At 40.7% G+C, this 115,343-nt stretch carries 95 protein-coding genes (1 of these 95 running past the window's edge); 26 read left to right on the top strand and 69 right to left on the bottom strand.

Translation table 11 applies throughout. The features are described from left to right. Nucleotides 1-204, top strand: partial view of a C40 family peptidase gene (locus HDC92_RS20895; protein WP_015809079.1) — the 3' portion only. It extends 342 nt beyond the left edge of the window; the window shows 204 of its 546 coding nt (coding positions 343-546); the start codon falls outside the window, past its left edge; the stop codon is at nt 202-204. A 21-nt stretch (nt 205-225) separates the two neighbouring features. On the opposite strand, the gene HDC92_RS20890 is transcribed toward HDC92_RS20895, so the two are convergent. From HDC92_RS20890 to HDC92_RS20880, 3 genes are all read right to left on the bottom strand, one after another. After that, a complete protein-coding gene (locus HDC92_RS20890; protein ID WP_015809080.1) occupies nt 226-1,113 on the bottom strand; it encodes a flavin reductase family protein in 888 nt (295 codons plus the stop codon). 3 nt (nt 1,114-1,116) lie between these two features. Next, on the bottom strand, nt 1,117-2,115 hold the full coding sequence (locus tag HDC92_RS20885; RefSeq protein ID WP_015809081.1) for a fumarylacetoacetate hydrolase family protein: 999 nt from the start codon (nt 2,113-2,115) through the stop codon (nt 1,117-1,119). 70 nt (nt 2,116-2,185) lie between these two features. Next, complete coding sequence (locus tag HDC92_RS20880) at nt 2,186-3,517, bottom strand: anaerobic C4-dicarboxylate transporter family protein (protein ID WP_183876940.1); 1,332 nt, start codon at nt 3,515-3,517, stop codon at nt 2,186-2,188. 406 nt (nt 3,518-3,923) lie between these two features. On the opposite strand from HDC92_RS20880, the gene HDC92_RS20875 reads away from it, so the two are divergent. The 3 genes from HDC92_RS20875 (at nt 3,924) to HDC92_RS20865 (ending at nt 7,329) form a co-directional block, all read left to right on the top strand. Then, complete coding sequence (locus tag HDC92_RS20875) at nt 3,924-5,081, top strand: homogentisate 1,2-dioxygenase (protein ID WP_015809083.1); 1,158 nt, start codon at nt 3,924-3,926, stop codon at nt 5,079-5,081. Nucleotides 5,082-5,152: 71 nt separating this feature from the next. Beyond that, a complete protein-coding gene (hppD, locus tag HDC92_RS20870) occupies nt 5,153-6,283 on the top strand; it encodes a 4-hydroxyphenylpyruvate dioxygenase (protein WP_183876939.1) in 1,131 nt (376 codons plus the stop codon). A gap of 125 nt (nt 6,284-6,408) precedes the next feature. Beyond that, nucleotides 6,409-7,329, top strand: coding sequence for a YihY/virulence factor BrkB family protein (locus HDC92_RS20865; RefSeq protein ID WP_015809085.1), 921 nt, complete (start codon nt 6,409-6,411; stop codon nt 7,327-7,329). Here HDC92_RS20865 and HDC92_RS20860 read toward each other — a convergent pair. Together HDC92_RS20860 and HDC92_RS20855 are read right to left on the bottom strand one after the other, a co-directional pair. Then, entirely contained in the window at nt 7,326-7,601 is a 276-nt protein-coding gene (locus HDC92_RS20860; RefSeq protein WP_015809086.1) for a hypothetical protein, read from the bottom strand. The two genes, HDC92_RS20865 and HDC92_RS20860, sit on opposite strands and share 4 nt — an antisense overlap. A 111-nt stretch (nt 7,602-7,712) precedes the next feature. Then, nucleotides 7,713-8,300, bottom strand: coding sequence for a porin family protein (locus HDC92_RS20855; protein ID WP_015809087.1), 588 nt, complete (start codon nt 8,298-8,300; stop codon nt 7,713-7,715). A gap of 228 nt (nt 8,301-8,528) precedes the next feature. Between HDC92_RS20855 and HDC92_RS20850 the strand changes: the two genes are divergently transcribed. Next, nucleotides 8,529-10,295 (top strand): histidine kinase N-terminal 7TM domain-containing protein, encoded by a 1,767-nt coding sequence (locus tag HDC92_RS20850; RefSeq protein WP_183876938.1) that lies wholly within the window; start codon nt 8,529-8,531, stop codon nt 10,293-10,295. Between the two features lie 30 nt (nt 10,296-10,325). Here the strand turns inward: HDC92_RS20850 and HDC92_RS20845 are convergent, their stop codons facing one another. After that, nucleotides 10,326-10,622 carry a hypothetical protein gene (locus tag HDC92_RS20845; RefSeq protein ID WP_015809089.1) on the bottom strand — a complete coding sequence of 99 codons (297 nt, stop codon included), beginning with the start codon at nt 10,620-10,622 and terminating at the stop codon, nt 10,326-10,328. A gap of 110 nt (nt 10,623-10,732) precedes the next feature. Between HDC92_RS20845 and HDC92_RS20840 the strand changes: the two genes are divergently transcribed. Beyond that, complete coding sequence (locus tag HDC92_RS20840) at nt 10,733-11,779, top strand: tetratricopeptide repeat protein (protein ID WP_183876937.1); 1,047 nt, start codon at nt 10,733-10,735, stop codon at nt 11,777-11,779. Here the strand turns inward: HDC92_RS20840 and HDC92_RS20835 are convergent, their stop codons facing one another. The 3 genes from HDC92_RS20835 to HDC92_RS20825 are packed head-to-tail and all read right to left on the bottom strand — an operon-like array spanning nt 11,780 to nt 14,914. Beyond that, complete coding sequence (locus HDC92_RS20835) at nt 11,780-12,364, bottom strand: riboflavin synthase (protein ID WP_015809091.1); 585 nt, start codon at nt 12,362-12,364, stop codon at nt 11,780-11,782. It lies immediately after the preceding gene. An 11-nt stretch (nt 12,365-12,375) separates the two neighbouring features. Next, nucleotides 12,376-13,866 (bottom strand): acetyl-CoA carboxylase biotin carboxylase subunit, encoded by a 1,491-nt coding sequence (accC, locus tag HDC92_RS20830; RefSeq protein ID WP_183876936.1) that lies wholly within the window; start codon nt 13,864-13,866, stop codon nt 12,376-12,378. A 13-nt stretch (nt 13,867-13,879) separates the two neighbouring features. Then, nucleotides 13,880-14,914: a threonine aldolase family protein gene (locus HDC92_RS20825; RefSeq protein ID WP_183876935.1), complete on the bottom strand. Its 1,035-nt coding sequence runs from the start codon at nt 14,912-14,914 to the stop codon at nt 13,880-13,882. A gap of 322 nt (nt 14,915-15,236) precedes the next feature. On the opposite strand from HDC92_RS20825, the gene HDC92_RS20820 reads away from it, so the two are divergent. After that, complete coding sequence (locus HDC92_RS20820) at nt 15,237-16,097, top strand: N-acetylglucosamine kinase (RefSeq protein ID WP_015809094.1); 861 nt, start codon at nt 15,237-15,239, stop codon at nt 16,095-16,097. A gap of 89 nt (nt 16,098-16,186) precedes the next feature. Here the strand turns inward: HDC92_RS20820 and HDC92_RS20815 are convergent, their stop codons facing one another. Beyond that, nucleotides 16,187-16,876 (bottom strand): NUDIX hydrolase, encoded by a 690-nt coding sequence (locus HDC92_RS20815; protein ID WP_015809095.1) that lies wholly within the window; start codon nt 16,874-16,876, stop codon nt 16,187-16,189. A gap of 117 nt (nt 16,877-16,993) precedes the next feature. Here HDC92_RS20815 and pfkA point away from each other — a divergent pair, with 117 nt between their 5' ends. The 4 genes from pfkA to HDC92_RS20795 all read left to right on the top strand — a co-directional run bounded on the left by pfkA (nt 16,994) and on the right by HDC92_RS20795 (nt 20,806). Next, complete coding sequence (gene pfkA / locus HDC92_RS20810) at nt 16,994-17,980, top strand: 6-phosphofructokinase (protein WP_015809096.1); 987 nt, start codon at nt 16,994-16,996, stop codon at nt 17,978-17,980. Between the two features lies 1 nt (nt 17,981). Further along, nucleotides 17,982-18,824 carry a hypothetical protein gene (locus HDC92_RS20805; protein WP_015809097.1) on the top strand — a complete coding sequence of 281 codons (843 nt, stop codon included), beginning with the start codon at nt 17,982-17,984 and terminating at the stop codon, nt 18,822-18,824. Between the two features lie 9 nt (nt 18,825-18,833). Next, nucleotides 18,834-19,835 carry a type I glyceraldehyde-3-phosphate dehydrogenase gene (gap, locus tag HDC92_RS20800; protein ID WP_183876934.1) on the top strand — a complete coding sequence of 334 codons (1,002 nt, stop codon included), beginning with the start codon at nt 18,834-18,836 and terminating at the stop codon, nt 19,833-19,835. 167 nt (nt 19,836-20,002) lie between these two features. Further along, entirely contained in the window at nt 20,003-20,806 is an 804-nt protein-coding gene (locus HDC92_RS20795; RefSeq protein ID WP_183876933.1) for a hypothetical protein, read from the top strand. An 11-nt stretch (nt 20,807-20,817) separates the two neighbouring features. On the opposite strand, the gene HDC92_RS20790 is transcribed toward HDC92_RS20795, so the two are convergent. The 8 genes from HDC92_RS20790 to HDC92_RS20755 form a co-directional block, all read right to left on the bottom strand. Further along, nucleotides 20,818-21,480, bottom strand: a complete 663-nt coding sequence (locus tag HDC92_RS20790) for a Pr6Pr family membrane protein (RefSeq protein WP_183876932.1) — start codon at nt 21,478-21,480, stop codon at nt 20,818-20,820. A gap of 116 nt (nt 21,481-21,596) precedes the next feature. Beyond that, nucleotides 21,597-22,061, bottom strand: coding sequence for a ubiquinol-cytochrome c reductase iron-sulfur subunit (locus HDC92_RS20785; RefSeq protein WP_015809101.1), 465 nt, complete (start codon nt 22,059-22,061; stop codon nt 21,597-21,599). Between the two features lie 17 nt (nt 22,062-22,078). After that, complete coding sequence (locus tag HDC92_RS20780; protein ID WP_183876931.1) at nt 22,079-23,017, bottom strand: DUF5777 family beta-barrel protein; 939 nt, start codon at nt 23,015-23,017, stop codon at nt 22,079-22,081. Nucleotides 23,018-23,029: 12 nt separating this feature from the next. Further along, complete coding sequence (locus HDC92_RS20775; RefSeq protein ID WP_015809103.1) at nt 23,030-23,590, bottom strand: YceI family protein; 561 nt, start codon at nt 23,588-23,590, stop codon at nt 23,030-23,032. Continuing rightward, entirely contained in the window at nt 23,565-24,725 is a 1,161-nt protein-coding gene (locus HDC92_RS20770; RefSeq protein ID WP_183876930.1) for an outer membrane beta-barrel protein, read from the bottom strand. The genes HDC92_RS20775 and HDC92_RS20770 overlap by 26 nt, the downstream gene beginning before the upstream one ends. 23 nt (nt 24,726-24,748) lie before the next feature. After that, nucleotides 24,749-25,285, bottom strand: coding sequence for an RNA polymerase sigma factor (locus HDC92_RS20765; protein ID WP_015809105.1), 537 nt, complete (start codon nt 25,283-25,285; stop codon nt 24,749-24,751). A gap of 136 nt (nt 25,286-25,421) precedes the next feature. Continuing rightward, nucleotides 25,422-26,177, bottom strand: a complete 756-nt coding sequence (locus HDC92_RS20760) for a tetratricopeptide repeat protein (RefSeq protein ID WP_183876929.1) — start codon at nt 26,175-26,177, stop codon at nt 25,422-25,424. Beyond that, a complete protein-coding gene (locus tag HDC92_RS20755) occupies nt 26,174-26,743 on the bottom strand; it encodes an RNA polymerase sigma factor (protein WP_015809107.1) in 570 nt (189 codons plus the stop codon). Before HDC92_RS20755 ends, HDC92_RS20760 begins: the two co-directional genes overlap by 4 nt. Before the next feature lie 177 nt (nt 26,744-26,920). On the opposite strand from HDC92_RS20755, the gene HDC92_RS20750 reads away from it, so the two are divergent. The 3 genes from HDC92_RS20750 to HDC92_RS20740 all read left to right on the top strand — a co-directional run bounded on the left by HDC92_RS20750 (nt 26,921) and on the right by HDC92_RS20740 (nt 32,920). Further along, a complete protein-coding gene (locus tag HDC92_RS20750) occupies nt 26,921-27,910 on the top strand; it encodes a hypothetical protein (RefSeq protein WP_015809108.1) in 990 nt (329 codons plus the stop codon). Nucleotides 27,911-28,072: 162 nt separating this feature from the next. Then, nucleotides 28,073-30,157 carry a PKD domain-containing protein gene (locus HDC92_RS20745; protein ID WP_183876928.1) on the top strand — a complete coding sequence of 695 codons (2,085 nt, stop codon included), beginning with the start codon at nt 28,073-28,075 and terminating at the stop codon, nt 30,155-30,157. A 33-nt stretch (nt 30,158-30,190) separates the two neighbouring features. Further along, nucleotides 30,191-32,920 carry a CHAT domain-containing protein gene (locus tag HDC92_RS20740; protein WP_183876927.1) on the top strand — a complete coding sequence of 910 codons (2,730 nt, stop codon included), beginning with the start codon at nt 30,191-30,193 and terminating at the stop codon, nt 32,918-32,920. Here HDC92_RS20740 and glgB read toward each other — a convergent pair. From glgB to HDC92_RS20725, 3 genes are all read right to left on the bottom strand, one after another. Continuing rightward, nucleotides 32,904-34,814 carry a 1,4-alpha-glucan branching protein GlgB gene (gene glgB / locus HDC92_RS20735; protein ID WP_183876926.1) on the bottom strand — a complete coding sequence of 637 codons (1,911 nt, stop codon included), beginning with the start codon at nt 34,812-34,814 and terminating at the stop codon, nt 32,904-32,906. The genes HDC92_RS20740 and glgB overlap by 17 nt on opposite strands. Next, nucleotides 34,814-37,279, bottom strand: coding sequence for a glycoside hydrolase family 31 protein (locus tag HDC92_RS20730; protein ID WP_183876925.1), 2,466 nt, complete (start codon nt 37,277-37,279; stop codon nt 34,814-34,816). The genes glgB and HDC92_RS20730 overlap by 1 nt, the downstream gene beginning before the upstream one ends. A 164-nt stretch (nt 37,280-37,443) precedes the next feature. Next, entirely contained in the window at nt 37,444-40,368 is a 2,925-nt protein-coding gene (locus HDC92_RS20725; RefSeq protein ID WP_255484613.1) for a TonB-dependent receptor, read from the bottom strand. 188 nt (nt 40,369-40,556) lie between these two features. Between HDC92_RS20725 and HDC92_RS20720 the strand changes: the two genes are divergently transcribed. Genes HDC92_RS20720 through HDC92_RS20710 form a run of 3 tightly spaced genes read left to right on the top strand, consistent with a single transcriptional unit; the run spans nt 40,557 to nt 44,358 of the window. Next, nucleotides 40,557-42,992 carry a penicillin acylase family protein gene (locus HDC92_RS20720; RefSeq protein WP_183876924.1) on the top strand — a complete coding sequence of 812 codons (2,436 nt, stop codon included), beginning with the start codon at nt 40,557-40,559 and terminating at the stop codon, nt 42,990-42,992. 4 nt (nt 42,993-42,996) lie between these two features. Next, nucleotides 42,997-43,347 (top strand): hypothetical protein, encoded by a 351-nt coding sequence (locus HDC92_RS20715; protein WP_015809115.1) that lies wholly within the window; start codon nt 42,997-42,999, stop codon nt 43,345-43,347. Nucleotides 43,348-43,374: 27 nt separating this feature from the next. Continuing rightward, nucleotides 43,375-44,358, top strand: coding sequence for an acyl transferase (locus HDC92_RS20710; RefSeq protein WP_183876923.1), 984 nt, complete (start codon nt 43,375-43,377; stop codon nt 44,356-44,358). A 19-nt stretch (nt 44,359-44,377) separates the two neighbouring features. On the opposite strand, the gene HDC92_RS20705 is transcribed toward HDC92_RS20710, so the two are convergent. The 3 genes from HDC92_RS20705 to tyrS form a co-directional block, all read right to left on the bottom strand. Continuing rightward, entirely contained in the window at nt 44,378-44,830 is a 453-nt protein-coding gene (locus HDC92_RS20705) for an RES family NAD+ phosphorylase (protein ID WP_015809117.1), read from the bottom strand. Continuing rightward, nucleotides 44,830-45,309 carry an antitoxin Xre/MbcA/ParS toxin-binding domain-containing protein gene (locus tag HDC92_RS20700; protein ID WP_143715766.1) on the bottom strand — a complete coding sequence of 160 codons (480 nt, stop codon included), beginning with the start codon at nt 45,307-45,309 and terminating at the stop codon, nt 44,830-44,832. The genes HDC92_RS20705 and HDC92_RS20700 overlap by 1 nt, the downstream gene beginning before the upstream one ends. A 99-nt stretch (nt 45,310-45,408) precedes the next feature. Next, a complete protein-coding gene (tyrS, locus tag HDC92_RS20695) occupies nt 45,409-46,695 on the bottom strand; it encodes a tyrosine--tRNA ligase (RefSeq protein ID WP_183876922.1) in 1,287 nt (428 codons plus the stop codon). A gap of 103 nt (nt 46,696-46,798) precedes the next feature. Between tyrS and HDC92_RS20690 the strand changes: the two genes are divergently transcribed. The 3 genes from HDC92_RS20690 to dapA are packed head-to-tail and all read left to right on the top strand — an operon-like array spanning nt 46,799 to nt 50,430. Then, nucleotides 46,799-47,473: an ACP phosphodiesterase gene (locus HDC92_RS20690; RefSeq protein WP_015809120.1), complete on the top strand. Its 675-nt coding sequence runs from the start codon at nt 46,799-46,801 to the stop codon at nt 47,471-47,473. A gap of 52 nt (nt 47,474-47,525) precedes the next feature. Further along, a complete protein-coding gene (gene ligA / locus HDC92_RS20685) occupies nt 47,526-49,538 on the top strand; it encodes an NAD-dependent DNA ligase LigA (protein ID WP_183876921.1) in 2,013 nt (670 codons plus the stop codon). Nucleotides 49,539-49,548: 10 nt separating this feature from the next. After that, the gene (gene dapA / locus HDC92_RS20680; RefSeq protein ID WP_183876920.1) at nt 49,549-50,430 is read left to right on the top strand and encodes a 4-hydroxy-tetrahydrodipicolinate synthase; all 882 of its coding nucleotides are present in this window, start codon (nt 49,549-49,551) and stop codon (nt 50,428-50,430) included. A gap of 52 nt (nt 50,431-50,482) precedes the next feature. On the opposite strand, the gene HDC92_RS20675 is transcribed toward dapA, so the two are convergent. From HDC92_RS20675 to gap (HDC92_RS20590), 18 genes are all read right to left on the bottom strand, one after another. Next, entirely contained in the window at nt 50,483-50,659 is a 177-nt protein-coding gene (locus HDC92_RS20675) for a hypothetical protein (protein WP_015809123.1), read from the bottom strand. A 259-nt stretch (nt 50,660-50,918) separates the two neighbouring features. After that, nucleotides 50,919-52,160 (bottom strand): aminotransferase class I/II-fold pyridoxal phosphate-dependent enzyme, encoded by a 1,242-nt coding sequence (locus tag HDC92_RS20670; RefSeq protein WP_183876919.1) that lies wholly within the window; start codon nt 52,158-52,160, stop codon nt 50,919-50,921. Between the two features lie 164 nt (nt 52,161-52,324). Further along, nucleotides 52,325-53,959, bottom strand: a complete 1,635-nt coding sequence (ftsZ, locus tag HDC92_RS20665; protein ID WP_015809125.1) for a cell division protein FtsZ — start codon at nt 53,957-53,959, stop codon at nt 52,325-52,327. 129 nt (nt 53,960-54,088) lie between these two features. Beyond that, entirely contained in the window at nt 54,089-55,450 is a 1,362-nt protein-coding gene (gene ftsA / locus HDC92_RS20660; protein ID WP_015809126.1) for a cell division protein FtsA, read from the bottom strand. Between the two features lie 27 nt (nt 55,451-55,477). Continuing rightward, nucleotides 55,478-56,422 carry a cell division protein FtsQ/DivIB gene (locus HDC92_RS20655; protein WP_015809127.1) on the bottom strand — a complete coding sequence of 315 codons (945 nt, stop codon included), beginning with the start codon at nt 56,420-56,422 and terminating at the stop codon, nt 55,478-55,480. Then, nucleotides 56,415-57,770, bottom strand: coding sequence for a UDP-N-acetylmuramate--L-alanine ligase (gene murC / locus HDC92_RS20650; protein WP_183876918.1), 1,356 nt, complete (start codon nt 57,768-57,770; stop codon nt 56,415-56,417). Before murC ends, HDC92_RS20655 begins: the two co-directional genes overlap by 8 nt. Further along, nucleotides 57,770-58,885 (bottom strand): undecaprenyldiphospho-muramoylpentapeptide beta-N-acetylglucosaminyltransferase, encoded by a 1,116-nt coding sequence (murG, locus tag HDC92_RS20645; RefSeq protein WP_183876917.1) that lies wholly within the window; start codon nt 58,883-58,885, stop codon nt 57,770-57,772. The genes murC and murG overlap by 1 nt, the downstream gene beginning before the upstream one ends. A gap of 10 nt (nt 58,886-58,895) precedes the next feature. After that, nucleotides 58,896-60,062 (bottom strand): FtsW/RodA/SpoVE family cell cycle protein, encoded by a 1,167-nt coding sequence (locus HDC92_RS20640; RefSeq protein ID WP_015809130.1) that lies wholly within the window; start codon nt 60,060-60,062, stop codon nt 58,896-58,898. Between the two features lie 3 nt (nt 60,063-60,065). Next, nucleotides 60,066-61,409, bottom strand: coding sequence for a UDP-N-acetylmuramoyl-L-alanine--D-glutamate ligase (gene murD / locus HDC92_RS20635; RefSeq protein ID WP_183876916.1), 1,344 nt, complete (start codon nt 61,407-61,409; stop codon nt 60,066-60,068). Continuing rightward, the gene (mraY, locus tag HDC92_RS20630; RefSeq protein ID WP_183876915.1) at nt 61,409-62,656 is read right to left on the bottom strand and encodes a phospho-N-acetylmuramoyl-pentapeptide-transferase; all 1,248 of its coding nucleotides are present in this window, start codon (nt 62,654-62,656) and stop codon (nt 61,409-61,411) included. The genes murD and mraY overlap by 1 nt, the downstream gene beginning before the upstream one ends. Beyond that, complete coding sequence (locus tag HDC92_RS20625) at nt 62,656-64,113, bottom strand: UDP-N-acetylmuramoyl-L-alanyl-D-glutamate--2,6-diaminopimelate ligase (RefSeq protein WP_183876914.1); 1,458 nt, start codon at nt 64,111-64,113, stop codon at nt 62,656-62,658. The genes mraY and HDC92_RS20625 overlap by 1 nt, the downstream gene beginning before the upstream one ends. Nucleotide 64,114: 1 nt before the next feature. After that, on the bottom strand, nt 64,115-66,208 hold the full coding sequence (locus tag HDC92_RS20620) for a penicillin-binding protein (protein ID WP_183876913.1): 2,094 nt from the start codon (nt 66,206-66,208) through the stop codon (nt 64,115-64,117). Then, nucleotides 66,198-66,617, bottom strand: coding sequence for an FtsL-like putative cell division protein (locus HDC92_RS20615; protein WP_015809135.1), 420 nt, complete (start codon nt 66,615-66,617; stop codon nt 66,198-66,200). The genes HDC92_RS20620 and HDC92_RS20615 overlap by 11 nt, the downstream gene beginning before the upstream one ends. Then, nucleotides 66,614-67,519 carry a 16S rRNA (cytosine(1402)-N(4))-methyltransferase RsmH gene (rsmH, locus tag HDC92_RS20610; protein ID WP_183876912.1) on the bottom strand — a complete coding sequence of 302 codons (906 nt, stop codon included), beginning with the start codon at nt 67,517-67,519 and terminating at the stop codon, nt 66,614-66,616. Before rsmH ends, HDC92_RS20615 begins: the two co-directional genes overlap by 4 nt. After that, nucleotides 67,509-67,982, bottom strand: a complete 474-nt coding sequence (gene mraZ, locus HDC92_RS20605; protein ID WP_183876911.1) for a division/cell wall cluster transcriptional repressor MraZ — start codon at nt 67,980-67,982, stop codon at nt 67,509-67,511. The genes rsmH and mraZ overlap by 11 nt, the downstream gene beginning before the upstream one ends. 201 nt (nt 67,983-68,183) lie before the next feature. Further along, on the bottom strand, nt 68,184-69,377 hold the full coding sequence (locus HDC92_RS20600; protein WP_015809138.1) for a phosphoglycerate kinase: 1,194 nt from the start codon (nt 69,375-69,377) through the stop codon (nt 68,184-68,186). Nucleotides 69,378-69,422: 45 nt separating this feature from the next. Next, on the bottom strand, nt 69,423-69,854 hold the full coding sequence (locus HDC92_RS20595) for a GNAT family N-acetyltransferase (RefSeq protein ID WP_183876910.1): 432 nt from the start codon (nt 69,852-69,854) through the stop codon (nt 69,423-69,425). After that, entirely contained in the window at nt 69,847-70,842 is a 996-nt protein-coding gene (gene gap / locus HDC92_RS20590; protein ID WP_015809140.1) for a type I glyceraldehyde-3-phosphate dehydrogenase, read from the bottom strand. Before gap (HDC92_RS20590) ends, HDC92_RS20595 begins: the two co-directional genes overlap by 8 nt. Before the next feature lie 122 nt (nt 70,843-70,964). Between gap (HDC92_RS20590) and xrtY the strand changes: the two genes are divergently transcribed. Further along, complete coding sequence (gene xrtY, locus HDC92_RS20585) at nt 70,965-71,528, top strand: exosortase Y (protein ID WP_183876909.1); 564 nt, start codon at nt 70,965-70,967, stop codon at nt 71,526-71,528. A gap of 1 nt (nt 71,529) precedes the next feature. Here xrtY and HDC92_RS20580 read toward each other — a convergent pair whose 3' ends face one another. Further along, the gene (locus HDC92_RS20580) at nt 71,530-73,110 is read right to left on the bottom strand and encodes a M1 family metallopeptidase (protein WP_015809142.1); all 1,581 of its coding nucleotides are present in this window, start codon (nt 73,108-73,110) and stop codon (nt 71,530-71,532) included. 104 nt (nt 73,111-73,214) lie between these two features. Then, on the bottom strand, nt 73,215-73,610 hold the full coding sequence (locus HDC92_RS20575) for a two-component system response regulator (protein ID WP_015809143.1): 396 nt from the start codon (nt 73,608-73,610) through the stop codon (nt 73,215-73,217). Between the two features lie 220 nt (nt 73,611-73,830). Here HDC92_RS20575 and HDC92_RS20570 point away from each other — a divergent pair, with 220 nt between their 5' ends. Beyond that, nucleotides 73,831-74,034, top strand: coding sequence for a hypothetical protein (locus tag HDC92_RS20570; RefSeq protein ID WP_015809144.1), 204 nt, complete (start codon nt 73,831-73,833; stop codon nt 74,032-74,034). On the opposite strand, the gene HDC92_RS20565 is transcribed toward HDC92_RS20570, so the two are convergent. The 3 genes from HDC92_RS20565 to HDC92_RS20555 form a co-directional block, all read right to left on the bottom strand. Next, entirely contained in the window at nt 74,031-75,941 is a 1,911-nt protein-coding gene (locus tag HDC92_RS20565) for an AAA domain-containing protein (RefSeq protein ID WP_183876908.1), read from the bottom strand. The genes HDC92_RS20570 and HDC92_RS20565 overlap by 4 nt on opposite strands. Before the next feature lie 20 nt (nt 75,942-75,961). Beyond that, nucleotides 75,962-78,766, bottom strand: coding sequence for an FAD-binding and (Fe-S)-binding domain-containing protein (locus HDC92_RS20560; protein WP_183876907.1), 2,805 nt, complete (start codon nt 78,764-78,766; stop codon nt 75,962-75,964). A gap of 138 nt (nt 78,767-78,904) precedes the next feature. Further along, the gene (locus tag HDC92_RS20555; RefSeq protein ID WP_015809147.1) at nt 78,905-79,888 is read right to left on the bottom strand and encodes a GlxA family transcriptional regulator; all 984 of its coding nucleotides are present in this window, start codon (nt 79,886-79,888) and stop codon (nt 78,905-78,907) included. A gap of 304 nt (nt 79,889-80,192) precedes the next feature. Between HDC92_RS20555 and HDC92_RS20550 the strand changes: the two genes are divergently transcribed. The 3 genes from HDC92_RS20550 to HDC92_RS20540 are packed head-to-tail and all read left to right on the top strand — an operon-like array spanning nt 80,193 to nt 83,842. Beyond that, on the top strand, nt 80,193-80,429 hold the full coding sequence (locus tag HDC92_RS20550) for a hypothetical protein (RefSeq protein ID WP_015809148.1): 237 nt from the start codon (nt 80,193-80,195) through the stop codon (nt 80,427-80,429). A gap of 59 nt (nt 80,430-80,488) precedes the next feature. Then, nucleotides 80,489-81,661, top strand: a complete 1,173-nt coding sequence (locus tag HDC92_RS20545; protein ID WP_183876906.1) for an HlyD family secretion protein — start codon at nt 80,489-80,491, stop codon at nt 81,659-81,661. A gap of 15 nt (nt 81,662-81,676) precedes the next feature. After that, a complete protein-coding gene (locus HDC92_RS20540) occupies nt 81,677-83,842 on the top strand; it encodes a peptidase domain-containing ABC transporter (protein ID WP_015809150.1) in 2,166 nt (721 codons plus the stop codon). 268 nt (nt 83,843-84,110) lie between these two features. Here the strand turns inward: HDC92_RS20540 and HDC92_RS20535 are convergent, their stop codons facing one another. Both HDC92_RS20535 and chrA read right to left on the bottom strand, forming a co-directional pair. Beyond that, nucleotides 84,111-84,674, bottom strand: coding sequence for a thioredoxin family protein (locus HDC92_RS20535; RefSeq protein WP_183876905.1), 564 nt, complete (start codon nt 84,672-84,674; stop codon nt 84,111-84,113). Between the two features lie 80 nt (nt 84,675-84,754). Then, a complete protein-coding gene (chrA, locus tag HDC92_RS20530) occupies nt 84,755-86,080 on the bottom strand; it encodes a chromate efflux transporter (RefSeq protein WP_015809152.1) in 1,326 nt (441 codons plus the stop codon). A 274-nt stretch (nt 86,081-86,354) separates the two neighbouring features. Between chrA and HDC92_RS20525 the strand changes: the two genes are divergently transcribed. Beyond that, nucleotides 86,355-86,780: an SRPBCC domain-containing protein gene (locus HDC92_RS20525; protein ID WP_015809153.1), complete on the top strand. Its 426-nt coding sequence runs from the start codon at nt 86,355-86,357 to the stop codon at nt 86,778-86,780. A 3-nt stretch (nt 86,781-86,783) separates the two neighbouring features. Here the strand turns inward: HDC92_RS20525 and HDC92_RS20520 are convergent, their stop codons facing one another. From HDC92_RS20520 to HDC92_RS20430, 20 genes are all read right to left on the bottom strand, one after another. Continuing rightward, nucleotides 86,784-87,629, bottom strand: coding sequence for a hypothetical protein (locus tag HDC92_RS20520; RefSeq protein ID WP_183876904.1), 846 nt, complete (start codon nt 87,627-87,629; stop codon nt 86,784-86,786). A 3-nt stretch (nt 87,630-87,632) separates the two neighbouring features. After that, complete coding sequence (locus HDC92_RS20515; protein ID WP_183876903.1) at nt 87,633-88,007, bottom strand: GntR family transcriptional regulator; 375 nt, start codon at nt 88,005-88,007, stop codon at nt 87,633-87,635. 17 nt (nt 88,008-88,024) lie between these two features. Next, nucleotides 88,025-88,849: a hypothetical protein gene (locus HDC92_RS20510; protein ID WP_015809156.1), complete on the bottom strand. Its 825-nt coding sequence runs from the start codon at nt 88,847-88,849 to the stop codon at nt 88,025-88,027. A gap of 11 nt (nt 88,850-88,860) precedes the next feature. Then, complete coding sequence (locus tag HDC92_RS20505) at nt 88,861-89,688, bottom strand: ATP-binding cassette domain-containing protein (protein ID WP_015809157.1); 828 nt, start codon at nt 89,686-89,688, stop codon at nt 88,861-88,863. Nucleotides 89,689-89,802: 114 nt separating this feature from the next. After that, nucleotides 89,803-90,846, bottom strand: coding sequence for an NAD(P)-dependent alcohol dehydrogenase (locus HDC92_RS20500; protein ID WP_183876902.1), 1,044 nt, complete (start codon nt 90,844-90,846; stop codon nt 89,803-89,805). Between the two features lie 67 nt (nt 90,847-90,913). Continuing rightward, complete coding sequence (locus tag HDC92_RS20495; RefSeq protein WP_183876901.1) at nt 90,914-91,531, bottom strand: GNAT family N-acetyltransferase; 618 nt, start codon at nt 91,529-91,531, stop codon at nt 90,914-90,916. Between the two features lie 27 nt (nt 91,532-91,558). Next, entirely contained in the window at nt 91,559-92,830 is a 1,272-nt protein-coding gene (locus HDC92_RS20490; protein ID WP_183876900.1) for a glycoside hydrolase family 71/99-like protein, read from the bottom strand. A gap of 23 nt (nt 92,831-92,853) precedes the next feature. Beyond that, nucleotides 92,854-94,110: a purple acid phosphatase family protein gene (locus HDC92_RS20485; protein WP_183876899.1), complete on the bottom strand. Its 1,257-nt coding sequence runs from the start codon at nt 94,108-94,110 to the stop codon at nt 92,854-92,856. Between the two features lie 17 nt (nt 94,111-94,127). Then, nucleotides 94,128-96,314, bottom strand: a complete 2,187-nt coding sequence (locus HDC92_RS20480) for a GH92 family glycosyl hydrolase (RefSeq protein ID WP_183876898.1) — start codon at nt 96,312-96,314, stop codon at nt 94,128-94,130. Nucleotides 96,315-96,371: 57 nt separating this feature from the next. Beyond that, complete coding sequence (gene pafA, locus HDC92_RS20475) at nt 96,372-98,018, bottom strand: alkaline phosphatase PafA (RefSeq protein WP_183876897.1); 1,647 nt, start codon at nt 98,016-98,018, stop codon at nt 96,372-96,374. A 53-nt stretch (nt 98,019-98,071) separates the two neighbouring features. Next, nucleotides 98,072-99,139, bottom strand: coding sequence for a glycoside hydrolase family 99-like domain-containing protein (locus HDC92_RS20470; RefSeq protein WP_183876896.1), 1,068 nt, complete (start codon nt 99,137-99,139; stop codon nt 98,072-98,074). Between the two features lie 14 nt (nt 99,140-99,153). Further along, nucleotides 99,154-100,764 (bottom strand): SusD/RagB family nutrient-binding outer membrane lipoprotein, encoded by a 1,611-nt coding sequence (locus tag HDC92_RS20465; protein WP_015809165.1) that lies wholly within the window; start codon nt 100,762-100,764, stop codon nt 99,154-99,156. A 9-nt stretch (nt 100,765-100,773) separates the two neighbouring features. Beyond that, nucleotides 100,774-103,467 (bottom strand): SusC/RagA family TonB-linked outer membrane protein, encoded by a 2,694-nt coding sequence (locus tag HDC92_RS20460; RefSeq protein ID WP_317618108.1) that lies wholly within the window; start codon nt 103,465-103,467, stop codon nt 100,774-100,776. Further along, the gene (locus HDC92_RS25240) at nt 103,413-103,904 is read right to left on the bottom strand and encodes a carboxypeptidase-like regulatory domain-containing protein (protein WP_317618107.1); all 492 of its coding nucleotides are present in this window, start codon (nt 103,902-103,904) and stop codon (nt 103,413-103,415) included. Before HDC92_RS25240 ends, HDC92_RS20460 begins: the two co-directional genes overlap by 55 nt. 129 nt (nt 103,905-104,033) lie before the next feature. Next, nucleotides 104,034-105,173: a metallophosphoesterase family protein gene (locus HDC92_RS20455; protein ID WP_183876895.1), complete on the bottom strand. Its 1,140-nt coding sequence runs from the start codon at nt 105,171-105,173 to the stop codon at nt 104,034-104,036. Between the two features lie 20 nt (nt 105,174-105,193). After that, the gene (locus HDC92_RS20450) at nt 105,194-106,240 is read right to left on the bottom strand and encodes a glycoside hydrolase family 99-like domain-containing protein (protein WP_183876894.1); all 1,047 of its coding nucleotides are present in this window, start codon (nt 106,238-106,240) and stop codon (nt 105,194-105,196) included. Between the two features lie 11 nt (nt 106,241-106,251). Further along, a complete protein-coding gene (locus HDC92_RS20445; protein ID WP_183876893.1) occupies nt 106,252-107,853 on the bottom strand; it encodes a SusD/RagB family nutrient-binding outer membrane lipoprotein in 1,602 nt (533 codons plus the stop codon). 9 nt (nt 107,854-107,862) lie between these two features. Beyond that, nucleotides 107,863-110,964 carry a SusC/RagA family TonB-linked outer membrane protein gene (locus HDC92_RS20440; protein WP_183876892.1) on the bottom strand — a complete coding sequence of 1,034 codons (3,102 nt, stop codon included), beginning with the start codon at nt 110,962-110,964 and terminating at the stop codon, nt 107,863-107,865. A 207-nt stretch (nt 110,965-111,171) separates the two neighbouring features. Further along, nucleotides 111,172-112,320 carry an MFS transporter gene (locus HDC92_RS20435; protein ID WP_255484612.1) on the bottom strand — a complete coding sequence of 383 codons (1,149 nt, stop codon included), beginning with the start codon at nt 112,318-112,320 and terminating at the stop codon, nt 111,172-111,174. 99 nt (nt 112,321-112,419) lie between these two features. After that, entirely contained in the window at nt 112,420-114,939 is a 2,520-nt protein-coding gene (locus HDC92_RS20430; RefSeq protein WP_255484611.1) for a galactose oxidase, read from the bottom strand. Nucleotides 114,940-115,343 lie beyond the last annotated feature (404 nt).

Genomic DNA, 115,343 nt, shown 5'->3' with positions numbered 1-115,343 from the left:
GCCAGAATTGGGGATGTAATTGTATTTACAGGTACCAACAGCCGTTCAAGAACGCCTGGACATGTAGGCATTATCTATGCCATAGATGGTGATCAGGTTAAGTTTATCCATTCTTCATCAGGAGGTGCCAAAGGCGTTACCATTTCCAGTCTGGATGAAGGTTTTTACAAAAAACGCTTCTTAAAGGTCATCAGTATTCTTTAGTCCTGTTTTATGAAAGGTGGCTTATAATAGAACCACTTTTAATGCATCGTTTACATTTCCTTTGTTTAACCATTGCTGTGCAAGCTGCTGCAGTTCACGTTCCCGGTTACTGGCGTCGCCAATAGTAGCATCCATAATTTCCTTTACTTCCGGAAGGTTTCTTACCGCATCAATTTCCTCATCGGTTGGCAGTTGCTCTATGTTACCCAGCATCCCCAGGTCATTACCGGTCAGTACCCTTGAATTTCTTACCGCCTTGGGCAGGGCATCTACCCCTATTCCTAAGGTTGTTAAGGGTTTGGCAACTTTAAACAGGCTCTCTGGTGTAACACGGCAATACCAGTCGCCCCCAAGCCGCGCCACAAGATCTATCTTAGCCTGGTCTATTTTCCCGGTTTCATCCAGGATATCTTCTTTAATGTGGATCAGTTTTACTTCTGCCAGGATCAGGTTCCCCGCACCCGGGTTTTCACCCAGATGGATCACCTCTTTAACCATACACTCCATTTGCACCGGGGCTTCAGCAACCCTGGGGGGTTTAACCAGCTGAGAAGGGAGCATGGTAAAACCCGCCTTTTCAAATTCATTTACACCTTTTGCATACTCTGTGCTGGCCAGACTGGTTTGCTGTACCATAGCATAGTTTACGATGTTGATGACACATTCTTTAACTTCAAGGATGTTCTCTAAAGTATGTTTAGTAGTATTGTCGCGCACCCTTCTGGCGGGTGAAAAAACACAGAGAGGCGGATTGGTACTGAACATGTTAAAGAAGCTAAAGGGGCTCAGATTGATGTTCCCTTTTGCATCTATGGTAGTCGCAAAACAGATGGGCCGGGGCGCAACGGCATACTGCATATAATTTTGCAGCTGCGCCGGACTAAGATCTGATGTTTTTATGGTGAGCATCTTTTATTTTTTTTTCAGGGCCAGGATAGAAAAATCAGTATCTGCTTTTTTGATGATATTGATCAGTCGCCCCAAACCCGTGATTTCCATTTCAACTTCATCACCATCCTGCAGCCATTGTGGTTTGAAATTGGGATCGTTTAGCAAACCCGTTCCGTTGAGCTCAAGAAAACAGCCCGTACCTACGGTACCTGAGCCTATTACATCACCAGGTAAAATATCTGCTCCATAAGCACAGCGTTCAATGATCTCGGCGAAAGTCCAGTCCATATCTGCCATACTGCCTGCCGATACCCCTACTCCATTCACAGTACATGTCATTTTTAGGTCGTACGCATTTCCGGTATGACCTGGCTTGGCACTTGTTTTATAGGGCTCCAGTTCATCCGGGGTAACCAGCCATGGGCCAATTACGGTAGAAAAATCTTTTCCTTTGGCTGGCCCCAGGTTTAACAGCATTTCCTCCATTTGCAGGGTCCTGGCACTCATATCATTCATCACCATATAACCGGCAATATAATTGTCGGCTTCTGCCGCAGTGATGTTGCGTCCCTTTTTACCAATCACAACTGCTACCTCCAGCTCAAAATCAAGCTTCTGAAAATGATCTGGCATGCATTCAATTTCTCCGGGTCCCTGGATGGCATTGTGGTTGGTAAAATAAAAAATAGGGTATTGGTCAAACTCAGCAATCATCTCCACCTTACGGTTCCGGCGTGCAGCGGCGACATGCTGTCGGAAGGCATAACCATCGCGGCAGGAGGTCGGATGTGGTACCGGGGCCAGCAGTTCGAAAAAAACCTCTTCTTTCGCTTCTATTTCAGCAGCCTTGATCTGGGCATCCACTTTTTTAGCGCGTTCCATCAGTACTTCTCCACCCTCTAAAAAAGCTTTCATTTCATCGGGCAACTGCTTATCACAAGAGTTTAAGTTATAAATGTGTCCGTTTATAAACACACCGAGGTGTTCTCTGTTTTCTGTTTTATAGGATACCAGCTTCATAGCTTACGAATTTTAAGTTTTGATCAAAGCTATATAAAATTAAACAAACACCCTATACCAATTGCCGATGTTACAACAGAACAGCAGCAAGGAGAAAGCCGGTTGCAATGGTTACAATAACTGCTGTTAAGCCTGGTGGGGTAAAAGAATGGTTGATCAGAAAACGGCCTATCTTTGTAGTGCCGGTTCTGTCGAAGCCCATTGCTGCTACCAGTGTAGGATAGCTTGGGATCACAAAGTCGCCATTAACGGCCGGAAACATGGCAATAAGGGCCGGAGCTGGAATACCAAGAGAGATGCCCAGTGGCATGAGTGCCCTTACAGTAGCAGCCTGACTGAACAAAAGGATGGACATGACAAAGAGTGCAATGGCAAATGTCCATGGATGAACAGTTACAAAATCGCTCAGATGGCTTTCAAAAAAGGGCATATGGGCTTGCAAATAGGTATCGCTCATCCAGGCTACACCAAATATACACACTACGGCTTCGCCTCCGGAACGGAAAATTGTAGATTGGGATACTTTGGCAGCCGGAGTTTTGGTCACCAGAATAATGGCAGCCGCCGCAGTAAGCATAAGCAGTTCTATCATTTCGACCATACGCAGGGGTTGCATTTTACCATCTGTAAGGAAAGAGGGACGAAGTGAAGGAATTGCAGCAAACAATACGACACTAATTACCGCCAGGAGAAAAACATAGACTGATCTTTTAGCAGCAGTGCTGAAAATTTTTTCCTTTGTGTGATCGGCAGGATCACCATCCAGTAGTCTCACAAATTCAGGGTCTTTTAATCTTTCCAGGAATTCAGGGTCTTTCATCAGCTCTTTTCCCTGACGGCTGGCTACCAGTGCCCCGGCCAGTACACCAATGATGGTTGCGGGAATGGCTACGATAAGAATGTCTGTTAGTTCGTAACCTTTGGGCGCAATTAAGGAAGTTAAAGCAACTGTTGCAGCAGAAATGGGACTGGCGGTAATGGCCAGATGGGCAGCAATAACAGAAATACTAAGTGGGCGCTCTGGCCTTACCCTCTTTTTAGTAGCAACTTCTGCAATGATCGGCAGCAAGGAGTAAATGATGTGTGCAGTACCTGCAACAAGGGTAAAAGAATAGGTAACCAAGGGGCCCAGCCAGGTAATGTGGTTGGGATTTCTGCGAAGGATCTTCTCGGCAATGCTTACCATATAGTCCATACCCCCCGCGGCCTGCAAGGCCGCTGCTGCGGTAACAACCGACAAAATGATCAGCATCACATCTATTGGCGGGGTAGTTGGCTTAAGGCCAAATCCAAGTGCAAATATCAGCAGCCCTACAGCCCCCATTACACCCAGACCTATTCCTTTCATACGTGCACCCACCAATATCAGCAGAATTAAAACTGTAAGCTGTATCCAAACCATTTACTTTTAAATTTATTTACCAAACCTTAAATATATAAATATATATTACCTTAATACATAAAATAAATAGTTATACTTAAATTCAGTTTCCTGCATTTCCGCTGTGCCAATTTTTTTGGGGAACCTGACATTTTAAAACTGATGGTATAATATGTAGCCAGGAGTTTGGTGGTTGTTAGATTTAATACTTAATTTAGCAGACGTAAAAGAAAATGATAACTAACTGTCTCACATATCAGAATCGAATAGCCGCACAAGCCCTGGCCGCATTCAGGTATGCCATGCTTTCCAAAATCATTTTTGCGCAATATTCCTTCTAGCCTATCCCTTTAGTGCTTTTTGATAAAACGTTTTCAGTGTTTTATCGTTATAAATATTATTCTAACCAATTAACTGACTTATTGCAATGCCTATCTATCATACATTAGGGACTATCCCTGCCAAACGTCATACTGTTTTCCGTAAGCCCGATGGGAACCTTTACGCTGAAGAACTTGTTTCTACAGAGGGCTTTTCCAGTTTATACTCGCTGGTGTATCATTGCCACCCTCCTACCATTGTTAAAGCCTTAGGGGAACCATATTCAGTTGAACCTAAAATTGCCAGGGAGAAACATTTGAAACATACCAGTCTGCTTGGCTTTAACATTAAACCGGAAGATGATTACCTGAAGAGCCGCAAGCCTGTACTGGTAAACAGCGATCTGCACATTTCGCTGGCTGCACCGAAAAAATCCATGACGGATTATTTTTATAAGAACAGCCAGGCCGATGAAGTCATATTTATCCATGAAGGTACGGGGACATTAAAGACAGGTTTTGGCAAAATCCGCTTTGGCTATGGCGATTACGTGATTGTACCTAGGGGCACCATTTACCAAATTGAATTTGATGATGAAAAAAACAGGTTATTTATTGTAGAGAGTTTTAGCCCGATCCGTTCGCCCAAACGCTACCGCAATGAATACGGACAGCTGATGGAGCATTCTCCTTATTGCGAGCGTGACATCAGACGGCCATCTGATCTGGAAACCATAGATGCTTATGGCGATTTTAAGGTGTTGATAAAAAAACAGGGCCTGATTTATCCTTATATATACGGTACACATCCTTTTGATTTTGTGGGTTGGGATGGCTTTCATTATCCTTATGCCTTTTCTATTCATGATTTTGAACCGATCACAGGAAGGTTGCATCAGCCTCCCCCTGTGCACCAGACTTTTGAAGGACACAATTTTGTGATCTGTTCTTTTGTTCCCCGCAAATACGATTATCATCCTTTATCGATACCAGCCCCCTATAACCATAGTAATGTAGACAGTGATGAGGTGCTGTATTATGTGGACGGTGATTTTATGAGCAGGAAAAGTGTGGTAAAAGGACAGATTACACTGCATCCGGGAGGTATTCCCCATGGGCCGCACCCGGGCACAGTTGAGAAATCAATAGGCAAGGAAAGTACGGAGGAACTGGCTGTGATGATAGATCCCTTCAGGCCCCTGATGCTGACAGAAGATGCGTTGGCAATAGAGGATGAGGATTACCACAAAAGCTGGCTGGAGTAAAAAATACTGATTTTTTTGGTTAAGCAGGGAGCAAGTAAAAAGAACTAACTATTATTTTAATAAAAACTAAGATGTCAACACAAACATTTGCAGAAAAAATTGCCAAAGCGCAGGATTTTCTTCCAATAAATGGAACGGATTATATAGAATTTTATGTGGGCAATGCCAAACAGTCTGCACATTATTACAAAACGGCCTTTGGCTTCCAGTCGCTTGCCTATGCAGGGCCTGAAACAGGTGTACGCGACAGGGCCTCGTATGTATTACAGCAGGGAAAGATCAGGCTGGTGCTCACTACAGCTTTAAAATCGGAGGGCCCGATTGCGGAGCATGTTAAACGGCACGGCGATGGCGTAAAAATACTGGCCCTTTGGGTAGATGATGCTTACAGTGCTTTTGAAGAGACCACCAAAAGGGGCGCAAGGCCTTACCTGGAGCCGGTAACCCACACAGATGACCATGGTGAGGTCCGTATGTCGGGCATCTACACCTATGGCGAGACCGTACATATATTTGTTGAACGCAAAAATTATAGGGGCAGCTTTATGCCAGGGTATGTAGACTGGAAAAGCGATTATAACCCTGCAGATACAGGTTTATTGTATATAGACCATTGCGTGGGCAATGTAGGCTGGAACAGGATGAACGAAACAGTGAAGTGGTATGAGGATGTGATGGGTTTCGTAAACATCCTTTCTTTTGATGATAAACAGATCAATACGGAATATTCTGCACTAATGAGCAAAGTGATGAGCAATGGAAATGGGTATTCTAAGTTTCCGATCAATGAGCCGGCTGAAGGGAAGAAGAAATCGCAGATTGAAGAATATCTGGAATTTTACGAAGGCGAAGGGGTGCAACACATTGCTGTGGCAACAAAAGATATCCTGACCACAGTAAGGGACTTAAAAGCTCGAGGGGTTGAGTTTTTGAGTGCACCCCCTGAAGCCTATTACAATATGATGCCTGAACGTGTGGGCGAGATTGATGAAGAAATGGCACAGCTAAAAGAACTAGGCATTTTGGTAGATTGTGATGAGGAAGGTTATCTGCTGCAGATCTTTACCAAACCTGTTGAAGACAGACCGACCTTATTTTTTGAGATTATACAGCGCAAAGGTGCACAATCTTTTGGGGCAGGGAATTTTAAAGCCCTATTTGAGTCTTTAGAACGCGAACAGGAACTAAGGGGGAATTTATAGGCGACTTATTTATCTATTAAAAAATGAAGAGGGAATCCAGATCCGGATTCCCTCTTTTTTATACAAGGTAATGTCAGGTATTAAAAAAAATAGTTATTTTCGGGCTTCAAGGCTATAAGCGGGGAATGGAAATCAACTTACTTCAAAGAACAAAGCTTTTTTTTATCAGGTTTAGTGCTGCTTTCAGGCTATTCCAGAAAAATGACCCCCTGCGTTTGGCCGGTGCTACTGCTTTTTTCACAAATTTTGCATTACCCCCGATTTTACTGATCCTGATCAGGCTGTTTGGATTTTTTATGGACAGGAAAACACTGGCTGCACGCCTGTTTGAACGGCTGGCCAATATATTGGATGATGACAGTACAGGGCAAATCAGACAAACACTCAGAAACATCAGAGGGATTGATCACCAGTGGTATGCCACACTGATTAGCTTTGTTTTTTTCCTGTTTGTAGCTACCACCCTTTTCAATGTAATCAAGAACTCCATGGACCAGATCTGGTCTATTGGCAAAAAGGAACATGTAGGCTTTATGTTTACCATGAAATTAAGGGCAAGATCAATGGTGATCATCCTGCTGGCAGGCCTCCTGTTCCTTGTCGGATTTTTAACCGACAGCATACAAGCTTTTATTGGGGCTTATATCAATACTGCAGCACCCACATTTGGCAAGTTCTTTTTATCGGTACTGAACCAGCTGTTGTTTATAGCCATTGTGATGGTATGGTTTACTGTACTGTTCCGTTTTTTGACCAATGGCAGACCAACATGGAAAGCTGCTTTGCGTGGTGGCATACTTACAGCAGTACTGTTCACCTTTGGCAAGTATATTCTAAGGATATTGTTGCCGTTAAGCGGTATCGGAAATGTTTACGGCACATCAGGATCTATTGTACTGATCATGCTGTTCGTATTTTATTCTTCATTTATATTTTACTTCGGCGCCTGTTATGTGAAGGTGCTGAGTGATGACAAAGAAACACCGATACGACCTATTAAAGGGGCGTATAATTATGAAATAAAAGAAGTAATAAAAGGAACTTAATCGCTTATGGCCACCTGTTCAAAGCCCTGCATTTCGAATACAGCCAGCTTGTTGAGCAGGTTGTAGTGCAAAGTGCCAAAGAAATTAACAATGCCATCCTTATTTTTTCCTTCAATACAAATACTTTCTTTTATCACTTCCTGGTGTTTTAAATACTGGTCGGAAAGAATAATTTCTTCGTCCTGAACTCTGACATCCGCAGCATCTATTGAAAACTGTTTAAGGAGCTCCAAAAAGCTCTTTCCATTTAAAAGCAACTCTTTAATATTCATAGCCGTATTGAATTAAGTTAGGGAGAAATACCAGATCAATTATGAAGCCAAAAAAAAGGGCAAACCCTTTAGATTTACCCTTTTACACAAAATGTGGAAAAATTCTATTTGCTAGAACAGTCTGTAAGCCAGTCCGAAAGTAAAAAGGCTCAATTTAGTATCGTTATAGCCATCTTTTCCAATTTTGGAAAGTCCGGTTTCATATCTGAGATCAAGACCTAATTTTCCGACATCTACACCTGCACCAAACTGCCATGCAAAATTCTGTCCTTTAAAATTGCCTTTAAATACACTTCCAGCGGCCTGCCCGAATGACTGCTCATCATCCAGGATAAAAGAAACCACAGGCCCCGTGTTTAACCTCAGGCCAACTCCTGCGGCACCCAGTTTTGTTCCTACCAGTACAGGTACATCAAGACTGGTAAATTTCACTTTGTTTTCCTGCCCGCTGGCATCTTTTAATGTTGTATTTTTTCCGCTTAAATAGAGCTCAGGTTGTAAATGAATTCCTGCAGCGCCAATACGGGTCCATATACCTGCATAATAACCGGCCCGGTTGTCACTGCTAAAAGTATTATCGGTACTGAGTTTAGAAAGGTTGGCTCCTGCCTTCAGCCCCAGCTGGAAACTAGGCAATACCTGACTAAATGCTGCCAGGTTTAAAGAGATAAACAATGCGGATAAGATTATTTTTTTCATTTGTTTTATGATTAGTTTAAGTATGATAGTCCAAGCAACAATAAGGCCATTAAGTTTTCATTAAACGACCATATCATTATATAGTTTCACCTAATGATAATTTTTTCATTGAATGACACGTAAAACTAACAATATTTTCAATTGAAAACTAAATTACGTAGTTTTATCCTTACATCACTAATAATGCTTCGTATACTTTTAACGGGATTAATCATCATACCTATTTGAATGGATTTTACATTTAATTCCTACGCCAGTATCTTAATCTTTTGCGGTATTATCACACTTCTGTTTTCTTACAATTTATTTGGAAAAAAGGGAGAAGCGGTAAAGCTTTTTGGCTATATGATGCTCTCTAATGCCATATGGTCTTTAGGTTACGGCTTTGAACTGGCCAGCAGCACGTTAAGCCAGATGAAGTTTTTCATCAACGTAGAGTACCTGGGAATTACTACCTTGCCAATGAACTGGTTTTTGTTTTGCTTGCAACTGGCAGGAAAGGATTGCTGGTACAAGAAAAAAATAAACCTGGTCATGTTACTGGCATTTTCCTTACTTACCATTGTACTGGTATGGACAAATGACTATCACCACCTGCAGTACCGCAGCCTGAATGTAGATCATTCAGGACCATTTCCAATGGTTATGATTACACCGGGTATCTGGTACAGGGTATTTACCGTTTATTTTTATTTGCTGCTGGGACTGGGGAGTTACCTGATCCTTGTAAAATTCAGGAAAGCAGATCCGATTTACAGAAGGCAGAATTATACTATCTTTTTCGCGGCATTGATTCCATGGATGACTAACCTGGCCTACCTGTTGGGCATACGCCCACTTGAAAACCTGGACCTGACCCCCTTTGCATTTATTGTTGCTATCTTTTTAATTGCCATCGCCATTTACCGTTTTAAACTGTTCGACATTTTACCAGTGGCAAGGGAAAAAGTCCTTGATCTGATCCAGGACGGCTACCTGGTTTTAGATGGGCAGAACAGGGTGATCGATTATAACCTGGCTGTAAAAAAATACCTGCCCAATGAACTGAAAGATAAAATTATCGGCATGCAGGTTGATCAGTTATTTCCCGGTCAAGAGGATTTACTCCGGTTCATCACTGCCCATAGTTCAGGAAAAATAGAAATGAAAGTACAGCTGGACAAAGGGATATTTGATCTGGAAGCAAACATTATGTACCTGAATGAAAATCAGCTAAACAATGAGGCAACTGTTGTAAAAATACAGGACCTGACAGCAATACGCGAAGAGGCTTTAAGATCTAAACTGCAAACAGAAGAGCTTAAAAAGTTAAATCAGCTAAAGGACAAAATCTTTTCTATTATTGCCCACGACCTAAGGGGACCACTTGTAAACCTGTCTGAAGTACTTAAAATGGTAAATACGGGTATGATCTCATTGGATGAATTCAAGAACTTATCCCCTAAACTGAGCCGGGACATTTTATATACTACAGATCTTTTGGAGAACATTTTGCATTGGTCCAGAAGCCAGTTAAAGGGCTATGGCATTAATAAAACATTCTTTGAACTGAGAAGCATGATCCTGAATGAGGTGAATTATCATTTACCCTCGGCAGCTATCAAAAAAATTAATATTGTGCATGATGTATTTCCTGGCATGATCGTATATGCAGATATGATCATGATACAAATTGTGGTAAGAAATATTTTAAATAATTCTATTAAATTTTGCAGGGAAGCATGCGAGATCCACATTGGTGCAGTGTACCAACCAGACCATAGAATGATGATCTGTATTGAAGACAACGGCCATGGTATGCCACCAGAGATACTGGCTTCACTTTTTACAGGTACAGGCAGTTCTACAAGAGGAACCATGAATGAAAAAGGTACTGGCCTGGGGCTGGTAATCTGTAAAGATTTTATGGAGCGGAACAATGGGGAAATCATTGTAGAAAGCGAAATCGGTAAAGGCACTAAGTTTTATTTGTACCTGCCTGTTGACGAAGGATAAATAAAAAAGCCCCTTTCGGGGCTTTTTTATTTATCCTGTTGCTCCATTAATGGCCTGCTGTTCTTTTAAAGCATCTACATTATTTTTACTGCCAAAATTCTGGGTTTTATCTGCAAAATAGTCCAATATACTTACTATTGTATCCAGGTTATCTGCAACACGCTGATGCATATCAGAAAGATCTTTCTCCAATCTTTTATCACCCAATTCTATATTGTCAACTTCAATTTTCCCTATCTTCTGAATAATTGCCTGCTGTGAGTGCTGTAAGTCGCCCAGCTCTCTCACAATCTTCTCCATTAATTCAAACTTTTTCAAAGTATCCATATGCTCTATATTAAAATTAACATTCTATTTATTATCTAATCAACCAATTACCTTGCCAATATGTTTTTATAATTTGGTAGTATATCCGGTTTTTGCTAATTTCCCCCGGTATGAAGCAGCTATTCCTTTTGATTTTTACAGGTATTATTTTTCAGTTTGCCCAGGCTCAGACATCAGAAAAGCTGGACCAGGAAAAATTACTTCAATATTATGAGGCACAACAATATCATGAAGCGGTACAATACCTGCAGTCTGTATATAAAGACAGTACCGATGTTAAAAAGCTGAAACAACTTGCCTATGCAAGTTTGATGTCTGGAAGGCTTTCTGAGGCAGAAAAACACTACCTGAACCTATACAAACAATTGCCTGAAGATGCAGGTGTATTGCTGGCATTAGGTACCATTAGTGCAAACTATGGTCTGAATGCAAAAGCAAAAGCTTATTTTTTAGCTGTATTAAATACTGACAGTACTAATTTCAAAGCTTACAAACAGCTTGCTAAACTGGAAAATGATTTGTCCAGCACTGAAAAAATGACCTATTTACTGAAAGCAAACCATCTGGATACACTCGATGCAGAAGTATGTGCTGATCTTTCAATGGCCTATTTCAGAAATAATCAATTTAACAAAGCTGATGAAATCTTAAAGAATGCATTGAGCGCAGACAGTGCAAATTTACTGCTGTTAAATGCAAAAATGCCCATCAGTTTGACTTTCAAAGCATACAGTGAAGCCATAGCTATAGGAAAAAAAATATTGGCTACACAAAAAGTGCCTTCAGAACAATTGTTGCTTCAAATGGCCCAAAGCTATCGTGGCCTGCGTGATTATAAAAATGCTGCCGTGTATTTGAAGCAGGCTATAAAAGAAGGAATATCTACCAAGACAGCTTCTTATTATGGCCTGTTGGGAGATACTTATGAAAACATGAACCAAAATAAAGAAGCACTTGAAGTATATAAAAGAGGTCTTTTGTTTGAAAATAATGGGAGCCTTTATTACAACATTGCTTTAATATATGAGAACAAGCTAAACGATAAAAAAAATGCCATAAGCTATTATTCTCAGTATTTAAACAGCATAAAGGAACCTGAAAAACAAAAGCGGCATATCGCCTACATTAAAAATAAAATTGAAGAATTAAAAAGGTGATCACCTGTTGACCAACCGGGCCACATACTTACCGATAATGTCAAACTCTACATTTACGGCATCACCAACTTCGACTTCCTGTAAATTGGTATGTTCAAAGGTATAGGGAATTATAAATACTGAAAATTCATCGGCTGCAGAGCCAACCACAGTTAAACTGATGCCATTAAGGCATACCGAACCTTTTTCAACGGTAACATTGCCATTAGCGGCATCGTATTTAAAACGGTATTCCCAACTGCCATCCAGTTTTTCTCTTTTGATACAGGTAGCTGTCTGGTCTACATGCCCCTGAACTATATGTCCGTCCAGCCGGCCATTCATTTGCATGCAACGCTCCAGGTTAACCTTATTTCCTATTTTGAGGTACTGCATATTGGATTTTTCCAGTGTCTCCTGTATGGCTGTTACCGTATGGGTATCATCTGTTAAGGCCACTACAGTTAAACAGACTCCGTTATGGGCTACACTCTGGTCTATTTTTAGCTGGTTACTGATGGCAGATTGTATGGTAAAATGAAGATTGGTACCTTCAGTTTTAATATTTTTAACTACTCCTAATGTTTCTATTATTCCCGTAAACATATATCAATTCACTATTTATTTAACCTGTTTCTTCTCCAGTTGAGGGCATTGGCCTGGCCTTCCTGTAACGGTTGCGGTGCTGCAAGTGGCTGCTGTTTGAAAAAAAATGCTCCCATCATAGCTGCCAATAAAGCTTCGTCTTCATTTTGCACTTTCGGGCTATTGGCCTTAAAGTATTTAGCTACAAAATGCGTATCGAATTTACCAGACTTAAAGGCTTCATGCTGCATCACAAATTTACCAAAACCAAGTGTGGTTTGAATACCCGTGATCTGGTATTCACCAATGGCACGGACCATCCGTTCAATGGCTTCTTCCCGGTCTTTACCATAGGTAATGAGTTTGGCAATCATCGGGTCGTAATAAATCGGGATTTCCATTCCCTGCTCAAACCCGTCATCTACCCTTACGCCATTGCCCTTAGGAGTTTTATAGGTCTGCAACACACCTATATCCGGCAGGAAATTATTTTCAGGATCTTCAGCATATACCCTCAGTTCTATGGCATGCCCGCTAATGTGCAGATCTTCCTGCTTATAGCTTAGTTTTTCTCCCCTGGCAATTTTTATCTGCTCTTTTACAAGGTCTAAACCCGTAATCATTTCAGTTACCGGGTGTTCTACCTGCAAGCGGGTATTCATTTCCAGGAAGAAAAAGTCCAGATTTTCATCCAGGATAAACTCCACTGTACCAGCACCTACATAATTTACTGAACGGGCCACATCAACTGCACATTTGCCCATCTTTTCCCTTATTTCAGCTGTTAAAATGCTTGACGGTGCTTCTTCAATTACTTTTTGGTGTCTGCGCTGAACAGAACACTCCCTTTCAAAGAGGTGTACAATATTTCCATGGGTATCGCCCAGCACCTGTATTTCTATGTGTCGCGGAGAGGAAACATAACGTTCGATAAACACGGAACCATCTCCAAAAGCAGACAGGGCCTCACTTACGGCCAGTTGCATCTGCTCTTCAAATTCAGCAGCTTTTTCCACAATACGCATTCCTTTGCCCCCACCTCCGGCAGCAGCTTTGATCAGGATAGGGAAACCTACTTCTATTGCTCTTCGTTTAGCTTCTTCAACATCCGTAATGGCTTCTTCAGTACCAGGGACCATGGGAATCTGGTATTTCAATGCCGCAGCTTTTGCAGAAAGTTTATTGCCCATGATTTCCATGGCTTCTGGTGTCGGACCTATTAATGTCAGACCAGCTGCTTTTACCAGCCGCGCAAAAGCAGCGTTTTCTGATAAAAAGCCATAGCCCGGATGAATGGCTTCTGCCCCGGTAATTTTACAGGCTTCAATAATTTTTTCTCCGATGAGGTAAGATTGATTTGAGGGTGCCGGACCAATGCATACTGCCTCATCCGCATAGCGCACATGCAACGATTGCCTGTCAGCCTCAGAATATACAGCAACCGTTTTGATGCCCATTTCTTTTGCAGAACGCATGATACGCAAAGCAATTTCCCCCCTATTGGCGATAAGAACTTTCTTCATTTATACCTCGATGTTATTTATTAGCTGATACATGCAAATGTATTATGTTTTCTACAGCCTTGTCTATCATTTCGGAAGAAATGTTTAAATGTGTCACCATTCTTACGGTTTTTGGTCCTGTTACATTACAGGCAATGCCTTTTTCGGCCAGCTGATGCACCAGATGGGCGGGTTCTAGTCCTTCTGCTACTTCAAACACCACAATATTGGTTTCAACAGGCAATACCGAAGCTACATAATTTACATTGTTCAGCGCATCAGCCAAGGCCTTTGCATGTTTGTGATCGGTTGAGAGTCTGGCTATATTATGATCCAGCGCATAAATACCTGCGGCTGCTAAAAACCCTGCCTGACGCATTCCGCCACCAAATGCCTTACGGATATTGACTGCCTTTTTTATGGTTTCTTTTGAGCCCAGCAATACAGAACCTACCGGGGCACCAAGGCCTTTTGACAGGCATACAGAAATCCCGTCAAAATATTGTCCATAGTCTTTTGCATAATCTCCGGTTGCTGTCAGGGCATTGAATATTCTTGCCCCGTCCAGGTGAAGTTTTAGCCCCTTTATGTTACATAAAGTATGGATGGGCTCTATCTGCGATAAACTGTAACAGGCTCCCCCACCTTTGTTAACTGTATTTTCGAGTACAACCAGGCTGGAATGCGGGTAATGTACATTCTCATCATTGATCTCAGGTTCAATAAGTTCGGGTGTCAGTATTCCCCTTTCCCCATTTAGCAACCTTACGGATGCAAGAGAGTGATAAGCAATCCCCCCTCTTTCATAACGGTACACATGGGCAGTCTGGTCGCAGATAACCTCATCCATAGGATTGGTAAAGCACTTGATGGCAATCTGGTTGGTCATTGTTCCCGAAGGGCAAAACAAACCAGCTTCCATATTAAACATAGCAGCCAGTTTATGCTCCAGGGCCTTTACGGTTTCATCCTCACCAAATACATCATCTCCCACTTTTGCGCTCATCATGGCATCCAGCATGCCCTGATCAGGCGTTGTGACAGTATCACTTCGAAGGTCTACATTCATTGGGTTGTTCTTTGATACAAAATTACTCAAGCTGTTTTATATTCCCAGCTTTTATGTCCTAAAACTTAACAATAAAAACGTTAAAAAACAAGGGTTATTTGTGCCGGGAATTTTAAATTTGGATTTTAAAATAACAAACGTAATTTAGCTTAGTGTTTATTTGACAATATCCTAAGCTAAAAAACCTAAAAAAACACGTTTAAAAAGCAATTAAGCGCAGAAAAACGATTACCTAACCAAAATCAAAAAAATAAATTTATGAGTAAAACTTATACGAAAGTGACGCGATTATTTACTTTTATCCAGAAAAAAACGAATTAAGATGATAGTTATTGCAGACGGCGGTTCGACCAAGACCAATTGGTGTTTAATTAATGAAGCTGGTAGAAAAATTCTTTTCAATACAGAGGGCTATAATCCATATTTTTCCAAAACTGAATATATAATAGAGTCGCTAAGAAAATCTCTTCCCGACCATTTAGAAACTGAAAAACTGACAGAAGTAAATTATTATGGCGCTGGCTGTTCTACAGAGACCAACCGCAAAATAGTTTCAGATGCCATGCAAGAGGTTTTCCCTAATGCAAAAATAAATATTGGTCACGATTTAATGGCCTCTTGCCGCGCTTTATTAGGTGATGAGCCTGGTTTTGCAGCAATATTAGGCACAGGTACCAATTCATGCTTATACGATGGTAAAGACATTACGTTAAATATAGACTCATTAGGTTACTTTTTGGGTGATGAAGGCAGTGGCTGTTTTATCGGAAAAAAGATCCTGGGCGATTACATGAAGGGTTATATGCCTAAGGGTTTAAGAGAAACATTTTATGATAACTTTGCACTAACAAACGAGGATATTTTTGATCACATTTATAACAAGCCACTTCCTAACCGTTTTTGTGCTGGTTTTAGCAAGTTTTTGTACGACTTTAAAGACAACTACGAAGACTATACCTTTAATACGATCGACTATGCTTTTACTGCATTTTTCGACAACCTGGTTATACATTACCCTAATTACAAAGACTATAAATTAAATTGTGTGGGATCTGTAGGTTACAGTTTCAGGGATGTACTGAGCGTAGTGGCCGACAGATATGAGATGGGCATCGGCAAAATCATCCGTTCTCCTATAGATGATCTTGTAGATTATCACCTGCACATAGCCACAAAAAAATAGCTTAAAGCAGGTTTATAAAAAAATCCCAAAAGCTGGCTTTTGGGATTTTTTTATTCAGGTAAAACTCAGTTTAACAAGCGTTTCCAATATTAAAATGAAATTTCCTTGCCAAATAACTTTGCGTATTTTCTTTTATCAAATTTATAAAGGGTTGCAGCCCGGAAAGACACCCCATATTGCTTTTCGTTGAGGTCTCTCAGCACACCAAAACTTAGCATCTTTTTCCGGAAGTTCCTTTTATCCAGCTTTTTGTTCAGAATCACTTCATAAACATTCTGGAGCTGGGTAAGGGTAAATTTTTCCGGCAGGAGTTCGAAAGCTATGGGTTGGTGTTTAATCCTCCTTTTTATCTTTTCCATTCCTTTTTCAAAGATCTGCTGATGATCGAAGGCCAGCCTTGGCAAGTCTTTTACATTTCTCCAATACGCCTGTTTGGCATAATTGCTGATCGGTTTTACAATCTTATCACCACCTAACCTCAACAATGCGTAGTAAGCTATACTGACAACCCTACCCTGGGGATGCCTGTTTACATCGCCGAAGGTATAATATTGCTCCATATAAATGTCACTAAGGCCAGTAAGCTCGTGCAGAATCCTGGTGGCACTCTGGTCCAGACTCTCATCTTCTTCAACCAGGTTACCCGGCAAGGCCCACCAATCCTTAAAAGGTTCTTCGTTTCTTTCAATTAAAAGAATTTTCAATTCTCCTTCGTCAAATCCGAACAGCACACAATCAATCGAGAAAGTGGAATTAAATTTTGGTAAGACTTCTTTCAAAACATTAAATTTTTAAATATTAAAGCAAATAAATATACTTGTTTCCTATTAACATAGGAAAATAAAAAATAAATTACTTAGTGTAAAAAATACACGCTATATTCGTAAATATAAATCATGAAACCAAATATCAAAAATATCGCCGTATTAACATCTGGAGGAGATGCTCCCGGAATGAACGCGTGCATCAGAGCAGTAGTCCGAACCGGAATATACAATGGTATAAATATGTTTGGAGTTTTGCAAGGATATCAGGGATTAATCAGCAATAATATTAATCCGATGGATGCAAGATCCGTTAGCAACATCATTCATCTTGGCGGTACCATTTTAAAAACAGCACGTTGTCTGGAATTTAAGACCGATGAGGGTATGGCACTTGCTTATGAAAACATGAAGGCGCGTGACATAGACGGACTGGTGGTGATTGGCGGGGACGGAACTTTTACCGGCGCCAAACGTTTTGGCGAGAAATTTGGCATCAGGGTAATGGGGGTTCCGGGTACCATTGACAATGACCTTTACGGTTCTGACTTTACGTTAGGATACGATACGGCCATCAATACCGTTATCGAAGCAATAGATAAAATAAGAGATACTGCTGATTCGCACGATCGTTTGTTCTTTATTGAAGTAATGGGTAGGGATTCGGGCTGTATTGCTTTAAGAAGTGCCATTTCAAGTGGAGCTGAAGCCGTATTGCTGCCTGAAAAAGAAACCAGTTTAAATGAACTGATCAGCATGCTGGAAACAGGTGCATCTACAAAAAAAACATCGAGTATTGTAATCGTATCTGAAGGACATAAAGATGGCGGAGCCTATGAAGTGGCAAAAAAAGTTAAGGAAAGATTTAACCATTATGACACAAAAGTCACTATCTTAGGCCACCTTCAACGCGGGGGCAGTCCAAGTAGTTTCGACAGGATTCTGGGTAGCAGACTGGGATTTGCAGCCGTTAATGAATTGCTAAAAGGGAACACCATGGAAATGGTTGGCCTGAGGGGCAATGAAGTTAAAACCACCAGCATCGAAGAAGCCCTTACCAGGCATACTTTTAAACTGGAAAGTGATTTATTGGAAATGACTAAAGTTTTATCGATATAATATGATAGCAGTAGTATACAGCGGATCGAAGACAGCTTTCTGGAAGATTGCCAGAGACGGGAAGACGATTGCCGAATGCAGTATGCCGGGCATAAACCCTTGCTTTAATGATCAAAAAACCATTCTTCAATACCTGAATAAAAAGGCAACACTGATCAATCATGCAGAAAGCATCAAAAAGATCTACGTTTTTGCCGCTGGTGCTTCGTCTGATGAACGCAGGGATGAACTGGCCGAAACATTGGGCATGTTCTTCAGGTACAGCAAGATCAGCGTTAAGGACGACCTGTATGGTGCTGCGCTGTCTGCCTGCTTTAATAGCAGTGGCATTGTAGGAATTTTAGGCAGTGGAGCCAATTGTGCTTATTTTGATGGTAAAAAACCTGAAAAGAACAATTACGGCCTGGGCTATGTTTTTGGAGACGAGGGCTCTGCCAATTATTTGGGTAAAGTGATTCTAAAACGTTTTTTACAGAAAAAACTTCCGGCAGACCTGTTAAAAGAATTTGAACTTAAATACAATCTGGACAGACCACAGATACTTGAAAGAATATATAAAAAACCGATGGCACAGCAGTTTTTGAGTTCTTTCTTTGATTTTTTTCTGGAAAACAGGGAACACAAATATCTGCTTGAAATTATTGATCATGCTTTTGAACTTTATTTTCAGACTTATTTATTGCCAACTATTAAACTTCATCCTGGAAAAGAAATACATTTTGTAGGTCTTGTTGCTGGAAATTTTCAGGATCAGTTACGGGCCACTGCTAAAAAACATGGCCTTGAGATTACATCAATTACGAAAGAACCTATATATAATTTACTAAACTACTATTCAAATTAATAATTTAAGATGAGCAAAATTGGAATTAACGGCTTTGGCCGTATCGGCAGACTGGTTTTTAGGGCTGCTTTAAAAAGAGGATTAGACATAGTCGCAATTAATGACCTGGTTGAGCCTGATTACATGGCTTATATGTTAAAATACGATTCTACACATGGTCGTTTTGATGGAACAATCGCTGTTGAAAACGGACATCTTGTAGTGAATGGAAAAACGATACGCATTACAGCAGAAAGAGATCCCGCAAATTTGAAATGGAATGAAGTGGGTGTGGAAACTGTAATCGAATCTACCGGTTTATTTTTAACCCGTGCTGATGCTGAAAAACATATCGCTGCCGGTGCGAAGAGAGTGGTATTCTCTGCTCCTGCAAAGGACGCCGACATCCCTACTTATGTAATGGGTGTAAACCATCATAAATTAACTGCTGATCAAACTATTGTTTCAAACGCATCTTGTACCACTAACTGTTTGGCACCTATTGCTAAGGTATTAAATGATAACTTCGGTATTGTTGAAGGCCTGATGAGCACAATTCATGCGGTTACTGCAACTCAAAAAACAGTAGATGGTCCTTCTGCAAAAGACTGGAGAGGTGGCCGCGGTGGTTTTTCTAACATCATCCCTTCTTCAACTGGTGCTGCTAAAGCAGTAGGTATGGTTTTACCGGAACTAAAAGGTAAACTAACCGGCATGTCGTTCCGCGTTCCTGTTGCTGATGTTTCTGTGGTAGATTTAACTGCACGTTTAGAAAAACCAGCTACTTATGAGCAAATCAAAGCAGCTATGAAAGCCGCTTCTGAAGGTGAACTTAAGGGTGTTCTTGCTTATACCGATGAAGAAGTTGTTTCTTCTGATTTCATCGGAGATGACCACGCTTCAATATTTGATGCAAAAGCAGGTATTTCATTGAATGATAACTTCGTAAAAGTAGTTTCATGGTATGATAACGAATGGGGCTATTCTTCTGCATTAGCTAAATTCGTAGAATACTACGGAACATTAAAGTAAAACCCGTTCATACAGGTTTATATTTGGTTAGAAAAAGGACGCCTCTGGATGGAGCGTCCTTTTCTTTGTTATATCACCTTTGAATGCTCTAGTTCTGCCAGATAATACTTGGATATTTCTCAGCAAAGTTTATTTTTGCAGGGAGTTAAAAAAAACAAGTTGACCTTATGAAACAAATATTATACGCACTCGGACTATCTGTCTTATTATTCAGCTGTAAGCAAAACCAGAAAAACGCCGTAATCTATTCTCCAAGAACATTAACAGCCAACGAGAAGTTCAATGCAGCTCAACCTTCTGCAGACAGCGTTTTTACGATCTACAAACACAATTCGGAAAAAGATGCACCAATTAGTGGAACTGAAGCATTTGGCATAAAATTCAAAGATACTGTAGTGAGCATTCAGGTTAACAAAGCAGACTCCAGTGCTGCAGATAAATTTTCATATGTACAGCCTGTAAATACACAACAAACAACATTCTTAGTCCAACTGGCCAATCACCCTGATTTGGCAACGGCTTTTTATCTGATTGCTTTTAAAGATGATAAACTTAATGTGATTAGCCTGAACCGGCCTTCAACAGGGAAACAGGATGGTAAATTCACCACTGGTCTGAACAAGATAGGAAGAGGTGGTTACCTGATCAACAATGATTTTTTTATTACCAATGTCAATGCCCAGGTATATTTAATAAAAAGACAAAATCCGGAAGAAAGGATTCAGGGGGAGTTTATTCTTAACTCACCAGATAAATCTACCCTCGTTTTTCTTCAACCTTCATCCCTGTATGAAGTTCATTATGAGAGTGATGAAGTGTTTACACAACCCCTTTCAAAACCTGCACCAGCTACTGCCGACCTGTCTGGTTGGATTAAGGATAACTTTAACTGGGAAAAAAATAAAAAAGGCATCACTTTCCTGAAGTTTAGCGATAGCAACAGAATTGTAGACATTAAAGAATTCGGCTAAGCATTGATTGCTCAGTAACGTAGATATTTATTCTTTTTCTTATGGTTTTGAATCAGCTTTCCACTGCCTATCAGCAACAGCGAGAGCGTAAGAAACACAATTAACAGGTAAAAGCTATTCAACAGCACTTTATTGTAGCCCAGCTTACTGACGTCAATAAAAGGATAAGGATAAAACCCCGAATAAGCGCCATGTAGCAGGATGAACAGCAAATACAAGAAGGGATAGATGAGCCAGAGCAGGCTGGCAGACCAATTTAAAGTATTTTTAGGGACAAATAACAGCCAGTAGGTAATAAACAGGATGGGTATAACTGCGTGAAGCAGTTCGTCAACAAAAAACTGTAAACCCTGGGGCTGCCATGTAAAACGCAGGATCAGATTGTAAACAATCCCCACAACACTGATGTAAACAGTAACCGCAGCCAGGGTATCTGGCCTGGTCAAAAAACCATGACCTTCTTTGTTAAAGCTTAACAGTAATTTGCTAAGACAAAGGGCTGCAATGATATTGGTTAATATGGTAAAAAAACTAAAATACCGTACAACAGATTCCATCACGGGGATGGCATTATTTACAATAATCAGGTACAACTGTGCCAACAAAGCAAACCAACCAAGTAAAACCCCTGTAATTAAAAATACTTTACTGGCCTTTAAATACTTTCCTTCCATAGCTTATCTGTAGTTACCAGCATTGAATATAGTTATTTGAAACCAATGATTCCAAAATAGAATTCATAAAATCACCGCATACTATTATAAAGTATACGGTGATACCCTCAGCCTTATTACACTATGGTTGCAGTTAGTTTGGTTCCGCTTATTGCTGTGGCGTAAATTTTAAGTGTCCTTGTATTACCTGTAGTACCCTGAGGGCCCTGAAGAACAGTTCCATTCGTACTGTATTCAGAAAAGTGCAGCTGACATTGTATTTTATTGTCGCTTTGCTTCCATACCAGACTTCCCCCCTGATGCGGACAAATAGATTCCGTTGCTACAAATGATGCAGGAGCACTACCAGCTGCAATCCTAAAAAAGAGTACGCCATTTGCCGTAGCCTGATCGCCAATAGCCATTAACTGTGTAGCCAGATCAACAGTAGCTGTATTGCCATTTCCACCACCACCTCCCGGAGGGGTTCCTGGGTCTGGAGTACCAGTATCACCTTTTCCACCACAACCGGAGATGCAGGATCCGGTGCATAACAATGCCATTCCAAGTCCTAAGGACTTGATAAATTCTTCACGTTCCATAATTTTAATTTTTAGGTTTAGTAAATTTTAGATGTTTTGTCGGGGTCTTTATTTTTTGATTTAAACAGGGTAAAATTTCTGGAAATGGTGAAGCCAAAGCGGATCCCTCCATCCTTCCATGATTTTTTTGTATTTGAAATAAAGTTGTTTTCCAGGATATACTCGGAATTCATAAAATTAAGGGAGAAGATATGTCCGCCGGTTTCAATTTCCAGCCCCACACCAAGGGGATTATAATAAACCTGGGACAGATCATTTGGGCGCGACAAACCATTGACAAGTGTATAATCAGCAATAAAAGACAACCTTCTGGTCAACTTCATCCTGCCTGCAAATCCAAGTGAGAAAAGGTTTTGGGGATCTCTGCTTTCAGCTGTATTTTTCCTCATCAGCAAGGCAGGCATTACTTCCAGAGAAAATCTTGACGAAAACTTCCTGGAAATGATGGACTGCAAAAAGTAAGAGAATCTATTTGAATAAGTTGTAAACTCCGTTTGTGAAAATGGTTCTCTGGCTATCCAGCCCATCTGTGCAAAAAGGGTAAGGTTAACCGGCATTTTACCATCTGTTCTTTGTTTAAGCAATTTATATTTGCCTGAAAAATTATAGAGCTCATCCTGCTTACTTCTTCCTATACCAACAGTCAGGTCATCAGTTATGCCATAATCAAAACCAATAAACAGATCAGACGCTACATCAAGTCCATATAAGGTATGTGCACTGCCAAATTTGCCCCCAATATCTCCAAAATGATGTCGTATGCGCATGTCCAGATCATGCTTCTTCTGAGTTTCGCTGGAGTGTGACAAGACTACGCGGGTAGACTTAAATACAGCTTCAACTTCTGGCTTTATCAAACCGCTATTCAGCACATTCAACAAAGAGTCTGCCTGCTGGGCATGAGCAACCATCAAGCTAAAAAAAAGAGGAATTGTTAATAAACTGATCTTTTTCATGTTTATTCTGGATTATTTGATCTGGTTTAGCTTACCATCCAGGGTTATACTGATTACTTCAGCAACTTTGGTCATGATAAGTGTTGGTATTTTTATTTTATGATCAGCACATGGTACTTTAAATGCGGTTAAGATCCTGATTTCTCCATTTTCAATACTCACTTTCCCGGTTATAGCACGTATCTTATCTACCCCATGCATACTAAGTGTACCATTTACAGTAACACTATATGTCCCATCTTTGGTAAAATCAATACCCTGATCTATGGTGCCCTTAAATTTTGCAAGTGGGTATTGGTCACTTTCCATATAGTTTTCGTTAAAATGCTCCTGCATTAATCTCCTGTCAAATTCAAATGTCCTGATTGGAACCTGTACCACAATTTCCCTGGTTTTGGCTATCAGTACTGCAGTGCCCCTCACACTTACAGCCCTGATGTCTTCTACAGGAGTAGTAGAAAACAGCGTGATTTTTACATCTTTCCCTATATAGCTTTGCCCGGCAGCATTGAACTGTAACAGCAACAATAAACTGCCAAAAAAAAAGTTAGTTATTTTTATTGCCCAGGTCATAACGTAGTTTTAATGAAATGCCACTTGATTTTAGGTTTACTTTCCCTTCACCAACACCGGTTAGCGGTATTTTAACATAAGGTTCGAGCCCAAGTTTTAATCCTTTCTTTTTTAGCTTAACGTAATAAGTAGCCGAAAGATCAGCCACACCAAAATAATGCTGATTCCGATTTTTATATTCCTGAAACCTGTCAGCAATACCCGATCCGGCATTGTACCTGTAGGTATAATCTTCTTTAAGCATAAAATAACTCGACATACCAACATTCAGGTCAATACTTTTTTGTGCATCCTCCAACACCGTATAAGAAGCCTGTAGTGGAATTTCCAGCACCGCACAAGAGGCATCTACTTTGGAAATGATATCTTTTGCCCTTATGCTTTTAAATTTATACTCATAATTCTCTGCCGCATAATCCTTCATACTGTACTTCAGCCCGGTTTGAAGGCTAATGCGTTTGGCAATACCTACGCTAAAGCCAAAACCTGCACTAAAACCGGTTTTTCCACCCAACACCGCACCCGAAGAATTGAATTCGGGACCGGCACTAAACGATAAGCTAACCGGAAATGGTTTGCGGAGGCCCTGCTTTTGTTTTTTATTTACAGCCACAACCGAAGGCGGTAATACATGAGTGCCGGGTAAGCTTAGCTGGGCGGAATCCGGATTTACTATTCCTGCTAAGGCTGTATTTATACTATCTTTTTTGCTGTATAAAGGTTGGTCTTCATTTTTTTGATTCCCCAAGCTATCCGAAAAATCGATTACAATATCCTTTTTAAAAAAAGACTGATCTACATAAACAGATTTAGGCCCCTGATTTTTTATTCGAACTTTGTTTTGCGGTACCCTGGCAGTCTCAGTTGCTTTATCTGACCGTACATGTTCTTGTTTACTTCGTCCGGCAATTTTAGTTTTTGGTTTTTCCTGTAATCCCCGATCAAACATCAGATAGCCCCCCAAAAAAACTAAAAGTAATAAGCATACAGCACCGGCTTTTCTAAAAAACACCACACGGTCTCTCCTTCTCAGCTTTTGCTCCATCTTATCCCATGCCGCTTCCTCAAACCGGAGCTCGGCATCAAATACCTTTTTTCTAAAGGTGGCATCAAACTCCTTATCGTTCAATTCCATAATGGTGTTTCATTTATTATTTTTTAATCGCGATGTTGTTTCAGCATCTTTTTTAACTGTTCTCTTGCTTTAAATAAATTTGATTTAGAAGTACCCACAGAAATAGAAAGCATAGATGAAATCTCTTCGTGTGTATATCCATCAATGGCAAACAGGTTAAAAACTGTCCGATAGGCTACAGATAGCCTTTGTACCAGTTTAATCAGCTCTTCATAATGGATATGTGAAAGAATACTCTCCTTATCCTCCATTTCGTGCCTTGCATTTAGCTCTTCCATTTCAATACGCTTTATTTGCTTCCTGTAGTGATCTATAGAGGTATTGATCATAATTGTACTTAACCAGGCTTTAAATGACCTCTTTTCCTCATAACGGTGAATATGAATAAAGACCCGCATAAACCCGTCATTTACAAGTTCTATAGCCTCATCCTTATCTTTTGCGTAACGGATACACATTCGCATAGCATAACTATAAAAAAGCTGGTAAAGTCCTTTCTGGGATTTCCTGTCTTTTTTCTTACAACCGGCTATTAACTCCTGAATGATAAATTCGTCCACGTAATTTTTTAATTCATCTATACCTACTGTTACGTAGATTGGCCTGCATGGGTTGCCTGCTCTTTTGAATTTAATATAAAAATGTATAAATCCGGGTTTTAAACATCCGGATGTCCATACTTTAAATGGATTTTTTTTAACGTATTTTTTTGATCAGCTCCTGTGCTTTTTCGTAAACAGGGCTTCCCTGAGGGATTTTTTCCAGCCATTCCAGCGCCTGGGCATGATTATTTTGTTTAAGATAGCTTAAGCCTATATAATAGGCAGCCTCGTATTTAAATACAGATTTACCGGCATACAATCCTATCAATATCCTTCTTGCCTCATCTGCTTTATTTGTTTCTATCAGGGTTATCCCATAATAATATGCTACTAATGAATTAGCCGTATCAGCTAAATATTCTTTTTCCAGAATTTTACCAGCAGCGTCAAAATCACCGGCATTGTAAAGATCAGCTGCTTTTTCAATATTATTTTTATTACCATCACCACGTTCTACTACCGACATTTCCTTACTTATTCCATAACGTTCATATAAATCAGTGTTCCAGGGCGCCCACACAAATAGACCAACAATCAGTATTGCAGCCACACTTATCCACTTCATATAACTGCTTAATGAAATTACTTTTGCATCTTTTGCAGTGTCAGGAATAGCCCCCTGTTTAAAATACTGTTTGCCGAAAGAAGTTAGTGTGGCTTCAACATCCTTATCTTCCTGAGAAGGGGCAATCTTCATTTTTAAGGTCTGATGAATATTTTTATACGCATCCAGCAAATCCTGCAGTTCCTGATCCGACTGAAGTAAAGTTTCAAACTGCTGTTTTTCCTGAGGCTCCATATCACCTTCAAGGTAACGGGCAACAGTTAATAATTTCTCCTCGTACATCATTCTTCCGTTTTATTTGATTGAACCATTTTTATCAGAGATGCCATGCATTCAGACTTCTTTTTTCTCAGGTAACCATAGGTAACACCAAGTGCTTCGGCTACTTTTTCCTGTGCCTCACCCTTCATGCTCCATGAAATGATTTCTTTGCAGCGTTCACCTAATTTTTCAAAGGCGTTGAAAAATAATTTGGATTGCGCTTCCTGATTTTCCAGTTCATCTGCATTTGCAAAAGTATCTTCTCCGATATGTAATAAATCCTCTTCCTGATTTGTTACCGGTAGAATTGATCTTTTTTTTATTTCATTTAACCATTTACGTTTGCAGATCAATAAAATGTAAGGTTCAAACGGGCAGGTCAGTTCAAGCGATTTGTATTTGGCCTGCCGGTAAACATCCATCAGGGCTTCCTGGAAAACATCTGCTGCATCGTCTTCGCTGCCATTATTAAAAACGATCCATGACTTTATTTTTCCGGCACAACGCTTATAGATCTCGTTAATTATTACCGTATCATTATTTACCAGGCCGGTAACGTAACGCTGATCTGAATGTATGTGTTTAGCCATTAGCGAATGATATCATGAAGCATATAGGCACTAATTTAAAACTTCTTTTGATAGTGCAGTAAAAAAAATTGAACCAGGGGGGTAACAATTTTTAACTGCCCTTGATATCTAATCGAATCATCCAATGGCGAACGCTGAAAAGCCTTAACAGAGTAAGCAATTTTAAAATTAAACATTATGAAAACATTTAACTTAACATCAGCATTATTTATCGCATTGATCTCTTTAAACTTTGCGTGTAAAAAACAAAATTCAGGTGACGAGAATGGAGGGACGGTAAATACTGCAAAAGAGTTTACCGCTAAATACGGTGCCCAGAAACAAGTCAAAGAAATCAACGCCTCATCCCTCCCTCAAACCGTTACATTTTTAGATGGAACAAAAGTAACTTTCCCTGTTGGCTCATTAACCAAAGGAGGTGTTGCTGTTACCGGAAATGTCAGCGTTGAAGCCTACGAAGTACTCAAAAGAAGTACAGTTATTTTTTCAGGGGCAAATACCAATCATTCCTCAGGTGCACCACTTGCATCAGACGGTTTTATCTTTATTGATGTAAAATCGAACGGTGTTAGTGTAGACCAGAACCTTGCTGTACCTGTGCAAATAGCTATACCTGCAAAAAGAGATGGTGCCACTCAACTGTGGATTGGTGTAGATCAGCAGGACAAACCCCTGGTAGCTGCAGCAGAAAATCAAATGGCCTGGGCAGCACCAAGAAAAGCCAATGGTCAGGTTCCTAATGATGTAACTGCCACCCAGAATACATTTACCTTTAATTTTGGAAGCCTCGGCTGGATCAATTGTGATGTATTCTATAACTATACAAATCCTAAAACCACCGTAAGGGTAGAAGTATTAAACAACCCCGGTTCAATGGCAAGCTTCTATTCTTACACCGGAGAAACTTATGTATATTTCTGTGCAAAAGGCAGTAATGTAGTAGCCCAACTTTATACTCCAGATGGACCGAATAAAGTAAAAAGCTATGACAACATGATGCCTGTTGGCTCTGAAGGACGTATGTTTTCCTTTTCTATTAAAAATGGTAAATTTTATTACGCGGCACAGGAGATCACTATAAGTGCCAATCAAAATATAACACTTAGCCTCACTGAAACTACTGAGGCTGCAATACAGGCTGCCATAAACAGCCTTAACAGTTATTAGCATCCCAATCAATACACACAATGAAGATAAGGCCCTTATTGGGCTTTATCTTTTTTCTGTTTTAATCTAAACCTACCAGGATTATATAATAGCTCTGCCCAAAGCTTTTAACTATAAAGCGGCATTGATTTATTAATTATATTATTAAATTTATTAGCAAATATGAAAAAACTGTTACACGCTATTTTATTATTTACGGTAATCATTTTGCTGCAAATATTTGCGCCTGCCAGCCTTTGTGCACAGGTTAAACAACCTCAGGTTGCTACAACCGTTCAGGCCGCAATTGTACCGTCAGATACCGTGCCGGCCATTATTAACCATAAAATAGAAAATGGTGTAGTCACTTTTAGTTCTGTTCTACGCCCCTTACGTCAGATTGCCGGCGCACCAGAACCCTTTTATACTTATTTCTGGGAGTTTGGTGACGGGCAGTTCTCTTTTGAAAAGGAACCTCAGCACAGTTATCCGGATACCTTAAAATATGATGTCCGTTTATTTGCCACCAACAGTTATGACGATGGCAAACGACCGCCAACAAGGCCTAAACCCTTAAAACCTGGCAGCAACAGGCCTGTTCTGGCCGCAGTTAAAACATCAGCTGCACCCAACTTTTTTAAATCGGGCGGGGCAATTGAACTCAAAACTAATTGTATGCCCAAACCTGGCGATGACATGATGCTGGTTTTTGGCTACCGCAATAAAATGGAGAATGGCCTGGCAAACCTGGGTGGTACGGTCTCCATTTTATTTAACGATAAAGAATTTAATAAGGATAATTTTGAACTGGCTGAAACCCGTACCTATAACCAGGAAAAAAAGACTTTCCTGGAAAAACATGGGGCCGTAGCTGCCCGAAAGGTAAGTACTGAGCATCCTTTTTATGCGTCGATTAATGGTCCGGAATACACTCGGCCAGCTGTCGTTTTTGATCCTGAAGGTACGGCATTGATCAGGGAAAAAACAGCTGCGTACAGGAAAATCGAAAGCTGGAAGTTTGAGAACCTGAAAGCAGGAGAAGAAAAATTCATGTTCATGCAGTTTAAAACTACCCCGGAGATGATCAAAGACACCAATGCCGTTGTAAAACTGACGGGCATGTTTATTCCCGATAACCCATTGGCGGTAACAGAGTTTTTCACGCTTGAACTACAAATCGTAGCCTCTCATGACCCTAATAAAATGATGCTCAGGAACAGCAGGATGAACTTTCGCTTTACAGGAAAGAATAAAAAACTGACCTATAAAGTACGGTTCCAAAATACGGGCAAGGGTCCTGCTAAGCAGATTGATGTGGGCGTAGCCATTGCAGAAGTATTAAATAAAGGCTCAGTAGAAATTACCGACTCAAAACCCAAACTTGTCTTGTGCAATACCGCCTATGCCAATCAAAGCTGTCTGGATACAGTTGGCACAGCAGATAGTTTGCACTTTATATTCAGGAACATCTATCTGCCTGGCCTACAGCAGAAAGGGGTTAACGATGCAGATTCTACTATGGGTTTTATTGAATACAGGATTGGTTTTAAGGAAAAACCAAAAAAACTGCCTTTTAAAAGTGGGGCTGCCATTGTATTTGATAAAAATGAACCAATTTATACCAATAGAGCTACAGGCAAATACAAAATGGGTCTGTCTCCAGGTATTATTGCAGGCTATGGTTTTCCATTTAAAAATGGCAATACACCATTTTCCGGGCAAAACAACATCACTTTTGGGGCAAGCCTTGCACCCTACGCACCACACAGGTACTACTGGCAGGTAGAATTGTACGGCAGCTCATATGCAGAAAAAGAATACCTGATTAAAAGAACCCAGGGCAATGACAGACTGGTTCCTGTTATTATAGATGGTAAGCAACAGGAAGGTACACTTAAATATGCAGACAGCATGCTGCGCAGTAAAGTAATCACCATCAACATTGTTCCGCTCCAAATGAGATATAATTTCAATAAGTACATCGGTGCTGGAATTGGTACACTGGTCTCATTTAATATTGATGAACAATATACCCCTTCCAAAACAGCCTTATATACAATTGTAAATGCTGCGGGTGTAAGGCAGGAGGTTACCCTTAAGCAGGCATTTAACAAAGTGAGCAATAGCTTCAATGATTTCCAGAATACCTTGTTTACAGACATACAGGTAGGAAAAGTACATGTTGGTCCTGCAATAGGCTTCAGGTATTTACATACTTTTCAGGGATCCGACAACAGACTAATTACTTATTTAACATGGAAATTTTAGCCAAAAAGCGTATTTTAGCTAAAATGGCATTTAATGAGAATAGCTAAATCCTGGTTTTGTACGCTTCTTATTTATCTTGCATTTTTTGGTTTTGTAGTGGCACAACCTGCAGAAAACATACCCCAATATCTCCGTAAAACGCTCGATTCTTTAAAAACAAAAGATAATCTCTCGGAATGGATCTATACCAGGATTGATTATTGTTATCACAACCCCAGTCAAAGTCTGCCTTTTTTAATGCGCACAGAACGGGATAGCTGGCGTAAACCGCAATATACTCCTGAAAAAGAAGCCTGGTTAATGCTCCTCAGTAACCTGGGCTATAACCAGATGTATTCCGGAAATATCCTTCAATCCATATCTTATTATGAACTGGCTTATAATTATTATATAAACCATAAACTGAATGTGGAGGGTATAGCCGAATATGTCTTGAAACCCTGGGCAAACAATTGTACCCGTTTGGGCGATTACGAAAAGGCGCTTTTCATTCAGCAAAAAACGCTCGACTATGCAAACAAAGAGCGCAATGATTCGTTAGCTGTGGCTGTTTATAATAACATGGCCATCTCTTACCGTTCTTTAGGCGATTTTAAAAATGCAGAGGACTGTATTCTACTTGGCAAAAAAAAAGCCGGCTATACAGCTGTTGAGCTAATTTTATTAGACAATACACTGGCTGATATTTATAATGATAAAGAAGAACTGGAGCTTGCCGAAAAAGTGATCGGCAAGAATATTGCCCGGCAAGAGAGCCGTAAGCAAGATTTCGAAACTGCTTACTGGTTGATGAGCAGTTACATTACCGCAGGTAACATCCAGTTCAGGAAAAATAATTTCAGTTTGGCCTGGAAGTATTATAAACTGGCCTTAAGTATTAATGATCAATATTATAAGGGGAACCGCCTAAGGGAAAAGGCCTATACCTATACCCAGATGGGTAAGATTAAGCTGGAACAAAAACAGGCGGCTGAAGCCATACATTACTTTAACCAAACTTTAAGCTCCTTTGGCCTGATAGACAACAGTCTGCAAATCCCACTAAAAAAAATATTTGGGGATAATCGTCTGGTAGATGTTTTTTACCAAAAATCGCTGGCACTTAACTTACTGGGAAAAGAAAAGGAAGCGCTGGAAAACATCCGCCTCGCTCTGCTTGCTGCAGATAAGATCCGCTTTGAACTTGCAGATGTAAAAACCAAACAACGCTTTCAGGCCGAGACCAAACAGATGGCAGAAAAAGCAATCGCCATTGCTTTTGATTTGCTTCAAAAAACAAAACAGCATAGCTATGCAGTAGCAATTGTTGACATCATTGAGCAAGCCAAAGCCCGTACCCTGTTGGACGATATCAGAAGAAGCCAGCAGCAGTTAACGCTTTCAACAAATGACACCCTATTTCAACAAAAAGCAAAGCTTGAACAGGCTATCGCCTACAATGAAAGGGAACTGTTACAAAGTAAGGGGGATATTAAAGAAGCAGAACAACGCTATGCTGTATTAAAGTTTAAACTGGAAGCGCTGGAAAAGGATTTAATCAAACGTTATCCATCCATGATCATAAATAAAGACAGTCCAGGATTTGGGCGTACCGCTGAACCGTTAAGCCAATTGCCTGCACATGCTCATTTCATTGCATTCTTTTTAGGCACACAAAATCTTTATGTGGTAGAAATTTACGGCAACAGGGTAAAACACATTAAACAGGTCCGGGCAGCCCCGGCAATAAAAAAAACGATCTTCAATTTTGTAAGTACTTATTACCATAGTGGCCCCTCAGCAATGATGAATCAGCCAGAGGCTTTCTTTTTGGCTTCAAATCAGATTTACAGAGCTTTACTTGGTGATCTTAAATTTAACAAAAATGATAAACTGATCATTATACCCGATGAAATTATTGGTTATTTATCCTTTGACGGCCTGATTACGGATATAAATTACGAACCATCCATAGCAAACTGGCCCTACCTTATTAGAAGCCAGTCCTTGTCCTATGCTTTTTCTATCCAGACCTGGATAAACCAGGCAGCAAAAAAAACTATCCAAATCCCTAATTTTTCGGGTTTGTTTATTACCCATCAAAATAAAAACAAGCAATTTATCCCTGCTGTAGCCAAAGAAGCTGAGGCTATAGAGAAAATTATCGGCGGAAGTTTCATGAAAGATAAAGAGGCAGGTGTAAAAGATTTTTTTAATGCATTTGATAAAGCAAATGTATTGCATATAAGCACACATGCTTATCTTTCCGGACTGCAAAAAGAACCCACCTTGTCCTTTAATGACAACGAAGTGTTTCTATTTGAACTATCTGCCAGAAAAACGGCTCCCGACCTGATCGTATTAAGTGCGTGCAGAACAGCAGATGGTATAATGAATGCAAGTGAGGGCATTATTAGTTTGAGCAGAGGATTTGCAGCAATAGGTACCGGGGGCACTATTGCAGGACTATGGAACGTAAACGACAAGGCAGCATCAGAAATTACGGCAACCTGTTACAGCAACATGTTGCAGGGACAGGAAATCAGCACGGCATTACACCATGCCAAACTAAGCTGGCTGCAAAATAAAGAAAGACAGGCACAGGAATACCTGCCCTATTACTGGGACCCACTTATTTATATGGGCTACGATAAAAAAGTAACATTAAAGCCTGCCCAAAGCATGCTGCAGACCTACGGACTGCCCGCCACCCTCTTACTGGCCGCTGCATCCGGTATTTATCACCTTTTAAAGATCATAAAAAAAACTAAACGCCTTGTTTAAGTATGGTAACCGCCAGGGGTGGAACATTCAATACAACCGAGTAGTCCCTGTTGTGGCAACCTACTTTTTCAGGAAGTATCAGTTTATTGTTCAGCTTTCCACTGCCAAAAAACTCTTTGGCATCTGTATTAAATATTTCCTTCCATTTGGCTCTGAATGGTAGGCCAACTCTATAATTTTCTCTGTAAACAGGTGTCAGGTTCAAAATTACAATTAAGGTATCTTTTGCCTTTTTGCCTTTTCTGATGTAGATGTAAATAGAATGCCTGGCATCATCCGCATTGATCCATTCAAAACCTTCAGCAGAAAAGCTATGCTCAAATAGGGCCGGCTCAGAAACATATAATTTATTGATTGCCCTTACGGTTTTTTGCATACCAATATGAGGTGCGTGTTCCAGTAAGTGCCAGTCCAGCGAACTTTTAAAATCCCATTCATGGGTCTGCGCAAATTCATTCCCCATAAACAAGAGCTTTGTACCAGGCTGGGTAAACATATAGGCATACAATACCCTTAAATTGGCAAACTTCTGCCACTCATCGCCAGGCATTTTATAAATCATGGATGACTTGCCGTGTACCACTTCATCATGAGAAAACGGAAGCATAAAGTTTTCTGTAAAAGCATATGTAATGCTGAAAGTAAGCTGATAATGATGGTACCTTCTGTTGATCGGATCATTTTTGAAATATTTTAGCGTATCGTTCATCCAGCCCATCATCCATTTCATCCCAAAACCAAGGCCACCATTGTGTACCGGATGTGTTACGAGGGGGTAAGTACTGCTTTCTTCGGCAATGGTATGTACCCCTTCGTAATTACCATATACCGCAATGTTAAGGTCTTTTAAAAACTGGATAGCCCCCAGGTTTTCACTGCCCCCATATTCATTTTTGGCAGCATCCTCTGTTTTGCGGGAAAAGTCGAAATAAAGCATAGAAGCTACGGCATCAACCCTTAACCCATCTATATGGAATTTATCCAGCCAGTACAGTGCATTGCTGATTAAGAATGAACGCACTTCGTTCCTGTCGTAATTAAAAATATAGGATTTCCAGTCGGGATGAAAACCTTTGCGCATATCCGAATGTTCGTACAAATGCGTACCATCAAAATGGTAAAGGCCATTCGAATCACCTGGAAAATGAGAAGGCACCCAATCCATAATTACAGCAATGTTATTTCTATGCAGTTCATTGATCAGGTACATCAGTTCCTGAGGAGTACCATGCCGCGAACTTGCTGCAAAATATCCGGTAATCTGGTATCCCCAGGATGGGAAGTAGGGATATTCCATTAAAGGCATGAACTCGACATGCGTAAAACCCATATCCAGCACATAAGGAACAAGGCTATTGGCAATTTCCATATAGGTCAGCACCCGATCAGGTTCACTCGGATCACGCTGCCAGGATCCCAGATGTACCTCATAAACCGACATGGGCTTGTTCAGTGCATTTAATTTAGGGCGCTTATTTAACCAGGCTTTATCTTTCCATTTGTAATCATTGTCCCAAACAATAGAAGCTGTTTTTGGCGGATGTTCCCATCTTTTGGCATAAGGATCGCCTTTTTCTACTTCCAGCCCGTTAAAACCTTTTACTAAAAACTTATAAAGCTCACCCTTGCCGATACCAGGGATAAAACCTTCCCATATGCCAGATGAATCCAGGCGTTTGTTTAAAGCATGGGCCGACCGGTTCCATTGGTTAAAATCGCCAATTACATGTACAGCCTGGGCATTGGGCGCCCAAACCGCAAAGTAAGTACCCGCTACCCCCTCAACATGGATCAGCTGCGCTCCAAATTTCTCATACAACCTAAAGTGCTTCCCTGAAACAAATAAAGAAATATCAAAATCACTGAATAAGCTATGGACAAGCACTGCTCTCATTAGTTATATATTTTTATACTGGTAAAATTTTTATTTGATCTGAAATGCAGACAACTATTTTCATCCAACTGATAGTCAACAACATCTTTATCATCTACGGTAATCTTATTTACATTAAAAGGCAAGCCAATGATGTTGTACTCGTACCATTCATAATTTGGCGTATACAATCCATCAACACTTTGTTCTATCGTAAGCTGATACTCCGTACCTTTAACACTAAACTTTTTCTCTGAATAAATGTCCTGCTCATACGCAAAAGTATCTCCATGATCTTCGAAAAGGAATGAATTTACTTCATAATCTGCGTAATATACATTTAATAATACTTCATCAACATTCTTTTCACCAACATATTGCATTACCGGATATTCGGGTATTACAGCACCAGCCCTTACAAATAGCGGCATTTGTGCCAAAGGTGCTTTAATGTTATGTTCGCTTTCACCATTTAAAACCTCGTGGGTCCAGAAATTATACCATTTACCTTTGGGCAGGTATACCATCCGCGATACAGCCCCCTGTTCCAACACCGGACATACCAGGATCTTATCGCCAAACGTAAATTCATCCTGGCGGTAGCTGTTACTGCTATTTTCCTGCTCCAGCATAACCAATGGCCGTAGTATAGGAAAACCATAGCGATGGTGTTCCCAGAAAACCGAGTACAGGTAAGGCATTAACCTGTACCTGAGCTCAATATAAGTTCTGTTAATACTTGTATAGGGCTCACCAAAGCTCCATGGCTCACGTTCTGCTGTATCTCCTGCAGAGTGGGCCCGCATAAATGGCGAGAAGGTACCTAACTGTATCCAGCGTGTAAACAATTCTCCATCTGGCTCACCACTAAAACCACCAATGTCCGTTCCGCAAAATGGCACCCCCGAAATAGACATGCGCTGACACTGAATATTACCAATTTTAAGGTGTTCCCATGTAGCCACATTATCGCCCGTCCACACGCAGCCATACCGCTGCATGCCCGAATACCCGGCACGGGTAATGGTAAAAGGGCGTTTATTGCGCATTAACTTTTTAAGTCCGTCGTAAGTAGAACGCACCATCTGCATGCCATAAACATTATGAGCCTTGCGGTGCGACCCTCTATACCCATCATAATTGTGCCTGACATCATTAGGAAAAGTGCCAGAGCCAAATACAGCAGGCTCGTTCATGTCGTTCCAAACTCCTGCAACACCTATATCAACCAGTTCTTTATACAGTTTACCCCACCATTCGCGAACGGTTGGATTGGTAAAATCCGGAAACTGGCACCTGCCCGGCCAAACATGGCCTTCCATAAAATAATCATCACTTCTGCGACAGAAATAGTTATTGGCTTTCCCTTCTTTGAATACCCAGTAATTATCATCTACCTTAATTCCCGGATCTATCATTACAACTGTTTTGAAACCATCATTTGCCAGTTCTTTGATCATTCTTTTAGGGTCTGGAAAATGGTTTTTGTTCCAGGTAAAACAACGGTAACCGTCCATATAATCTATGTCGAGATAAATGGCATCACATGGAATGTTTCTTGACCTGAAGCCATCTGCAATCTCTTTTACTTTCTGCTCAGGATAATAGCTCCATCTGCATTGGTGATAACCTAAGGCCCATTTTGGCGGCATAGGATGTGTTCCTGTCAGGCTCTGGTATCTTTTTACTACATCCATCAAGTGCGGGCCATGTATGTAATAATACTGAAGTTCACCCCCATCGGCCCAGAAACTGGTCTTGGCGCTGTCTTCTTTTCCAAAATCGAAATAAGAACGGAAAGTGTTGTCGAAAAATATTCCATAAGCCGCTCCCTGGTGAACACCTGTATAAAAAGGAATGGTACGGTACAAAGGATCCTGGTCCCAGCCAAAAGAATAAGCATCAGTGTTCCAGTTCTGGAAATGACGCCCACGCAGGTTCATGTTTCCCGATTTATCGCCCAGTCCATAAAAATTCTCATCAGGAAGGCACTTCTTGGTCGCATATACATAATAACCGCCAAATTCAATATTTTCTTCCCAGTGCATCGGCGATTCATCCTCGCTCATGACCATCTGGTTCTGATTGTCGGTAAAGGAAATGTGAAAATCACTTTTTCTAACTTTACAGGTAACGGTGTTGGTAGAAACTGAATAACACGCTTCCTGTTCCTCCATTTTAAATGTAGTCACCTTTTGGTCTACCACCGGTACTGCATAGGAAAAATCATCCAGAAAAACACCATGTGGTGCCAGTCTTACCCTGATGATCTCATCGCTAACTACCCTGATTTCTACACGTGCGTCACCGTCGGAAAAATAAAACTTGTTACTTTCTGTATATACCTGTTCTACGGTGCTCAGGTATTTTTTTACAATTGGTTTCGGGCCCGAAACAGGATTATTTAAATGCTGAACAATTTCTTCAACCACTTCCCCGGTACTTATATCGCTTATTTCTTTGTTTTGTTTGTCTAATTCTTCCATGAAAACCCCCTTATGTAGAAACACGACAGATTTACTTCGTGTACTTTGTACAACTAAGGTGTTAAAATTTCTATTAAAACCAAAGGATTATTATAAGATAAAATTGGGGCCGTAAAAAAGCCCCGACATTACTGCCAGGGCTTATCCTGTTTAAAATAAATGTTTTAAGGATTAAACGTATAGGATACATAATAAAGTGCACCTATTGCAGGGTTACCAAAAGAGGTAACGTAATATTTATTTAAAATGTTTGACCCTCCAATCTTGATCATCGAATTGACCGAAGGAACCTTTAGATTAACCTGGGCATCAAATGTAGAAAAAGCCGGCACATCGCCTACTACAAAAGAGGAGAACCAGTGATATTTACCCTGCCAGCGGTACTGAACATTGAAACCCACATTTTTAATGATCTCCCTGTTCGCAAGACCCAGGTTATAACGTATTTTAGGTGTATTAAAGTCATTGTCATAATCGGCCGGCAAATCACCGATCTGGTTATAGGAAACGTTTCCGCTCAAAGTATATTTATTCAACAAATAATCCAGCCCTAATGCTGCCCCATAAGTATTTACATTACCTGCTGCATTTACCGGCACACCATAACTTGTACCGCCCCTGAACAGTGTAATGGCAGTGATAAAATCTTTATAGGTATTGTAATATCCATAAGCATCTATCAGCAATTGTTTACTGATCAAGCCTTTATATCCCAATTCGTAAGATTGTACACTTTCAGGACGCAACCCTTTGGCATCAAATGTATAGGGTACCAATAAACTTGGATCACCTGTATTGGTTGGGCTTGACGCTACAGAAGCCAGGTAAGCTGTATAATCTTTCCTTAAAACACCTTTATCGGCATACAGATTATATTTGTTCAAACTTCTTGGCAAACCACCAATAAGCCGTGTAGCTCCGCCAAGTACAGAAAGATCGATATATTGGTTTTGGGTAGTCGGATTGCGGTATCCTGTCTGATAGGAGGCACGGATGTTGTTGTTTTCGGCTACAGTGAGCACCCCTGTAATCCTTGGCGTAAACCTGCCTTCAAAATTTGTGCTCTTGTCATACCGCCCGGCAAAAGTCAGTTTAAACTTATCCTTAAATAGTTTCTTACCCAGCTGGGCAAAAGCTCCGTATTCATTGATGTTCAGGTCTTCGTTAAGGTCGTCAAAAATAGTTCCACCTGAACGCAGCTGATACAGCCTTGACGAAGCGCCAATCTGCAGTTCAACTACATTATTTAATGCATTGCTGAAGTTATACATCCCTTCATAATGATACAAATTGGTCTTATCGTCAAACCTTGCCCCATATACACTCTTTGAAGGATCAGTGAGATTGATATTGGTAGCACTGATGTTCGTATTCATGATTTGATTTTTGACATTTTCAAAGGCAACAGTTCCGGGCAAAAGACGTCCCCGTCCTGTGCTGTTTGCAGCTGTCCTGGCCGTTCCATGTGCCGCATCTACCGATTGGCCGCCCAACCGTGCACCTATAAAACTACCAATATAAGCCGGAAACCAGGTATTGTTGGGGCTTGCTACTTCATTAATAGACACACCCAAAACGGAAGAGATATAAGAATCACCAGATCGTTCCTGTGTGGTATAACCTCTTAAAAAGAAATCTTCACCTTTTAGTTCCAGTTTATACTGACCAATACTAAAGTTGCGCAAAGAATAGCGGTCGGCACCTGTATATACAGAAGTTCCACTTCCCCATGTTAGTTGCGCTATTGCTTCTATCGTACTGGTTATCTTATAATTAAATGAACCTGAAGCTTTTAAAGATTTTGTATTGTAATCTACCAGATCTGCTTCATTATAACCATCTCTGGAAATAGATTGGTTAGGTAATAATGCAGGGTAGGTAAGGCCGTAATAAAAAGGGAGATATTGATTGATAACTGCGGGACGAAGTGCAGCAGGCACATTGGTATTGATAAAATTTAAATAAACAGGATAACTTGATCCTGCGGGAACATTACCCAACGCAAGCCTCGGGTCGAATTGGTTGCCCGATGCCTGTAATATTCCAGCCCGGATTGCAGGCTCTATGCTTCCCTGTACCAGGTTACGCATATTCTGGCTCACTTCATCGCCATAAACGTTGATACCATCATAGTTCGGGTCTGAATTTCTGTCTCCTGGTTTTAAAACATTATTTACCCGGTCAAAATTCCGGGAATCATTTCCGAACCAGTCTTTTGCCTGCAGATAAGAAAAGGTAGCTTTAAAACCAAAGCGGTTGTTCCAGGCTTTGGCCACACGCACGTCCAGCTGGTTAAACTGCTGTACTGCAGAATTGTCGTCATTTACATGGTTTACCCCAGTTTTGAACTGGAAACTCGCGCCCGGATACTTAAAGGGGTTCTTTGAAGTCATTAACAATGTACCATTGATTCCCCCGGCACCATATAAAGCAGAGGAAGCACCAGGCAGCAATTCCACATTGTCTATATCCAATTCCGACAAACCAATAATATTGCCCACAGAGAAATTTAATCCGGGTGCCTGGTTGTCCATTCCATCAACAAACTGATTAAAGCGGGTATTGCCGTTAGAGTTGAACCCACGAGTATTGATAGATTTAAAAGTTAAACTTTGCGTACTCGCTTCTACCCCTTTTAAACTGGTAAGTGCATCGTAAAAAGAAGCGCTGGGCAGTTCCTTAATTGCCGCAGCACCAATTCTTTCAATAGTTACGGGTGATTCCAGGATGCGTTCAGGAGTTCTCGAAGCTGAAATAACAACCTCCTGTCCCAAAATTGCCGTAGGTTCCAGTTCGGCAATCAAACCAGATGTATTACCGGTAATCTCCTGCTCTATTGATGCATAACCCAGGAAAGAAATAACGAGGACAAATGGGGGTTTCTGACTTGTACTAAACGAATATCTGCCATTTGCACCGGTAGCAGTGCCGCTGGTAGTGCCTTTTACTGTGATTCCAACACCTGGTATTGGTTGTTTAGTCTGCTTATCGGTAACCAAGCCACTAACCACGACACTTTGGGCATATACCGTAAATCCGGTAATAGCTAGCAAAAGTGTAAAAATCGCTTTTGTAAACATTTTCCTCATACGTTATTATATTTAGTTTGATTTTAACATAAACTTAATAAATTTTTTGATATTAACAAATTCTATTCGGTTAAATATTTCATTCACAAAATCTAATTTTCGTTGCATTTCAATTAAGTTTTGTGTTAAATTGCCATAGCAATAATTACAGCTGTTAAATTTATAAGACAATATACTTTCAACGAGTTATGATAAATAAAATAAAGGCTTTCATTTGCGTTTTAATCCCAATAGTGCTGGCTTATACACTTAATACAAAATTTGGAGACCTGCCACCCATTTTAAAATTTCTGAATCCCTTTACCGGTTTCTGGCAAAATGCCGAACGTACTGCGGTTAAAGCCCAAAATAAAATTGTCCTGAAAGGTGCGTATCAAAATGTTGATATCGCCTTTGACGATCGGATGATACCCCATATTTTTGCTCAAAATGACCATGATGTATATTTTGCACAAGGCTACGTTACGGCCATGCACCGTTTATGGCAAATGGATTTTCAAACCCGTTTTGCCGCGGGCCGAATATCGGAAGTTGTGGGTAAAAAAGCAATAGAACTGGATAAATACCAGCGCCGGATGGGAATGGTTTATGGTGCTGAAAACTCCTTAGAGGGAATGATGGCCGACCCACAATCAAAAGAAATGATCCTGGCTTATACTGCGGGTATCAATGCCTATATACATTCTTTGTCCAGGTCCCAGTTGCCTATTGAATATAAGATACTTGATTTTAAGCCGGAAGACTGGACACCCATTAAATGTGCCTTGCTTTTAAAGCAAATGTCGGCCGTTCTGGCCATGGGATCCGATGAATTTTATATGACCAACATCAGAAAGAAATTTGGCACAGATGTAGTAAAAGATCTTTTTCCAGATTATCCTTTCAAAGAAGATCCGATTATACCTGTTGGCACAAAATGGGATTTTACACCCCTGCCAATACCCCCAGCACCTGCCTTGTTTAACGAAGCAGTAACAGCAACAATAAAAACCAGGCAAAAAGAAGAAGGTATAGGCAGCAACAACTGGGCACTTTCGGGTGAAAAAACCGCTTCGGGTTATCCGATTCTTGAAAATGACCCTCACCTGGATTTAACCCTTCCTTCTATCTGGTACCAGATTCAGCTACATGCCCCCGGCTTAAATGCTTACGGTGTGTCCCTTCCCGGTGCGCCGGGCATCATTATTGGCTTTAATAAGGATATCGCCTGGGGGGTAACCAATGTAGCCGCTGATGTGCTGGATTTTTACCAGGTTAAATTCAAAGACGATACGCATAAAAATTACTGGTACAACAACCAATGGAAGAATACCAGCAGCCGACTCGAAAAAATTGTAGTCAGGAACGATAAAAATATTATTGATACGGTAATTTATACGCACCATGGTCCGGTAGTATATTTACAGAAAACAGATTTCCCCAAAGCAAAAAATATTCCTGTAGGCAACGCACTTCGCTGGATTGCCCATGAAAAATCAAATGAACTCAAAACTTTTTACTTGCTGAACAGGGGGAAAAATTATGCCGATTACCGCAAAGCACTTACCTTTTATACTGCACCGGCACAGAATTTTATCTTTGCTTCGGCCGAAAATGATATTGCCATTACTGCAAATGGCAAATTTCCGCTTAAATGGAAAGACCAGGGTAAGTTTATACTGGATGGCTCAGACCCTAAAAACGACTGGCAGGGATGGATTCCTTCTTCACAGAACCCTACCGTTAAAAACCCGCCGAGAAATTTTGTAAGCTCGGCCAACCAGAGTTCTACAGACCCAAGCTATCCTTATTACATCAACTGGGAGTTTAGTCCGTATGAACGCGGCAAACGCATTAACGACCGTTTAACAGCCATGAATAAAGCTACGGCCGACAGTATCATCAATATGCAAACGGATAGTTACAGCATTCATGCCCAGAATATCCTGCCTGCAATCCTGGTCATGGTTGACAAGAACAAACTCAACGCTACACAAAAAGAAGCACTTAGCATAGTTACCTCCTGGAATAAATTTTACGATGCAAAGTCACTGGCAGCAAGTGTGTTCGATCTGTGGACCAAACGTCTGCAGTTCAATATCTGGGATGATGAGTTTAGCGTCAGCAATATCCCAATGCGGTACCCATCACGCGACAGGACCGTACAGCTCATCCTGAACGAGCCCAATTCTAAATGGATCGATAACATCAATACTCCTGTAAAAGAAACCTTGTCAGACTTAGTTAACGAAGCCTTCAGATACAGCTGCGACAGCCTGGAAAGAAAATATGGTCCAATAGGCAAATCCTGGGAGTGGGGTAACTTTAAGCATACCAATGTACCGCATCTGGCCAAAATACCGGGTTTCGGATCAAAAGTTTTGGTAACAGGGGGTGGAAAAATGACCATTAATGCATTAAGTGAAAGCAATGGCCCCTCATGGAGAATGGTAATTGAATTGGGTAAAACCCCAAAAGGACATGGTGTATTTCCAGGTGGACAATCAGGCAACCCTGGCAGCCCTTTCTATGATAACATGATCGATACCTGGGCAAACGGAAAATTGTACGACCTATTCTTTATGCAGTCGCCCGACGACCCTACTGCCAAAATAATTTCTCAGTTAAAAATATCAAAAAAATAGCGACATGGTTTTTATAGTAATCGTTATACTTTCTTTTTTGCTCCAAATGGTCTTACCCTGGTGGGTCATTGTTGTCATCTCGTTTGCTACCTGCGGTTTAATAGGCAAAACAGGTAAAATATCCTTATGGGCACCATTTTTTGCCATTTTGTTACTGTGGACAGGGATGGCACTTTTTAAAAGCCTGCCCAACAACAATCTGCTTGCAGGCCGTATTGCCGAAATGTTCGGTGTACAGTCCTGGCTTCTCATCCTGCTCCTTAGTTCACTACTTGGTGCTTTTACTGCCGGAGTCAGTGGCTATTGCGGCTACCATTTCAGGAAAGCCGTACTGATAAAGAAAACGAATTCTTAATTAAAAATTGTTGCGTATTTTTGTGGCGTGACTGATCTGACCCAACAAATTTTTTCTATCAGCAATACGCAGGAGTTTGAAAAAGCCAGCCTTGCCGTATTTAAGCACCAGGCCGAAAACTGTCAGGTATACAAAGCGTATATTGGAAACCTGAGAATAGATCCCTCAGGAGTTAGCACAACTGCACAAATACCTTACCTGCCCATCAGCTTTTTCAAAACACACGAAGTACTGAGTTCAACCGATCAGCCCGAAATTACATTCAGCAGCTCGGGCACTACAGGGATGGTTCAAAGCAAGCACCTGGTAACCCAAGTCAATCTTTACGAACAAAGCTTCAATAAAGCTTTTAAACAGTTTTATGGCGATATTGACAACACCTGCCTCCTTGCCCTTTTGCCCTCCTACCTTGAGCGGGATGGTTCATCGCTCATATATATGGTTGATGCTCTGTTAAAACAAAGCATGCACGGCGACAGTGGTTATTTCCTGCACAATCATTCTGAACTGTACCATAAGCTTCAGGAATTAAAATCAAGTCATCAAAAAACAATACTTATAGGGGTTACCTACGCCCTGCTCGATTTTGTTGAAGAATACAAGGTTGATTTTCCAGAATTGATTGTTATGGAAACAGGTGGCATGAAAGGGAAAAGAAAGGAAATGGTGCGTAAAGAATTACATCAGTTCCTGCAAAAGGGTTTTGGTGTTAATGCTATTCATAGCGAATACGGTATGACGGAGCTCCTTTCTCAGGCTTACTCCTATGGAAAGGGTATCTTTAACTGCCCCCCATGGATGAAAATCTACCTGCGCGACACCAACGATCCATTGAGTTTAGTTAGCAATAACAAAACAGGCGGCATCAATATAATAGATCTGGCCAATCTCCACTCCTGCTCATTTATCGCGACTCAGGACCTCGGACGTTTGCTTACTGATGGTTCATTTGAGGTCCTGGGCCGTTTTGACGACGCCGACATCAGAGGTTGTAACCTGCTTGTTAATTAGCACATAACCCACTGGTTAGCTAGTGTAAACGTTTATCGAATAAAAAGGGTTTACTATCGATGATCTTAACTTTGAGGGAGAGCGGATGGTTAACATTTAAAATATAATTGTATTCATCTTCTACAATTGCAGAGGGAACTTTTAACAACAAAGCCTCATTTGCCTTAGCAAAAGCATCGCCCCGCTTTTTCAATAAGGATGGGGAGGGGTAACTGTTCCAGTTTTTAGGCAACAACTCTTTTTCTATGGTTTGAATACTGCTTGCCGGAACATCAAAAATGGTAACACAAAAAGTTTCTGGGTCCTGTACTGTAGTTAAATGGGCCAGTACTTCCAGTGCAGCCAATGCCCTGCTGCTGGCAAGGTACAACACCGGAATACCTACACTGTTCCAGCGGCCACCAAATAATTTTGCTCCGGTGCCACTTACATCCAAAGCTCTTTTACAAAGCGAAATACGGTAAAGCAACATTAGCTAAAAACACCGTACTCTATACGGCCAAGGGTTTGCAAAATCAGTTCAAAGCCTATAGAAGTATCCAGCAGGTTTAAGGGAGCCTCACCGTTTAAGGTATAATTAGGGGTTTTCATCCAGTCATTAAAGTTATCAATGGTACCAAAAACTTCAGTACCACGCTGGTATAACCTGGCCAGCTCTATGGCCTTTTCTGCATGTTCTGTTTTGATTAAAGTAGCAGGGGTATAACGTTGTAAAGTTCGTTCTGAAATGTGCATGATACCCGCTACCTCCTGTATGGTAAGCGATATTTGCTTTGCTAAACTTAACAACGCTTTTTTAGAAACGCCTTTACGTGCAAGGTTTAGCAAATCAAAATCTGTTGATGTGGCATAGCTGCTGCCCAATAAACCCACCAGTGAGGTTGGGTTCAAAGCCCCATAAGCTACTGCCGGTTCGGCAAGTTCAGTACGTGTTTCTGCTTTCTTTTTCATACCCATCAGACATTATATACAAATATAATACTTTTTGTCCGATAATCAAAGTTATCCTGCTCTTTTACCCAGCAGCAACCGAAAATGGTTAAGCGCACTTTAATTTGCAGTCAACAGGTAATAATTCTTCTTACCCTTCTGAACAACAATGAACTGTCCGTTTAAAAGATCAGTTGCACTCAACTGATCCGTCGGGTCTTTTAATTTTTCCTTATTTATGGATACGCCACCACCCTGTATCAGTTTCTTGGCTTCTCCTTTAGAGGCAAATACACTTGATTTTTCAGCCAGTAGTGTAGCTGCATCTATACCTTGCTCCAGTTCATCCTTTGAAATGGCAAATTGGGGAATCCCTTCAAATATCTCAAATACCTGTGCAACAGATAGGGTTTTAAAAAACTCCAGTGAGCCATTGCCAAACAAAAAATCTGAGGTTTTCAATGCTGTTTCCAGTGCTTCTTCAGAATGCGTTCTGATGGTGATATCTTCGGCAAGCGCCTTTTGCAGTATGCGCAGATGTGGAGCAGCATTGTGCTCATTTTCCAGCGCCTCTATCTCCTCTTTTGTTTTTAACGTAAAAATCCTGATCCATTTTTTTGTATCATCATCTGATGCGTTTAACCAGAATTGGTAAAACTTATAGGGTGATGTTTTTTTTGCATCCAGCCATACTGCACCACTCTCGGTTTTACCAAATTTTGTCCCATCTGCTTTTTTAATCAGGTGGGTGGTAATGGCATAAGCTGTTCCGGCATCTTTTCTTCTGATCAGTTCAGTTCCGGTAACGATATTGCCCCACTGGTCGGAACCACCCATCTGGACCAGACAATTGTGATGTTTCCATAAATAATAAAAGTCATAACCCTGGATCAATTGGTAGCAAAACTCTGTAAATGACAAACCTGAATCTCCCTCAAGACGCCTTTTAACACTATCCTTTGCCATCATATAGTTTACCGTAATGTGTTTGCCGATATCCCGGATAAAATCAAACAGGCCCATATCTTTAAACCAATCGGCATTATTGATCATTACAGCTCCGTTGCCGACAGCTTCAAATTTCAAAAATCTTGAAAGCTGACGTTTCATGCCTGCCAGGTTATGTTCAACCATATCTTCTGTTTGCAGGTTCCTTTCGGCCGATTTACCTGAGGGATCGCCTACCATTCCTGTTGCCCCTCCCACCAGTGCATAAGGCTTATGCCCCGCACGCTGAAAATGGATAAGTGTCATGATCTGCGTAAGATGCCCTACATGCAATGAGTCGGCAGTAGGATCGAAACCAATATACCCCGCAGTCATTCCTTCATTCAATTTTTCTTCAGTACCAGGCATCATATCCTGCAACATGCCTCTCCAGCGTAGCTCTTCTACAAAATTGGTCATCTTAATCTAATTTGTGCGCAAATATAGGAAAAGCTGGGCTATCCTTAAATTTGAGCGGTGGTTAAAAATGGCTTTTCGAACAAAAATTCGCTAATTTAGCCTTATGAACTTCCTATCCCATTTTTATTTTGAGCGAAATAATCCAGATGAAAATATGGTATTGGGAGTTGTACTGCCAGATTTCATAAAAAATGCACAAAAAGATTACAATCTATATCCGCTCAAGGTTAAACATCTTTTTAATGCGCAGGCACAGCAAATTTCTATGCTAAAAGGCTGGGAAAGACATATTGAGGTAGACCGGATTTTTCATTCCTCACATTTTTTTCAGTACTATACCAATAGCCTCAAACAGCTGATTGTTCCAATCTGCGAAGATAGCCCTGTTAAACCCTTCTTTTTGGCACATATAGGTCTTGAACTGATTTTAGATCATCTGTTAACTGTAAATGGGGTCATCAGCATTAATAGTTTTTATGAGCAGCTGGGCAAAGCCGACCAATCTGCTTTGGATGACTTTCTTCGTGCCTGTTCTTTAGATGATACAACAGTATTTTTTAAGTTCCTGAATAATTTCATCTCCAGCAGATATTTATTCAGTTACCAAAAAATTGAAAACATTTCTTATGCACTAAACCGGATCTGCATGCGCCTGTGGAATAACCCATTTACTGAGGCACAGCTGGCCCGGTTAACCCAGCAGCTGGAAATATTTAAACAAAGTATTCAGACCGATTACCTTTCTGTTTATAGTGATATTGAAAAGGAATTATCCTAAAAAATTCCCCTAAATCTAAATCAGCTGCTCAGCTAATTTGTATCTTCGCAATATGTCAGGATCTGAAGTAAAAACCAATATGGATGCCTTGGTTAAGGAGCTTAACCAGCACAGTTACAATTATTATGTTTTGGCAATGCCCACCATTGCAGATTACACTTTTGATAAAAAACTGGAAGAACTTGCACAACTGGAGCTTGCATACCCCGAGTTTGCAGATCCCAATTCGCCTACCCGGAAAGTTGGCGGCGACATTACGAAAATTTTCACCACGGTTCCGCACAAATGGCCAATGCTATCACTTGGCAATACTTACAATGAACAGGACCTCCGCGACTTTGATGAACGCATCAAAAAAGCCATAGGTGAAAGTTTCGAATATGTTTGTGAACTTAAGTTCGACGGACTTTCCATCAGCCTTACCTACGATGGATCAAAACTGGTTAGAGCAGTAACACGCGGAGATGGTGCCAAAGGCGACGATGTGACCGCCAATGTAAAAACCATAAATACTATTCCACATCAGTTAAAAGAAGGAGATGTACCCCCTCTATTTGAAATCAGGGGTGAAATTTTTATGCACCGTGCTGCCTTTGAAAGGTTAAATAAGGAACGCGAGGAACTTGGCGAGGTCCAATATGCCAATCCCAGGAACTTTGCGGCCGGAACCGTTAAGATGCAGGACTCTAAGGAAGTGGCCAAACGTCCCCTGGATTGTTTCCTTTATTCACTAAATACAGACAAAAATTATTTTAAAACTCATTGGGAAAGCTTACAGGCACTAAAGAGGTGGGGATTTAATGTTTGTGAACATACCAAACTGACCAATAGCATTGAAGATGTACGCTCATTTATAAAACACTGGGAGAACGAACGTTTCAAATTATCTTATGACATAGACGGAATTGTAATTAAGGTAAACAGCTATGCACAGCAACAGGAACTGGGCTTTACGGCCAAATCTCCACGCTGGGCCATTTCCTATAAATACAAAGCACAGGAAGTCGAAACCATTTTGGATAAGGTAACCTACCAGGTGGGCCGGACTGGTGCCGTTACCCCTGTTGCCAACCTGAAACCTGTACAACTTGCCGGAACAACCGTAAAAAGGGCAACATTGCACAATGCCAATGAAATAGAAAGGCTGGACTTACACGAGGGGGACAGCGTCTTTGTTGAAAAAGGCGGAGAGATCATCCCAAAAATCATGAACGTAAACCTGGATAAACGCAAGGCCGGGGCACTTAAGATTATATATCCTACCGTATGTCCGGAATGCGCTACGCCCCTGATCAGAAAAGAAGGTGAAGTGGCTTTTTACTGTCCGAATGATGAGGCCTGTCCGCCACAGATCATTGGAAAAATCCAGCACTTTATCAGCAGAAAGGCCATGAACATTGATGGCCTCGGCGACGAGACCATCGAAACCTTTTATCAGCGCGGATTAATTGCCCACATCAGTGACCTCTATACCTTACATGAAAAAGCAGAGGAACTGAAAACGCTGGAACGTTTTGGTGAGAAATCTATTGAAAATATGCTGCATGGAATTGAGCTTTCTAAGCAAATGCCCTTTGAGAAAGTATTATTTGGCCTTGGAATAAGGTATGTAGGTGAAACAGTGGCTAAAAAACTAGCTTATGGTGTAAAAAATGTTGACAAGCTTGCTGCAGCAAGCCTGGAAGAATTGACAGCAATAGATGAAATTGGCCAGCGTATAGCGGAAAGTATTATTGAATATTTTGGCAAAGCAGAACATTTACATCAAATAAACCTTCTAAAATCATACAATTTAAAATTTGAAGTCGCAGAAAATGAAATTACACTGCAAAGTGATAAATTAACTGGAAAAACATTCGTAATTTCGGGCGTTTTTGAGAATTATAGCAGAGAAGAACTCAAAGACATGATTGAAAGTAATGGTGGTAAGATTTTAAGCGGGATCTCTGCAAAACTTAATTATCTTGTTGCCGGAGATAACATGGGGCCATCTAAACTCGAAAAAGCGAAAAAGTTAAATGTCCCGCTTATTTCGCAGGAGGATTTATTAGAGCTATTGAAGTAAAGAATAAAAAATGAACAAATTTCACGGAACGGGAGTAGCATTGGTTACGCCTTTTAACGCAGATGGAACGGTAGACTATGATGGGCTAAACAGGCTCATCAATCATTTAATTGACGGAAAGGTAGAGTATCTGGTATCATTAGGTACTACAGGAGAAGCCTCAACTTTGAATAAAGAAGAAAAGAAGAAGATATGGGAATTTACTGCTGAAGTGAATAACGGAAGGCTTCCCCTTGTTGCAGGGATAGGTGGAAATGATACCACAGAAGTGATAAACAGTATTAAAATCTTTGAAACAAATGGCTATGATGCCATTTTATCAGCCAGTCCATATTACAATAAACCTACCCAGGAAGGCATATATCAACATTATAAAGCAATAAGTGAAAGCAGCCAGCTACCTGTACTATTGTATAACGTACCAGGACGCACAGCCAGCAATGTAAGTCCGGAAACGACATGCAGACTGGCAGCAGACTGTAAAAATATCATTGGCACTAAAGAGGCTTCAGGTAGTTTTGATCAGTTTAACCAGATCATGCGCGACAAACCTGCTGATTTTTTATTGATCTCCGGTGATGATCCTGTAGCCATGCCTATGATCTCGTTGGGTGCTGTTGGTGTAATTTCTGTTATCGGAAATGCTTTGCCAAAACAGTTATCCGACATGATCAGGCTATCGCTTAAAGGTGATTACACTGCCGCATTACCTAAGCATCTGGATTTAATTGAATTTACAAGAATGATGTTTGCAGAAGGGAATCCGGCAGGTGTAAAAGCTGCATTAAAACAGTTGGGCGTGTGTGACGATTATGTACGACTGCCCCTGGTAGGGGTTTCTGATGGACTTAGAAAAGCCATTACAGCAGAAACAACCAGAATTACAGCATAAAAAAAACGCTCCGGGTTACCGGGGCGTTTTTTCATCAAAACAATTTAGCCGGTTAGCCTTTGTTTTTCGTGTCCTGAATCTCCAGACGGATAGATTGGGCAAGGTTTTTAAGGTCTTGCATACCTTTACGTACACGGGTTCCTGCGGCACTGTTTGCCTTGTTGTAGAATTTGTCTGCATCTGCTTCCAAAGCAGCAACAAGTTCCTTTACTTCATTAAATTTTTTCATCGTTAATTTACTCCTTTTAGTTTTTTAAGGTTTTGATTAATACTCTGTTACTAAAGTAAGATGTTTATTTTAATAAAAGAATTTTTACATTAACAAATAAATAGGCAAAAACCGTGTTTTTTTCCACATTATGCGGGTTTATAAACACTCAACCTTAATTTTAATATCACATCTTACTGATTTACAGTAGATTAAAAAACAACAAAAACAAAAAACGCCCTTTAAAAGCTATAAAGGGCATTTTTTGTTTTTATAAATATTATGCTATAGAGAATTGATTTTCTTTATAATAGCCGCTTTTCAGTTTATCTGAAACCTCGCTAAACGCATCCAGCGTACGCTGAACATCTTCCAGTGTATGAACGGCAGTTGGAATCAACCTCAATTCAATCAAACCTTTAGGAATAACCGGATACACCACAATAGAACAGAATATCCCGTAGTTTTCACGAAGATCCATAGTTAAAGCTGTAGCCTCCAGCAATTCACCTTTCAGAAAAACCGGAGTAACCATAGTATTGGTAACCCCAAGATCAAAACCACGTGCTCTTAATCCTTTTTGAAGCGTAGTAGCCACATTCCATAATTTCTCTCTCAACTCAGGATTGTTTTTAAGCAGCTCCAGACGTTTTAACAATCCTATAACCATAGGCATTGGCAATGCCTTGGCAAAGGTCTGAGAACGCATGTTATACCTGAAAAAATTAGTCATTTCTTCTGTAGAGGCTACAAAGGCACCAATACCGGCCATTGACTTCGCAAAAGTGCCGAAATAAACGTCAACCCCATCAATACAATTCTGAGCTTCATGTGTACCGGCACCTGTATGTCCCATCGTACCAAATCCATGCGCATCATCGATCAATAAACGAAAATTAAATTCCTGCTTTAAATCAACCAGTTCTTTTAACCTACCCTGTGCTCCAGACATACCAAATACACCTTCGGTAATCACTAATATTCCGCCACCACTTTGTTCAACAAGTTTCGTAGCTCTTTCCAGCTGTTTACGGGCACTGTCAATATCATTGTGCTTATACACAAAACGCTTGCCCATATGCAAACGCAAACCATCTATAATGCAGGCATGAGATTCCGCATCATATACAATAACATCATTTCTGTCAACCAGGCTATCAATGATGGAAACCATACCCTGGTAGCCATAATTTAATAAAAATGCATCCGGCTTACCTACAAATGCAGCAAGCTCCTGTTCCAGTTGTTCGTGGTACTTAGAGTTCCCCGACATCATTCTGGCTCCCATAGGATAGGCCATACCAAAATCGGCAGCGCCCTGGGCATCTGCTTTTCTAACCTCTGGATGGTTTGCTAAACCTAAATAATTGTTCAAACTCCATACCAGGTGCTCCTTGCCACGAAAGTTCATGTGGGGAGCTATATCGCCTTCTAATTTAGGAAATGAGAAATATCCATGAGACCATTTATGATGTTGTCCTATCGGCCCCATGTGTTTTGCTATCTTTTCAAAAATATCCAATGTTATATGTATTTTAAGTTATTATTTTTTTGCAAAGTTAGTTTTAATATACCTGATATACAATAATCAGCGATTGCTGACCAGTAGTTGTAAAGCTGGTATATTGACACCAAAAAGCCTTAACAGGTTATTGTTAAGGCTTTTTATTTTATAATGATGACAAATTAATCAACATTATCGTGCAGGAAAGAGTTATTTGGTCTGATCTCGGTTGCCCCATCTTCATCGTTACTTAAAGTGAATCGGGAAACCTGTGATTCAGATGAATGCTGAACCTGCTGTAACTGCATTTGCTTACGTTTATAAGCAGGTTCATTCTCTAACTCCTGTAAACCATTACTGGTTCGCAGCTTCATGCTCAGGTCTTTCAACCTTAAAATTCTTTCTTTTGATTTTTTTAACTGATCTTCTATCGATTCATCGCTTTTATCATCATCAGCACCTGCCTCAATGATATCTTCTTTTTGTGGAACGGTATCATTGTTAAATACCGTTGCAGGTGTTTCAAATACAAAATCTGTTTCCGCAACCTTAATCTCGAATTCAAAACCGGCATCCTGTTGTGTTTCATCCAAAGGAGTTTCTTCCTGGATCAGCGCATGTTTTACAATTACATTTTCCGGCTCTTCAACACTGCGGTTCCTGTTCACATTGAACAGATCGCCAAAAAGGTCTGATTGTTTGGTTCCTTCCTTAGCTTTTAATACAGGCTCACTGGAAAAAGCAGGTACTTTAGGCTCAATAAAAGAATTAACTGGTTCAACCGGTCTAACCAAAGGGGCTTCCTCAGGTGTAAGCAAAGAAATCTTTTTAATATTCTTTTTCTCTTCATCACGCTGTTCAGTAGTTTGGAAACCGGTAGCAATGATCGTAACCGATAATTTATCTTCCAGACTTTCATCAATACAGTTACCCCAGATCAGATCTGCAGAAAGCCCCGCCTTGTCCTGGATATAGTCTGTAATGATGGTCACTTCATCCATCGTTACCTCACGTAAACCCGAACTGATATTTAATAAAATATATCTGGCCCCCTCAATCTCACTATCTTTTAACAGTGGAGATGCCAGCGCTCCTTCAACAGCATTTAAAGCCCTGTTCTCTCCATCGCAGGCAAAACTGCCCATGATAGATACCCCACTGTCTTTCATTACTGTACGTACATCTTTAAAATCCACGTTGATGTATCCTGGCACAGTGATGATCTCGGCTATACCTTTTGCTGCAGTGGTTAAAATGTCATCTGCCTGTGAAAAAGCAGAGCCCAAAGTAAGGTTACCAAAAATCTCACGTAACCGGTCGTTAGAAATAACGAGGTAAGAGTCTACATATTTTTTCAGTTCATCCAAACCATCATTGGCCTGCATCTTACGCCTTTTACCCTCAAAAGCAAATGGGGTAGTTACAATAGCAACTGTTAAAATGTCAAGTTCCTTAGCTGCTTTGGCAATAATCGGGCTGGCACCTGTTCCGGTACCACCACCCATACCAGCAGTGATGAACAACATTTTTGTAGTGCTGCCAAGCATTTGCTTGATGTCATCTATATTTTCAATCGCAGAATTCTTTCCTACTTCGGGTATCGAGCCCGCACCCATTCCTTCGGTAAGGCTTGCACCCAATTGTACCTTATTAGGAATAGGACTAAATTCCAAAGCCTGGGCATCTGTATTACAAATAATAAAGTCTACACCAGTAATTCCTTGACGGTACATATGGTTTACCGCATTACCACCACCGCCACCAACACCAATTACCTTGATGATTGATGACTTATCTTTTAACATTTCGAACTGCATATCTTTATGAATCAGTTATTTAAAAATTCGTTTTACCTGTTCATCTCTCTATGTAATATTAACACTTTTTTAACAGGCGTTTTCCACAAATGTTGAGAATGTGGAAAAATCATTCATTGTGGAAAAATATCAGGGTTTTATATAATCTTCGTCACTAACATTCATATCGTCTTTGATAAAATCTTTTGTTTTTGCAAGAAGTTTATCAAACAAACCACCACCAGAACGTTTCGTTTTCTCTTTGGCATCCCTTGGTTTTTCTACAAAAACCCCTGGCTGCTTCATTTCTTCCAGCAGTTCTTCAGCTTTTTGTATCCCTTTGATCAGCAAGCCAATACTGGTGGCATACATCGGACTTTTCAGATCGTCATAAATGGTTTTTGGCATGTCATCATATTTAGACAGGTGCTCGTTCGGATATCCTACACGGCAGTCTAGCCCTGTTACATACTCCACCAACTGCGACAAGTGTTTCAATAAAGCACCACCTCCGGTAATCACCACACCACCAATCAGTTTTTTCTCATAACCTGACGATTTGATTTCATAATACACATGCTCAATGATCTCTTCCATACGGGCCTGGATGACATAAGCAAGGTTTTTAACCGAAATCTCTTTAGGCTCCCGGCCTCTTAGACCAGGAACACAGATAATTTCATTCTCTTTGTTCTCTTCAGCCAGCGCCGATCCAAAACGGGTTTTCAACAGTTCGGCCTGGTTTCTCATCACAGAACAGCCTTCCCTGATGTCTTCTGTAACACTATTCCCACCAAAAGGAATAACTGCAGTATGACGGATGATACCTTCATGGAAAATAGCAATATCAGTGGTACCACCACCAATATCAACCAGCGCTATTCCGGCTTCTTTTTCTTCGTCGCTCAACACCGATTCTGAAGAAGCCAGTGGCTCTAATATCAATTCCTGAGTTTGTAACCCCGCATTGGTTACACACCTCATGATATTTTTTACCGCCGTAACCTGACCGGAGATGATGTGGAAATTTGCTTCCAGACGTACTCCAGCCATACCAATAGGATCTTTTACTCCCGGTTCGTTGTCAATTGTGAATTCCTGCGGCAATACATGGATAATCTCTTCTCCCGGTGACATCACCAGTTTAAACATATCGTCAATTAATTTATCGATATCCTTTTTGCTGATCTCCGTATTCAACTCCCGGCGGGTAAGGATCCCTCTGTGCTGCAAACTCTTGATATGCTGTCCGGCAATACCTACATTCACAACGCGGATTTCGACATTAGATTGTCCGCTTGCCAGTTCAACCGCTTGCGCTATGCCCTGTACTGTTTTCTGAATATTAGAAACAACCCCACGGGTAACCCCTGCCGATTCTGCTTTCCCTATTCCTAATACTTCTATTTTTGCGTGCTGTGTTCTGCGACCAACGATCACGCAGATCTTAGTAGTACCGATGTCTAATCCGACTACTATTGGAGACTGAATGGTAGATTTTTCTTTGCCCATAACTATATCGATTTGTTGAGTTTATTATTAATTGTTTTTCCTGGTATCTGTTTTAATCTTTTCTTTTTTACCTTCCGTATTTCCTTCATCCTGCATTTCCTGGGCAATTTGCCTGCGCACTGCCGAATCAATGGCTACCTGATATTGCTTAGCTGTATCTATACGATCTTTGATCACCTTACCTGTTAAAGAATCTATTTTATTCTTTTCGCACACAATCTGGTTCGTATATTTTACATTAATGGTCTTATAAGTATCCCAGCCAACTTTTGGCATCGCTTTCTTATAAAAAACCAATAAGTTTCTCATCTTGGTCTCCAGCGAATCGGCACTACCCAGAATAATGCGCTGATTTCCTACCCTCGGCACCAGCTCTATATCCTGTTTGTCATTTACATACAACTGTTCAATCTGTGCGTCCCAAAGTGTATCCTGTTTAATGAACAAAGCCACTTTATACAAATCACCGGCCAGTTTCGTAACCAATGTATCTACCTTACCACTAAAATGTTCAGGGATATTGCCATTGGCCACCAGCACATTTGCTGTAAAATTTGGAGAAACCGGCATTTTAAGGCCGTATTTATCCACATAATAATCCTGACCATTTGTGTTGATCAGCCTTAAAACAGGTTGGCGTTGCCTAACCTTAATTTGGATCACACCATTCATATCGGCATAAACCGTTGCATAAGCAATATATGGGTTTGCAATGATATCTTTTTCAATTTGTTGCAGGTTAATATTGCTCAGGTGCCGACCTACCAATTTGCCTTGACTTTGTTTTAAAATGGCATCGATTTCTTCACGTTCTATAAAGTTATCCGCACCGGGAATTAGTATTTTAACATCAGTACAAACTACTGTTTTCTTTTTTCCATCCACAAAACTCATGAGCACAACAAGACCGGCCAGACAAATTATCCAGGCAAAACATTTAAAAACCGATTTCCAGTTAATCCTTTTAAACATCTCTCAAAATGGCTTTAAGTGGTTGTATCAATGTGTCTATATCTCCTGCACCTACTGTTAAAAGTAATTCAGGTTTTGTATTTTTTATCTGTTCTATCACTAAATCTTTTCCACATATCCTCTTGCTTTTCAAGGACATCTTATCCAGCAAAAACTGCGAATTTATCCCTGATAAAGGCAATTCCCTGGCCGGATATATTTCCAGTAGCAGCAGTTCATCTACAGTGCTTAAAACTTTTGCAAATTCAGCTGCAAAGTCGCGTGTGCGCGTAAAAAGATGCGGCTGAAAGATGACCGTTAACTTTTTATCAGGATACAATTGTCGTACCGCATCAAAGCAAGCCCTTAATTCTTCTGGATGATGGGCATAATCATCAATATAAATGTGATCCGGCGTATTCACTATGTACTCAAATCTTCTTTTAACCCCTGTAAAAGAAGCTATTGCCGCTTTTATCTTATGGTGGTCAATACCCAGTTTAAGCGCTACAGCAATTGCGGCTACTGCATTCTCAACATTATGTTTGCCTGGCAGCATGAGTTGTATATCGCTGATTATCAGATCAGTATCAACATAATCAAACACAAACTTCGAACCTTCTACCCTGATGTTTTGTCCCTTAATCTGTGAATCCTGTCCAACACTGTAACTGAGCCCGGCTGTCAAAGGAAGCCCCTTACGCACAAGCAATGTGCCATGTGGCTTCAACTGTTTTGCAAATAGACCAAAAGATTCATGCAGATGAGCAGCATCGCCATAAATATCCAGGTGATCTGCATCCATTGAAGTTATCACAGCCAGATCAGGGTGAAGTGTCAGGAAAGAACGGTCGTATTCATCAGCCTCAACTACAACGACGTTATTGTTTCCGATAATAAAATTGCTGTTATAATTACTGGCAATCCCACCCAAAAAAGCTGTACATCCATATCCGCTATCTATTAAAACATGGGCTACAATAGATGAAGTAGTGGTTTTTCCATGTGTACCTGCCACAGCTATACAAAACTGTCCTTTACTGATGATACCTAAAACCTCAGAACGCTTCTTTAAAATAAAGCCATTGTCTTTAAAGTGATTTAATATTTCGGAATTCTTTGGTATTGCTGGTGTATAAACAATCAGTGTATCGCTGTTATTTGCTAAAAAGCACACGGGCAATACAGCAGCATCATCAAGATAAGACACCAAAATGCCTTCCTGTTCCAAAGCAACAGTCAAATTTGTACGTGTTTTGTCGTAACCACAAACTACACACCCTCTTTTTGCAAAATACCTGGCAATGGCACTCATGCCAATCCCACCAATTCCCACAAAATAAACGCGCTGTATATGATTCAGTTCCATCAGTTCTTCCCCTCCTTTCCGGCAAGTAACATCACTTGCTTTGCAATCCTGTCATCAGCATCTGGCAGGGCCATTTTGCCAATATTTTCTGCATACATTTTACTCCGCTCTTTATCATTAAGCAAATTCAAGGCTTCCGTTACCAGCGTATCCTCGGCCGACCGGTCGGCAATTAAAAGTGCAGCATTGTTTTTTACCAGTGCCATTGCATTTTTTGTCTGATGGTCTTCGGCCACATTAGGTGATGGCACCAGTATAACCGGCTTTTTGATCAGACACAATTCTGCGATAGTCCCGGCTCCCGCCCTTGAAACAATTACATCAGCAGCAGCGTAAGCCAGGTCCATTTTGTTCAAAAATTCAAGTATGCGGACATTAGGATGAAAATCTAAACCCAGTCGTTCTGCAATACCTTTGTAATAAGATTTACCAGTCTGCCAGATCAGCTGAACATCTGCATCCAATATTTCAAGAATATGTTTTTCAATGCTCTTGTTTAAAGTTCCGGCGCCTAGGCTACCACCTGTAACCAGTATCGTTTTCTTCAAAGGATCCAGTTTCAGCAGCTCCGCACCGGCATAGTGCTTGTTTAAAATGTCCACCACATCCTTCCGTACAGGGTTACCTGTTTTCAGCAGGTTTGCCGCAGGAAAAAATTGTTCCATTCCGTCAAATGCCACACAAACCTTAGCTGCATTTTTACCAAGCCACTTATTGGTCATGCCGGCATAGGAGTTTTGCTCCTGTATCAGGTAAGGGATTTTTTTTACCGATGCAGCAAATAAAATTGGCCCTGATGCATATCCACCAACACCAACTACTACATCGGGTTTAAAATCAGCGATCAACTGCAGGGCTTTACGTATACTACCCATTAATTTAAATGGCAGACTTAAATTTTTGGTAATAGAGCCTCTTTGTATACCACTGATATTTAAACCGATAATTTTATAACCGGCAGCCGGAACCTTTTCCATTTCCATCCTGCCTGCAGCACCAACAAATAAAATTTCACATCCAGGCTCCATGCGCTTTAGCGCATTGGCTATAGATATGGCCGGGAATATGTGCCCGCCGGTACCACCACCTGAAATAATTATCCTTGCTGGTCTCATTATTTTATATTTATGCCATTGCAGGTATTTCACCTACAATCACTTTTTTACTTCCTTTCTCCTCCACATCCCTGCTTACACTTAATATAATGCCAAATGCAATACTGGTAAACAATATTGATGTTCCACCCATACTTACCAGGGGCAACGGAACACCTGTAACCGGACCTAAACCAACAGCAACAGCCATATTGGCAAATGCCTGAATGGTTAAACTAAAGCTCAGCCCTGCCGCAAGCAATGCCCCAAAGGCTTTCGGGCTTTGGGTCACAATCCTTACACAACGGTACAATAGCACCAGGTACAGAACAATCATCATTACTGCACCAATTACACCGTACTCTTCCACAATAATGGAAAAAATAAAATCCGAATAAGGGTGCGGAAGAAAGTTCCTCTGTGTACTGTTTCCGGGACCTTTTCCAAAAAAACCACCTGTTGCCAGTGCAATTTTGGATTGATCGGCCTGGTAGGTCTTGTCTGAATGTTGCTGCTCCGGATGTAAAAACGATTTGATCCTTGATTCGTAAGTGGCAGCCCTTGGGCCCAGAAACACAATGAACAATAACAAGACAGAACCACCTGCACAAACCATCAGGATCTGCTTAATACTGATCCTTCCAATGATCAGCAGCAAAATACTTACTCCAAAAAGCATCAGTGCGGTAGACAGGTTTGCCCATGCAATGAGTGCAAACACTACACATACCGAACCCATTATAGGGATAAAAGCTTTTTTTACATCTTTAATATTTTCCTGCTTCCTGGTCAGCATCCTGGCTAGAAAAGTAATCAAGGCCAGTTTAGCCAAATCGGATGTTTGAAAAGTCAATCCTATAACCGGAATTTTCACCCAGCGTGAGGCGTCGTTAATGTGCTCTCCAAACGCCGCAGTATAAAACAGCAGCGGAATGGTAATAATCATCAGGATCTTTGAAATCCCGGCATAATATTTATAATCCAGCAAATGGGCAATGTAGATCATACCAATACCCAGAATAACGAAAATAACATGTTTATACAATAAATACCGCTCTACCGTAACCCCTTTTTTATAGGCAATAGCACCAGTAGCACTGTACACTGTAAGGATGGAGATCATGGACAAGAGGATAATGATCAGCCAGATCCAGCGGTCTCCTTTTGTTTTATCTAAAATTGTATTTATTGCAATCATAACCTATAATTCTTTAACTGCCGCCTTAAACTGGTTGCCCCTGTCCTCATAATTCTTAAACAGGTCAAAACTTGCACAAGCAGGCGACAACAGCACTGTATTCCCTTTTTTGGCCAGATGATAGGCCACCTGAACTGCCTCATGAGCAGAAAACGTGTTTACAATAATTTCTACATCATCTTCAAAAGCCTCATGGATCCGCTTATTGTCTTTACCTAAACATACAATTGCCTTAACCTTCTGACGGACCATATCCTTCAACATATCATAATCATTCCCTTTATCTACCCCACCCATAATCAGGATCACATCGGTTCCTACACTTTCCAGCGCATACCAGGTAGAATTTACGTTTGTTGCCTTTGAATCGTTGATATAATCAACACCGGAAATCCTCGCAACATGCTCCAGTCTGTGTTCAATGTTCTTAAAATCCCCCATACTCTCGCGTATAGCGGTATTTCTGATATCTAATACCTTAGCTACTATGCCCGATGCCATAGAGTTATAAATATTGTGCTTTCCCTGCAGGGCTAATTCTGTAATAGACATGGTTAATTGATCGTTTAGGTTTATATTGATGTGTATGTTGTTGCTTTCCAGATAGGCTCCCTTTTCGATTTTTTCCCGGATGGAAAAAGGATATGTTTTTGAATCCACCTTAACATTTTTTAACACTTTTAAAGTTTCTTCGTCATCAGCACAGTAAATAAAAATATCTTCACCGGTCTGATTTTGCGTAATGCGCATTTTTGATGCAGCATAATTACCCAATTTATAGTCGTACCTGTCTAAATGATCGGGTGTTATGTTTAACAGCACAGCTATATCCGCTTTGAAATCATACATATCATCCAGCATAAAGCTAGATATCTCCAGTACATACCAGTCAAAATCAGCACTAGCCACCTGCGCGGCAAAGCTATGCCCGATATTCCCTGCAAGCCCTACGTTTAAACCTGCATTTTTCAGAATATGGTAAGTTAACATGGTAGTAGTGGTCTTACCATTAGACCCCGTAATGCATATAGTTTTTGCTTTCGTATACCGTTTTGCAAATTCAATTTCAGAAAGCACCGGAATATTCCGGGATCTTATCTCTTTAATGATACCGGCTGTATCAGGTATACCGGGACTTTTAATCACTTCAACCGCTTTCAGGATCTCGGCTGCCGTATGCGTGTTTTCTTCAAATACAATGTTCAGCGCCTGAAGCTTTTCCTTGTATTGTGAAGGAATTGTGCCAAAATCTGATACGAATACATCATAACCATACTTCTGGGCCAGCATTGCCGCACCTACCCCGCTTTCTCCCGCTCCCAGAATTGCTATCCTTTTCTTTTCCATTAGCGTAGTTTTAAAGTGATAATGGTTATAATGGCCAGCAAAATCCCGATAATCCAGAAGCGCGTAACAATTTTAGCTTCGTGATATCCCTTTTTCTGATAGTGGTGATGTAAGGGCGACATTAAGAATATCCTTCGTCCTTCACCAAATTTTTTCCTGGTATACTTGAAATAAGATACCTGCATAATTACCGATACCAGCTCAATCAGGAACAAACCACATAAGATCGGGATCAAAAGCTCCTTACGGATCATAATGGCAAAAGAAGCAATGATGCCTCCAATGGCTAAACTTCCGGTATCGCCCATAAACACCTGCGCAGGATAGGAGTTGTACCAAAGGAAGCCAACACAGGCCCCAACAAACGCACCTGCAAAGATCATGAGCTCTCCCGAATTGGGGATGTACATGATATTGAGGTAATCAGCAATCACTGTATTACCAGAAACATAGGCCAATAAACCCAGTGTAATACCAATAATAGCGGACGTACCTGTTGCCAGCCCATCTATACCATCGGTAATATTAGCCCCATTTGAAACCGCAGTAATGATAAATACAGTAAAGGCAAGGAATACCATAAATGCATATTTCTCATACCCCGGACCTAAAAACTTAAGCACTTTGGCATAATCAAACTCATTGTTCTTATAAAAAGGAACATTCGTTAAGGTTGATTTCACATCCTGTGTATAATAAAAGTTCTCTCCTTTTTGCCTCAATACCATAGGGGCTGCCGCTTTAGAAACATTGGTTTCATCCACTGTTTGCCGTACCACAATATTGGGGTTGAAATACATTGTCCAGCCTATGATCAGCGCCAGGCCTACCTGACCAACTATCTTAAACCTGCCTGCTAAACCTTCTTTGTTCTTTTTAAAAACCTTAATGTAATCATCAACAAAACCAATTACCCCCATCCATATTGTAGTCACGATCATCAGTATCACATAAACATTGGTTAAGTTAGCCAATAGTAATGTTGGCACCAGAATACCCAGCAGGATGATGATCCCACCCATTGTTGGGGTACCTTGTTTTTGCATCTGCCCTTCCAGCCCCAGGTTCCTGACAGTTTCGCCAACCTGCATTTTTTGCAGGTAATTGATCAGTCTCCGGCCGTAAACTGTGGTAATGATAAGGGATATAATGATGGCTAATGATGTGCGGAAAGTGATGTACTGAAACAACCTCAGTCCGGGAAAATCATAATGTTGATTCAGATATTCAAATAAATAGTATAACATTAGCTGATTAAGTTTAGTTGTTCGGTTAATATTTCCTTATCATCAAAATGATACCTCACCCCATTTATTTCCTGGTATTTCTCATGTCCTTTTCCCGCCAGCAATATAATGTCACCTGGTCTGGCCAAATGACATGCTGTTTTAATCGCCTCTTTTCTGTCTACTATGCTTAAAGTTTTACGCTTGTTTGTTGGCGAAACACCTTTTTCCATTTCCTCCACTATCGTTTGCGGGTTTTCCGTTCTTGGATTGTCAGAAGTGAGGATCACCTTATCACTCCAGTCGCAGGCTACCTGGGCCATAATGGGACGCTTGGTCTTATCCCTGTCGCCACCACAACCTATAATGGTAATTACCTGCTCCGTTCCTTTTCTGATATCCTGTATTGTACTCAGCACATTCTGAACTGCATCAGGCGTATGTGCATAATCAACTATTCCAATAATATGCTGACTGGAAGTAATGTAATCAAAACGGCCTTCTGCCCCGGTTAAATTACTCAATAAAGTCAGCACATCCAGCTTCTCCTGACCAAGCAATACCGCTGTACCATAAACAGCCAATAAGTTATAGGCATTAAAAGATCCTACCAGTTTAAAGAAAACATCTGCATCATCTATATCCAGGTGCAAACCTTTAAAACTATTCTCGATCACCTTGGCCTTAAAATCAGCAAGCTGCTTCAGGGCATAGGTCTTTTTAGCAGCTCTTGTATTCTGCAGCATGACCATACCATTCTTATCGTCCAGATTGGTCAGTGCAAAAGCCGATGCCGGCAAGGCATCAAAAAATGCTTTCTTGGCTTTTATATACTGATCAAAGGTTTTGTGAAAATCCAGATGATCATGGGTGATATTAGAAAATACCCCACCAGCAAAGCTCAAACCTTCTATTCTATGTTGAACGACAGCATGGGAACTCACTTCCATAAAACAATAATCACAACCTGCATCCACCATATCCTGTAAAAGCGCATTTAAAGCCAGCGGATCAGGTGTGGTATGTGTTGCAGGAATAACCTCATCATTGATGTGGTTTTCAACAGTTGAGATCAGACCAACTTTATAGCCCAATGCCCTGAAAAGTTTAAAAAGCAATGTGGCAATAGTTGTTTTACCATTTGTACCTGTAATGCCAGTCAGCTGCAGTTTTTCAGAAGGGTTTCCATAAAAATTAGCAGCCATCCTACCCAATGCTACAGCACTGTTCGCTACCTGGATATAGGTAACATCAGGAGCAATTTCAGCTGGTAATACCTCGCAAATAACTACCCCGGCACCTGCGCTAACTGTAGCAGCAATATAGGTATGTCCATCAGCTAATGTACCCTTTATGGCAAAAAATGCAGCATCTTTTATAACCTGTCGGGAATCAAATACCAAAGCACTTACCTTCCTGTTGGTTATACCAATCTGGTCAGTTATAGTTACACCATATAAAATATCCTGCAGCTGCATGTTATTGTAAATCAATTTGTACCAACAATCCTTTTCCTATTTTATTCCCGGCAGGAATAGATTGGCTAATCACCTTTCCGCTTCCCTTTACCCTGGCTTTTAACCCTGCATTTCCCAAAAGGTATAAGGCATTTTTTAAGCCCATTCCGTTCACATTTGGCATCAGCCCTTTAATCGTGTTGTATTCCTCATAAGCTACCCCATTATTGGTATCGATACCATTGGATCTGGCCGCATATAGCGCTTTAACACCTAAAGCATTGTAAACCCGCTTAACCGATTTACTCTCTCCTGCTTTAGCTTCCGGATTGGTGGTATTACCCACCAAACGCTCCGGAATGTTGTTATACATCTCCATATCGCTGGCATAAATACGGTCGGCAATTTCTTTAAATACCGGTCCGGCAACCGTTGCCCCATAATAGCCGTTCTTTGGTCCGTTAATAGATACTATAATTGAATATTTCGGTTTATCTGCCGGAAAATACCCACAAAAAGAGGCCTGATAGCTCTTATTCCGCTTATATCCACCATTGCCATCCGCCACCTGTGCCGTACCAGTCTTACCGGCTACCCTGTATAATGGCGAACCCATCAACTTACCTGTACCCTTTGTTACCACCGATTCCAACATAGCCTGTAATTTTTTAATGGTTTTTTCAGAGCATATACGATCAGCAATTACCCTGGCATGGAATTGTTCGATTGGATTTCCCAAACGCCTGATCTCTTTCACAAAAATCGGTGCAATATATTTCCCATCATTGGCTACAGCATTGTAAAATGCCAGCATCTGCAACGGTGTAATCTGCATCTCATAACCATACGCCATTTGCGGCAGGGTCATGTTCTTGTTCCAGCTTTTAAATGAAGGATTTTTTATCACCGGCCTGGCCTCTCCTGGTATCTGTAAGTCCAGCTTTTCATTCATGTGAATTTTATACAGATGGTCTGTAAACTGCGAGGGATTATCCTGATAGTGCGCATTAACCAGTTTGGCAACCGCGGTATTTGCTGATTGCTCAAAAGCTTTCATTACTGTAACCGTTCCTATGCCACCATGTGAATCTTTAATGGTATGTCCCGGAATCCTGTAAGTTCCGTCACCCGTTGCCACCAATGTATTGGTATCTACTTTTTTATCTTCCAGCAAAGCCATATAAGAAGCCAGTTTAAATGTAGAACCGGGATCCTGACTTCCACCAATGGCATAATTAAATTTTTCCTCATATACGCCTTTGCTAACCCTTGTATAATTGGCAACCGCGCGTACTTCACCAGAACCTACTTCCATCAGAATTACTGTTCCATGATCTGCATCACTTAATTTCAACTGTTTTTCCAATGCACTCTGAACAAGATCCTGCATATTGATGTCAATGGTCGATATGATATCAGCACCTTCTTTAGGTGCCACTTCAGCCTCATCATTAACAGGCATCCAAACACCCCCGGCAATACGCTGCACCAATCTTTTACCGCTCTCGCCGTTAATATATTCTTTATAAGCACCCTCTAGCCCCACACCATTCGCTACATTCTCATTTTTATAACCAATGGTCCTTGCTGCAAGAAATTTAAACGGCCTGATCCTTTTATTTTGCTGTACAGCAATTAACCCACCGGTATATTTACCTACATTATATAAAGGAAAAGTTCTTACCACCTTCAATTCCTGATAGCCAACTTTTCGCTTGATCAACAGATAACGTGCACTATCACGTCTGGCAGAACGCAGGTAACGGGAATATTCTTTAGGTGTTTTATCTTTAAAAAATTGCGACAGCCTGAGCCCAAGTGAATCCACTTTCTCATTAAATAGATCATTATCCTGTATTCCGCCGGCAAGCATATCCATCCTCAACTCATATTCAGGAATTGAGGTTGCCAGCAAACTTCCATCCACAGAATAAATATTGCCGCGTGCAGCCTCAATATTGATATACTTTGTAGAGAGACTATCGGCCATGGCACGCCATTTATGTCCCTCCACAAATTGTACATCGCATAGTCTGACCAGTACTGCCACGGCAAGCAGTACAATCAGCCCGAAAGCCAGATAAACACGTAGTAATATGTTGTCTCTAATATTCATTACTGTTTATTACAATTTTTTTAGGTGGTTCCGTTAATTCTTTAATTCCCAGTGTATCCACTTTTTTCGCTACTTCAGTTAACTTACTTTTAAACATCAGGTCGGCCTTGAGCGACTTATACTCCCAGCTCAGCTCTTTCACTTCCTTATTTAACTTATCAATATTCCTTACATTCTTAACTGCTGTATGGCTGTTCGCGATATACAGCATACACAAAACCGATAGAAATATTAAAAACGGCAACATCTCCGTTGCAGCTTCCTTACTCACCACCCCCTCAGTAAATAATTTCCTGAAAAAGGCATTGCTGTTTTCAGGCTCTTTTCTCTTGAGCCGGGGCTGTTCCTCCCGTTCAAGATCCTCCTCTTCCGGCTCTTCCTCTATCCTTGTTCTAAACTGGTTATTCATAGCCTTTCCCCCACTCTTAATTTAGCACTTCGCGCCCGGCTATTTCTTTCCAGCTCTTCCGCATCTGCAACAATCGCCTTCCTGGTAACCGCCTTAAAAGGCTTTTGCTCATTGCCAAAAAAATCTTTATCCACCTCTCCCCGAAACTTACCTTTTGCAATAAAGTTCTTTACCGGCCTGTCCTCCAGCGAATGATATGACATTACCACCAAACGCCCCCCAGGCTTAATCACATCAGCAGTCTGGCTCAAAAAATTCTCCAGCACCTCCATCTCTGCATTCACCTCAATACGCAGGGCCTGAAAAACCTGCGCCATATATTTATGCTCTTTACCTTTAGGGATATGAGCAGCAGCAACCGCCTTAAAATCAGCAAGCGTTAAAACAGGTCTTTCCACCCTACCCGTCACAATGGCCCTGGCCAATGATTTCGCATTTTTTACCTCACCATAAATACCAAAAATTTTATGCAATTGATCTTCTGTATAAGTATTCAAAACTTCCGCAGCAGTCAGCTTTCCCTGTTTATCCATCCGCATATCCAGCGCAGCATCAAACCTGGTCGAAAAACCACGTTCCGGTTCATTAAACTGATGCGAAGAAACACCAAGATCAGCCAGAATGCCATCCACAGCTTTAAAGCCCAGCAACCTCAGGTTATTTTTAAGGAAGGCAAAATTCTGATCCACAAAGTGAAAACGGGGATCATCAATTTCATTTCTCCGCGCATCGGGATCCTGATCAAATGCGATCAGCACACCTTTATCACCCAATTTTTTAAGTATCTCTCTTGAATGCCCTCCACCACCAAAAGTAACATCAACATACACCCCTTCAGGTCTGATATTTAAACCATCTATACATGCTGCCAACAAAACAGGAACGTGATAATTATTTTCCATCTTCCCCCCTGTTTTTATTGCCCATTACTTCCTGAGCAAGAAATGCAAAATTCTCAGGCTCTTTATCAAATAAAGCTTCATAGGTTTTTTTAGACCACACCTCAACCTTATCAAACTGACAGGCCAAAACCAGGTCATCACTAATTTCAATCCCCACAGATTCCAATAAAGATTTTGGTAAATTCACCCTTCCGGCAGCATCAAGCGTCAAAGACGTCGCACCGCGGGTAAAATATCTGATAAATTCTCTCGTTTTTGGCTCATATTGGTTCAACTTACTCAGCTCTTCGACCATGCCTTCCCACACATTTTTTGGATAAAGCACCAGATGCTTCTCAAAACCACGGTTAATGACAAGCCCCTCAGCCTCAACATTAGGCAATTGTTTTTTCAGATTCGAAGGGACCATCAAGCGGCCTTTCGCATCCAATTTACAATCAAATTCTCCTAATAGTTGAACCATTTTTATATGTATACTTTTTATGTAGTGTAAAAATAGATATTTCTACCACTTTTTACCACATTCTACCACAAAAAATTATCAACATATTTCATACCAACATTTTTCGGCCTTTAAATCATTAAAAACGCAGAAAATACGGTGGTAAACAAAAACAGGCGTTTCGAAAAAACGAAACGCCTGTCCTGAAAATCATGCTATAGGCTAATCGTTAATTGCCTTAACACCAGGCAGCTCCTTACCTTCCATATATTCCAGCAAAGCCCCACCACCGGTAGAAACATAACTTACCTTATCTTCCAAATTGAATTTTGCAATTGCAGCGGCAGAATCACCCCCGCCAATTAAAGAGAAAGCACCGTTATTTTGCGTTGCAGCAACTACTGCATCAGCAATGGCACGCGTTCCCTGCTCAAAATTAGCCATTTCAAATACCCCCATTGGCCCATTCCACAATAACGTTTTAGAATTGGCAATTACATCAGAAAACAATTTAACGGTTTTTGGGCCTATGTCCAGTCCCATCCAGTCGGCCGGAATTTTACCTGTATCTACCGTTCCTTTACTGGCCTCATTGTCAAACTTATCTGCAATAACAGTATCCAGAGGTAAATATAAATTAACACCTTTAGCCTTAGCTTTTTCCATTAGTTCCAGGCATAGCGCCATTCTATCTTCTTCCAGTAACGAAGTTCCGATCTCACCACCCTTGGCCTTTGCAAAGGTATAAGCCATTCCGCCACCAATAATCAGGTTATCGACCTTCTCCAGTAAACTCTCTATCAATAAAATCTTATCCGACACCTTAGCCCCGCCCATAATGGCTGTAAAAGGCTTCTCGGCACCATGATTTACCTTTTCTGCATTTTTCAACTCCTCCGCCATCAAATAACCAAAGTACTTATCTTTAGGGAAAAACTCAGCTACGATAGCAGTAGATGCATGTGCGCGATGGGCTGTACCAAAAGCATCATTTACATATACGTCGCCCAATTTGGACAATTTTTCCGCAAAAGCCCTGTCACCTTTTTCCTCTTCTTTATAAAAACGTAAGTTCTCTAACAACAAAACCTGTCCTGGCACCAGATTTTTAGCCTTTTCAACTGCATCTGGGCCAATACAATCATCGGCAAATTTTACTTCCAGATCAAGCATCCTCGAAAGGTCACCTAAAATATGTTTTAAAGAGTACTTATCTTCCGGCCCGCCTTTTGGCCTGCCCAGGTGCGACATCAGAATTACTGCTCCACCATCATTCAATATCTTATTAATAGTCGGCAATGCAGCACGCATTCTTTTATCATCGGTAATGTTAAAATCACTATCCAGTGGCACATTAAAATCTACCCTGATTAAAGCCTTTTTATCATTGAAATTGCATTGATCTATTGTTCTCATCTTTAAATTTTGTTTTATTCTAATGGTTTGATTACGTGCTTATTATTACTGAATAATTTTAATCATTTTAAAATGCGGACCTATTCCTGTAACTTCAAATTCTTCAGAAATAAACTCAAAACCCAGCTTCTTATAAAATCCCACTGCCAAACTCCTTGCATCGCACCAAATATAAGAAGCATTAACAGATCTTAACTTATTAATTGCAAATTTTATCAGTTCAGCACCGTACCCTTTACCCATAAATGCTGGATCTGTAGCCATACCACGCAACCTGAAACCTCCTATACCCTGTTCAGCACAGTCTTCAGGATAAAAAGTTGCGATACATACCAGGCTTGTCCCAGCAAAATACCCAAGGTGAAAACCACCTTTTACTTCATCTGCAGGAAAAACACATTGCTCCAACGGGGCATCCTTTCTCAACACCTTACTTCTTAAGGGAAGTGTATCCGTTGCTGCAATATACTTAATCATTGTGCACAGCTATCTTTTCTACCAGATCAACCAAACGGGCCGAATAGCCAGACTCATTGTCGTACCAGCCTACTACTTTTACCAGGTCGCCCACTATAGAGGTCAGCTGTGCGTCAAAAATACAGGAATGCGGGTTATCAAGTATATCAACCGATACAATCGGATCTTCTGTGTATTCTAAAATTGCATGCATTTCATTTTCCGAAGCCTTTTTAAAAGCAGCATTAATGGCTTCCCTGGTCGCATCAGTTTTTAAGATACAGGTAAAATCTGTTAACGAGCCATTCAACACCGGTACCCTGATGCCGGCACCACCAAGCTTTCCCTCCAGTTGAGGAAAAATATTGGTAATGGCTTTTGCTGCACCAGTACTGGTAGGTATAATAGATGCAGAAGCAGCCCTTGCCCTGCGTAAATCTTTATGTGGCGAATCGTGCAGGTTCTGATCACCCGTCATAGAATGTACAGTAGTTATATAACCATCCAGGATACCCCAGTTGTCGTCTAGTATTTTTACCATAGGCGCAACATTGTTTGTCGTACAGGAAGCATTGGACAGTACAGGTGAATTCAGATCTATGTCATTATCATTTACCCCCAGCACAACCATAGGTACATCCTTATCCGCAGACGGTGCGGATATCAATACCTGCTTTGCACCTGCTTTTAAATGCAGTTCGGCACCAAGCCTGTCTGTAAACTTACCGGTAGCTTCCAATACCAGATCTATCTCCAGTTCTGCCCAGGGCAGCTCTTCAGGTTTCACTTTACCATATACCTTAATTTTCCTGCCATTAATGATCAAGGCATCTTCTTCATAACTTACTTCACCTTTAAACCCCCGGTGAACCGTATCATACTTAAAAAGGTGCGCCAGGGTGGCAGGGTCACCAAGATCGTTAATGGCAACTACATTTACATTTCGCTCCAATGCCTTACGTAAAAAAACACGCCCTATTCTTCCAAAACCATTAATTGCTAATTTCATTTTGCCCGTATAAATATTGGGGCAAAAGTACCTATATTCTTTAAGGTAATGGTAGTACAAACGGTCATAATGTGATCAAATCATAAACTTATTTATACATTTGATGACCAGGGCAACAGCTTATGTTCAACATCAGTCAGCATACTACACCTTCATTCCGCTTTCTTATCAATTTAGCCCTCTTGTTCTGTATTTTTTACGGCTTCAATTTAGGTTATATCGGCCTCACTACCCCCGGCGGATTGTACAGCCCGTTATTAGATCAGCATCTTAATTACATTAAAGCCTGGCGACATCTATGTTTATTTTCAACAGCCAAAGTGCTCGAACTAACCGGATATATGACCTATACAACAGAAACCACTTTAAAAGTACAGGGCCATGCAGGTTTCAGACTTGTCTATTCCTGTCTGGGTTACGGCATAATGAGTTTCTTTGCTGCGTTCACACTCGCTTTCCCCAAACCACTCCGTTCCAGACTTATTTTTTTGTTTACCGGCCTTATCGCAATTCAACTCTTAAATACACTAAGATTCATCTTCATCGCTTTATTCTATAAACCAAAGCCCGTATTGTTCTTTGCCGATCATCATGATATTTTCAATTACACCTTATACAGTCTGCTTTTAGTAATGATATACTGCTGGCTCAATACAGGCAACAAGCAGGGGCATAACCCCATTTAATTTATTCAAACTTTCCTTCTTTGTTCAGCAGTTGAAAGTACCGGTCTAAATTTGTGCCTAATGATTCTTCAAAGGCAGCTTTCAGATCAGCAGGTTGTGGATGTTTGCCAGTCCATAATTTAAAATAATGTTGAAAAGCAGCATCCAGTTTTTCCCTGCCTACTGCATTTTCCAGTATATACAACCATAAAGCAGTCTTCAGGTATGAAGCTGTACTGTATTCATCGGAAGACTTAAACTGATCTGATGGCAAGTCGATGGCAGATTGCATGGGTATACCACTCAATGCGCCATAAATCGCATTTAAAAACTTATCAACAGGTAAGGCCTGCACCTCTATAGGTATCGCATTACCAAAAATAGAATTAGACCGGTATTTTTCCGCTTCATACCTGAACTGGAAATAAGTATTCAGGCCTTCATCCTGCCAGGCATGCTGCCGTTCGTTACTTCCCAGCATACTCATAAACCAGTTGTGCCCAACTTCATGTGCAATCACCGCGTCAAGCGATTCTTTTTTGGCATCCGGACTGGTGATCAATGTAATGGTCGGATATTCCATACCGCCACTCGAATTGTTTTTTGGCCCTTCCACTACCTGCACCACCGGGTATTCATACTCCCCTATCCATTTGCTGTAACGCTTTACCGCATCCTTTGCATATTCAATACTGTAATTCCAAAGTGTACTGTCCTTATTGTGGTAATAAGTAAACGCATCAACTACTTTACCCGAAGCCAGGCGCGCTGTATCGTACTGTATCACAAAATCTTTATCGGCAAACCAGGCAAAATCCGGCACATTGTTCATCTTATAATTCAGCTTTTTAAGCCCCTTGCTATTCTTCGGAATATATAACACTGGCTTCGCCGTTCTGTTGGCCACATTCTTTGCGCCCACACTTTTATAGGCTGCAAGCTCATCCGCATTTTGCAAAACTCCCGTAGCACCTACTACATATTCGGCCGGAACGGTAATGTTTACATTAAATGATGCATAGTCACTGTAGTACTCTCCCATATCAAGATAAGGAAACTCATGCCAGCCATTTTTATCAAAAACAGCAGGCTTGGGGTACCACTGACAAACCATAAACTCTCCGTCTGCAAAACCCGATCTGGAGAAATACGATGGCAGCTTTACTTTAAAATCTGTAGTGATCTTCACGGAATCCCCGGGCTTTAAGGGCGAAGCCAGTTTTACCTTAATAATGTCTATATATTTCGGATTTGGATGTGCCGCTGTAGCAGCAACCTTGCCATTCACTTTAAAATTCAAACCCTCTATGCTCCCATAAGTGTATTTATCTAATTTTCCAGCTCTTGCCGTATCGCTTTTCAATTGCTCAAACAAAGCTGTATTTTCATTTTTATAAGCATTTGGCCAGATGTGAAACCAGATAAAATCAAGACTGGAAGGCGAATTATTTTTGTATACAATGGTTTCAAAACCTTTAAGTGATTTTTCCTGATCATTCAGGGTCACGTCAATATTGTAATTTACATGCTGTTGCCAGTATTTTTCCTGTGCAAATACAACAGAACTGAAAATGATAAGTACAAGAGTTAAATATTTCTTCATTGGTATACATTAAGTTTGGAAAGATAATAATTTATCATGGTCCAAAATCATTGTAACCATAAATTTGAATAAAGACTGCAAATACTGTTTTATGAAATAAAAAATTAAGCCAGGGGCGAGCTCAATTCAAAAACCCTATCGGGGTTTTCCAGACAATCGTTAATCTGATCCAGTAAGGCATCAAGTTCAAAGGGCTTTGAGATAAAAGCGTTACATCCATAGCTGCCAAGTGACAGCATAACCTGCGGATAGGCAGAAAAAATAATTACCGGAATTTTACGCGTTTCAGGGTTCCTTTTCATTTGTGCACAAACCTCTCCGCCGTTTATCCCTGGCAACAAATAATCCAGCAAAACCACATCAGGCTTAAAGCTTTCAATCAGTGGAAATATATCTTCAACCTGCTGATGACAACTTACCTGATAACCTTCATAACCAAACAATTCTTCGAGCATCTCTACTAAACCACTGTCATTTTCAACAATCAATATATTCTTCATAATTATCTTTTTTGTTTTCCGCTTTTTCACAGTCCTGGCTTGCCTTACAACGAAAATCAAAGGGCATTATTTTAGATTTACAGGATTACATTTGAATTGTTACAGTAGTTTGACCTTTTAACTCTTTATCCGGAATACCAAAACAATTGTGACCGGCAAGTGTTTCAACATTAATCTTTGTTCATGACAAATCATTAAAATTAAACACAAATATATACCAATGAAAAAACCGAAAACAAATCCCGAAAATGCAACGATCATAAAAAAACACAACCATCCAGACGGATTGGATAAATGGAATGACCGTCTGGACCATAACCTCGAAACCGAACATGAAGGTGATGAAACCGCTGATGAACAAGCCCGGGATTACTCAGAAAAATATGGTAGCGGAGACCAATCTGACGAGACTAAAGAAGCTTAGTCTGCATCAGCAAATTCCCATGCACTCCGGTAAGCATCAATGCTTTCTGCATAAGCAATAAAATCCGAATAAAAAGGCAATCTGGATAAAGTTGCACTGTCTCCTATAACCACCAGCTTTTTACGGGCCCTGGTCATAGCTACATTCATCCTGCGGATATCCGATAAAAAGCCAATCACTCCCTCATTGTTACTTCTGGTCATCCCGATGTAGACAATGTCCCGCTCCTGGCCTTGAAAGCTGTCTATTGTATTGACTGAAATTTTTTCAATATACAGCTGCAAAACGGGATGGTTCAACAACAGATCCTTTAATATATAGATTTGTTGTTTATAGGGCGAAATCACTCCTATTGAAGGAAAATTTTCAGCAACATACACCTCAGCCAGCTTCAGCACCAACTGTGTTAAGTGTTTCAGTAAAAATACAGCTTCTTCAGAATTATAAATACTTGTTCCTTCCCTTTGTTCTTCAAATCCACGGCCGGCAGTATCAATAAAGTTTAATGCAGTATCTCCCGGAAATAGCAAATGCCCGGCAACAGCCGCATGCGCCTTTAATTTTCCTTCGTAAAAGACCTTCGAAGAATAGGCCATAATCTGCGTATGCATCCTGTACTGTTCTTCCAGCAAAACAACTGCATTTGGATGCAAAGCAATACATTTTTCAAGCAAAGTGGTGCTTAAACCTGCTTTCGCAGCGTCATTAGACTTAATGGTGGGCGGCAATTGACAATGGTCGCCTGCCAGAATCACCTTTTGCGCCTTCAATATTGGTATCCAGCATGCAGGTTCCAATGCCTGTCCGGCTTCATCAATTACTACGGTATCAAATTTCCTATCTTTAATAGTATAATGATTTGCGCCTACTAAAGTTGCTGTAACTACCTGCGCTTTCCCTATCAGATCTTCTATTATATATTGTTCGGCACCGGCTACAGCTTTCATCAGCTTATGCGCCTCGTCAAAAAGTGCCTTACGCTGTTCCTTTTCTGCCCTCCCAAAATTTCTTTTGTATTTATGGGCCATCTTTTTGTACTCCGCAGCCTGCTTTTTCAAATCCTTAACCTCTTTTATGCTGGCATGAGCTGCCATTTTACTATCCAAAGTTAAAGAGAACAATTTTTCTGATACCCTTACCGGATTACCAATCCGTAAAACATTCAATCCCTCGTCAGCTAACTTTTCACTTAATAAATCTACCGCTGTATTACTCGGTGCAACTACCAAAATCTGCCTTCCATGCTGTTTAATCATTGTCTTAACAGCCTGCACAAGTGTAGTGGTCTTACCTGTTCCCGGCGGGCCATGTACAATAGCGAGTTGCCGTGCAGCAACAATATGGTACACAGCAAGTTGCTGCACTTTATTTAATTTAGCGACTGGATAATGAACAACATCTTCTGCAAACGAAGGCTTATCTGTCCCCGTCAATATCTTTATTAAATGGTGATTGTCAGCCTGCTCATTCTGTACTGAAGCACGTTTAACAGCTGCCTGCATTTCATCATAACTGTGATCATCAAACAGTACATCAATGCCTAATTTACCGTTCCTTGCCCAATCTGGCAGTTCATCCGTACACAAAGTGATCTTTAAACGACTTCCTCCCTGATAAGCAATCAGCCCCTCAACCTTATCATTTTTAGGATCGTGATTAGAAAACAGTACCGCTGGCATGCCAAACCGAAGCTGATGTTGCAAATCATGGTGCGTAGTCCGTTCAACCTCAACAGTTAAATAGTCACCCCTGCTCATTTCCGAACCTCGGATAGCAATAGGATACCAGGTTAACCCAAGTGCTCTGCGTTCTGCAACAGAAAGGGTTTCCTTCTGTTTGATATATGCTTGTAAGTCCTCTTCACGCTCCGTTTTAAGCAGATCAAGCAGTTTCTTAAAGTAAGGCATCCACAAATATTTTCAGCAGATCAGCTACACTCATCCACCAGATATAAAATCGATTCATAGTTTTTTCCCACAGCATCCGACATGGCCATTTCACAGGTTTTAGCCGTGGAATAATAACCTGAATAGTCTCTTTTCTTTACCTCCCCTGCTTCTGGAGCCGTTGCCGAAGCCGTAAGTTCAGGAAACAAAAAGCCCCTGTCGCCAGCCATCCCACAGCAACCCACATTTAAGGGAACATCAACCTGCTCTGCAAAATGATCGGCCAGTTTAAACAACTTGCCTTCAAGACCCATCTTTTTCAAGGTACATACCGGGTGCAGAACAATCCTGTCCTTTTTGCGTACCTCTGGTAGTTTTGCCATTACAAAATCATGCAGGTAATCGATACTGTCGATAATATTCAGCTGATCAAAATAAGCTTTATGCTTTTCAGTAAGTACCTCACGGCAATGTTGCAATGTATGTGTACAGGAACTTACATCCAGCACCACCGGAAATTTGCCCCCGGCAGTCCATTTCCATAACTTCTCAATTGTTTCATTAACCGTATACTTATAGGCATCACTGTATCCTTTTGAAGAGAATAACTGTCCGCAGCACATTCCATTAATGTCATCAGGTAGCAATACCTTAATACCAGCCTTTGCAGATACACCCATAAAGGTTTTTGCTACACTTTTTTTGTTATCCTTTGCACCACCCATCATCCTGTTGATACAGGTAGGAAAATAAACAATAGACCCTTCCCTATCTCCTTCAATCTTTCCTGCAGGTGCCTGTACCTGGTTACTCCATAGGGGCATTGCAGGAATGATTTTTTTCACACCACTTGTAATATTATGCATGGTCGACGGGCCAAAAATGCTGTTCATGCCGTTGCCCGCCTTTACTGCCAGTCCCACTGTAAAAGCAGTGGCCCCAAAATTTTTCGCAACTGTTAATGCCAGTTTATTGGCCGTATCGCTATGGTTTTCACGTCTCAATCTTTTAACCAGATCGCCAGTATTGATATCAACAGGACAGGCTGTGGCACATAAACCGTCCACAGCACAGGTATCCAGTCCGTCATACTGGTATTCCTTTACCAGTTTATCAAAAGTGTTTTTATCACCTTTAGCCTTTAAACCGGCCAGCTCGCGTCTCACTACAATCCTTTGCCTTGGGGTGAGCGTAATGTTACGGCTCGGACATTTATGTTCACAGTACCCACATTCAATACAACGGTCTACCTCCTCTTCTACCGAAGGCAGAGGCTTCAAATGCTCAATATGTGCCTTTTTATTTTCGTTGATGATCACTCCAGGATTCAGCAGGTTTGCCGGATCGATCACCTGTTTCAGCCTTTTCATGATCTGGTAAGCCTGTGTACCCCATTCGGTTTCAATAAAGGGAGCCATGTTACGGCCCGTCCCATGTTCTGCTTTTAAGGTACCATTATAAGTCTCCACCACCAGCTTCACCACATCCTGCATAAACAGGTCGTAACGTTCAATTTCAGCCGCAGTGTGAAAGGCCTGGGTAACCACAAAGTGGATGTTCCCATCCTTGGCATGACCAAAGATGATCGCCTCATGATAGCTATACTTTTTAAACAGCTGCTGCAAGTCTAAAATCGCATCCCCCAGTTGGGCGACAGGAAAGGCGATATCTTCTAAAATCACGGTTGTACCACTGGCTCTTACTGCACCAACCGCAGGGAACATCCCTTTGCGCAGCTTCCAGTAAAAGGCCTGCTGTTTCATATCCTCTGTAAACAAAGGGGTTTCCAGCATAGACAAAGAAGTAGCCGAAGCTAAAAATACATTGGTCTTGGCATGGAGCTCATCCATACTGTTGGCCTGAAATTCTACCAGTAAGGCGGCAGCTGTTTCCGTTAAGGTCTTTAACCGTTCAGGAACACCCTTTAAGTTGTCTATCGACCGTAGTGAGGCCCTGTCCATCAGCTCTACCGCTTCAGCACCTGCAACCGTTAAAGGAATAATGGCCTGACAGGCTGCATAAATATCCGGAAAATATAAAAAGGCAGTTGTTTTATAAGGATAGTCCGGAACCGTCTCCATTACAGCTTCCGCAATAAAACCCAAGGTACCTTCTGCACCAATTAAAAGGTGTGCAAACACATCCAGTGGATGCTGATGATCAATGAACGCATTCAGTGAATAACCAACCGTATTTTTGGTCTGGTATTTCCTTCGGATCAGGTCGTACAGCACTTCATTACCTGCAATTTCTTCCTGCAGTTCTTTTATAGCGGTATAGATTTGGCTACATTCCTGCTCAAAACGAATATAATCGGTTTCTTTTTCAGTGGTAAAGGTATTTCCATCAGGCAAAATAAAGCGGATATGCCTGGTGGTATGGTAAGAGTTCAGTTTTACCCCGCAGCACATGCCACTGGAATTGTTGGAAAGGATACCACCAATCATAGCTGCGTCAATGCTGGAAGGGTCAGGACCTATCTTCCGTTTGTGTTTTTTCAGATAAGCATTCACCATACTGCCAGTAATCCCTGGTTGAACCCTTACCAGTTCGCCCGATGCCTCAATACCCATTTTATTCCAGTACTGGCTCAGATCTACCAGGATCCCATCAGTAATGGCCTGGCCGGACAAACTCGTTCCCCCTGTCCGGAAAGTTATCGGGATCTGGTGCTGATGAGAAAACTTAAACAGTGAAATGATCTCCGATTCGGCAACCGGTTGTACAACAGCTTTAGGCCGTAAATAGTAAAAACCTGCGTCCGATGCATAAGCAACCAGATCTATCAAACGTACTTTAATGCGCTCTTCAGGTAAAATACCTCTTAAAAGTCTCCCTATATCCATTTAAAAATACCAATATTTTATCCAGGCTTATCTACCTGTTTTCAACATGCTCAATTTTCAAACAAAGAAACCATTAAAAAGTCACAATTTTGTGTATTATCTTATTGAAATTTTATCGTTTACATCTAAATTACACACTTAAAACTGTACCACTTCGCGACTATATTTGTTCCTGTACTGCACCGGCGATAGTCCGGTAACTTTTCTAAAAGTGGTACGAAAAGCCTTTGTATCTGTATAGCCTACCTTATACATTACTTCATTCACGTTCTCTCTGGAGCTTTCCAGACTCATTTTTGCGGCTTCAATTTTAACCCTTTGCATGTACTCCGCAATGGTATTTGATGTAGCCTTTTTAAACCGCCGTTCCAGGTTACGCCTGCCCAATGCAAACATCATCGCCAGCTGATCTACCGTAATCTTTTCCTGGAAATTCTTTTCAATATAGGTTTGTGCCCTCCTTACAGGCTCATCATCATGCTCCTTCTGGCCTTCAAAAATGATAAAGGGCGACTGGCTCCCTCTGTCAAATTCTATTTCCAGTATTTTTGAACACAAAATAGCTATATCCCTGCCTGCATACTTTTCTACCAGGTACAGCATCAGGTTCAGAAAAGAATAAGCGCCCCCGCTTGAATAAATGCCGTTTTCGTCTGTAATGATCTTATCTGCTACCAGGTTCACATCCGGAAACATCTTCCTGAAAGCATTGGCAGCCATCCAGTGTGTGGCACATTTTTTTCCTTTCAGCAAGCCAGTAGAGGCCAGTAAAAATGCACCAACACATAAACTGGCCACTTCAGCGCCAGCCTTGTACTGCGCAGTAATCCAGGGTAAAAACTCCTGGTTCAATACCAGCGCCTTCATCATATCGCCGTTAGGGGCCGGAATAATCACCAGATCAGTCTTATCCACTTCCTTAAGCAGAACATGAGGTTTAACTGTAAATAAGCCATCATACAATTCAGTCTCGGTACTAATACCTACCAGCTGGATTTTAAACAAAGGGGGCTTACCCATATTGGTCAGGTGCTCGTTTACATGGCTAAACACTTTATAAGGACCAACTATGCTGCTTAAAACGGCCTGCCCTCTGGGTACAAGAATCGAAATGTGTTTCATACCCAAAGTTAAACCTTAATACTGTCGCAATCAACCCCTTATATTGCCGGATTCACACCCTGTATATCCTTTTCAAAATTTGGGATTCTCATTTTAAAGCAGTTTATGACAGAGATAAAACCAACTCAGACAGGTCAAACCTGATAAAACCCCAGCATACCCCCTTAGCACATGAAATGAACAAACTGAACAGCCCCAGCAAAGCGTGCTTTTATTAATTTCGTTACCATGTTTGGCCAAACATAGGCGTATCCTGAAAAGCCTTAGATGAGTAAGGATTGAAATCTAAAACATATTCCCTATTATGAAAAAATTAGAATTGAACAACCTTGGTGTTCAGGAAATGAACACAGTGGAAATGACAAAAGTTGAAGGCGGCGGTTTATTAGACGGCCTGGGCCTGCTTAATGGCTTAGGTTTAGGCAATTTAACCGGTGGCCTGGCACCAGTAACAGGAGCAGTTAAAAGTGTGCTAAACGACACTTTTTCTTTCCTTACCAAACAATTAGGCACTGTTCTGGGCTTAGTTAACGGTCTGTAAGAACTTAATCATAACCGTTATCCTTGTCAGGGATAACGGTTACGCTTATCAGCCAATATATGTCCATATCCACTTACACCACAGAAGCCATTTCCAATACCGCATTAGCTTACCGTTCCAGGATCAACAGATCAACCCAAATCATTTACCTGATTACCGTTCTTACTATCCTGATTACCCTTGCGCTCCTCCCTTTCATCAAAACATCCATCAGTGTAAAAAGTGCCGGAATACTACAATCATCAATTGAAAAAACAGAACTTACTGTACCTGCCAACGGACGTGTGATCACCCTTAAATTACAGGACAACCAAAAAATTAAACAGGGCGAAACTTTATTGGTCATTGATGCCGCACTGGCCAAACAACAGGGCAATATTGTACAAAACCGCCAGGCCCAGTTATCAGCCTTTCTGCAGGACATCCATCTGCTGCTCGTTTACATCAACAGAAACGGCTACAGTTACCCACCCCTGCAAACGGGGCAATACACGGCTTCCTGGCAACAGTTTGCCCAGGAACTGGAAAGTGCCAGAATAGCCAAAACACAAGCCGAAAACACTTTTAGCCGATACAACAGGCTCTTTCAGAACAAAGCCATCACCGAATCTGAATACGAACATTATAAATTTGAACTGCAACAAGCCGAATCGGCCTTTAAAATGATCTGCAGCAAATACAGATCGCAATGGCAAATAGAAGCCAGTTCCCTGCGCAACGAACTGCAACAGCTAAGCGGCCAGCAGGTAGAACTGAACGAACAAAAAAAATTATACACTTTAAAAGCCCCGGTAGATGGCTCCGTTCAGAACCTGACGGGTATAAAAGAAGGAGCTTATGTGTTTGCGAACCAAAAAATAGGTGAAATCTCTCCCAATGCAGATCTTACAGCGTTTTGTTACGTTAAACCATCAGATATAGGCCTGATTAAAGTGGGCCAGGAGGTACGCTTCCAGATTGATGCTTACAATTATAATCAATGGGGACTGGCCAAAGGTACAGTACTCGACATCTCGGATGATATCATAGTCATCAACAACGATCAGCCGGTATTTAAAGTAAAATGCGCGCTCAGCCAAAACCACCTGCTGCTAAAAAATGGCTATAAAGGGTATTTAAAAAAGGGAATGAGCTTTACCGCACGTTTCACAGTAACAGAACGCAGCTTGTACCAGTTGCTGTATGATAAAATAGATGACTGGGTAAACCCCAACCTGAATGCTAAGCTATAAAGAGAAACATAGGTCATGAGCATCAAAGTAAAACAACGCGACATCACAGATTGCGGCGCAGCCTGCCTGGCCTCTGTTGCGGCACATTACAAATTAGACCTGCCCGTTGCACGCATCCGGCAGCTGGCCGGAACTGATAAAAAAGGCACTACCGTTTTGGGCATAGTAGAAGCAGCCCAAAAGCTGGGATTTGAAGCCAAGGGTGTTAAAGGACCTTTCGAAAGCCTCTTCAAAATACCCACACCCGCTATTGCCCATATCCTTGTAGGTACCATACTGCAGCACTATGTAGTCATTTATAAGGTAAACAAAAAATTTATTGAGGTGATGGACCCAATAGACGGGCAGCTGCAGCGCAAAAGCCATGAAGAATTTAAAGGCGAATGGACAGGTGCGCTTGTACTGCTGCTACCTGCAGAAGAATTCCAGGCAGGAAATGAAAAAATATCCATACAGGGTCGCTTCTGGAACCTCATCAAGCCACATAAGAACATTTTGATACAAGCCCTGTTTGGCGCTATTGTATATACCATACTGGGGCTTTCTACCTCGGTCTTTGTACAAAAACTTGTCGATTTTGTCCTGGTAGACAGTAACCGGAACCTACTGAACATGATGGGTATAGCCATGCTCCTCATCCTGCTGGTACAACTCTTTATCGGCACTGCAAAAACCATTTTTACGTTAAAAACCGGACAAATGATTGATGCCCAGCTCATCCTTAGCTATTATAAACACCTGCTTAAACTTCCCCAGCAGTTTTTTGATACCATGCGTGTAGGCGAGATCATTTCGCGCATCAATGATGCGGTAAAGATCAGGACCTTTTTAAATGATGTCAGCATCAATTTTCTGGTCAACCTGTTCATCGTTTTTTTCTCTTTTGTGATGATGTTCACGTATTATTGGAAACTGGCCCTTATCATGCTTTCCGTAATCCCGGTATACCTGGTGGTCTATGTACTAACCAATAAGCTTAATAAAAAAGCACAAAGGAAACTGATGGAAGACTCCGCCGAGCTGGAATCACAATTGGTAGAAAGTTTAAATGCCATAGGCACCATCAAACGCTTCGGACTGGAGAACCACGCCAATGAAAAAACAGAAAGCCGGTTTGTAAAACTGTTGCATACAGGTTACAGTTCCAACCTCAACTCCGTATTTTCAGGCACCTCTGCTGAACTCATCTCCCGCCTGCTTACCATCGTGCTACTCTGGATAGGTGCCGGTTTTGTACTCGACAACATGCTTACTCCTGGCGAACTGCTCTCCTTTTACACACTGATCGGTTATTTTACAGGCCCTATATCTGCGCTCATAGGCATGAACAAAACCTTACAGGATGCCATTATTGCATCAGACAGGTTATTCGAGATCATGGATCTGGAACGCGAAAACGATGAAAACCAGATTGAACTGAGCCCGGAACAAATAGGTGACATCCGCTTTGAGCAGGTATCTTTCCGTTATGGAACCAGGATAAATGTATTTGAAGATCTCAATTTAAGCATCCCAAAAGGTAAGTTTACAGCCATTGTTGGCGAAAGTGGTTCGGGCAAATCCACGCTAATGGCCATCCTTCAAAATATTTACCCCATACAAAAAGGTAACATCAGCATCGGGAAATATGATTTGAAGTATATCCGCACAGCATCATTACGACAAATCATAGCTGTAGTACCGCAAAAAATAGATCTTTTTGCAGGTAATGTGGTCGATAATATTGCCATAGGTGATCATGAACCCGATATGCAGCGTATCCTTGATATTGCAGAGCAATTGGGTATCCTCGATTTTATAGAAACCCTGCCCAGGGGATTTCAAACCTATCTGGGCGAGAACGGCACCACTCTTTCAGGCGGACAAAGGCAACGCATTGCCATTGCCAGGGCCTTATACCGGCAACCTGAAATCCTGATCCTCGACGAGGCCACCTCATCCCTCGATTCTGCTTCCGAACAATATGTTCAGAAGGCAATCAACCTGTTAAAGACCTGTAATAAAACTGTAATTGTAATTGCCCACCGTTTGAGTACCTTAAACCACGCCGATAAGATTATAGTGCTCGACAAAGGTAAAGTACTCGAGGAAGGTACACATAAGGAATTGTTGTACAAAGCAGATTCTGCATATGCTAATCTCTGGAAACTACAAATGCCACAATTGTTGGTTAAAAACTGAGAATTGTTTCAATTATGACGAAGAATAACCATTCACATAAAAATTCCGGCAGTTGGCGTAATATATACACAGGTTAGCGTAATAGAATTGGCTTAACCCTTCCTTTTAAATACGTTTACAGAATAGGATTCATTTCCCCTCCTATAAAGACTTGACAATGGACTTTTTCAAGCACCTCATGTATTTCAAGCATTCCTTGTATACACAAAACCCTTAAATTACCTCTATGCCCTGCAAACGCGGGGCATTCCTTTTTTCAGCTTTAATGTTATCCGGTTACCTTACCCAGAACCTCCAGCAATTCCCGCTGAAAACTTTTACCTTTATCCTGGTTGTACCACTTTTGGAGTTCTGTTTTAATCGTTCCAAAATCGGCATGCGCTGCTGTTAAATTATTGTATATAGCCTGGCACTTCAGGGGTCTTGGGCCCCAGGTCAGCAAATCATTTCCCGCTTCGTCCCTGATGATCAGTTTAGGAATGGCCTTACTACCATTTGTCAGGTATTGCTCAATTAAGAAAGGTTCACTATCTCTCAACTGATAAGAAACACTGATTAAATTGTTGAGTTGTGTTAGTTTATGAATAAACGGAACTGTATGAGCGGCGTCCCCGCACCAAGGTTCAGTAATAACAATCCATTGCCGGGCATTCCTTATGGCAGCTATCGTTTCTGCCAGAACAGCATCCACTACTCCTGTCTTTAACCAGCGTTGCTGGCGTGTCCAGTTCAATTTGGTATAATCCAGATAGTCTATATTGTTGTAGGGTGCAGCGGCGTTTGGATCTGATAAAATCTCCTGAAAATAATCCTGATATTGTTGAAAGTCCATAAACTCAAATTTAAAATATAAGCATACAAATCTGGCTATAACTTCTGTTCTTTTGGTCTACAGAATGCCATAAAAATAAACTAAGCAAGCCAATAATAACACAAGCCGTAACACATACTCATTAATATCAGATATACTACGTTAAGCCTAAACCTGAACAGCAAAGCCACTGATACCAACATCCAGGCCAGTGCAACCAAATCCAATTTATCTAATACAAAGCCATCAGGAAACAGCACTTCCTTACCCAAAAAAAGCGTCAGATTAAGAATCACTCCTACAACAGCTGCTGTTACAAAACCTAGTACATCCTTAACAACTGCATTACCCCTGCTTCTTTCCAGCACAGCCCCCCCTACAAAAATAAAAAGGAACGAAGGCAGGAAGGTATAGAAAGCAGTGGCTACAAGCCCAATACTTCCCATTAGCAAAGATCCAGAAAAATGATTGTATCCAGCCATAAAGCCCACATAACACACTACAATAATCAACGGCCCGGGTGTAGTTTCGGCCAGTGCAAAACCATCTACCATCTGCGATTTGCTTAACCAGTTGAACCTCGAAACACTAAACTGTGCTACATAAGGTAAAACGGTATATGATCCGCCAATTGTAAACAGCGCCGTCTGGGTAAAGAACAATACCAATCCCCTCCAGAAAGAAAAATCAGGACTCCATATGTAAAAAGCAGTTAGCGGCACTATCCAGAACAGCACAAACAGCCCGGTTTGTTTAATCAGCAATTTGGCGCTAAAATCTTTTCCCAAGCCCGGCGAATTCTTATTGATATAATAGTCGCCCTCATCCAGATGATCATCAACCTGTTCAGCAGCAGCCTTGTACATTAAACCTGGCCATATTGCTCTGAACAACAAAGCAAAAATAATGGCACCCAGAATAATATAGGGCATAGGCACATTAAAAAAGAAAATACAGGCAAAAGCCAATGCCGCCAAAATATAATGCAGAGAAATGTGCAGGGCCTTTCGGCCAACATTCCATACCGCATGAAGGATAATGGCCACAACAGCCGGTTTTAAACCAGCAAAAATAGCATTCATCCATAACTGGTTACCATAAGTTACATAAACCAGGCTTAGCCCCAATAAGATAAACATCGATGGAAGAATAAAAAAGATACCGGCCAGTATTCCGCCCTTTTTTCCATGTAACTGCCAGCCAATATAAATGGCCAATTGCTGCGCTTCAGGTCCGGGTAAAAGCATACACAAACTCAATGCATGGAAAAACCTGCTGCCAGAAATCCATTTCTTCTTCTCAACCAGGAAATCATGCATAATGTGCACATGCCCAAGCGTACCGCCAAAACTGATCCAGCCCAGTTTAAACCAGAATTTTAGGGCTTCTTTAAAAGATGGTTTGACTACGGAAATATCTTTATTCATTCAGGGGTTATATCAGGTTTAACCTATCCTTATCTTAACCCATAACCACGGCTATCCGGGAAGAAAAATGCAATTCAACTGAGTATTTAAACCTCCCCAAAGATACGAAAAACAGTCCGGCAAAACTACCACAATCTCACATTGCGGCCGCGAAATCCCCTAACACAAACTTACAGGCAACAACCCTGATAAATGAATGCTAAAAAATAAAAACAGTTTTGTAAAACATTGGTTTTATTGTAAATAACTCCTGATAAACAAAAATCATATATACATGAAAGCTGATCCATTTTTAATAGAACGAACTTTTAATGCTCCGGTAGGCAAAGTATGGGAAGCCATAACAGATACGCAAAAAATGAAACAATGGTATTTTGATATTGAGGCCTTTAAACCCGAACCAGGTTTTAAATTTCAGTTTCTGGCTGGCGACGATAAGAAAAAGTACCTGCATATATGTAAAGTGACAGAAGTAGAGGAAGGCAAAAAATTAACCTATTCCTGGAGCTATGATAATTATCAGGGACAGTCATGGGTTTGCTTTGAATTGTTTGGTGCCGGTACAGGTACGCGCATAAAACTAACCCATACCGGTCTCGACAGCTTCCCTAAAGATGACCCGGCATTTTCAAAGGAAAGCTTTGCCGCCGGCTGGACGCAGATCATTGGCATAAATCTGAAAAAATTTGTAGAACAATAAGGGCTATCGGTACATCTGGTTGATATTGACAGCCGGCATCTCAACGCTGGTCGAATCAGAAAACCTGCCGGCACATTGGTCAATCTTCATATTGTATACTTTAACTTTCGCTTTTCCAAGTGTGTTCAATGTCAGGTGTTTAATCACCTTATCCGTTTTTTCGCCATATCCTCCGTTCAGTTCAATTTCGGAAGTTCCTGCAGCATAAATGGAAAGCTGATCAAATGAACTCATATCACTTTTAACATTGGTATTTTTAAGGTTTAAAATAACTGATTTAGTACCCGTCTCCCTGAAGCTGATCTGCTGAACATCGGCAGTACGGATGTTAAGCTTTCCGATCTTTGTATCCGGATCAAAATGGGCTGAGCCGGTATGGCTCAGGTTCAAGGCTAAAGAGTCTGTATTTGCATTTAAGTTCATCCCTTTCCCGTTCAGTACATTTAGTTCTTTAATATCAGGACCGTAAACAGCAATCCGGGTATAATTGTCATGCTTCTTACCCGTAGCTTTTACCACAATCTGCAACTGGCCATTTCCGTCAACCAGAGCCGTAATCAATCCTTTCATATCGTCAGGAAACTTAACCCCCGATTTTTCATCCTTTACCAGTTTAACCACCAGGTGCAGCTGGTTTCCACCATCAATGGTAACCGATTTAAAAGGACTATTCACTGGTATAGAAGCAACATTTTCAGGAATAACACCAAAAGTATCCATTGCTCCTTTTTGCATTGCCGACTGGTCATCTTTTTCATAATATACCTCAGATACAATGGCTATACCTAATATAGGGATCAGCAAGAGTGCCAATGCAAAAGCGATCAATAATTTATTACTTGTCTTCATTTTTTAAGGATTAAAAGTTTCTTTGATAAAAGTGATATATCGTGTCTGCAATTCATCAAAATCTATATTCAACAGATAAATATTTCTAAAAAAAATGGGTAGTTCATCATCAACAAACTGGGTTTTACGATAGTTTTTCACATGGGCAAGGGCATCCTCCGCCACAAAAAAACCAATGCCTCTTTTGTTACTGATGATATTTTTACTTTGCAGCAATTCATAGGTCCGCATTACCGTGTTGGGGTTCACCTCGAGTTCTACGGCCAGCTCCCTTACCGAAGGGAGCTTCTGGTCAGTATTCCACTTTTGCAATAAAATGTGTTCACAAACGTATTCTGCTATTTGAAGGTATATCGCCTTATTGTCTCTAAATTCCATATCGATACCAATTAAAATTAAACCTCTTTTTCTTTAAGGCGCACATAGGCTATTCCCCAAAATATAAACGTAAATACCAGCAGCAATAATAAAAGCATCCATTCAATCGTGTCTTTACCTGGGTTATTAAAAAAAGATCCGGAATCCCCAACATGCCTTCTGTTCCTGGTTAAATATTCGCCCGTATTTACAATGATAAATGTCCATATACCTGCAAAAACCATTACCGAAAGGGCTGTCTTGATGTAATGGAACTTGTTAAAATAAACTGAACCCAATAAAAATATGCTGGTAAAGAAAAATGGAAAAACATATAAAGGCAGAAATCGATTTATCTTATTGTGCGCAAAGAAATAAGCCAGGTTGTCCTTTACAACGGTTACTGTACCATGGGCGTCCGTATAGGATGAAGTTTCAACAGAATGGGATATATTTCGCAATTTTGTAATAAAGATCAAATCCGTAAGGCAAAAAAGCACAGTAAAACTAATTGTAGTAAGTACTCCTGTAAAAAATACTCCGGCAACAAATTTTTCAAAGGTAGAAGCAGGAATCAGCAGATCGATAATGGTTTTGGATTTTTGCCCCAGGTGCGCAAAATAATTGCTGGCTACAGCAGTAATAAACAAAAATCCGAAGATCATAAATAGCGGCTCCCTGAAAACAAGATTTCTGGACGACACCGGACTGAGCCCCATAAACACCCTCCAGAAAGCAATCAGATAGCCCAGCAGGATCACCCCAAAAGCAACGGACAGCGTAACGAGGTAGATTTTCCCGAATTCCAGCCATTTTCTTTTAAGCAATAGCCCAAAACGCTCTATATTAAATGTATTGTTCATGTTTATCTGATTTAGTTAAAAGCTATTTTTATTTTAGTTTTCTCTGCCAGTACTGCATTAAAAAGGAGCTCCATATCCAGCTTACTCTCTTCTTTATGGTAATTTGGCATCAGGGCATTGTACCCCGAAAGCGAAGGTTCGGCATAGATCACCGTTTCATCCAGTTCTTTGATCCGTTTAAAACAAAGTTTATCAGTAATTTCTTCTACCGATGCCTTTAAAGCAATACTGCTTTCATCAAGCATGATCACTGTATCGATCAGGTTGTCCAGATCCCTAACCTGATGCGTAGAAATAATAATGCAGCGGTCTTCCGTAAGTGCGGCGGCCATAATTTTACGAAACTGCGCTTTAGAGGGGATGTCGAGACCATTGGTGGGTTCATCCATAATGATCAGTTGTGCCTGTGTAGCCAGGCCAAAAGCAATGATCAGCTTTTTCTTTTGTCCGTAACTCATATTAACGAGTTTCTGGGCTACAGGAATGTCAAATTCGGCCAGCAGTTCTTTAAAATAGCTATGGTTAAAATTGGGATAAAAGGCTGCATTCGCTTTTACATAAGCATCAATCTTTACCGATGGCAGATCAAACTCTTCAGGGATAAAACAGACCTGCTTCAGCAAAGCCGGTTGCCGTTTAGCAGGGTCAAAACCCATCACATCAATTTTTCCGCTCAGGGCATAGACCAGGCCGGCCATATTTTTCAATAAACTGGATTTGCCTGCACCATTTTTGCCCAGCAATCCGTAAATATGACCGGCACTTAGCTGCATGCTCAGTTTTTTGAAGAGCAGCTGTTGTTTGTTATATCCAAAATCCAGATCGGTAATCTTTATCATATACTACTGTATTAGTTAAATAATACACTAAAGTATAAGGTAACAATGAGACCTCCAAATTATTTGGATAAAATTTTTAATGATATTTGTTTTAAGCGTTTTCTTTTACCGGCTTTATAAGGTGGCCATATCAATTACAAAACGATAACGCACGTCACCTTTTACCATACGGTCGTAGGCGGATTGAATGTCTTTTATATCAATCATTTCAATATCGGAAACAATATTGTGTTCAGCACAGAAATCCAGCATTTCCTGAGTTTCGGCAATACCTCCAATACCTGATCCTGCTAAGCTTTTACGTCCACCAAGTAAACTAAATGCTGCTACTTGTGCCGGCTCCGGCGGAACGCCAACACAGATCATTGTGCCATTTGTTCTCAGCAAAGAAAGGTAAAGGTTAAAATCATGTGGTGCAGATACCGTATCCAGAATGAAGTCGAACGAACCTCTCGCTACTTTTAACTGAGCTGCATCTGTAGTAACCACAAAATTGTGGGCGCCCAGTTTTTTTGCATCAGCTTCTTTTGCAGGTGATGTACTCAATACAGTTACTTCTGCACCAAAGGCTACACCAAATTTAACAGCCATGTGCCCCAAACCACCCAGGCCCAATACGGCAAGTTTATGACCTTTGCCTACTTTCCAGTACCGTAACGGTGAATAGGTGGTAATGCCTGCACAAAGCAGCGGTGCTACCGCAGCCAGATCCAGTTTATCAGAAATATGCAGTACAAATTCTTCTCTAACTACAATCGTATTGGAATATCCACCATAGGTAGGCATAGAGCCATCACGCTCCATTCCGTTATAGGTCTGGGTATTACCCTCCAGGCAATACTGCTCCAGGTCCTGCTTGCAATTCTCGCAAACCTGACAAGAATCAACCATACAGCCTGTACCGGCCAGGTCGCCTACCTTAAATTTAGTTACATGATCGCCTACCTTAACTACACGGCCTACAATCTCATGTCCGGGTACCATTGGAAATATTCCCGGAAACCAGTCGTTTTTAATCTGGTGCAGATCAGAATGGCAAACGCCACAATACAATATATCAAACTGCACATCATGGGCGCCTACCTCACGACGGTTAAAAGTCCAGGGTGCCAATGGTGTATTTTCATCCTGTGCTGCGTATCCTTTAGTCTCTATCATCTTTATAAAATTTATAATTGTCTATACAAATGTAAATGATAAAGAAGAAATCTGTATAACGGTCAGGTCATGATTTTAACCTGCTTACCAGTTTATTTTTAACTGCAGGCCATTCAGCCGAAATGATAGAGAAACGTGCCGTATCCCTTATCGTATGGTCCACACCAAGCCGTTCTGCACGTAAAACACCTTCAAATTTCCCACCGATGCGCTCAATTGCTGCGCTCGACCGTTCGTTACGTACATCTGTTTGAAAACAGACCCGCAATGCTTTCCAGTTTTCAAAGGCATTGGTCAGCAACAACAGTTTACATTCTGTATTTACCGGTGTTCTTATCGCAGCTTCGGTTAACCAGGTATGCCCGATTTCACAAACGTCGGGCGTTTCTTTTCCATAAAACACAGCATTTTCGGGCCATGCCCAATGTTGTATGTTCCAGTACCTTGTCGATCCTTTTACTTTTCCATCTGCTATACCTACAATAGCATAGGGCAACATCGTGCCTGCTTCCTTTCCGGCAAGTGCAACTTCAATATATTTGTGCATTGCTGCTATGCCCTGCGGAACAAATGTCCACTTAAACAAGGATGGGTTGTATGCCGCAGCTTCAGCAAGGCCTGCGGCATGGGTATATGCCAGGGGTTCCAGCTTAACATGATTGCCAATTAATACAGTATGTTCCATACCTGTAAATTTAGGAAAGTTCCGCTATCAATAGGTTCTATATGGCATAGGTTTTTGAAAGGGAATTTCCTTTTTCAACATACCGGCAGCCTGCCCCGTTAACCATAAATAATGATCCGACGGTATCTCTTTTTCGTAAGGGACAAATTTACTGGCTCCAACAGGGGTATCGTGCCCAACTTTAAAAATAGCAGTTGCCTCATCTATTTCATCAAACATGGCCACATAAATCATCTCACATCCAATTTCTAAAGCACCCGATAATTGCTTCCAAAAAAAACTCCCTTTATTCCTTGGAATGGCATCAAAGGGATCATTGGGGCGCATATTTTTCCAGCTGAAACCTGGATAAACTACAGGTACATAGTCCAGTTTATTTTGCTTACACCAGGCCATATCTGTTTTAATACGTTCCTGAAATTGCGGATAGGTCTCTTCATTATACCTGCCTACAAACCAGGGATGCACAATATCTGCTCTTTTTATCGTCTGGTGGAGTTGGGGATCACTTTGCGTATCAAACTTTAGTTCTCTCCACCAGGTAGGTACACCAAGAAGTAAGGAACAACTTCCATATACCGGGTCGCTCTTAAAAAATGTAATTAACTTATCTATTTCAGACAGTCCATATTTTCTTCCATCATTAAAGCCAACACCCCATATGGCCACTAAAGGCTTATTATTGTGAAATAAATAATTCTCATTTAAATCTTTATTGTTTAATTTATACGTATCCACTAAACTTTTCCAATCGGCAATCACCTTTGTATAATCTGATGCATTCATCCCGGATAAATCATACATTACAGCTAAAGCCCTGTCGTATTTTTTAGCTGCATTTACTGCAGATTGAAATACTTTCTGATAATGTTTGTTTCCTTTTTCATCTTTTAACGTTGTCACAAAGCGCTGCATGAAAACCCCATCTATACCATAGTCCCTCATCCATCTAAAATGCAGGTCCACAGTACTCTCATCATATGAACTAAAAACATACGCAGCTCCCCCGTTGGCATATGTAAAAGATGTTTTATACTTTGCAGTGTAATCTGTAACATCTGGCCACATATCAATTTTACAGTTACCCGGTTCAAACCTGTTGTCCCTGTTTTTATAATGGTTCCAACCCCTGTCTGCTCCGTCACCATCGGCATTAAACCAACCCTGATAACCTGCCATCACCAAACCTTTATAGCTCATGTATTTACGGGTTTTAGATTGGTTTTGTTTACCAACAGAACGGCAATTCATACTCAATAACAATGCAGGGCATAAAAACGCCAATAATATTTTCTTCATACTAACTTTCTAATAAATAAAACTTATTTTATGATTTTAAAGTGATCAATCATTAACCCTTCGGTATTAAACACCTCATAACTGAGCTGATTATTTTCTATGGTCATTACGGCATAGGTATACATCTTTTCATTGGGTGTAAATACCATAGAAGGCATATCTGTACCACCAATCCCCTGCAAAGAACCTCCGGCCGATCCATTGGTAATGTAAACTGTCCCCTCAGGCTTTTGATAGATATGTTTATCTGCCGATTTAAAAATCTGGTCGTTCTTAATGGCAGTATGGCGTTCGTACACATGACGATGTCCGGTTAAGCAAAGGTCTATGCTATATTTATCAATAAGAGGGGTCACATTTTTTTGCCATTGTGGTACTAAACTCACCCCATAGGCGTACATGGGATAATGTGCATACAGAATAATCCATTCAATTCTTTTATTTTTTCTGGCCTTTGTAAGGTCATCATTTAGCCAGTTATATTCCGGAGAACCCTTTTCATATAACAACTTATCTACTTTGGCCGCTCCTTGTGCATATCCAGAATTGATAGCTACAAAATGGATGTTCCCATAGTCATAAGAATAATTGATATAATCTCCCGGAAGATTAAATAAATCATAATAGATCGGAAAAGGTTTTTGGAAAGAGGTGTCCTGGTTTGCGTTTACCACGTCATGATTACCGGTTACAGGCATAAACGGTATCTGTGCATTAAGTGGCTGTGTAGTATTTAGAAAAGCATCCCAACTTTTAACTACAGATCCATTTTCTACAACATCACCCATGTGCGCAATTAAATTGAATTTATGTTGCGCCATTTTCTGAACTATTTTGCTGGTTTCTTCAAAATCAAGGTTACCCTTGTTATTTTGGGTATCGCCCCAAACCCCAACTACATATTTACCTCTTTTACCGATTTTAGGTGCGGTTTTAAAAGAATAAACAGCACTCCAGCCCTCCAAATCAGAACCACACTGGTAGTAATAAGTCGTCCCGTCCCGTAAATTACTTAACTCAGCCTTATAAATATAGGCGCCTTTTAAACCACTTTTTGCATTTACCAAAGCAGTGGCCAGGTTGTTCAGCTTATCACTTTTAAGCCCATATCTAACCATTTTATTATTTGGCATTTTGCTGTTCCAGGTAATGGCCATGGTATGGCTGGTATTTGTTTCGTGTTGCCCTGTCCAGCTCAGGTGTATATTTTTAGGCTGTGCAAAAGCACCGGCAGAAAAAAATACGCTCACCATAATTAAGATCAATCCAGATGGTTTCATATCTTCTTATTAAGTTCTTACTTTGTTTTACCCCATTGTTTATTTGGTGTTTCCCCCATTACCAATTCTAAATTCCCACCTTTCAGGATATCAGAATGATTAAACGAGTGCTTATCCCAATTTACACCATTTAACTTTGCACTTTGAATATATTTTGCTGTAGATGAATTGTTCCTGGCTACAACGGTAAATGTTTTACCATTTTTAAGCTTCAAACTTATTTTATTAAACACAGGGCTACCAATATGGTAAACAGGTATACCAGGTGTAACCGGATAAAAGCCCATCATAGAAAACACCACAAAGGCACTCATTCCTCCCCCGTCTTCGTCCCCCGGAATACTAAATAAATTATCTGTGAACCAGGTATCCATTAACATGCGTATACGTTTCTGGGTTTTCCAGGGAGAGCCCAGGTCATTATAAAGATAAGGGATATGGAAGCTTGGTTCATTTCCCATTACAAACTGGCCAACTAAACCAGTTGCATCAGGAAACGTATTCCAAAGTACGTATTTACTTCTGCCAAGATCTTCTCTAAAAAGATTATCTAATTTATTTTCTGCAGCCTGTTTGCCGCCCATCAATTTAAACAAACCCTCCAGATCATGCTTTACGTCCCAGTTATAGGTATAAGCATTATTTTCAGTAAAATATTCTCTTCCACCCTGACCGCCTGAAAATTTAGGATCAAATGGTTCTATCCATTGCCCTTTATCGTCCTTGGGCCACATAAAACCTTTACTTTCACGAAAAACATTTTTATAGTTCTCAGCCTTGGCCAAAAACAGTTTACTATCTGCAGCTTTACCAAGCGTACCTGCCAGCTTTGAAATGCACCAGTCATCATAGCTTTGCTGTAAAGTAACCGCAACAGATTGTCTTTTTTCAAAATCATGAACTTCATTTACGCTTTCTTTTTCGCCCGGTCTTAAAGCTGGGAAATACCCTTTTTCGGCATAAAAAGAATCAAGGCCTATTGCCGGACCATTTCTCCAGGGTAAAAGTGTTGCTTCTAAAGAATTTTTCTTCAAACCTGCATAAGCTTTTTCCACATTAAAATTACGTATTCCCTTAAACCAGGCATCGGTAATCCATGCTGCTGCATGATTTCCGGTCATACATGGATTGTCGCCAAAAACCAATGCAAAAGAAGGCATCCAACCAGATTGTTCGTACATATTCACATAGGATGAAATCATATCAGCCTGCCTATCCGGATTCAGGATCATATGCAAAGGCTGATGGGCCAGGTAAGAATCCCATATCCAGTTGTCTACATAAAAAGGTCTCGAATCTGAATGGACTTTGTGATCATATGCACTATAATAACGGCCATACTCATTGATGTTGACCATACGTTCATAAGTACGGTACAAGGCCGTATAAAAAGAGCGTTTGTTGGCAAGTGTCCCTCCTTCTACCGTAATCTGGTTTAAAGCCTCTTCCCATACCTGTTTAGCTGTTGATTTAACTTTTTCAAAACCCCAGTTTGGGATTTCTTTCTCTAAATTAATCTTTGCCTGTTCTACGCTGATATATGAAATGCCATAGCGAAACTCAACACCATGAGAATTGCCCACTTTAAGAAAAAGGTTCTTATTCCCGGTTCCATCTTTATATTTTGATTCAGTAACATCTGCATTTAACTCCCCATAGAAATAAGCTTTCATGCCCTGAAAATCTTCTGAGCCACTAAGGATCCGTTTACCGGAAACTTTCAATTCTCCTGTTTCATTTACAACACCCAATCTTAGCCAATTGGCAGATGATGATGGAAATTTAAACCTGTAATATCCGCTCCTTTCCGAAGGAGAAAATTCTACCTTTATACCCGATTCTTCTAAAACAGCCGTATAGTAATGTGGTGCTGTTTTTTCCAGATCGTAAGTAAAACGCTGCTTCCAGCTTTTCTCATTCACTACTCCATTATATGGCATAACGGCAAATACATTCCCAATCCGGTGAGAATACATATTGAGGGGGAAATAACTGATCTGATCATCAAGCTGATCTTTGCGTACCGGATAAACCCTGACCATGCTATTGGGCAGGTGCATTGTTGGCCTTGTAGGCTCAAGGATATGCCCTACCGCCCCAATGGTCGGATCAACGTATTGCAGATTACTGGTTACTTCCTGCGCTTTCAGCCTGCTTTGTGAAAGCAACAGACATAAGAGCATTAACTTTATACTATTCTTCATAAACTATGATGTGGTTTTATTTTAAATCAAAGCGCATTGCTATTTCATCAGGCAAACTCAATTGTCTTTTTTCAATACTTCGTTAATGGCATAACCAATACAGCCGTTCGGCATTTGGATCCTAAGCAATGCAGCCAGTGTAGCAGAAATATCTGTCATATTTGTTTGTCTGTTTGTACGTCCCTGACTGATGCCCCAGCCCATCCAAACCAGGGGAATGTGGGAGTCATAAGGGTTCCACGCACTGTGCGAGGTACCGGTACGTCCTGTTGAAAAAACTGCGGGATCCAGGATAAGCTGTATCCCCCCTGAGCGATGTGCATTATGCCCATTTATAATCCTTCTTTTTATTTCCTCAGGCACGCTGGCATCCCCCACTTTATCCAGATCTACAACAAAAGCGATTTCTTTCTGAGTTTTTAAATAGGCAACGCACACTTTTCTGATGGCCTCTTCATTAAGCTTATTGGATTTGATCACATTATAGTTAAAATGGACCTGGGCATTCATCATACTCAATACAATGTCTTTCACTTTAAAAACATCTTCCAGGGCCTGGTTCATTTCGCGTTGCACCTTACTGCCAGACCAGTTGGAAGAAGGTAATTTATTATCGTTACTAAACTTAACATTATGGGCAGCCCCATGATCAGCACTTAAAAACAAGGTATAATTCCCTTTCCCAACCTTAGCATCCAAATACGTCAAAAATTCAGCAATGTCTTTGTCCAATCTTAAATAGGTATCTTCAGTCTCTATGGCATTTACGCCAAATTTATGCCCTACATAATCAGGTGGCGAAATGCTTATGGCCAGCATATCGGTAAATTCACCCTGTCCCAAATGCTCATTGTCTATAGTTGCTTTTGCCAGGTCCAGGGTAAATGTGCTTCCATAAGGGGTAGAACGGAGTATGTCATACCCTTTACTCATCATCTGAGAAGTTTTTATAGGAAATGTAGGTGTATTTTGTCCATCAAATAAACCTTCATAAGGGGTGTCATCTTTAGTACTCTGTGTATAAGTTTTAATGTCATACAAGGTATTCCAATCCTGGCTTAGGTATTTTGCAGGTAGTTTCTTTTCATTAAACTTTTTCAGCCAGGCAGGCAGATCATTCATATAATAAGTGCTTGTAATCCAGTTTCCTGATCCTGAATCAAACCAATAGGCTGCATCGGCACTGTGGCCAGCAGGTAAAATACCGCCCCTGTCTTTCAATGCAATACCAATTACTTTAGATTTAAAATTTGTAGCCAGTTTCAATTCATCTCCAATGGTATTGGCCAGTAAATTTCTTGGCGACATCTTGCCGGACTTAGATTTACTACCCACGGTTTCGACCGTTGAATCGCCTGCGCAGTAAACGGTTTTACCTGTAGCATTGATGATAAAGTCATTACCCGCAATACCATGTATTGCAGGAACCGAGCCAGTATAAATGGTACTATGGCCTATACCAGTTACGGTAGGTACATAGTCGATAAAAGTATTTTCACATGAAAACCCTTCGTTAAGCAAGCGCTTGAACCCATTTTGCTGATAGCGCTCGTAATATCTATACAAATAATCCCAACGCATCTGGTCTACTACCAGCCCCACTACCAGCTTAGGGCGGGGCAATTTATTTGAACTTTTATTTTGAGCTATACTGGATAAGGAACTGACAAAAAGTATCCACAATAATAATTTCCTGATTCGCATGTGATTTGGTTAAGTAAAAAATTTAGTTGAAATGTTTAGTTGTTCAAGGTGCATTACTGCACCTTGAATTCTCTTCTGGTAATCCCCAGAAACTGTTTGGTAAACTTTTTAGAAGGTTCAAGCGCTGTCCCTTTAGAAAAATCATTCCAGGAATTGATAATTACCATCTGATTTGTGCCCATATTACGTTTGGCCACATTGGTATAATCCACATAATTTTTTTCTGTTCTCTCTATAATCCGCTGTGTTGCAGCACTAGGTTCATTATAACCCGGAAATATGCAGGGCACATATTCCACATTTAGTTTATCCAGTGAAGTTTTCCAGTTTTGCCAGCTCAGGTCAACATAACTGTAAAATCCATACCACCTGTCATAATCTGGCGTATTCCAGGTATTCAAAACAATTGCATCCATAGCTGCAAGGGCAGTCTGATCAAAATTAACCGGGGCCGTCCATCCTGTCGATAATTCTCCGATAAAATAAGGATTAATGCCCAATGCAGTAAATTCTGTTCTTAACGATGCCATGACCATTTTATAATCTATACTGGTCAGGGCTGATGATGAAAGATTAAGTGGGGTAATTAAGATTACAGGACGTCCACCAATTTTATAATAGTAATCCTTGCTGATATGCTGCGTAACCAGGGTTTTAAACTCATTAACCATAGTCTGCAGCTTTGTACCTGTTAATGGGGCGGCATTTGTAGCATTAAGATGTGCAGTATTGAAACCAATAACCATCTTTACGTTCTGATTCGTTCTTCTTGATGCAAATGCACTTAACAGCGAATTATCTGTAGCCGCTGCATTCCATTTAAAGATCAGGTAATCTACGCCTGCCTCGTCTGCCCAGTTAAGTTGCTGAGGGAATACAGCAGCATCTGTAACTGCATTATAAGATTTGCCCCCAGCCGGCACCACCAATGAGGTATCTGAATGCGCTTTATTCCAATCCGTTGCTGTATAATTAAAATAATATGCACCTACCTTAGCATCTGATGTAAGTTTAATTGCCGGAATGTCATAGATATACTTATCCTTATCTATTAACACAGGATCTTTTTTACATGATGCCAATACAATTATGCATAATGCAATATTTATAATTTTTTTCATAATCTTCTATTTAATTATTGGGGCAAAAATGGATTTTTCTTAACTGGAAGGGCAAACCACAATTTAGTTTTTAATGCATCTGCAGCACCTAACCAAGGTATGGCTCTATTAATTTCAGCAGTATTCACCTGGTATTCAATACCAGGGTAATTTAACCGTTGCGGGATATAGGCATAGCCTACAGTTCCCCCTTCGCCACCATCAGGGTTAAAATGCGGAGGAAACTCTAAAACCTGGCTTCTTCTGATCAGTGTCCATGCATCCATTGCATTGTAAAAACCCGCCAGCCAATTCTGCATCACAATTTGTTTGTACGGATCTATCCTGGTAATTGCACTGGTAGTCAGCCCAAGGTAATCTGCAAATTCTGCCTTCCTCCCTGTAGTATCTACTACCGAATTCAGTTTAATACCTGGTTGGTTTAAATAATTGGTAATGGCCTGCAGTGGAATACCATACTTGGTCATCGAAGCTGTAACCCCTTCATTATAATACTGTTCGGCGGTTTTAATCCCTCCCCAGCCTTTTAATTTGGCTTCAGCTTTTAAAAAGCAGGTTTCTTCATAAGAAAGAAATACATATTCGGCATCAGGCTTGGTAAAGTAACTCCCAATCTGCGAATAATCCAGCTGTCCCAACGGAGAATGCGGATTACCCCCGGGTATATTAACCCCTAATGGCAATTGAGTGCTTTTTGGCTGCCCCCAATATCTACCCGAATAAGGGCCCTGGGCTGCTGGTTTGGCATATACCGGTAGTCTTGGGTCCTGATAAGGCAGCATGTATTGAACCAAAGATTCACTGATCACATTTAAACTTGAAGCATTCGCGCCAGCCTGCAAAACATTATACTCATATAAATAACTCCAGATTCCGGAGGTTGTACCCCAGAAAGCCCTCGCGGTTTCTGTAGCAGCGACAATGGTATTCGATTCGTTAGACAGCAGCTCGGCAATCACCTCTTTCGCCCTGGATTCTGATACATTCGATATTTGTATCGCAAGTCGCAGCCTCAACGCGTTTGCAAATTTCTTCCATTTCAACAAATCACCACCAAACACCGCATCAGCATTCCCCTTATAGGTATCTCCCTGAAGGTCTATAGCAGCCGAAGCATCTTTTAAGTCATTCAGCAGTGCTATATAAATATCTTCCTCTTTGTCGTAAGCAACGTAAGCATCTCCATTTAGTGCTTTCGTTTTAGGAACACTACCCCATACAGCTACAATATTAGAATAGATATAGGCCTCAAAAATTTTGGCAATGGCCACCCGGTTTTGATACCCCGGATCATCCGCATAATTAACCTGGATCTGGTGTACAGGCTGAAGACAGGAAATATAAGCACTACTCCAGTAACTATTTACAGCCGAGGCGAAAGTATAATACCTTTGAAGTTGGCCACCTCCAACAGATACATAATTGGAATAATGTGACAGGGCCTCACGACGCATCTGTCCACCAAAAAGGTTCATCGTATTCAGCACCGAAGTATTCAGTAGGTATTCCGGATCTACATTTTCAGGATTGTTGGTATTGATATTGGCTTTTTCCAACTCCTTTTTGCAGGATATAAGTACTATCGCAAAAGATAGTATGCATAATAATTTATATATATATTTCATGAGTATAGTTTAAAAAGTCAACCTTAGATCTAATCCATAAGTAGTAAAAGGTGGTAAAGAACCATATTCTATACCTTGTCCATTCCCCGAGGTTACACTTGATTCAGGGTCAATGCCTTTAGGTGCCTTTTTATAAATAGTCCATAAATTTCTGCCTGACAAAGAAATCCGGGCATTAGAAACTTTTAGTTTTTTAAAGAATGGGCTGGTAAGGTTATAACTGATTACGGTCTCTCTTAATTTCACAAAAGAAGCATCAAAGATTTGGAGCTCATCCAGATTAGAAAACCCGTTTGACTGGGGGGTAATATACTTATTGTTGGGAGTACCGTCTTCAAAATAAGCATCCTTATAAATAAAACCAGCCGTTAAGTTAGCTGCACTTTCACCGTAAATATAGCTGTGTAAATAATAATCCTCACGCCCTTCAAGTGTGTTGCTGATAGCACCTGAAATATATGACCGCCTATACGTACCAGAATAAAAACTACCACCTTTACGTATATCTATCAAAAAGCTCAAACCAAAATTTTGATAACGCAGGGAATTCCCAAATCCTCCGGTCCAGTCTGGCATAGCATTACCTAAAACCAAATTACCTTGTGCTATCGGAAGTCCACTTGCTGCCACCAGTTTGCGACCCTGTTCATCACGCTGCCAGCCAGCTCCTCTTATTACACTATAAGGTTGGTCTACCTCCGCAAAAACCAGTAATCTGCCAAACCAGGAGTTTAGCTGAAAACTATTCACACCATCAACTAAGCTTTTTACCTTCGAATTGTTCTGTCCATAATTTGCAAACATGTTCCACTCCAGTTTTTTGCTTTTTAATGGGGTTCCAGACAAGGTAAACTCAGTTCCCCAATTCTGAATTTCACCGGCATTATAATATTTTCTATTGTAGCCGCTTGTTGGAGTTATCTGAGCTGTCAGGATCTGATTGGTAGTTGATGTTTTATAATGGGTTGCTCCAAACGTCAACCTGTCTTTTAAAAATCTAAGATCTATACCAAATTCCAAAGAGGCTGTCTTTTCAGGTTTCAAATCTGGGTTAAAAAACGTTGAGGCCAGTGAAGCATAGGCCTGACCATTATAAATCCCATTAAAAGAATAAGTAGGGGCAAGTTGGTAAGGACTGGTATCATTACCCACAATGGCATACGAAGCCCTTACTTTTCCAAATGACAATATACTTTTTGGAATATCTTTAAATGCATCAGTAAAAACAAAGGAACCCCCAATTGATGGATAGAAATAAGAATTATTCGCCTTAGGCAACGTTGACGACCAGTCATTTCTTGCCGTTACATCCATAAAAAGATAGCTGTTATATCCAAAAGACATAGAACCATATACCGAATTGATGATCTTTTTTGAGGCAAACTGCGTTACGGCAGGAAATTCTCCCGTGTTGGAAAGATTGATCAATCCTGCCTGGATAAGCGAATTGATGCGCTGTTCATTCTTTTTATTTGAGGTTTGAAAACGTCCGGTCCCTACAAATGAATTTACAGAAAGCTTTCCAAACTTATTATTTGCAAACAAAACCAGGTCGGCATTTGTACTTTGCAGGCTATTGTTTATGGTACTCATACTACCATTAGGACTGCTTTGCGCCCCTTTATTGTTAAAGGTATAACCATCCACCCAATACATTTCGGTTCCCACCTTTGCGGTTAGCCTTAACCATCCGTTTATTCTGGCATTCACATTAAACGCGCCTAAAAGTTGATTTTTGGTGTCTTCATTGGGATTTTCATTGATGGCCCAATAGGGATTAAGGAAATCCGTATGGGTATTGATCTCATTACCGTACTGGTCTTTATAATTTTTAAATTCCGACAACTGGTCATCACGAACCATATAGGCATATTGATAAACCGGGTTTTTGGAACTTCCGTTCATATATTGTCTGTTCGTTACTTTATTATTAATAAAAGTAACCTTAGAATCCATATCAAGCCATTTTGTAAATTTATTGAGCACCCTGATATTGGCATTGTGTCTGATGTTATCGTTGATGTTCTTTACTACACTTCCACCGGTATAATTGGTATAAGAAAACCTGTAATTATTTTCTGCATTGCCCCCATCTATGGCCAAAGAATTGGTAAGCATTGCCGCAGTGCTATAAAAATCCCTTACGTTATCTGGTTGCGCCAGATATGCCTTTGGCGAACCATTTACACTGATAACCGGCTGACCCAAAAATGGTGCTCCCCAACTCCTGTTAAATACATTTAAGCTGGGTATTCTATCCGGGTTACTGGTAGATCCGGAGCCATCCAGTTTAAAACTATTTCCTGCACCAAACATATTCTGATAGTCAGGAAATTCAGTGATCCGCTGAAATGTTGAATTGGAGTTAAACGTTACCTTAAACTTTGTTCCGGCAGATTTTTTAGTGGTGATCAGAATTGCCCCGTTAGCCGCCCTCGACCCATACAATGCAGCAGCATTTGGTCCTTTCAGCACTTCTATATTTTCAATATCCTCAGGGTTAATGTTCCCTGCAATATTGCCATAATCCAAATTGTTATTTCCAGATGTGGTTACCTTGCTATCTCCGGTCTCGTTATCCACCGGTATCCCATCAATAACAAATAAAGGCTGATTATTCCCAGTGATCGAGTTGTTACCCCGGATAATTATTCTTGCAGACCCTGTATTACTGGAAGCAGGTGTAACCTGAACTCCTGCAATCCTCCCCGAAAGTGAAGAAACAATATTTGTAGTGGGTGCCTGGTCAATGTAGATACATCCATACTTTGTCTGGAATAACTCAAAGCTTTGGCTTCCCTTTTTATGCCTAAAGCCGTCACCACCACACTTTGCAGTTCCCTGCTTTCTTCAGAGAGCTGAACATTTACAACCGTACGTCCGTTTATTGTCTCCGTCTGGGACGTCATTCCAATATAAGAGAAAGTCAATTGCTTAGTATTGTTAGCAACTTTTATGGAATAATCACCAGTTGAAGTGGTTACCGCATTAAATCTTTGCCCATCTGTCATTGCGCTTACCCCAACTCCAGGTATGGGTTCCCCTCTTACATCCGTAACTTTTCCCGTAATCTGCTGCTGGGCGCATACATACATAGGAAAAAGAAAAAATAGCATTAATAAGTACTTGTTTGCTTTCATACAATTTCGTTTAATTGGTTATTTGGAAGGTTAGGTTTGTTGGTTAGAGCGAAGAAAGGATTAAATCATTAATAAAACATTAATAAAGCCTTAATATGGCATCCGATGCCATGTTAAGGCTTTATTAATCTACGATTTTGCATCAAGCAACGCCGTTAGGCTCACAGTTGCCCAGGCATTACTATCCACATTTTTATAGATCATCATCTCCACCTCGTTTTTCTCAGATATATGCATAGTAGCGTATCCACAAAAATCTGCAAACTCGAAATGTTCGATAAAAGGACGTTCATTTTCAATGTTATCTTTTCGTTCCTGAATGGTATCCGGTGAAAATTTTGGCTCCAGGCCCAAAAGACTAGCATTATAAGCATCCAAGCCTTTTAGGTGATTTTTAACCATTGCATTTGGTGCATCTATCACGCTTCCGATAGCCACCTGAACAAACTTACCCTTAGTGGTTTTACGGCTCAAAATACTGGTTTTATGTAAGTGTGCGGTAAGCACTATAGCACGATGCTCGCCGAGTAAATTAAGCAGTTCTTCTCTTTTATCTTTCTGGTTTGGTTTCGCAAAAATATGCCAGTTGGCGCGTGCACTATAAGGAACCACGGGTTGATGGACACTAAAAAATAAACGTTCTTCTTTACATTCCGGGAGTATTTTTTTAAGCCATTCCAGGCTTTCATCTGCGGTATAACAATCAAAAATAATAAAACGTGTATTTTTATGTACAAACGTATAATTCGCAGTACTCAGAGCCTGCTTTAATTCCTTTTGTTGCCAGTCCAGCACAGTTTTTTTATAAACTTCTCTCGCACCTTCGCCAGTAATGTCATGATTGCCCTTCACCACAAAAAATGGGCGCTTCAAATCCATATCTGCTACATACGAAATAAACTCCTGTGTTTGTTGTTGTGCAAGTTTTTCAGACCCGCACAAACCCTCTACAAAATCGCCTAGCTGCAACCACAAATCGGCATTTACCGTTTTTGCCTTATCCTTTGCCACACGCATCAACAAAGGAAAATTATCCCTTGTAATACGCGAATAATTTTGGATCTGAACAATATCATTTGGATATTTTAGTTTCAGATAATCCATGTCATGGTGTTCCAGTTTATCGAAATGGATGTCACCCAGCAACATAAAGTTAAAACCATTGCCCCTGCTCGGGATAAAATTAAATGCTGATGCTCCCAACGGCAGTGCCGCAGCAACCATACTTAAGGAAGCAATAAATTTTCTTCTGTTAACAGTAGTTTTCATGAGCTTATTTTTTAATGGTGTTAATTAATCTTAAATTGTTTTCTGGTCATTTGCAAAAAAATATTGCCATAGGTTTCAGTTGGTTCAATGGCGGTGCCCAACTGGAAATTATTCCAGGAATTGATCAATACAATGCGTTTACTGCTCATATTGCGCTTGGCAACATTCGTAAAATCAGTATAAAATTCCGGCGTATAGCCAATGTCATACATTTTGCTGGCAGGTGTCATTGCCTTATCGTTATATCCCGGAGCAATACATGGCACAAAATCAACCTTCCAGGTTTTGGTAGAATCAGTCCAGTTTTTCCAGTTCATATCAACAAACGAATTAAAAAACACCGATCTGTCATAAACATCCGTTGTCCAGTTATTTGCATTTACACCATCCATTGCTTTTATAGCAGGTGCATAGCGTACCGGAGGTAACCAGCCCAGGGTAATTTCTCCGATGACATATAAATTCAGGCCTGCATCAGTCATCGCTTGTTTTAAAGCCGGAATCACAGTTGCATAATTGATACTTGATCCTGCAGAAGAAGACAAATTCAACGGCGTAATCATAACCACAGGCCTGCCATCTACCTTATAGTAGTAATCTTTATCAAAATGACTACTGGCCAGCGTCTTAAATTCGTTAATCATGGTGGTCAGCTTGGCCCCGGTTAAAGGTGAAGCATTGGTGGCGCTTAAGTGCGCAGTATTAAAATTGATCACCATTTTCACATTATTGTTCCGGCCCTGCAAAAATGCATTCAAGATCGGGTTTCCCGCAGCACCATTCCAGTTAAAGATAAAAAAGTCAAGTCCGGCCTCATCGGCCCATTTGCGGTGCTGGTCCATAATCAAAGGGTCCAGTGCATTATATTCACCTTTCACTGGTTTGAAAGTATATTTTTTAGCCCAGTCTGCCGTAGTGTAATTGGAGTAATAAGCACCAACCACTACATTTTCAGTAAGAGGTACCGGATCAATTTTATAATTAAAGTTTGGGGGCAGGTGCTCATTGTTCTTTTTACAGGAAACGAAAGCTGTTAAAAGTATAAGTATATAAAGATATGATTTCATCACAATCTGGTTTAAAATGGTAAAAAAGGATTTTTCTTAACGGGCAACGCAAACCATAACTTCGTGTTAAGGTTATCGGCACCGCCCAGCCAGCCAATGGCTTTATTTACTTCTCCAATATTGGTCTGCAATTCATCTGAGGGATATGGCAAACGGTTAGGCACATAGTCGTAAGTACCATCATAGGTAGCAAATTGCGGCTGAAATTCAAGCAACCTGGTCCTTCTGATCAGTGTCCAGGCATCTACGCCCTGCCCCGGGATGGCCAGCCAATGTTGCATCACAATCTGACGCAAATTATCACCTGCAGGAATATAACTGGAACAGATCTGCAACCAGTCTTTAAATTGGGCGCTCCTGCCAACGGTATCAGATGCCGTACTCCACTTAATGCCGGGTGTATTTTTATAATTGCTTGCCTGTGTTACAGTAAGGCCATACCTGTTAAAAGAAGCATCTATACCTTCATAATAATACTGCGAAGCATTTGGGTTGCCCCACCATCCCTTTAACGCAGCTTCCGCCTTTAAAAAACAAGCTTCAGCATATGAAAGGAACACATATTCCGCATCGGGCTTTAAAAACCGCTCACCTATAGCCGAATAGTCATCTTGTTTTAAGCCGGTATGCGGATTGGTTAAACCGTTAGCATAAGTTGATCCCCCTCCATAAGAGATGTTCTGTCCAAAGTAAGTTCCGGTTTGCGGGCCTTGTTTCGCCGGCTGTGCATATATAGTTAACCGTGCATCGTTGTAAGGCGCCATGTGGTAAACCAGCGACTCATTGGTAACCGGAATAGTGGCCTTGTTGGCAGTATAATTGTATACCGCCCTGTCGTAAAGCGGACTCCAGGTATCACTGGTTGTGCCCCAGTTTGCCGCAGCCGTTTCAGTCTGGGCCTTCATCGTATACTGTTCCGTTTGAAAAACTTCTTCTACTACCCTTTTGGCTAACACAGGATCGCCATTGGGCGCATCGTTAGAAATCCGGATGGCCAGTCTTAACCTCAGTGTATTTGCAAATTTCTTCCATTTTAAAAGGTCACCGCCAAAAATCTTATCTGCATTTACAGTATATTTATCACCGGTAAGGCTTAATGAATCCGTTAAATTTTTAAGATCAGCCAATACGTTCACATATACATCCTGTTCTTTGGTATAAGGAACACTTGGCGTACCCAGCAAGGCACCTTCCGTAGGAACACTTCCCCATATCGCCACTGCATTGGATAGGATATAATTTTTCCATATGCGCGCAATCATCACCCTGTTGGTATAAGCAGGATCATTTCTATAATTTACAATAATCTGGTTTACAGGTTGGGCGGCTTGTACATAAACTGCGCGCCAATAAGTATTGTCCTCGTTCAGGTCGTAGTTGTAGCGCTGAAAATTACCCTGAAAGCCAGAGAAATGGTGTGTATAGTTAAAAAATACCACACGGTTCATATTGCCGCCAAACAGGTTCATTGTTTCAAAAATGGAAGTGGTCAGTAAAAAATCCGGTTGCACTTTCACAGGTTTGTTCGGATCTGTATTGATTTCTTCAAAATTTTTGGTACAAGACAATAAGCCAAACGCAATAAGCGCTATAATTATAATTTGTTGTTTCATGATCTGCAGTTAAAAAGTAAGTCTGATATTCAATCCATAAATTGCATTCGGAGGCAACGCACCATTCTCAATTCCCTGTCCGTTACCAGAGGTAGACATTGCTTCAGGATCCAGGCCACGTGGGGTTCTTCTATAAAGAATAGCCAGGTTCCTGCCGGATAAAGAGAACCTTGCCGTTTTAACCGGCATTTTCGACAACAGCTTAACAGGTAATGTATAACCGACCGTAACTTCTCTTAGCTTTACATAAGACGCATCATAGATCACAAATTCTGCATAATTCGGCCTTGCATATTCGTAGTTCTGAGGGGTAACGAACTTCGTATTTTTAGTCCCATCCGCAAAATAGGCATCCCATATTGCACCACCACTTAACTCTGTATTGTTCTCCCCAAAAATCACAGTATGTTTATAATAATCATCGCGTCCGTATAAGGTTTCCGCTAAAACACCGTTCGTCAGCATTCGCGAAATACTACCAGAATACATTACCCCACCCATTTTAACATCTACCAGGAAACCGAGGTCCAGATTTTTAAACTTAAAAGTATTGTAAATGCCACCAATCCAATCCGGTGAAGCCGTTCCAAAGGCCATGTCATTATCCTTAACCAATAAGGATCCCCCATCCTCGATCAACATCCTGCCCTGGGCATCGCGGGCCACTCCCAAACCCCGCAAATAGGCATATGGTTTTCCCACTTCAGCATATACATACAGGTAACTCGAATTGTTATTCAGCTGGAAACGATCAATCCCCTCTATCAGCTCTACTACCTTCGAATTGTTCGCCGCATAATTAAGCTGGGTTGTCCATGAAAAGTTCTTCCCGGCAATAACCTTTGCATTTCCGCTCAGTTCATAACCCCAGTTCTTTATTTTTCCGGCATTATAAATCCGTTTTAAATAACCGCTTGAAGATGGAAGCTGAGCTGTTACAATCTGGTTAGTAGTAGCAGCATTGTAATAGGTGCCATCGATTGAAACCCTATTTTTAAACAACCTTACATCCATTCCTAACTCAAAAGACGTTGTCCTTTCGGGCTTAAGATCTGCGTTGTTCATTGTAGTGGCCAGTGAAGCCAGGGTGGCCCCATTTAAAAAACCATTAAATGAGTAAGTCTGGTCTAATCTATACGGATCGGTATCATTTCCTACGATGGCATAAGATGCGCGCAATTTGGCAAAACTAAGGATGTCGCTCTTCAAACCTAATATTTCATTCACAATCAATGAGCCGCCAACGGAGGGATAGAAGTAAGAATTATTAGCCCTCGGCAATGTAGATGACCAATCGTTTCTACCTGTTACATCAACAAAAGCATACCCTCTGTAACCTAAAGAAACAGAACCAAAAACAGAGTTTAAACGTTTATCACGTTGCTGTTGCGTAACCGTTGGAAACTCTTTGGCGTTGGATAAATTAATTAAGCCAGGCTGCAATAACGAATTGATCCTTTGTTCCCTTCTTTCAAACCAAGAGCTAAAACTACTGGCACCCAGCATGGTACTCACCGAAAATCTATTAAAGGTCTTATTGGCTACAAGCGTACCTTCCAGGTTAAAATTTTGCTGCTTGGTATTAAAGGTACGCATAAAACCATCAGGGTTGCTGGCCACAATAGAACCAATATTATTAAATTCAAAACCATCCCACCACAGCACGTCGGCACCTAAGCGTCCATTAAAAACCAGCCAATTGGTGAAATTCACTTTAGGGTTCAAAGATGCAATTATACGGTCTTTAACGTCCCGGTTGGGGTTCTCATTAATTACCCAAAAAGGATTGCTGAAATTACGATGCGTCCCTATTTCCATTCCGGTTAGTGGGTCTTTATAGGGCATGAGTTCGGCAAGATCAGTACTCCTGCCCATATGCGTATACAGGTTTGTTGGATTCCGGCCATTCGCATTCGAATACTGTCTGTTGTCAACCGCATCTCTTACGTAACTGATCTTACTGTCCAGGCTCACCTTTTTACTAAAAGTATTTTGCAGGCGTACGTCTCCGGTTTGCTTATTGCTCAGGTTAAATCCATCCACTACACTGGATCCGGCATAATTGGTATAGGAAATCCTGTAAATACTACTTGTATTCCCACCTTCTACGGCGATATTATTGGTCAGCAATGAAGCAGACTGATAAAAATCCCGAATGTTATCCGGCTGTGGCAGGTAGGGTTTGATTTCACCATTTAAAGCAACATAAGGCTGCCCCATCATAGGCGACCCCCAACTGCGATAATTAACCATGGCTTCAGGCAAGCGATGTGTATTGTCAATGTAAAATGAAGTCCCTACTCCGTAAGCATTTTGGTATTCTGGAAATTCGGTTAATCTCTGCATCATTAAACTCGAATTAAGCGATACCTTAAATTTAGTAGTGCCTTTTTTTGTAGTAATCAAAATTACCCCATTAGCTGCCCTTGAGCCATAAAGTGCCGAAGCATTCGGACCTTTAAGCACTTCTATATTTTCAATATCTTCAGTATTGATATCAGCAGCATTATTTCCATAATCGATGTTGCCATCCCCTGCCGTATTGTCCATCGGCATCCCGTCTACCACAAAAAGTGGCTGGTTGTTTCCGGTCAGTGAACTGTTACCCCTGATAACAACCCTGGCCGAACCTGTATTAAAACCAGGTGGTACAATCTGTAAGCCTGCAATTTTTCCAGATAAGGTACTCAACAAGTTCGGGCTTTTAGCTTCCGTCATCGTGTTTACATCTACCCCTTGCCTGCTATAGCTCAAGGCTTTTATTTCACGTTTGATACCTAGGGCTGTTACTACTACATTTTGCAGTTCCTTGCTGTCTTCAGCCAGCTGTACGTTTATCGTGTTACGGCCCTTTATGAGCTCCGTAACTGGCATCATACCCATATACGTATAGGTTAATTCTTTGGTGCCACCAGAAACACGTAAATCATAATCACCATTTGAATTGGTAATTGCATTAAATTTTTGTCCGTCATCTGCTTTTGCAGTGACACTAACTCCAGGTAAAGGTTCTCCCCTTACATCCACAACTTTTCCCACAATCTGCTGCTGTGCACAGACCCACATTGGAAAAAGAAAAAATACCAGTAATAAGTACGCTCTTGCTTTCATACAATTTAGTTTAATTTTGGTTATTTGGAAGGTTAGGCTTAGTGAGGGCGAAGGAAAGGCAAAAGGATTAACAGATGATTAATAAAGCATTAATAAGCCTGTTGCAATCAATATTAATGCTTTACTTTATAAAATTTATAAGCAAAAAGGAAAATTATCACATAGCAGATAATGGGTGCATAATAAGCATTTGCAATCCCTGCATTGTCAGCAATAACTCCCATTACAAAAGGAAAAAATGCACCGCCTACAACCCCCATCGATAAAAAACGAAGCTGCCTGTTGAGTACGGGCACCTAAATTCTTCAGCCCCAGGCTAAATATGGTTGGAAACATGATGCTAAAAAAGAAGTTGATCATGAGCAAAGCAATGAACGATACCAATCCAAAATTTTGCGCTACTATGATGCACATCAGGATATTGCCCAATGCAAATGCTGCCAATAATTTATGAGGTGCAATGATGCGCTTTAAAAAGGTCCCGATAAAACGCCCGGCAAGCATCATCCCCATAAAAACTACCATAAAATGTCCGGCTTTTTCGTCACTAAAGCCCATTTTTTTATGTCCGTAATTGATAAAAAAGGCCCAGGTTCCGGCTTGTGCAGCAACATTAAAAAACTGTGCAGCAACAGCCCATACAAAATGTTTATGGTCAATTAGTTTTCTATCAGGCGCCACGTCAACATTCACGGCGTCAGCATCAGCTTCAGAAATCACATGTGGATCGGTTGTAGGCGGAACTTTAACAAATGAAAAAAATACTGCCACAAGCAAGATCACCATTCCTATAATCGCATACAATAGCTTAACGGAGGTTAAGTCAGTACTTCCTTCAATGTGCTTGCCAAATAAAAAGTAACTGCCAATTGCAGGTCCAAGCATGGCACCTACCGCATTAAAAGACTGTGCAAAATTAATGCGCTGGTCGCTGGTACGCTGATCTCCCAGCGAAGCAACAAAAGGATGTGCAACCGTTTCCAGGGTAGACAGGCCACAACCAACAATAAACAAGGCAATACCAAAAAAAGCAAAAGAAGAGATGTTAGCGGCAGGTATAAACAGAAAAGCGCCTAAAGAAAAAAGGGAAAGTCCTAAAAGTACCCCCTTTTTATAACCAAAACGTTTCATAAATAATCCGGCAGGTATGCCCATTACTGCATAGGCACCAAAAACAGCAAATTGTACAAAGGCAGATTGGGACCTGGAAAGGTTCATCGTAAGTTGGAAATGTTTATTCAGCACATCGGCCATGGTAATGGCAATACCCCAGAACATAAACAGAGATGTAACGAATACCAGGGTAACAAGAAATTTCCGCTCCGTAAAAGGAGCTTTGGTTTTTAATTGGTTCATATTTGGTTTGTAAGGTTATTGGTTCATCGATCAAATGACCGGGGGATAAAGTTCATTTTTGAACTTAACAAAACCTTAATAAATGATTAATAGCTTGGCCTATACAGAAGGTTCTGTACTCAATACCGTATTAAAGCTTTTATCAAAGTCGTCATTGTACAATAACCGGTACTCTTTGCAAAAACTTTCGTAGGTATTTTTAGATTGGGAATGTTTACCCATATAAGCCAAAGCCTTGCACTTAATCGTCATGGCCTCTTCGTTTACCGAATCAAAGTAAAAAATATAGTTGGCCAATTCAATTAACAATTCCGGATCATCGGCAATCGAAACAGAATGGGTAAAATGCAGGTAAGTATCGATAATCTCATTAGATATCTCAGCTTTAAAATGGTCCATCCATTCATAATTGGCATTTGGTAAAAACGAACCTCGCTTTATAAGTGCCGCCAATGCTAAAATTTTCTCTTTATTTAACTTCTTTTTCTCTTTGATGATGCTGAAATAGTGATAATAATCAACATAAGTATTTTCGAAATCACAATTAAACCTCCAATATCCCGTTTCTTTGGACACCGAACAGTTGTCTATCTTCTCCAATATGTTTTTGAGTTTCGCAATGTTAACAGACCTGTTGTTCCGCGCACTTTCTTCCGATTTATCGAACCAAAGCAATTCTTTTAATTTTTCGGAGCTTATACCCCGCTCCCACCTAATGGTATACAGCAAAATAACCAAAAAAAGCTCCTTAATCAATGGTGTAAATTGCCTGGTTATTTCCTGACCGTCTTTATCAAATACCTGCATATCCCCAAAAAGAAATATACCCGATTTGGATTCAGGGCTTAGATCTTTCAAAACCACTGGCAATACAGGCTGTTCTGCCGGCTTCTGCTGTTGCTTCCTGCTGTAAATAAAGAATCCGGCTATTCCCAATAAAAGCAATAGCCCAACAATCATATAACCATAATTCATCTCCGATGGAGGTACAACTTCGGCATTTACCCCAATTGGCGGACTATTTAACGCATAAATCTCCACCTTTGTCCGGTTGTTTTCGTCCCAGAACAAAGTAACAGCTATAAACCTTTTGCTTTCAGCACAATAAAAAAGGTCGGCAAATGAATTGATGTCATGAAACGTGTAAGGAATCAGGCTTCCCATCAGCTTAAATTCCGGCTTGGTCAAAGATCCTTCAATCAGCTGCAGATGAGACTTAAACTTATGTTTTGGAAATATCAGTCCATAATAGGTTCCCTCTTTTTCGTTAATCACCAGTGAATTGGCAAATACAAAATGTTCTTCTTTTACCGGCAGTTCATAAATTTTCTTTATGGTTCTTTTCTTAACATCAAAATATAGCAGGTCGTATAAATTCCTGGGGTTTAACAGCTGCTGTCCGGTAGAGCTGCCATAGCCGCCCAAAATGTAGGCACCATTGCCAGTGCTACCCAGCGCAGCCAGATATCTTGGTATAATGGCATCACCAGAAACATCTACTTTTTCCCATTTTTTGGCAGGAAAGTGATACCGCTGAATAACATTTTTGTAAAAGAAGTGACCATATCCACCTACCATGTATAAAGATGTATCCCCTACCGAATAAAACTTATTGAATTGCCAGAAATCGGTAATTGGTGTATTTAAATCAAAATTTGAGGACCAGCTTTTGCTTTCCGGATTAAAAGCACTCACAATTTTCTGATCCATGTAAAAGTTTAACAGCTGGTTATGCTGGGGATCAAAAACGGATTGGTTCCCCCTTAACATATTCTGCTTGCCCGAAAGGTAAGCAATGCGGTCAACTCGGCCTGATCTCACTTCATAGCTCATTAACGAATCCGCCGCAACAACATGCACAATCTCATTTTTTGCATCAAATGCTACACTTGCAGCACCATCAACAACAGCAGACTGCAGAAGTTCCCATTCATAATGCAGCTTTTTTATCCATCTGGGTTTTACCACCGCTCCATTTTTGCCATGCAACATTTCCCTGGCAACAATTCCATCATATTCATCAAGCTGCCAGCTAAACTTTTCAGTCCCATCTTCAGCAATATGTATATTCCTGATCTTCATTGGTGGCACATCAGTTGTTTTAAAACCCTGGTATTCATTGGCACCAAACAGGATTTTAAAACAATCATTTTTTTTCACCATTAAACTGGTCTCGGAAGAAAAACTGCCATAAGATACCCGAAGTATTTTTCTGGCGTAGTCAAACTTAAATTTAATGGTATTCCAGGAGCTAAAAAGTACGTTTTGTGGAATATTAAATGCAATTTTTGAAAATCTGTCTCCCATAATGAGCCGGAAGTGATTTTTTTCGTGAGGATCTTTATCGTAAATGAGGTCGATATTTTCATTATTGCTGTCAACAAACCTTACAATATAACCAAAGTAATCCTTTCTTGCGGGCAGAAACGTTAAATCAAAACTAAGCTCAAAACCATTGTCAAAACATAAGGTTTTTCTCGGACTTAAATCCAGCCCTGTTCTTTGATCCTGAACAACTTCGTGACTATAAAAAGCAAGGCCATAAGACTGCGAAAAGCTGGCATTGCACCAAAAAATAAAGAAAACAGAGAGCCCCCACAGTAAATATTTGATTTTCATGATCAGCATTACGAATATAATACATATATGCTTAGCTTAACATAAATATGTAAATTTTCACTCGCAAATGCATTTAAAACCTCTCTAATTTAATTTTTAGCATTAATATATCTATTTGCTTTATGAATTCCTCAAACTTAACCTACAAGGTTTAACAAATCGTTAAAAAAACATTAACAGTTAATTCAGCATCAAACTAAATGTTCCCCAACATAAACACTGGTGCTCACGGCATCCCCTTCCATACTTACGTAATGCATCCATGCATGTATAGCTCAAAAACCTGAAACATTTAAAACAGACACCTGCTGTCCATTCCTAAAAAAGCTATACACAAAAACTAGTGTATGGAAACAACAGAAAAAGAGTTTATTTTCTCAGAACGTGGCAAAGGTCAGCCTTAT

Source organism: Pedobacter sp. AK017, from assembly GCF_014200825.1.
GTDB classification, from domain to species: domain Bacteria; phylum Bacteroidota; class Bacteroidia; order Sphingobacteriales; family Sphingobacteriaceae; genus Pedobacter; species Pedobacter heparinus.
Note: the sequence above shows the minus strand (reverse complement) of the source record. Positions and strands in the feature narration are given on the sequence as shown.

Excerpts from the sequence above, each read along its gene's own strand:
- HDC92_RS20575 (WP_015809143.1), bottom strand. The coding sequence starts at position 73,610 with ATGAAGAATATATTGATTGTTGAAAATGACAGTGGTTTAGTAGAGATG.
- HDC92_RS20690 (WP_015809120.1), top strand. The coding sequence starts at position 46,799 with ATGAACTTCCTATCCCATTTTTATTTTGAGCGAAATAATCCAGATGAA.
- mraY (WP_183876915.1), bottom strand. The coding sequence starts at position 62,656 with ATGTTATACTATTTATTTGAATATCTGAATCAACATTATGATTTTCCC.
- HDC92_RS20520 (WP_183876904.1), bottom strand. The coding sequence starts at position 87,629 with ATGAAGACAAGTAATAAATTATTGATCGCTTTTGCATTGGCACTCTTG.
- pfkA (WP_015809096.1), top strand. The coding sequence starts at position 16,994 with ATGAAACCAAATATCAAAAATATCGCCGTATTAACATCTGGAGGAGAT.
- HDC92_RS20560 (WP_183876907.1), bottom strand. The coding sequence starts at position 78,766 with ATGGATATAGGGAGACTTTTAAGAGGTATTTTACCTGAAGAGCGCATT.
- HDC92_RS20790 (WP_183876932.1), bottom strand. The coding sequence starts at position 21,480 with ATGGAAGGAAAGTATTTAAAGGCCAGTAAAGTATTTTTAATTACAGGG.
- HDC92_RS20715 (WP_015809115.1), top strand. The coding sequence starts at position 42,997 with ATGGTTTTTATAGTAATCGTTATACTTTCTTTTTTGCTCCAAATGGTC.
- HDC92_RS20525 (WP_015809153.1), top strand. The coding sequence starts at position 86,355 with ATGAAAGCTGATCCATTTTTAATAGAACGAACTTTTAATGCTCCGGTA.
- dapA (WP_183876920.1), top strand. The coding sequence starts at position 49,549 with ATGAACAAATTTCACGGAACGGGAGTAGCATTGGTTACGCCTTTTAAC.
- xrtY (WP_183876909.1), top strand. The coding sequence starts at position 70,965 with ATGTTCAACATCAGTCAGCATACTACACCTTCATTCCGCTTTCTTATC.
- HDC92_RS20755 (WP_015809107.1), bottom strand. The coding sequence starts at position 26,743 with ATGGCTAAACACATACATTCAGATCAGCGTTACGTTACCGGCCTGGTA.
- HDC92_RS20750 (WP_015809108.1), top strand. The coding sequence starts at position 26,921 with ATGAAAACATTTAACTTAACATCAGCATTATTTATCGCATTGATCTCT.
- chrA (WP_015809152.1), bottom strand. The coding sequence starts at position 86,080 with ATGAATAAAGATATTTCCGTAGTCAAACCATCTTTTAAAGAAGCCCTA.
- HDC92_RS20480 (WP_183876898.1), bottom strand. The coding sequence starts at position 96,314 with ATGAAGAATAGTATAAAGTTAATGCTCTTATGTCTGTTGCTTTCACAA.
- HDC92_RS20880 (WP_183876940.1), bottom strand. The coding sequence starts at position 3,517 with ATGGTTTGGATACAGCTTACAGTTTTAATTCTGCTGATATTGGTGGGT.
- HDC92_RS20835 (WP_015809091.1), bottom strand. The coding sequence starts at position 12,364 with ATGTTTACGGGAATAATAGAAACATTAGGAGTAGTTAAAAATATTAAA.
- murC (WP_183876918.1), bottom strand. The coding sequence starts at position 57,770 with ATGGAACTGAATCATATACAGCGCGTTTATTTTGTGGGAATTGGTGGG.
- HDC92_RS20805 (WP_015809097.1), top strand. The coding sequence starts at position 17,982 with ATGATAGCAGTAGTATACAGCGGATCGAAGACAGCTTTCTGGAAGATT.
- HDC92_RS20625 (WP_183876914.1), bottom strand. The coding sequence starts at position 64,113 with ATGCAGCTGCAGGATATTTTATATGGTGTAACTATAACTGACCAGATT.
- HDC92_RS20600 (WP_015809138.1), bottom strand. The coding sequence starts at position 69,377 with ATGAGAACAATAGATCAATGCAATTTCAATGATAAAAAGGCTTTAATC.
- HDC92_RS20780 (WP_183876931.1), bottom strand. The coding sequence starts at position 23,017 with ATGAAAAAGATCAGTTTATTAACAATTCCTCTTTTTTTTAGCTTGATG.
- murD (WP_183876916.1), bottom strand. The coding sequence starts at position 61,409 with ATGGAAAAGAAAAGGATAGCAATTCTGGGAGCGGGAGAAAGCGGGGTA.
- HDC92_RS20550 (WP_015809148.1), top strand. The coding sequence starts at position 80,193 with ATGAAAAAATTAGAATTGAACAACCTTGGTGTTCAGGAAATGAACACA.
- HDC92_RS20515 (WP_183876903.1), bottom strand. The coding sequence starts at position 88,007 with ATGGAATTTAGAGACAATAAGGCGATATACCTTCAAATAGCAGAATAC.
- HDC92_RS20500 (WP_183876902.1), bottom strand. The coding sequence starts at position 90,846 with ATGATAGAGACTAAAGGATACGCAGCACAGGATGAAAATACACCATTG.
- HDC92_RS20640 (WP_015809130.1), bottom strand. The coding sequence starts at position 60,062 with ATGATTGCAATAAATACAATTTTAGATAAAACAAAAGGAGACCGCTGG.
- HDC92_RS20795 (WP_183876933.1), top strand. The coding sequence starts at position 20,003 with ATGAAACAAATATTATACGCACTCGGACTATCTGTCTTATTATTCAGC.
- HDC92_RS20770 (WP_183876930.1), bottom strand. The coding sequence starts at position 24,725 with ATGGAATTGAACGATAAGGAGTTTGATGCCACCTTTAGAAAAAAGGTA.
- HDC92_RS20465 (WP_015809165.1), bottom strand. The coding sequence starts at position 100,764 with ATGAAATATATATATAAATTATTATGCATACTATCTTTTGCGATAGTA.
- HDC92_RS20445 (WP_183876893.1), bottom strand. The coding sequence starts at position 107,853 with ATGAAACAACAAATTATAATTATAGCGCTTATTGCGTTTGGCTTATTG.
- HDC92_RS20675 (WP_015809123.1), bottom strand. The coding sequence starts at position 50,659 with ATGAAAAAATTTAATGAAGTAAAGGAACTTGTTGCTGCTTTGGAAGCA.
- HDC92_RS20740 (WP_183876927.1), top strand. The coding sequence starts at position 30,191 with ATGAGAATAGCTAAATCCTGGTTTTGTACGCTTCTTATTTATCTTGCA.
- HDC92_RS20470 (WP_183876896.1), bottom strand. The coding sequence starts at position 99,139 with ATGAAAAAAATTATAAATATTGCATTATGCATAATTGTATTGGCATCA.
- gap (WP_015809140.1), bottom strand. The coding sequence starts at position 70,842 with ATGAAATTAGCAATTAATGGTTTTGGAAGAATAGGGCGTGTTTTTTTA.
- HDC92_RS20430 (WP_255484611.1), bottom strand. The coding sequence starts at position 114,939 with ATGAAAATCAAATATTTACTGTGGGGGCTCTCTGTTTTCTTTATTTTT.
- HDC92_RS20545 (WP_183876906.1), top strand. The coding sequence starts at position 80,489 with ATGTCCATATCCACTTACACCACAGAAGCCATTTCCAATACCGCATTA.
- HDC92_RS20440 (WP_183876892.1), bottom strand. The coding sequence starts at position 110,964 with ATGAAAGCAAGAGCGTACTTATTACTGGTATTTTTTCTTTTTCCAATG.
- HDC92_RS20615 (WP_015809135.1), bottom strand. The coding sequence starts at position 66,617 with ATGAATAACCAGTTTAGAACAAGGATAGAGGAAGAGCCGGAAGAGGAG.
- murG (WP_183876917.1), bottom strand. The coding sequence starts at position 58,885 with ATGAGACCAGCAAGGATAATTATTTCAGGTGGTGGTACCGGCGGGCAC.
- HDC92_RS20450 (WP_183876894.1), bottom strand. The coding sequence starts at position 106,240 with ATGAAATCATATCTTTATATACTTATACTTTTAACAGCTTTCGTTTCC.
- hppD (WP_183876939.1), top strand. The coding sequence starts at position 5,153 with ATGTCAACACAAACATTTGCAGAAAAAATTGCCAAAGCGCAGGATTTT.
- HDC92_RS20860 (WP_015809086.1), bottom strand. The coding sequence starts at position 7,601 with ATGAATATTAAAGAGTTGCTTTTAAATGGAAAGAGCTTTTTGGAGCTC.
- HDC92_RS20595 (WP_183876910.1), bottom strand. The coding sequence starts at position 69,854 with ATGATTAAGTATATTGCAGCAACGGATACACTTCCCTTAAGAAGTAAG.
- HDC92_RS20845 (WP_015809089.1), bottom strand. The coding sequence starts at position 10,622 with ATGGATACTTTGAAAAAGTTTGAATTAATGGAGAAGATTGTGAGAGAG.
- HDC92_RS20435 (WP_255484612.1), bottom strand. The coding sequence starts at position 112,320 with ATGAACCAATTAAAAACCAAAGCTCCTTTTACGGAGCGGAAATTTCTT.
- HDC92_RS20725 (WP_255484613.1), bottom strand. The coding sequence starts at position 40,368 with ATGAGGAAAATGTTTACAAAAGCGATTTTTACACTTTTGCTAGCTATT.
- HDC92_RS20730 (WP_183876925.1), bottom strand. The coding sequence starts at position 37,279 with ATGGAAGAATTAGACAAACAAAACAAAGAAATAAGCGATATAAGTACC.
- HDC92_RS20655 (WP_015809127.1), bottom strand. The coding sequence starts at position 56,422 with ATGTTTAAAAGGATTAACTGGAAATCGGTTTTTAAATGTTTTGCCTGG.
- HDC92_RS20785 (WP_015809101.1), bottom strand. The coding sequence starts at position 22,061 with ATGGAACGTGAAGAATTTATCAAGTCCTTAGGACTTGGAATGGCATTG.
- HDC92_RS20705 (WP_015809117.1), bottom strand. The coding sequence starts at position 44,830 with ATGTTGCTTTACCGTATTTCGCTTTGTAAAAGAGCTTTGGATGTAAGT.
- rsmH (WP_183876912.1), bottom strand. The coding sequence starts at position 67,519 with ATGGAAAATAATTATCACGTTCCTGTTTTGTTGGCAGCATGTATAGAT.
- HDC92_RS20890 (WP_015809080.1), bottom strand. The coding sequence starts at position 1,113 with ATGCTCACCATAAAAACATCAGATCTTAGTCCGGCGCAGCTGCAAAAT.
- HDC92_RS20485 (WP_183876899.1), bottom strand. The coding sequence starts at position 94,110 with ATGAAACCATCTGGATTGATCTTAATTATGGTGAGCGTATTTTTTTCT.
- HDC92_RS20865 (WP_015809085.1), top strand. The coding sequence starts at position 6,409 with ATGGAAATCAACTTACTTCAAAGAACAAAGCTTTTTTTTATCAGGTTT.
- HDC92_RS20875 (WP_015809083.1), top strand. The coding sequence starts at position 3,924 with ATGCCTATCTATCATACATTAGGGACTATCCCTGCCAAACGTCATACT.
- HDC92_RS20700 (WP_143715766.1), bottom strand. The coding sequence starts at position 45,309 with ATGAAAAAGAAAGCAGAAACACGTACTGAACTTGCCGAACCGGCAGTA.
- accC (WP_183876936.1), bottom strand. The coding sequence starts at position 13,866 with ATGAAGAAAGTTCTTATCGCCAATAGGGGGGAAATTGCTTTGCGTATC.
- HDC92_RS20620 (WP_183876913.1), bottom strand. The coding sequence starts at position 66,208 with ATGAATATTAGAGACAACATATTACTACGTGTTTATCTGGCTTTCGGG.
- HDC92_RS20505 (WP_015809157.1), bottom strand. The coding sequence starts at position 89,688 with ATGATAAAGATTACCGATCTGGATTTTGGATATAACAAACAACAGCTG.
- gap (WP_183876934.1), top strand. The coding sequence starts at position 18,834 with ATGAGCAAAATTGGAATTAACGGCTTTGGCCGTATCGGCAGACTGGTT.
- ftsA (WP_015809126.1), bottom strand. The coding sequence starts at position 55,450 with ATGGGCAAAGAAAAATCTACCATTCAGTCTCCAATAGTAGTCGGATTA.
- HDC92_RS20820 (WP_015809094.1), top strand. The coding sequence starts at position 15,237 with ATGATAGTTATTGCAGACGGCGGTTCGACCAAGACCAATTGGTGTTTA.
- HDC92_RS20565 (WP_183876908.1), bottom strand. The coding sequence starts at position 75,941 with ATGCCTTACTTTAAGAAACTGCTTGATCTGCTTAAAACGGAGCGTGAA.
- HDC92_RS20510 (WP_015809156.1), bottom strand. The coding sequence starts at position 88,849 with ATGAACAATACATTTAATATAGAGCGTTTTGGGCTATTGCTTAAAAGA.
- ftsZ (WP_015809125.1), bottom strand. The coding sequence starts at position 53,959 with ATGCAGTTCGAAATGTTAAAAGATAAGTCATCAATCATCAAGGTAATT.
- ligA (WP_183876921.1), top strand. The coding sequence starts at position 47,526 with ATGTCAGGATCTGAAGTAAAAACCAATATGGATGCCTTGGTTAAGGAG.
- tyrS (WP_183876922.1), bottom strand. The coding sequence starts at position 46,695 with ATGACCAATTTTGTAGAAGAGCTACGCTGGAGAGGCATGTTGCAGGAT.
- glgB (WP_183876926.1), bottom strand. The coding sequence starts at position 34,814 with ATGAGAGCAGTGCTTGTCCATAGCTTATTCAGTGATTTTGATATTTCT.
- HDC92_RS25240 (WP_317618107.1), bottom strand. The coding sequence starts at position 103,904 with ATGAAAGCAAACAAGTACTTATTAATGCTATTTTTTCTTTTTCCTATG.
- HDC92_RS20840 (WP_183876937.1), top strand. The coding sequence starts at position 10,733 with ATGAAGCAGCTATTCCTTTTGATTTTTACAGGTATTATTTTTCAGTTT.
- mraZ (WP_183876911.1), bottom strand. The coding sequence starts at position 67,982 with ATGGTTCAACTATTAGGAGAATTTGATTGTAAATTGGATGCGAAAGGC.
- HDC92_RS20555 (WP_015809147.1), bottom strand. The coding sequence starts at position 79,888 with ATGAAACACATTTCGATTCTTGTACCCAGAGGGCAGGCCGTTTTAAGC.
- HDC92_RS20720 (WP_183876924.1), top strand. The coding sequence starts at position 40,557 with ATGATAAATAAAATAAAGGCTTTCATTTGCGTTTTAATCCCAATAGTG.
- HDC92_RS20760 (WP_183876929.1), bottom strand. The coding sequence starts at position 26,177 with ATGATGTACGAGGAGAAATTATTAACTGTTGCCCGTTACCTTGAAGGT.
- HDC92_RS20775 (WP_015809103.1), bottom strand. The coding sequence starts at position 23,590 with ATGACCTGGGCAATAAAAATAACTAACTTTTTTTTTGGCAGTTTATTG.
- HDC92_RS20855 (WP_015809087.1), bottom strand. The coding sequence starts at position 8,300 with ATGAAAAAAATAATCTTATCCGCATTGTTTATCTCTTTAAACCTGGCA.
- HDC92_RS20580 (WP_015809142.1), bottom strand. The coding sequence starts at position 73,110 with ATGAAGAAATATTTAACTCTTGTACTTATCATTTTCAGTTCTGTTGTA.
- HDC92_RS20535 (WP_183876905.1), bottom strand. The coding sequence starts at position 84,674 with ATGGACTTTCAACAATATCAGGATTATTTTCAGGAGATTTTATCAGAT.
- HDC92_RS20540 (WP_015809150.1), top strand. The coding sequence starts at position 81,677 with ATGAGCATCAAAGTAAAACAACGCGACATCACAGATTGCGGCGCAGCC.
- HDC92_RS20490 (WP_183876900.1), bottom strand. The coding sequence starts at position 92,830 with ATGAAGAAAATATTATTGGCGTTTTTATGCCCTGCATTGTTATTGAGT.
- HDC92_RS20850 (WP_183876938.1), top strand. The coding sequence starts at position 8,529 with ATGGATTTTACATTTAATTCCTACGCCAGTATCTTAATCTTTTGCGGT.
- HDC92_RS20495 (WP_183876901.1), bottom strand. The coding sequence starts at position 91,531 with ATGGAACATACTGTATTAATTGGCAATCATGTTAAGCTGGAACCCCTG.
- pafA (WP_183876897.1), bottom strand. The coding sequence starts at position 98,018 with ATGCGAATCAGGAAATTATTATTGTGGATACTTTTTGTCAGTTCCTTA.
- HDC92_RS20745 (WP_183876928.1), top strand. The coding sequence starts at position 28,073 with ATGAAAAAACTGTTACACGCTATTTTATTATTTACGGTAATCATTTTG.
- HDC92_RS20570 (WP_015809144.1), top strand. The coding sequence starts at position 73,831 with ATGAAAAAACCGAAAACAAATCCCGAAAATGCAACGATCATAAAAAAA.
- HDC92_RS20455 (WP_183876895.1), bottom strand. The coding sequence starts at position 105,173 with ATGAAAACTACTGTTAACAGAAGAAAATTTATTGCTTCCTTAAGTATG.
- HDC92_RS20885 (WP_015809081.1), bottom strand. The coding sequence starts at position 2,115 with ATGAAGCTGGTATCCTATAAAACAGAAAACAGAGAACACCTCGGTGTG.
- HDC92_RS20825 (WP_183876935.1), bottom strand. The coding sequence starts at position 14,914 with ATGAATGTAGACCTTCGAAGTGATACTGTCACAACGCCTGATCAGGGC.